107 protein-coding genes, 1 tRNA gene and 1 pseudogene (2 of these 109 cut by a window edge) are annotated in these 113,992 nt (G+C 74.1%); 85 read left to right on the top strand and 24 right to left on the bottom strand.

The annotated features are described in order from the left end of the window. The 7 genes from ATL31_RS06530 to ATL31_RS06500 form a co-directional block, all read left to right on the top strand. On the top strand, nt 1-520 hold the end of the coding sequence (locus ATL31_RS06530; protein ID WP_101395062.1) for a N5-glutamine methyltransferase family protein. 986 nt of this gene lie to the left of the window's left edge; 520 of the gene's 1,506 nt are visible here — the last part of the coding sequence; the start codon falls outside the window, past its left edge; it ends in the stop codon at nt 518-520. 57 nt (nt 521-577) lie between these two features. Beyond that, nucleotides 578-1,180: a TetR/AcrR family transcriptional regulator gene (locus ATL31_RS06525; RefSeq protein WP_143598338.1), complete on the top strand. Its 603-nt coding sequence runs from the start codon at nt 578-580 to the stop codon at nt 1,178-1,180. Further along, a complete protein-coding gene (locus ATL31_RS06520; RefSeq protein WP_101395060.1) occupies nt 1,180-2,913 on the top strand; it encodes an ABC transporter ATP-binding protein in 1,734 nt (577 codons plus the stop codon). Before ATL31_RS06525 ends, ATL31_RS06520 begins: the two co-directional genes overlap by 1 nt. After that, on the top strand, nt 2,910-4,940 hold the full coding sequence (locus ATL31_RS06515; protein ID WP_101395059.1) for an ABC transporter ATP-binding protein: 2,031 nt from the start codon (nt 2,910-2,912) through the stop codon (nt 4,938-4,940). The genes ATL31_RS06520 and ATL31_RS06515 overlap by 4 nt, the downstream gene beginning before the upstream one ends. Before the next feature lie 159 nt (nt 4,941-5,099). Further along, nucleotides 5,100-6,842 carry a sodium:solute symporter family protein gene (locus ATL31_RS06510; RefSeq protein WP_101395058.1) on the top strand — a complete coding sequence of 581 codons (1,743 nt, stop codon included), beginning with the start codon at nt 5,100-5,102 and terminating at the stop codon, nt 6,840-6,842. Nucleotides 6,843-6,854: 12 nt separating this feature from the next. Beyond that, a complete protein-coding gene (locus ATL31_RS06505) occupies nt 6,855-7,145 on the top strand; it encodes a DUF1700 domain-containing protein (protein WP_101395057.1) in 291 nt (96 codons plus the stop codon). 5 nt (nt 7,146-7,150) lie between these two features. Continuing rightward, complete coding sequence (locus tag ATL31_RS06500) at nt 7,151-7,855, top strand: dienelactone hydrolase family protein (protein ID WP_245861993.1); 705 nt, start codon at nt 7,151-7,153, stop codon at nt 7,853-7,855. Nucleotides 7,856-8,096: 241 nt separating this feature from the next. On the opposite strand, the gene ATL31_RS06495 is transcribed toward ATL31_RS06500, so the two are convergent. Then, complete coding sequence (locus ATL31_RS06495; RefSeq protein WP_101395056.1) at nt 8,097-8,903, bottom strand: dioxygenase family protein; 807 nt, start codon at nt 8,901-8,903, stop codon at nt 8,097-8,099. 319 nt (nt 8,904-9,222) lie between these two features. Between ATL31_RS06495 and topA the strand changes: the two genes are divergently transcribed. Together topA and ATL31_RS06485 are read left to right on the top strand one after the other, a co-directional pair. Continuing rightward, nucleotides 9,223-11,982 (top strand): type I DNA topoisomerase, encoded by a 2,760-nt coding sequence (topA, locus tag ATL31_RS06490; RefSeq protein ID WP_101395055.1) that lies wholly within the window; start codon nt 9,223-9,225, stop codon nt 11,980-11,982. Between the two features lie 96 nt (nt 11,983-12,078). Continuing rightward, complete coding sequence (locus tag ATL31_RS06485; protein ID WP_101395054.1) at nt 12,079-12,840, top strand: MerR family transcriptional regulator; 762 nt, start codon at nt 12,079-12,081, stop codon at nt 12,838-12,840. A gap of 74 nt (nt 12,841-12,914) precedes the next feature. On the opposite strand, the gene ATL31_RS06480 is transcribed toward ATL31_RS06485, so the two are convergent. Further along, entirely contained in the window at nt 12,915-14,102 is a 1,188-nt protein-coding gene (locus tag ATL31_RS06480; protein WP_425440338.1) for an IS30 family transposase, read from the bottom strand. 118 nt (nt 14,103-14,220) lie between these two features. Here ATL31_RS06480 and tmk point away from each other — a divergent pair, with 118 nt between their 5' ends. The 4 genes from tmk to ATL31_RS06460 all read left to right on the top strand — a co-directional run bounded on the left by tmk (nt 14,221) and on the right by ATL31_RS06460 (nt 17,795). Continuing rightward, the gene (gene tmk / locus ATL31_RS06475) at nt 14,221-14,865 is read left to right on the top strand and encodes a dTMP kinase (protein WP_101395053.1); all 645 of its coding nucleotides are present in this window, start codon (nt 14,221-14,223) and stop codon (nt 14,863-14,865) included. Then, entirely contained in the window at nt 14,862-16,001 is a 1,140-nt protein-coding gene (locus ATL31_RS06470; RefSeq protein ID WP_101395052.1) for a DNA polymerase III subunit delta', read from the top strand. The genes tmk and ATL31_RS06470 overlap by 4 nt, the downstream gene beginning before the upstream one ends. A gap of 101 nt (nt 16,002-16,102) precedes the next feature. Continuing rightward, nucleotides 16,103-17,650, top strand: a complete 1,548-nt coding sequence (locus ATL31_RS06465) for an alpha/beta hydrolase (RefSeq protein WP_101395051.1) — start codon at nt 16,103-16,105, stop codon at nt 17,648-17,650. Between the two features lie 68 nt (nt 17,651-17,718). Then, nucleotides 17,719-17,795: transfer RNA gene (locus ATL31_RS06460), tRNA-Thr, on the top strand. Nucleotides 17,796-17,886: 91 nt separating this feature from the next. Here ATL31_RS06460 and ATL31_RS06455 read toward each other — a convergent pair. After that, nucleotides 17,887-18,201 (bottom strand): helix-turn-helix transcriptional regulator, encoded by a 315-nt coding sequence (locus tag ATL31_RS06455; RefSeq protein ID WP_101395050.1) that lies wholly within the window; start codon nt 18,199-18,201, stop codon nt 17,887-17,889. Between the two features lie 78 nt (nt 18,202-18,279). Here ATL31_RS06455 and ATL31_RS06450 point away from each other — a divergent pair, with 78 nt between their 5' ends. The 3 genes from ATL31_RS06450 to ATL31_RS06440 all read left to right on the top strand — a co-directional run bounded on the left by ATL31_RS06450 (nt 18,280) and on the right by ATL31_RS06440 (nt 23,755). Beyond that, complete coding sequence (locus ATL31_RS06450) at nt 18,280-22,260, top strand: putative inorganic carbon transporter subunit DabA (RefSeq protein ID WP_101395049.1); 3,981 nt, start codon at nt 18,280-18,282, stop codon at nt 22,258-22,260. Then, nucleotides 22,257-23,165, top strand: a complete 909-nt coding sequence (locus tag ATL31_RS06445) for a DUF6671 family protein (protein WP_101395048.1) — start codon at nt 22,257-22,259, stop codon at nt 23,163-23,165. Before ATL31_RS06450 ends, ATL31_RS06445 begins: the two co-directional genes overlap by 4 nt. Nucleotides 23,166-23,257: 92 nt before the next feature. Further along, nucleotides 23,258-23,755: a DUF427 domain-containing protein gene (locus ATL31_RS06440; protein WP_101395047.1), complete on the top strand. Its 498-nt coding sequence runs from the start codon at nt 23,258-23,260 to the stop codon at nt 23,753-23,755. Nucleotides 23,756-23,857: 102 nt separating this feature from the next. Here ATL31_RS06440 and ATL31_RS06435 read toward each other — a convergent pair whose 3' ends face one another. Then, a complete protein-coding gene (locus ATL31_RS06435; RefSeq protein WP_101395046.1) occupies nt 23,858-24,490 on the bottom strand; it encodes an inorganic diphosphatase in 633 nt (210 codons plus the stop codon). Between the two features lie 94 nt (nt 24,491-24,584). Here ATL31_RS06435 and ATL31_RS06430 point away from each other — a divergent pair, with 94 nt between their 5' ends. The 9 genes from ATL31_RS06430 to ATL31_RS06390 all read left to right on the top strand — a co-directional run bounded on the left by ATL31_RS06430 (nt 24,585) and on the right by ATL31_RS06390 (nt 33,811). Next, nucleotides 24,585-26,027 (top strand): D-alanyl-D-alanine carboxypeptidase, encoded by a 1,443-nt coding sequence (locus ATL31_RS06430; RefSeq protein WP_143598336.1) that lies wholly within the window; start codon nt 24,585-24,587, stop codon nt 26,025-26,027. A 24-nt stretch (nt 26,028-26,051) separates the two neighbouring features. Continuing rightward, nucleotides 26,052-27,089 (top strand): zinc-dependent metalloprotease, encoded by a 1,038-nt coding sequence (locus ATL31_RS06425; protein WP_101395044.1) that lies wholly within the window; start codon nt 26,052-26,054, stop codon nt 27,087-27,089. 52 nt (nt 27,090-27,141) lie between these two features. Next, on the top strand, nt 27,142-28,143 hold the full coding sequence (gene tilS, locus ATL31_RS06420) for a tRNA lysidine(34) synthetase TilS (RefSeq protein ID WP_101395043.1): 1,002 nt from the start codon (nt 27,142-27,144) through the stop codon (nt 28,141-28,143). A gap of 34 nt (nt 28,144-28,177) precedes the next feature. Continuing rightward, nucleotides 28,178-28,729 carry a hypoxanthine phosphoribosyltransferase gene (gene hpt, locus ATL31_RS06415; RefSeq protein ID WP_101395042.1) on the top strand — a complete coding sequence of 184 codons (552 nt, stop codon included), beginning with the start codon at nt 28,178-28,180 and terminating at the stop codon, nt 28,727-28,729. Nucleotides 28,730-28,854: 125 nt separating this feature from the next. Then, complete coding sequence (gene ftsH, locus ATL31_RS06410) at nt 28,855-30,957, top strand: ATP-dependent zinc metalloprotease FtsH (protein ID WP_101395041.1); 2,103 nt, start codon at nt 28,855-28,857, stop codon at nt 30,955-30,957. Continuing rightward, nucleotides 30,944-31,552, top strand: coding sequence for a GTP cyclohydrolase I FolE (gene folE, locus ATL31_RS06405; protein WP_245861989.1), 609 nt, complete (start codon nt 30,944-30,946; stop codon nt 31,550-31,552). Before ftsH ends, folE begins: the two co-directional genes overlap by 14 nt. Then, entirely contained in the window at nt 31,549-32,400 is an 852-nt protein-coding gene (folP, locus tag ATL31_RS06400; protein WP_245861985.1) for a dihydropteroate synthase, read from the top strand. Before folE ends, folP begins: the two co-directional genes overlap by 4 nt. Then, entirely contained in the window at nt 32,397-33,326 is a 930-nt protein-coding gene (folK, locus tag ATL31_RS06395) for a 2-amino-4-hydroxy-6-hydroxymethyldihydropteridine diphosphokinase (protein ID WP_101395039.1), read from the top strand. The genes folP and folK overlap by 4 nt, the downstream gene beginning before the upstream one ends. Beyond that, on the top strand, nt 33,323-33,811 hold the full coding sequence (locus tag ATL31_RS06390) for a DUF3180 domain-containing protein (protein ID WP_101395038.1): 489 nt from the start codon (nt 33,323-33,325) through the stop codon (nt 33,809-33,811). The genes folK and ATL31_RS06390 overlap by 4 nt, the downstream gene beginning before the upstream one ends. A 41-nt stretch (nt 33,812-33,852) precedes the next feature. Here ATL31_RS06390 and ATL31_RS06385 read toward each other — a convergent pair whose 3' ends face one another. After that, nucleotides 33,853-34,956 carry an NADH-quinone oxidoreductase subunit D gene (locus tag ATL31_RS06385; RefSeq protein WP_101397304.1) on the bottom strand — a complete coding sequence of 368 codons (1,104 nt, stop codon included), beginning with the start codon at nt 34,954-34,956 and terminating at the stop codon, nt 33,853-33,855. Between the two features lie 96 nt (nt 34,957-35,052). Then, complete coding sequence (locus tag ATL31_RS06380) at nt 35,053-36,027, bottom strand: SAM-dependent methyltransferase (RefSeq protein ID WP_101395037.1); 975 nt, start codon at nt 36,025-36,027, stop codon at nt 35,053-35,055. 65 nt (nt 36,028-36,092) lie between these two features. Here ATL31_RS06380 and ATL31_RS06375 point away from each other — a divergent pair, with 65 nt between their 5' ends. The 4 genes from ATL31_RS06375 to nadC are packed head-to-tail and all read left to right on the top strand — an operon-like array spanning nt 36,093 to nt 40,505. Next, entirely contained in the window at nt 36,093-36,974 is an 882-nt protein-coding gene (locus ATL31_RS06375; RefSeq protein WP_101397302.1) for a Rossmann-like and DUF2520 domain-containing protein, read from the top strand. Beyond that, the gene (gene panC / locus ATL31_RS06370) at nt 36,975-37,892 is read left to right on the top strand and encodes a pantoate--beta-alanine ligase (protein WP_101395036.1); all 918 of its coding nucleotides are present in this window, start codon (nt 36,975-36,977) and stop codon (nt 37,890-37,892) included. A 10-nt stretch (nt 37,893-37,902) separates the two neighbouring features. Continuing rightward, nucleotides 37,903-39,597, top strand: coding sequence for an L-aspartate oxidase (locus ATL31_RS06365; protein ID WP_101395035.1), 1,695 nt, complete (start codon nt 37,903-37,905; stop codon nt 39,595-39,597). Beyond that, a complete protein-coding gene (nadC, locus tag ATL31_RS06360; protein ID WP_101395034.1) occupies nt 39,594-40,505 on the top strand; it encodes a carboxylating nicotinate-nucleotide diphosphorylase in 912 nt (303 codons plus the stop codon). The genes ATL31_RS06365 and nadC overlap by 4 nt, the downstream gene beginning before the upstream one ends. 4 nt (nt 40,506-40,509) lie before the next feature. Here nadC and ATL31_RS06355 read toward each other — a convergent pair whose 3' ends face one another. Next, the gene (locus tag ATL31_RS06355; RefSeq protein WP_101395033.1) at nt 40,510-40,875 is read right to left on the bottom strand and encodes a VOC family protein; all 366 of its coding nucleotides are present in this window, start codon (nt 40,873-40,875) and stop codon (nt 40,510-40,512) included. A 54-nt stretch (nt 40,876-40,929) separates the two neighbouring features. On the opposite strand from ATL31_RS06355, the gene ATL31_RS06350 reads away from it, so the two are divergent. From ATL31_RS06350 to ATL31_RS06340, 3 genes are all read left to right on the top strand, one after another. Further along, nucleotides 40,930-41,559, top strand: a complete 630-nt coding sequence (locus ATL31_RS06350) for a flavin reductase family protein (protein ID WP_101395032.1) — start codon at nt 40,930-40,932, stop codon at nt 41,557-41,559. Between the two features lie 50 nt (nt 41,560-41,609). Next, nucleotides 41,610-42,104 (top strand): NUDIX hydrolase, encoded by a 495-nt coding sequence (locus tag ATL31_RS06345; protein WP_101395031.1) that lies wholly within the window; start codon nt 41,610-41,612, stop codon nt 42,102-42,104. A 331-nt stretch (nt 42,105-42,435) separates the two neighbouring features. Continuing rightward, nucleotides 42,436-44,040, top strand: a complete 1,605-nt coding sequence (locus tag ATL31_RS06340; protein WP_101395030.1) for an HNH endonuclease signature motif containing protein — start codon at nt 42,436-42,438, stop codon at nt 44,038-44,040. An 18-nt stretch (nt 44,041-44,058) separates the two neighbouring features. Here ATL31_RS06340 and ATL31_RS06335 read toward each other — a convergent pair whose 3' ends face one another. The 3 genes from ATL31_RS06335 to ATL31_RS06325 all read right to left on the bottom strand — a co-directional run bounded on the left by ATL31_RS06335 (nt 44,059) and on the right by ATL31_RS06325 (nt 46,299). Continuing rightward, on the bottom strand, nt 44,059-44,646 hold the full coding sequence (locus tag ATL31_RS06335; protein ID WP_101395029.1) for a GNAT family N-acetyltransferase: 588 nt from the start codon (nt 44,644-44,646) through the stop codon (nt 44,059-44,061). 82 nt (nt 44,647-44,728) lie between these two features. Continuing rightward, on the bottom strand, nt 44,729-45,409 hold the full coding sequence (locus ATL31_RS06330) for a class I SAM-dependent methyltransferase (protein WP_101395028.1): 681 nt from the start codon (nt 45,407-45,409) through the stop codon (nt 44,729-44,731). Continuing rightward, nucleotides 45,406-46,299: a DUF3109 family protein gene (locus ATL31_RS06325; RefSeq protein WP_245861982.1), complete on the bottom strand. Its 894-nt coding sequence runs from the start codon at nt 46,297-46,299 to the stop codon at nt 45,406-45,408. Before ATL31_RS06325 ends, ATL31_RS06330 begins: the two co-directional genes overlap by 4 nt. A 53-nt stretch (nt 46,300-46,352) precedes the next feature. Here ATL31_RS06325 and ATL31_RS06320 point away from each other — a divergent pair, with 53 nt between their 5' ends. From ATL31_RS06320 to ATL31_RS06285, 8 genes are all read left to right on the top strand, one after another. Then, on the top strand, nt 46,353-47,279 hold the full coding sequence (locus tag ATL31_RS06320; RefSeq protein ID WP_101395027.1) for a Ppx/GppA phosphatase family protein: 927 nt from the start codon (nt 46,353-46,355) through the stop codon (nt 47,277-47,279). A gap of 2 nt (nt 47,280-47,281) precedes the next feature. Continuing rightward, nucleotides 47,282-48,094 carry a sugar phosphate isomerase/epimerase family protein gene (locus ATL31_RS06315; protein ID WP_101395026.1) on the top strand — a complete coding sequence of 271 codons (813 nt, stop codon included), beginning with the start codon at nt 47,282-47,284 and terminating at the stop codon, nt 48,092-48,094. A 58-nt stretch (nt 48,095-48,152) separates the two neighbouring features. Then, complete coding sequence (locus tag ATL31_RS06310) at nt 48,153-48,932, top strand: ABC transporter ATP-binding protein (protein WP_101395025.1); 780 nt, start codon at nt 48,153-48,155, stop codon at nt 48,930-48,932. Beyond that, a complete protein-coding gene (locus ATL31_RS06305) occupies nt 48,929-49,669 on the top strand; it encodes an ABC transporter permease (protein ID WP_101395024.1) in 741 nt (246 codons plus the stop codon). Before ATL31_RS06310 ends, ATL31_RS06305 begins: the two co-directional genes overlap by 4 nt. 57 nt (nt 49,670-49,726) lie before the next feature. After that, nucleotides 49,727-50,677: a proline dehydrogenase family protein gene (locus tag ATL31_RS06300; protein ID WP_101395023.1), complete on the top strand. Its 951-nt coding sequence runs from the start codon at nt 49,727-49,729 to the stop codon at nt 50,675-50,677. A 17-nt stretch (nt 50,678-50,694) separates the two neighbouring features. Continuing rightward, nucleotides 50,695-51,495 (top strand): pyrroline-5-carboxylate reductase, encoded by an 801-nt coding sequence (gene proC / locus ATL31_RS06295; protein ID WP_101395022.1) that lies wholly within the window; start codon nt 50,695-50,697, stop codon nt 51,493-51,495. Beyond that, nucleotides 51,488-52,015: a GNAT family N-acetyltransferase gene (locus tag ATL31_RS06290; RefSeq protein ID WP_158239793.1), complete on the top strand. Its 528-nt coding sequence runs from the start codon at nt 51,488-51,490 to the stop codon at nt 52,013-52,015. The genes proC and ATL31_RS06290 overlap by 8 nt, the downstream gene beginning before the upstream one ends. A gap of 66 nt (nt 52,016-52,081) precedes the next feature. Continuing rightward, nucleotides 52,082-52,606: a GNAT family N-acetyltransferase gene (locus ATL31_RS06285; protein ID WP_101395020.1), complete on the top strand. Its 525-nt coding sequence runs from the start codon at nt 52,082-52,084 to the stop codon at nt 52,604-52,606. Nucleotides 52,607-52,633: 27 nt separating this feature from the next. Here ATL31_RS06285 and ATL31_RS06280 read toward each other — a convergent pair whose 3' ends face one another. Continuing rightward, entirely contained in the window at nt 52,634-53,302 is a 669-nt protein-coding gene (locus ATL31_RS06280; protein ID WP_101395019.1) for a potassium channel family protein, read from the bottom strand. A 69-nt stretch (nt 53,303-53,371) separates the two neighbouring features. Between ATL31_RS06280 and ATL31_RS06275 the strand changes: the two genes are divergently transcribed. The 11 genes from ATL31_RS06275 (at nt 53,372) to hemB (ending at nt 63,838) form a co-directional block, all read left to right on the top strand. Beyond that, nucleotides 53,372-54,562 carry an acetoin utilization protein AcuC gene (locus tag ATL31_RS06275; protein WP_101395018.1) on the top strand — a complete coding sequence of 397 codons (1,191 nt, stop codon included), beginning with the start codon at nt 53,372-53,374 and terminating at the stop codon, nt 54,560-54,562. A 202-nt stretch (nt 54,563-54,764) separates the two neighbouring features. Next, the gene (locus ATL31_RS06270; protein WP_055816340.1) at nt 54,765-54,965 is read left to right on the top strand and encodes a helix-turn-helix domain-containing protein; all 201 of its coding nucleotides are present in this window, start codon (nt 54,765-54,767) and stop codon (nt 54,963-54,965) included. A gap of 150 nt (nt 54,966-55,115) precedes the next feature. Continuing rightward, a complete protein-coding gene (locus ATL31_RS06265; RefSeq protein ID WP_003792170.1) occupies nt 55,116-55,214 on the top strand; it encodes a 30S ribosomal protein bS22 in 99 nt (32 codons plus the stop codon). A gap of 153 nt (nt 55,215-55,367) precedes the next feature. Further along, a complete protein-coding gene (locus ATL31_RS06260) occupies nt 55,368-56,417 on the top strand; it encodes an NAD-dependent epimerase/dehydratase family protein (protein WP_101397300.1) in 1,050 nt (349 codons plus the stop codon). After that, nucleotides 56,417-57,868, top strand: coding sequence for a lysophospholipid acyltransferase family protein (locus tag ATL31_RS06255; RefSeq protein ID WP_101395017.1), 1,452 nt, complete (start codon nt 56,417-56,419; stop codon nt 57,866-57,868). Before ATL31_RS06260 ends, ATL31_RS06255 begins: the two co-directional genes overlap by 1 nt. An 11-nt stretch (nt 57,869-57,879) precedes the next feature. Beyond that, nucleotides 57,880-58,155, top strand: coding sequence for a glutaredoxin family protein (locus ATL31_RS06250; RefSeq protein ID WP_342749464.1), 276 nt, complete (start codon nt 57,880-57,882; stop codon nt 58,153-58,155). A gap of 149 nt (nt 58,156-58,304) precedes the next feature. Beyond that, nucleotides 58,305-58,970 (top strand): redox-sensing transcriptional repressor Rex, encoded by a 666-nt coding sequence (locus ATL31_RS06245; RefSeq protein WP_211283972.1) that lies wholly within the window; start codon nt 58,305-58,307, stop codon nt 58,968-58,970. Then, nucleotides 58,967-60,277, top strand: a complete 1,311-nt coding sequence (locus ATL31_RS06240; protein WP_101395014.1) for a glutamyl-tRNA reductase — start codon at nt 58,967-58,969, stop codon at nt 60,275-60,277. The genes ATL31_RS06245 and ATL31_RS06240 overlap by 4 nt, the downstream gene beginning before the upstream one ends. Beyond that, a complete protein-coding gene (gene hemC / locus ATL31_RS06235) occupies nt 60,274-61,230 on the top strand; it encodes a hydroxymethylbilane synthase (protein ID WP_101395013.1) in 957 nt (318 codons plus the stop codon). Before ATL31_RS06240 ends, hemC begins: the two co-directional genes overlap by 4 nt. After that, complete coding sequence (locus ATL31_RS06230) at nt 61,227-62,846, top strand: bifunctional uroporphyrinogen-III C-methyltransferase/uroporphyrinogen-III synthase (protein WP_101395012.1); 1,620 nt, start codon at nt 61,227-61,229, stop codon at nt 62,844-62,846. The genes hemC and ATL31_RS06230 overlap by 4 nt, the downstream gene beginning before the upstream one ends. After that, on the top strand, nt 62,843-63,838 hold the full coding sequence (gene hemB / locus ATL31_RS06225) for a porphobilinogen synthase (RefSeq protein ID WP_101395011.1): 996 nt from the start codon (nt 62,843-62,845) through the stop codon (nt 63,836-63,838). Before ATL31_RS06230 ends, hemB begins: the two co-directional genes overlap by 4 nt. A gap of 198 nt (nt 63,839-64,036) precedes the next feature. Here hemB and ATL31_RS06220 read toward each other — a convergent pair whose 3' ends face one another. Further along, nucleotides 64,037-64,576, bottom strand: a complete 540-nt coding sequence (locus ATL31_RS06220) for a YceI family protein (protein ID WP_101395010.1) — start codon at nt 64,574-64,576, stop codon at nt 64,037-64,039. 118 nt (nt 64,577-64,694) lie between these two features. Between ATL31_RS06220 and ATL31_RS06215 the strand changes: the two genes are divergently transcribed. From ATL31_RS06215 to ATL31_RS06180, 8 genes are read left to right on the top strand one after another with little or no spacing between them, the layout of a single operon-like run. Further along, entirely contained in the window at nt 64,695-65,195 is a 501-nt protein-coding gene (locus ATL31_RS06215; protein ID WP_101395009.1) for a MarR family winged helix-turn-helix transcriptional regulator, read from the top strand. Then, entirely contained in the window at nt 65,192-66,517 is a 1,326-nt protein-coding gene (hemL, locus tag ATL31_RS06210) for a glutamate-1-semialdehyde 2,1-aminomutase (RefSeq protein WP_101395008.1), read from the top strand. The genes ATL31_RS06215 and hemL overlap by 4 nt, the downstream gene beginning before the upstream one ends. 54 nt (nt 66,518-66,571) lie before the next feature. Then, nucleotides 66,572-67,246, top strand: a complete 675-nt coding sequence (locus tag ATL31_RS06205) for a histidine phosphatase family protein (protein WP_101395007.1) — start codon at nt 66,572-66,574, stop codon at nt 67,244-67,246. Beyond that, complete coding sequence (locus ATL31_RS06200; RefSeq protein ID WP_101395006.1) at nt 67,243-67,857, top strand: TlpA family protein disulfide reductase; 615 nt, start codon at nt 67,243-67,245, stop codon at nt 67,855-67,857. The genes ATL31_RS06205 and ATL31_RS06200 overlap by 4 nt, the downstream gene beginning before the upstream one ends. After that, entirely contained in the window at nt 67,854-68,627 is a 774-nt protein-coding gene (locus ATL31_RS06195; protein ID WP_101395005.1) for a cytochrome c biogenesis CcdA family protein, read from the top strand. Before ATL31_RS06200 ends, ATL31_RS06195 begins: the two co-directional genes overlap by 4 nt. Next, entirely contained in the window at nt 68,624-70,249 is a 1,626-nt protein-coding gene (gene resB / locus ATL31_RS06190; RefSeq protein WP_101395004.1) for a cytochrome c biogenesis protein ResB, read from the top strand. The genes ATL31_RS06195 and resB overlap by 4 nt, the downstream gene beginning before the upstream one ends. Continuing rightward, nucleotides 70,246-71,271 carry a c-type cytochrome biogenesis protein CcsB gene (gene ccsB / locus ATL31_RS06185; RefSeq protein ID WP_101395003.1) on the top strand — a complete coding sequence of 342 codons (1,026 nt, stop codon included), beginning with the start codon at nt 70,246-70,248 and terminating at the stop codon, nt 71,269-71,271. Before resB ends, ccsB begins: the two co-directional genes overlap by 4 nt. A gap of 15 nt (nt 71,272-71,286) precedes the next feature. Then, nucleotides 71,287-71,601 carry a DUF4229 domain-containing protein gene (locus ATL31_RS06180; protein ID WP_101395002.1) on the top strand — a complete coding sequence of 105 codons (315 nt, stop codon included), beginning with the start codon at nt 71,287-71,289 and terminating at the stop codon, nt 71,599-71,601. Between the two features lie 162 nt (nt 71,602-71,763). Here ATL31_RS06180 and ATL31_RS06175 read toward each other — a convergent pair whose 3' ends face one another. From ATL31_RS06175 to ATL31_RS06155, 5 genes are all read right to left on the bottom strand, one after another. Further along, entirely contained in the window at nt 71,764-72,648 is an 885-nt protein-coding gene (locus tag ATL31_RS06175; RefSeq protein ID WP_101395001.1) for a 1,4-dihydroxy-2-naphthoate polyprenyltransferase, read from the bottom strand. Nucleotides 72,649-72,652: 4 nt separating this feature from the next. After that, nucleotides 72,653-72,970 (bottom strand): PLD nuclease N-terminal domain-containing protein, encoded by a 318-nt coding sequence (locus ATL31_RS06170; RefSeq protein WP_101395000.1) that lies wholly within the window; start codon nt 72,968-72,970, stop codon nt 72,653-72,655. Between the two features lie 7 nt (nt 72,971-72,977). Then, a complete protein-coding gene (gene menE, locus ATL31_RS06165) occupies nt 72,978-74,141 on the bottom strand; it encodes an o-succinylbenzoate--CoA ligase (RefSeq protein ID WP_101394999.1) in 1,164 nt (387 codons plus the stop codon). Between the two features lie 70 nt (nt 74,142-74,211). Further along, nucleotides 74,212-77,037: a phosphoenolpyruvate carboxylase gene (gene ppc / locus ATL31_RS06160; RefSeq protein ID WP_101394998.1), complete on the bottom strand. Its 2,826-nt coding sequence runs from the start codon at nt 77,035-77,037 to the stop codon at nt 74,212-74,214. Between the two features lie 62 nt (nt 77,038-77,099). Further along, a complete protein-coding gene (locus ATL31_RS06155) occupies nt 77,100-78,041 on the bottom strand; it encodes a 1,4-dihydroxy-2-naphthoyl-CoA synthase (RefSeq protein WP_101394997.1) in 942 nt (313 codons plus the stop codon). 42 nt (nt 78,042-78,083) lie between these two features. On the opposite strand from ATL31_RS06155, the gene ATL31_RS06150 reads away from it, so the two are divergent. Both ATL31_RS06150 and ATL31_RS06145 read left to right on the top strand, forming a co-directional pair. Beyond that, nucleotides 78,084-79,082, top strand: coding sequence for an o-succinylbenzoate synthase (locus ATL31_RS06150; RefSeq protein WP_101394996.1), 999 nt, complete (start codon nt 78,084-78,086; stop codon nt 79,080-79,082). Continuing rightward, nucleotides 79,079-79,831 (top strand): VOC family protein, encoded by a 753-nt coding sequence (locus ATL31_RS06145; RefSeq protein WP_211283971.1) that lies wholly within the window; start codon nt 79,079-79,081, stop codon nt 79,829-79,831. Before ATL31_RS06150 ends, ATL31_RS06145 begins: the two co-directional genes overlap by 4 nt. Before the next feature lie 47 nt (nt 79,832-79,878). On the opposite strand, the gene ATL31_RS06140 is transcribed toward ATL31_RS06145, so the two are convergent. Then, nucleotides 79,879-80,865 (bottom strand): FkbM family methyltransferase, encoded by a 987-nt coding sequence (locus ATL31_RS06140; RefSeq protein WP_101394994.1) that lies wholly within the window; start codon nt 80,863-80,865, stop codon nt 79,879-79,881. 87 nt (nt 80,866-80,952) lie between these two features. After that, nucleotides 80,953-82,350, bottom strand: coding sequence for a mycothione reductase (locus ATL31_RS06135; RefSeq protein WP_101394993.1), 1,398 nt, complete (start codon nt 82,348-82,350; stop codon nt 80,953-80,955). 134 nt (nt 82,351-82,484) lie between these two features. On the opposite strand from ATL31_RS06135, the gene ATL31_RS06130 reads away from it, so the two are divergent. The 4 genes from ATL31_RS06130 (at nt 82,485) to ATL31_RS06115 (ending at nt 86,979) form a co-directional block, all read left to right on the top strand. Further along, entirely contained in the window at nt 82,485-82,757 is a 273-nt protein-coding gene (locus tag ATL31_RS06130) for a hypothetical protein (protein WP_101394992.1), read from the top strand. Between the two features lie 40 nt (nt 82,758-82,797). Further along, nucleotides 82,798-83,919 (top strand): hypothetical protein, encoded by a 1,122-nt coding sequence (locus ATL31_RS06125; protein ID WP_143598334.1) that lies wholly within the window; start codon nt 82,798-82,800, stop codon nt 83,917-83,919. Next, nucleotides 83,916-85,661, top strand: coding sequence for a 2-succinyl-5-enolpyruvyl-6-hydroxy-3-cyclohexene-1-carboxylic-acid synthase (gene menD / locus ATL31_RS06120; protein WP_101394990.1), 1,746 nt, complete (start codon nt 83,916-83,918; stop codon nt 85,659-85,661). Before ATL31_RS06125 ends, menD begins: the two co-directional genes overlap by 4 nt. 85 nt (nt 85,662-85,746) lie before the next feature. After that, complete coding sequence (locus ATL31_RS06115) at nt 85,747-86,979, top strand: geranylgeranyl reductase family protein (protein WP_101394989.1); 1,233 nt, start codon at nt 85,747-85,749, stop codon at nt 86,977-86,979. A 35-nt stretch (nt 86,980-87,014) separates the two neighbouring features. Here ATL31_RS06115 and ATL31_RS06110 read toward each other — a convergent pair whose 3' ends face one another. Continuing rightward, nucleotides 87,015-88,334: an isochorismate synthase gene (locus ATL31_RS06110; RefSeq protein WP_101394988.1), complete on the bottom strand. Its 1,320-nt coding sequence runs from the start codon at nt 88,332-88,334 to the stop codon at nt 87,015-87,017. A 244-nt stretch (nt 88,335-88,578) separates the two neighbouring features. Between ATL31_RS06110 and ATL31_RS06105 the strand changes: the two genes are divergently transcribed. From ATL31_RS06105 to ATL31_RS06030, 16 genes and pseudogenes are all read left to right on the top strand, one after another. Next, nucleotides 88,579-89,307 carry a demethylmenaquinone methyltransferase gene (locus tag ATL31_RS06105; RefSeq protein ID WP_101394987.1) on the top strand — a complete coding sequence of 243 codons (729 nt, stop codon included), beginning with the start codon at nt 88,579-88,581 and terminating at the stop codon, nt 89,305-89,307. 240 nt (nt 89,308-89,547) lie between these two features. Then, on the top strand, nt 89,548-89,910 hold the full coding sequence (locus ATL31_RS06100; protein WP_055815104.1) for an NADH-quinone oxidoreductase subunit A: 363 nt from the start codon (nt 89,548-89,550) through the stop codon (nt 89,908-89,910). A gap of 46 nt (nt 89,911-89,956) precedes the next feature. Then, nucleotides 89,957-90,556, top strand: a complete 600-nt coding sequence (locus tag ATL31_RS06095; RefSeq protein WP_055815106.1) for a NuoB/complex I 20 kDa subunit family protein — start codon at nt 89,957-89,959, stop codon at nt 90,554-90,556. Further along, nucleotides 90,553-91,380, top strand: coding sequence for an NADH-quinone oxidoreductase subunit C (locus ATL31_RS06090; protein ID WP_101394986.1), 828 nt, complete (start codon nt 90,553-90,555; stop codon nt 91,378-91,380). The genes ATL31_RS06095 and ATL31_RS06090 overlap by 4 nt, the downstream gene beginning before the upstream one ends. Continuing rightward, nucleotides 91,380-92,780: an NADH-quinone oxidoreductase subunit D gene (locus ATL31_RS06085; RefSeq protein WP_101394985.1), complete on the top strand. Its 1,401-nt coding sequence runs from the start codon at nt 91,380-91,382 to the stop codon at nt 92,778-92,780. The genes ATL31_RS06090 and ATL31_RS06085 overlap by 1 nt, the downstream gene beginning before the upstream one ends. Continuing rightward, nucleotides 92,780-93,598: pseudogene (gene nuoE, locus ATL31_RS16825) on the top strand (NADH-quinone oxidoreductase subunit NuoE); the annotation flags it as partial. The gene ATL31_RS06085 and the pseudogene nuoE, both read left to right, overlap by 1 nt. Nucleotides 93,599-93,978: 380 nt before the next feature. Beyond that, nucleotides 93,979-95,307: an NADH-quinone oxidoreductase subunit NuoF gene (gene nuoF, locus ATL31_RS06075; protein ID WP_101394984.1), complete on the top strand. Its 1,329-nt coding sequence runs from the start codon at nt 93,979-93,981 to the stop codon at nt 95,305-95,307. Next, complete coding sequence (locus ATL31_RS06070) at nt 95,304-97,778, top strand: NADH-quinone oxidoreductase subunit G (RefSeq protein WP_101394983.1); 2,475 nt, start codon at nt 95,304-95,306, stop codon at nt 97,776-97,778. Before nuoF ends, ATL31_RS06070 begins: the two co-directional genes overlap by 4 nt. Next, nucleotides 97,775-99,154, top strand: coding sequence for an NADH-quinone oxidoreductase subunit NuoH (gene nuoH, locus ATL31_RS06065; RefSeq protein WP_101394982.1), 1,380 nt, complete (start codon nt 97,775-97,777; stop codon nt 99,152-99,154). The genes ATL31_RS06070 and nuoH overlap by 4 nt, the downstream gene beginning before the upstream one ends. Then, nucleotides 99,147-99,764, top strand: a complete 618-nt coding sequence (gene nuoI, locus ATL31_RS06060; protein WP_101394981.1) for an NADH-quinone oxidoreductase subunit NuoI — start codon at nt 99,147-99,149, stop codon at nt 99,762-99,764. Before nuoH ends, nuoI begins: the two co-directional genes overlap by 8 nt. Continuing rightward, nucleotides 99,761-100,531: an NADH-quinone oxidoreductase subunit J gene (locus ATL31_RS06055; RefSeq protein WP_101394980.1), complete on the top strand. Its 771-nt coding sequence runs from the start codon at nt 99,761-99,763 to the stop codon at nt 100,529-100,531. The genes nuoI and ATL31_RS06055 overlap by 4 nt, the downstream gene beginning before the upstream one ends. After that, nucleotides 100,528-100,827, top strand: a complete 300-nt coding sequence (nuoK, locus tag ATL31_RS06050; protein ID WP_055815127.1) for an NADH-quinone oxidoreductase subunit NuoK — start codon at nt 100,528-100,530, stop codon at nt 100,825-100,827. The genes ATL31_RS06055 and nuoK overlap by 4 nt, the downstream gene beginning before the upstream one ends. 39 nt (nt 100,828-100,866) lie before the next feature. Further along, entirely contained in the window at nt 100,867-102,768 is a 1,902-nt protein-coding gene (gene nuoL, locus ATL31_RS06045; protein ID WP_101397298.1) for an NADH-quinone oxidoreductase subunit L, read from the top strand. Continuing rightward, complete coding sequence (locus ATL31_RS06040; RefSeq protein ID WP_101394979.1) at nt 102,765-104,306, top strand: NADH-quinone oxidoreductase subunit M; 1,542 nt, start codon at nt 102,765-102,767, stop codon at nt 104,304-104,306. The genes nuoL and ATL31_RS06040 overlap by 4 nt, the downstream gene beginning before the upstream one ends. Continuing rightward, complete coding sequence (gene nuoN / locus ATL31_RS06035; protein WP_101394978.1) at nt 104,306-105,853, top strand: NADH-quinone oxidoreductase subunit NuoN; 1,548 nt, start codon at nt 104,306-104,308, stop codon at nt 105,851-105,853. Before ATL31_RS06040 ends, nuoN begins: the two co-directional genes overlap by 1 nt. Beyond that, a complete protein-coding gene (locus ATL31_RS06030; RefSeq protein WP_101394977.1) occupies nt 105,850-106,875 on the top strand; it encodes a polyprenyl synthetase family protein in 1,026 nt (341 codons plus the stop codon). The genes nuoN and ATL31_RS06030 overlap by 4 nt, the downstream gene beginning before the upstream one ends. Nucleotides 106,876-106,979: 104 nt before the next feature. On the opposite strand, the gene ATL31_RS06025 is transcribed toward ATL31_RS06030, so the two are convergent. Beyond that, complete coding sequence (locus tag ATL31_RS06025) at nt 106,980-108,299, bottom strand: MFS transporter (RefSeq protein ID WP_245861974.1); 1,320 nt, start codon at nt 108,297-108,299, stop codon at nt 106,980-106,982. Nucleotides 108,300-108,327: 28 nt separating this feature from the next. On the opposite strand from ATL31_RS06025, the gene ATL31_RS06020 reads away from it, so the two are divergent. The 4 genes from ATL31_RS06020 (at nt 108,328) to ATL31_RS06005 (ending at nt 112,393) form a co-directional block, all read left to right on the top strand. After that, nucleotides 108,328-109,491 carry an alanine racemase gene (locus tag ATL31_RS06020; RefSeq protein ID WP_211283970.1) on the top strand — a complete coding sequence of 388 codons (1,164 nt, stop codon included), beginning with the start codon at nt 108,328-108,330 and terminating at the stop codon, nt 109,489-109,491. Then, nucleotides 109,488-110,792 (top strand): D-arabinono-1,4-lactone oxidase, encoded by a 1,305-nt coding sequence (locus tag ATL31_RS06015; protein ID WP_101394976.1) that lies wholly within the window; start codon nt 109,488-109,490, stop codon nt 110,790-110,792. Before ATL31_RS06020 ends, ATL31_RS06015 begins: the two co-directional genes overlap by 4 nt. 387 nt (nt 110,793-111,179) lie before the next feature. Next, nucleotides 111,180-111,632 (top strand): hypothetical protein, encoded by a 453-nt coding sequence (locus tag ATL31_RS06010; RefSeq protein ID WP_101394975.1) that lies wholly within the window; start codon nt 111,180-111,182, stop codon nt 111,630-111,632. Between the two features lie 65 nt (nt 111,633-111,697). Further along, the gene (locus ATL31_RS06005; RefSeq protein WP_101394974.1) at nt 111,698-112,393 is read left to right on the top strand and encodes an alpha/beta fold hydrolase; all 696 of its coding nucleotides are present in this window, start codon (nt 111,698-111,700) and stop codon (nt 112,391-112,393) included. Here the strand turns inward: ATL31_RS06005 and ATL31_RS06000 are convergent. The 3 genes from ATL31_RS06000 to ATL31_RS05990 all read right to left on the bottom strand — a co-directional run. After that, entirely contained in the window at nt 112,314-113,051 is a 738-nt protein-coding gene (locus ATL31_RS06000) for a hypothetical protein (protein ID WP_101394973.1), read from the bottom strand. The genes ATL31_RS06005 and ATL31_RS06000 overlap by 80 nt on opposite strands. A gap of 112 nt (nt 113,052-113,163) precedes the next feature. Beyond that, nucleotides 113,164-113,898, bottom strand: a complete 735-nt coding sequence (locus tag ATL31_RS05995; RefSeq protein ID WP_101394972.1) for an SDR family oxidoreductase — start codon at nt 113,896-113,898, stop codon at nt 113,164-113,166. After that, on the bottom strand, nt 113,895-113,992 hold the 3' portion of the coding sequence (locus ATL31_RS05990) for an FGGY-family carbohydrate kinase (RefSeq protein WP_101394971.1). Its footprint extends 2,239 nt past the window's final position; only the last 98 of its 2,337 coding nucleotides appear in the window; its start codon lies beyond the right edge, outside the window; it ends in the stop codon at nt 113,895-113,897. The genes ATL31_RS05995 and ATL31_RS05990 overlap by 4 nt, the downstream gene beginning before the upstream one ends.

Here is a 113,992-nt window from a genome sequence, read left to right as displayed (position 1 = left end):
CACCGCCGACTTCAACGGGATGTACGCCGCCTGGCTCGACGACTTCGCCGCCCGCGACGTCGAGTCCATCGGCTTCGGCGTGGTCACCCTGCAGCGCCCGGCCGGTGAGCGCGAGCCCTTCCGTGACCTCGTCGACGCCCCCGGGCCGGTCGAGCAGCCGATGGGCCCGACCATCCTGGCCGGGATGCGCGCCCGCACCTGGCTGGCCGAGCACGACGACGACGCGGTCCTCGACCTCGCCTGGCGCTGCGCCCCGGACGTCACCGAGGAGCGGCACGCGGTGCCCGGGGAGGCCGACCCGCGCGTCATCCTGCTGCGCCAGGGCGGCGGCCTGCGCCGGCAGCTCGTGCTCTCGACCGTGACGGCCGCGTTCGCGTCGGTCTGCGACGGCGAGCTGGCGGCCGGGGGTGCGGCCGCCGCCATCGCCGGGCTGCTGGGGCTCGACGGGGCGCAGGTCCGGGCCGAGGTGGTGGCCTTCGTGCGTGACGCCGCCGCCGACGGGCTGCTGCTGCGCCCGTAGTCGCACCTCGCGAAAACCCCTTGTGAGTGAGTGCTCACTCACTTAGGATGTCGTGCCGTGCCCCCCCGTGCCCCCGCGATGAGTCCCGACGAGCGACGAGCCGCCATCGTCGAGGTCACCGTGCCGCTGCTGCGCGAACACGGCAGCGCGGTCACGACCAAGCAGGTGGCCGAGGCGGCCGGCATCGCCGAGGGCACCGTCTTCAAGGCGTTCGGCACCAAGGACGACCTCGTCCAGGCCTGCGTCGGTGCGGTGTTCGACTCGACCCCCGCCGTGGCCCGCCTGCGCGCCATCGACCCCGGCCGCACCCTCGACGAGCGGCTCACCGAGGGCGTGCGGGTGATGCAGCAGCACGTCGAACAGGTGGTGGGTCTCATCTCCGTGCTCCTGCACTCCGGAGCCCCGGCGCCGGTGGGCCACAAGCCGACCCGCCACTCCGACCCCGCCGTCGACGCCGCTCTGGCCGACCTCGTCGGGCCCGACGCCCACACCCTGCGCAAGCCGGTCCAGGAGGTCGTGGGGCTGCTGCAGCTGCTCACCCTCTCGAGCGTGCACCCGCTCATGGCCACCGGGCGGCTCGACCCGGCCGAGATCGTCTCGGTCGTCCTCGACGGCACCCGGCGCCACCCCACCCTCCCCGACCACCCCGAGGAGCGCTGATGCTCGTCCGTCTCGTCCGCACCTACCTGCGGCCGTACTCCGGTGCGCTGGCGGTGCTGCTGGCCCTCCAGCTGGTCGGCACCCTGGCGTCCCTCTACCTGCCCAGCCTCAACGGGCGCATCATCGACGAGGGGGTGGCCGTCGGCGACACCGCGTTCATCCTGAACGCCGGGATGTGGATGCTCGGGGTCTCCTTCCTCCAGATCGTCGCCACCGTCGCCGCCACCCGCATCGGTGCCCTGAGCGCCGCCTCGCTCGGGCGCGACCTGCGCGCCGCCGTCTTCCACCGGGTGGGCTCGTTCTCGGCGCGCGAGGTCTCGGCCTTCGGCGCCCCCACCCTCATCAGCCGCTCCACCAACGACGTGCAGCAGGTGCAGCAGGTCGTCTACATGGGCCTGGCCATGATGGTGACGGCCCCGATCATGATGGTCGGCGGCATCGTCATGGCGCTGCGTGAGGACGTCGGCCTGTCGTGGCTGGTGGCCGTGGCGGTCCCGCTCCTCGGCGTCTCGGTCGGCGCGGTGATCAGCCGGATGCTGCCGCACTTCCGGGCCATGCAGAAGGCCGTCGACACCGTCAACCGCATCCTGCGCGAGCAGATCACCGGTATCCGGGTGGTCCGGGCGTTCGTGCGCGAGGACGTCGAGCGCGAGCGCTTCGCCGAGGCCAACCGCACCTACACCGGCACCGCGCTGGCCGTCGGCCGGCTGATGGCGCTGGCCTTCCCCATCGTCATGGTGCTGTTCAACGCCTCGACCGTCGCCGTCATCTGGTTCGGGGCGCACCGCGTCGACGCGGGGCAGATGCAGATCGGCGCGCTGACGGCGTTCATGGCCTACCTCATCCAGATCCTGATGTCGGTGATGATGGCGACCTTCATGTCGATGATGATCCCGCGGGCCAGCGTCTCGGCCGGCCGCATCGCGCAGGTCCTCGACACCGAGTCCTCGGTCGTACCGGCCGCCGACCCCCGCCCCATCCCGCCGGGCCCGGTCGCCGTCGAGCTGCGCGGGGCCACCTTCGCCTACCCGGGCGCCGAGTCGCCGGTACTGCGTGAGGTCTCCTTCACCGCCCGCCCCGGCACCACCACCGCGGTCGTCGGGTCCACCGGCGCCGGGAAGACCACCCTGGTCGGGCTCGTCCCGCGTCTGCACGACGTCACGGGCGGCGCCGTGCTGGTCGGCGGGGTCGACGTCCGCGAGGCCGCGCTCGACGACGTGTGGTCGCGCATCGGCCTGGTGCCGCAGCGCCCCTTCCTGTTCAGCGGCACCGTCGCCAGCAACCTGCGCCAGGGGGGCGCCGACGCCAGCGACGACGAGCTCTGGGAGGCGCTGCGCATCGCCCAGGCCGAGGACTTCGTGCGCTCCCTGCCCGAGGGGCTCGGCGCGCCGATCGCCCAGGGCGGCACCAACGTCAGCGGCGGTCAGCGGCAACGGCTGGCCATCGCCCGGGCCCTGGTGCGCCGCCCGGCGGTCTACCTCTTCGACGACGCGTTCTCGGCCCTCGACGTCGCCACCGACGCGCGGCTGCGGGCGGCCCTGGCCCCGGTCACCCGCGAAGCCACCGTGATCGTGGTGGCGCAGCGGGTCTCGACCATCCTCGACGCCGACCAGGTGGTCGTCCTCGACGACGGCGTGGTGGTCGGCACCGGAACCCACGACGAGCTCCTGGCGACCTGCCCGACCTACCGGGAGATCGTCGAGAGCCAGCAGACGAGCGAGGTCAGCGCATGAGCGAGCTGAAGTCGGCCGAGGAGAAGGAGGCCGAGGCGCGCCGCGGCCCGGCCGGCGTCCGCCGCGGGGGGCCGCCGCACGCGGCCATCGGGATGCCCACGGAGAAGTCCCAGGACTTCGGGCCCTCGGCCAAGCGTGTCCTGCGGCTGCTGCGCCCCGAGCGCCCCGTCGTGGTCGGCGCCCTGACCCTGGCGCTGGGCAGCGTGGTGCTCAACGCGATCGGCCCCAAGATCCTCGGCCGCGCCACGGACCTGGTGTTCGCGGGCGTCTTCAGCCGCCGCATCCCGGCCGGGGTCACCCAGGAGCAGGCCGTCGAGCGGCTGCGGGCGAGCGGGCAGGGCCGGATGGCCGACGTCCTTGCCGCCATGGAGCACGTCGTGCCGGGCCAGGGCATCGACTTCGCCGCCGTCGGGCAGGTGCTGCTGGCCGTCCTGGCCATCTACGTCGTGGCCGCCGGCCTGCAGCTGGTGCAGGGCCGTCTGCTCACGAGCGCGGTCAACCGCACCGTCTTCCGCCTGCGCCGCGACGTCGAGGACAAGCTCAACCGGCTGCCGCTGCCGTACTTCGACGCCCAACCCCGCGGCGAGCTGCTGAGCCGGGTCACCAACGACATCGACAACGTGGCCCAGAGCCTCCAGCAGACCCTCAGCCAGCTCGTCACCTCGCTGCTCACCGTCATCGCGATGATCGCGATGATGGTCTGGATCAGCCCGCTGCTCGCGGTGATCGCCCTGGTCACGATCCCGGTGACGATGGTGGTCACCGCCGCCATCGGCAAGCGCAGCCAGGGCCACTTCGTGCAGCAGTGGAAGAGCACCGGCGAGGTCAACGGTGTGGTCGAGGAGACCTTCACCGGGCACGAGCTGGTCAAGGTCTTCGGGCGCCAGGCCGAGGCCGACCGCGACTTCGCGGTGCGCAACGACGCCCTGCACCACGCCACCTTCCGGGCCCAGTTCATCAGCGGCATCATCATGCCGACGCTGATGTTCATCGGGAACCTCAACTACGTCGTCATCGCGGTGGTCGGCGGCCTGCGGGTGGCTTCGGGCACCATGAGCCTCGGCGATGTGCAGGCGTTCATCCAGTACTCGCGCCAGTTCACCCAGCCGCTCACCCAGGTGGCGTCCATGGCCAACCTGATGCAGAGCGGGGTGGCCTCCGCCGAGCGGGTCTTCGAGGTCCTCGACGCCTCCGAGCAGGAGGCCGAGTCGGCCTCGCCGCAGCGGATCACCGACCCCCGCGGGCGCGTGGCGTTCGAGGACGTCTCGTTCGCCTACACCCCCGAGCGCCCGCTGCTCGAGCACCTCGACCTGGTCGTCGAGCCCGGGCAGACCGTCGCCATCGTCGGGCCCACGGGCGCCGGCAAGACCACCCTGGTCAACCTGGTGCTGCGCTTCTACGAGCTCGACGGCGGGCGCATCACCCTCGACGGCGTCGACATCCGCCACCTCACCCGTCACGACCTGCGCTCGCGCACCGGGATGGTGCTCCAGGACACCTGGCTCTTCGCCGGCACCATCCGCGAGAACATCGCGTACGGCCGCCCCGGCGCCACCGACGACGAGATCCTCGAGGCCGCACGGGCCACCTACGTCGACCGCTTCGTGCACTCGCTGCCCGACGGCTACGACACCGTGCTCAACGCCGAGGCCGACAACATCAGCGCCGGTGAGCGCCAGCTGGTCACCATCGCCCGGGCCTTCCTGGCGAACCCCTCGCTGCTGATCCTCGACGAGGCCACCAGCTCGGTCGACACCCGCACCGAGCTGCTGGTCCAGCACGCCATGGCGGCCCTGCGCAGTGACCGCACGAGCTTCGTGATCGCCCACCGCCTCTCGACCATCCGCGACGCCGACCTCATCCTCGTGATGGAGGACGGGCGCATCGTCGAGCGCGGCTCGCACGCCGAGCTGCTGGCCGCGGGTGGCGCCTTCGCCCGCCTGCACGCGGCCCAGTTCGCGGCGGCGCTGGGCGACGAGGAGGGTGTCGCGGCCGCTGTCGGACAGGGGGGCCCGTCGCGCACCTGACCTCGGCCGCGACGAAATCGGCTCACCCGTCGAGGTGCCCCGGGGTGGGGGAGGGGCTAGCGTGACGGGCGGTGCCGAGCACGGTGCTGACTCGACGAGGAGCAGGTGGTGGATGTGGTCGGAGCAGCAGCCCACGCGATCGTGACGGGGACCGTGGGGATGGTCCCGGCGGCCGACACCCTCATCGACGCCAGCCCGGTCGACTACCTCATCCTGGCCGTCTACTTCGTCTTCGTCCTCGGCATCGGCCTGCTGGCGCGCCGCTCGGTCAGCGACTCCATCGACTTCTTCCTCTCGGGGCGCTCGCTGCCCGCGTGGGTCACCGGCCTGGCCTTCATCTCGGCCAACCTCGGCGCCGTCGAGATCATGGGGATGAGCGCCAACGGGGCTCAGTTCGGCATCGCCACCGTGCACTACTTCTGGGTCGGCGCCATCCCCGCGATGCTGTTCCTCGGCATCGTGATGATGCCGTTCTACTACGGCTCCAAGGTGCGCTCGGTGCCGGAGTTCATGCTCCGCCGCTTCGACAAGCGGGCCCACCTGGTCAACGCCATCTCCTTCGCCGTGGCGCAGCTGCTCATCGCCGGTGTCAACCTCTACCTGCTCGGCTCGATCGTGCACGCGCTGCTCGGGTGGCCGCTGTGGCTGGCGCTGATCGTCGCGGCGCTCATCGTGCTGTCGTACATCACCTTGGGCGGGCTGTCGGCGGCGATCTACAACGAGGTGCTTCAGTTCTTCGTCATCGTCGCCAGCCTGCTGCCGCTGGTGGTCATCGGCCTCAACCGGGTCGGCGGCTGGGGTGGGCTCGAGGCGAAGATCACCGCGGCCGCGGCCAAGGCCCCGGCCTCCGCGGGCGTGCCGCCGGCCGAACAGCAGCTGAACTCCTGGCCCGGGCAGGCCCTCACCGGGTTCGACAGCGGCTTCTGGTCGGTGGTCGGCATCGTGTTCGGCCTGGGCTTCGTCCTCTCGTTCGGCTACTGGACGACCAACTTCGTCGAGGTCCAGCGGGCGATGGCCTCCGACTCGATCTCGGCGGCCCGCAAGACGCCGGTCATCGGCGCCTTCCCCAAGATGTTCGTGCCGTTCCTGACCATCGTGCCCGGCATGATCGCCGCGGTCCTGGTGCCCGAGATCGTCTCGCTCAAGAACGGCGGGAGCCCGCCGGGCGGGGCGTCCGGCCAGGGGGTCGCGTTCAACGACTCGCTCCTGTACCTGATGCGCGACGTGCTGCCCAACGGGCTGCTCGGCCTGGCCCTCACCGGTCTGCTGGCGGCGTTCATGGCCGGCATGGCGGCCAACATCTCGGCCTTCAACACGGTGTTCAGCTACGACCTGTGGGAGCGCTACATCCGCAAGGACCGCTCCGACGACTACTACCTGCGGATCGGCCGGCTGGCCACCCTCGGAGCCACCGTCATCGCGATCTTCACGGCCATCATCGCGAGCTCCTTCTCGAACATCATGAACTACCTCCAGACGCTGTTCGGCTTCTTCAACGCGCCGCTGTTCGCCACGTTCATCCTGGGGATGTTCTGGAAGCGCATGACGCCGGCCGCCGGCTGGACCGGCCTGGTCTCGGGCACGCTGTCGGCGGTCGCCGTGGCGTTCCTCAGCCAGGACGCGTTCGGGTCGGCGAGCCTCGGGGTCATCCCGCTCGGCGGCCAGGGCGCGGCCTTCGTCGCCGCCTCCACCGCCTTCGTGGTCGACATCGCGGTCTCGGTGGCCGTCACCTACCGCACGGCGCCCAAGCCGGTCGAGGAGCTCGTCGGGCTGGTGTACTCCGAGACCCCGCTCGAAGCGCGTACCGACCCCCACGAGGCGGGCTACCCCTGGTACCGCCGCACCGTGCCGCTGGCCGGCCTGGCCCTGGTCATGGTCATCGTCCTCAACATCCTCTTCTGAGCAGGAGTCGTCATGGCCGAGAAGCACACCGCGGGTGCGTTCGACATCCGCAACATCATCGGGCTGCTGCTCACCATCTACGGCGTGATCCTCACCCTGATGGGCATCTTCGCCGACCCGGCGACCCAGAAGACCGGCGGCCTCAACGCCAACCTGTACGCCGGGATCGGGTTGCTGGTGGTCGGGCTGGGCTTCATCGCCTGGTCGCGGCTGCGGCCGGTGGTCGTGCCCGAGGAGGTCCCCGAGGTCGGCGACGACCCCGTCCGCCCGGCGCCCAAGAAGCGCCCGCGGTCCGGGCACTGACGGTGGTGGCCGGCACCCCGACCCGCGTCGGCGAGCTCGCGGCGTACCTGGCCACCCCGTCCGGCGACGGGCCGTGGCCCGGCGTCGTGCTGGTGCACGAGGCCTTCGGGCTCGACGACAACATGCGCGCCCACGCCGACCGGCTGGCCGCCGCCGGTTTCCTGGTGCTGGCGCCCGACCTGTTCTCGCGCGGGCGCCGCGTCGCGTGCCTGCGAGCGACGTTCGCGGCCCTGAGCCGGGGGAGCGGGCCGGCCTTCGACGACATCGAGGCCGCCCGGCAGCAGCTCGTGGACGACCCGCGCTCGACCGGGCAGGTCGGCGTCATCGGCTTCTGCATGGGCGGCGCCTTCGCGCTGGCCCTGGCCGGGCGCCCTGGGTGGTCGGCGTCGGCGGTGAACTACGGGATGCTGCCCTCCGACCCCTCCGCGCTCGACGGTGCCTGCCCGGTGGTGGCCAGCTACGGCGGCCGCGACCTCTCGCTCCGGGGCGCGGCCGCGAAGCTCGAGGAGGTGCTCGCCGCCCGGGGCGTCGCCCACGACGTGGTGGAGTACCCGCGGGCCGGGCACTCGTTCCTCAACCCCGAGGACCTCGCGCCCTGGTACATCGCCCCGCTCGCCAGGTTCGTCCTGCACGCCGGCCCCGAACCCGAGAGCGCCCGCGACGCCTGGGCGCGCATCGAGGCCTTCCTGCGCGAGCACCTGGGCGGCTGAGGTCGAGGCGGCGCCGGCGGGGATGTCCCTCCTCGTGGCGCCTCTCGGATGCTCCGGGTGGTGAGGCAGCCGTGGGTCGGGGGAGTGACGGTGGGGGCTCTCGGATGCTCCGGGTGGTGAGGCAGCCGTGGGTCGGGGGAGTGACGGTGGGGGCTCTCGGATGCTCCGGGTGGTGAGGCAGTCGCGCGCTCCCTGCTGGGGAGCAACCGAGAGGGGAGCGCGCCACCTCGGAAGGGACGGCTCAGGCAAACTGCCAGGAGCGCTTGCTCAGGCCGAACCAGAACCCGTCGATGACACTGTCGACGGTGTCGGCCGACAGGGCGCCGGACGCCGAAGCCGCGCCGAGCGCCACGTAGAGCGGGGCCCAGTGCTCGGTGCGGGGGTGGGCCTCGACGGCGGCCGGGGCGCGCACCAGGAAGTCGAGGACGGCGTCGACGTCCCCGGCGCCCACGGCCTCGGCGGCCCAGTGGTCGAACTCGGCCGATGCGGTGGGCGGGGCGGCGTCGGGCCCGGCCGACGGGTCGAACCACGCCAGGTTGTGGGTCGTGAAGCCGGAACCGACGATCAGGACGTTCTCGTCGCGCAGCGGGGCCAGCCGTCGGCCGAGCTCGAAGAGGCGCCGGGGGTCGAGGGTCGGCATCGAGAGCTGCAGGGTCGGGACGTCGGCCTCGGGGAACATCTCCTTCAGCGGCACGTAGGCGCCGTGGTCGAGGCCGCGGCTCGGGTCCTGGTGCAGCTGTTCGCCGGCCCCGGCCAGCAGCTGGGCGACCGAGTGGGCCAGCCGGGGCGCCCCGGGGGCGTCGTACGTGACCTCGTAGTAGCGCTGCGGGAAGCCCCAGAAGTCGTACAGGAGGGGAACGTTGCCGCTGGTGGCCGACACCGCGACCGGCGCGAGCTCCCAGTGGGCCGACACGACGAGGACGGCGGCGGGCCTCGGCAGGTCGGCGCCCCAGGCGCCCAGCTGGCCGGTCCAGGTCGCGTCGTCGGCCAGCGGCGGTGCGCCGTGGCTGAGGTAGAGGACGGGCGGGCGCTGGGCGGTGTCGGGCATGGGTGCTCCTCGGGGTGTAGTTGATTGTTCAACCACCATGGTCAGCATACTCCGCTCCGGGCTTGGCGTCGACCGTTCGCACCGCCCGGCCCGGGCCGCACCGGTCAGGCTGCGGCGCACCGGCCCCCTGTGACCGGTGCGGGGCGAGATCACCGGGGCCGGACGGCCTCGGCGGTGCGCGGCCCCGGCCGGCGCGACGCGCGGCGGAGAGACCCGGTGTGTGCTCCGGCGGGGTCCGGGCGCTACCGTCGGCCACGTCCGCACGTCGGAGCAGCGACGAATCCGCTGCACGTGACCGGACGGAACAGGTAGGTGCACCATGGCAGGACGCAAGCTCGTGATCGTCGAGTCGCCCGCGAAGGCGAAGACGATCGCCGGGTACCTCGGCAAGGACTGGGACGTCGAGGCGTCGGTCGGCCACATCCGCGACATCCCCACCCCGAGCGAGATGCCGGCGGACATGAAGAAGGGCCCCTTCGGCCGCTTCGGGGTCAACATCGAGGACGACTTCGACCCCTACTACGTGGTCGACGCCGACAAGCGCAAGAAGGTCCGCGAGCTCAAGGCCCTGCTGAAGAACGCCGACGAGCTCTACCTGGCCACGGATGAGGACCGCGAGGGCGAGGCCATCGCGTGGCACCTCTACGAGACCCTCCAGCCCAAGGTCCCCGTCAAGCGGATGGTCTTCCACGAGATCACCAAGGAGGCCATCCAGCGCGCCTCCACCCAGACCCGCGACATCAACGTCGCGCTGGTCGACGCCCAGGAGACCCGCCGCATCCTCGACCGGCTGTACGGCTACGAGGTCAGCCCCGTCCTCTGGCGCAAGGTCGCCCCCAAGCTGTCCGCCGGGCGCGTGCAGTCGGTCGCCACCCGGATGGTCGTCGAGCGCGAGCGCGAGCGGATGGCGTTCGTGCGGGCCGGCTACTGGGACGTCGACGCCGACGTCACCCCCGCCGGCGACGAGGACCTGTTCACCGCCCGCCTCACGGGGGTCGACGGCAAGCGCGTGGCCACCGGCCGCGACTTCGCCGACGACGGCACCCTGAAGGGCGAGAAGGCGGTGCAGCTCGACGAGGGCCAGGCCACCGGGATCGCGCAGGCCCTGCGGACCGCCACCGTCACGGTCTCGGAGGTCTCCGAGAAGCCCTACACCCGCCGCCCCAGCGCGCCCTTCACCACCAGCACCCTGCAGCAGGAGGCCTCGCGCAAGCTGCGGCTCAACAGCCGCAACGCGATGCGGGTCGCCCAGCGCCTCTACGAGAACGGCTACATCACCTACATGCGGACCGACAGCACCACGCTGTCGGACGCCGCCCTCACGGCCGCCCGGACCCAGGCCCGCGACATGTACGGCGCCGCCTCGGTGCCCGACGCGCCGCGCCGGTACGAGAAGAAGGTCAAGAACGCCCAGGAGGCGCACGAGGCCATCCGCCCCGCCGGTGACCGCTTCCGCACGCCGGCGCAGGTGCGCGGCGAGCTGCGCGGCGACGAGTTCGCCCTGTACGAGCTGATCTGGATGCGCACCGTCGCGTCGCAGATGGCCGACGCCCGCGGCTCGACCGCCTCGGTGCGGCTGGCGGCGACGCTGCCCGACACCGCCCCGGCCCGCCAGGTCGAGCTCTCGGCCAGCGGCACCGTCATCACCTTCCGCGGCTTCCTGGCCGCCTACGAGGAGGGCCGCGACGACACCCGTGGCCGCGACGACGAGGAGCGCCGCCTGCCCAAGCTCGGGGCGGGGCGTGAGCTCACCGTCCGGCGTGCCGAGGCCGGGGGACACGAGACGTCCCCGCCCGCGCGCTACACCGAGGCCACCCTGGTCAAGGCGATGGAGGAGCGTGGCATCGGGCGGCCCTCGACCTACGCCTCGACCATCGGCACCATCCAGGACCGCGGCTACGTCAACACCAAGGGCTCGGCCCTGGTCCCGAGCTGGCTGGCGTTCGCCGTCACCCGGCTGATGGAGGAGCACTTCGGCCGGCTCGTCGACTACGACTTCACCGCCTCGATGGAGGAGGACCTCGACGCCATCGCCCGCGGCGACGAGCAGCGCGCCGCCTGGCTCGGCCGCTTCTACTTCGGCGACGAGGCCACCTCGGCCGAGGGGCTGCGCTCGCTGGTCGAGGACCTCGGCGACATCGACGCGCGCGCCATCTCCACCATCGAGATCGGCGACGGCATCGTCGTGCGCGTGGGGCGGTACGGCCCGTACGTCGAGGAGGTCGTCCCCGCCGGCATCGACCCGCGCACCGGCGAGGTCACCGACCCGGTGGCCGCCGCCTCGGGCGAGTCCCAGCCGCGGCGCGCGTCCATCACCGACGACGTGCCGCCGGACGAGCTCACCCCGGCCATGGCCCGTGAGCTGCTCGACCAGGCGGCCGACGACGGGCGCGTCCTCGGGCAGGAGCCCGGGACCGGCCGCGACATCGTGGCCAAGGCCGGCCGCTACGGGCCGTACGTCACCGAGGTCATCCCCGAGGAGGAGCAGGGCAAGGGCAAGAACAAGGTCAAGCCGCGCACCGCGTCCCTCTTCAAGGACATGGACCTCGCGAGCATCGACCTCGACACCGCGCTGCGGCTGCTGTCGCTGCCCCGCGTCGTCGGCGCCGACCCCGAGTCCGGCGAGGAGATCACCGCGCAGAACGGCCGGTACGGCCCGTATCTGAAGAAGGGCACCGACTCGCGCTCGATCACCACCGAGCAGCAGCTCTTCGACATCACCCTCGACGAGGCGCTCGCCATCTACGCCCAGCCCAAGCAGCGCGGCCGGGCGGCCGCCAAGCCGCCGCTGGCCGAGCTCGGCGCCGACCCCGTGTCGGGCCGGCCCGTCGTGGTCAAGGAGGGCCGGTTCGGGCCGTACGTCACCGACGGCGAGACCAACGCGACGCTGCGCAAGGACGACGACCCCGAGAAGATCACCCCCGAGCGCGGGTACGAGCTCCTCGCCGACAAGCGCGCCCGCGGCCCGGTGAAGAAGACCGCCAAGAAGGCCACGAAGAAGACGACCACCAAGAAGGCCGCGACCAGGAAGACGGCGGCCAAGAAGGCGACGACGAAGCGGGCCGCCACGAAGGCCTGACCTCCGGGGCCCGCCGGCGGGGACGGGCTTGACCCTCACCCGACGTCAGGCGCGACGGTGGATGACATGACCACCCCACGCCAGCACACTGCTCGCATGGAGCTGACGGTCGGGCAGGTCGCCGGAGCCTTCGGCGTCACGGTGCGCACGCTGCACCACTACGACGCCATCGGTCTCGTCGTCCCGTCCGCCCGCACCCACGCGGGGTACCGCCTCTACACCGAGGCCGACCTCGCGCGGCTCGCCACGGTCGTCACGTACCGCCGGCTCGACCTGCCTCTGGACGAGGTCAAGGACCTGCTCGACGGCGACGGGACGCCCGCGGAGCACCTGCGGCGCCAGCGCGAGGTGGTCGTGTCCCGGCTGGGCGAGCTCGAGCAGCTCGTCACGGCCATCGACCGAGCACTGGAGAGAGAGATGCACGAGCAGCCCGCCACGACCGAGGACCTGAAGGAGCTCTTCGGCGACGGCTTCGGTGAGGAGTACCAGCAGGAGGCCCGGGAGCGCTGGGGCGAGAGCGAGGCCTGGAAGCAGTCGGCGTCCCGCACCGCCCAGTACACGAGGGCCGACTGGGAGGACGTCAAGGCCGAGCAGGACGCCGTGAACGCGGCGTTCGTCGCAGCACTGGAGTCCGGGGCGCCGGCGACGTCCCAGGCGGCGATGGATGCCGCCGAGGCCCACCGGGAGCACATCGAGCGCCGGTTCTACGACCTCGACCACGCGTTCCACCGGAACCTGGCCGACATGTACGTCACCGACCCGCGGTTCACCGCGACCTACGACGACCTGGCGCCCGGCCTCGCGCAGTACGTGCGCGACGCCGTCCACGCCAACGCCGACCGGCACGAGAACCCCTGACCCGCCCGTCGAGAGGAGGCGACACGCAGGGCCACGGCCTGGCGGTCTCAATCGGTGAGCGCAACGGGTTGGTTTCAGGCTACTTCGGCGAGGGCTTCGGCTGGGGTACGCCATCCCAGGGTCATGCGGGGTCGGGCGTTGAGTCCGTCTGCGACGGTCTCGAGGTCTTCTTGGGTGTACACGGACAGGTCGGTGCCCTTGGGGAAGTACTGGCGAAGGAGCCCGTTGGTGTTCTCGTTGCTGCCGCGTTGCCAGGGCGAGGCGGGGTCGCAGAACCACACGCTCAGCCCGGTCTCGGCACGGACTCGTTGGTGGGAGCCGACCAGCTCGACGCCTTGGTCCCAGGTCAGGGAGCGGGCCAGGTGCTCGGGTAGGGCGGTGATCTGTTGCGCGATGGCGTCGGCGACGGATTCGGCGTCGTGCCGCCCTGGTAGGTGAAGCAGGATCACGAACCGGGTGGTGCGCTCGACCAGGGTCCCGATCGCCGAGGCGCTGTTCTTGCCGATGATCAGGTCACCTTCCCAGTGCCCGGGCACGGTGCGGGCGTCGACGTCCTTGGGTCGATTCGCGATCAGCAGCTCCCCGGGCACCCGGGGCCGTTTGGCGGCCTTGCGCGGGGCCCGACGGGCCCGACCGGTGCGAAGCGCGTGGTGCAGGTCAGCGCGCAGGTGGCCACGGCCTTGGACGTACAGCTCCTGGTAGAGCGTCTCGTGGGAGACCCGCATCGACTCATCATCGGGGAAGAGCACCTTGAGCCGGTTGCTGACCTGCTGAGGGCTCATCCGCTCGGTCCCGCCGATCCACGCCTGCACCGTCGCCGCGAGCACCCGGTGCCCGGACAGCTTGGTCGGTTTGGGCCGGCGGGCCCGCTGCTCAGCCTTCAGCTGCGCGATCCGCGCCGAGTACGGCCGCATCCGCACCGTCCCGGCGCTGGTGCGGCCCTTGGGGCGAAGGTTGCGCGCGATCTCCCGACTGATCGTCGACCGCGCCCGCCCGATCTCGCGCGCGATCTCCGCCTGGGTATGGCCCCGGGCGAGCATCTCCTCGATCGCCTCACGCTCCTCGAAGCTGAGCCGGTGGCCAGAGTCCGCAACCCGCATCCTGATCACGCCACCAGACTCGCGGACCCACCGCCCCGCGATGCTCGATCCGACCCCAGCCACAGCCGCGGACCGCAGCACGTCACCATCGAGCCGGTACTCACGCCAGAACGCGTCCTCAAACCGACGAGCCAACTTCAATGTCACAACACACCTCCACAGGTCGTGTTGCGTTCACCCCCTGAGGCCGCACCTCCCTGGTCGGCGTGTCACCTCCTCTCGACCCGGGATGCGGTGGCCGAGGGCCCGCGGTGTCGCGGGGCTGGCCTAGGCTCGCGGCGTGACCGGTGCGAGCGGGGTGTTCATCGCCTTCGAGGGCGGCGACGGCGCGGGCAAGTCCACCCAGGTGCGGCTCCTCGCCGAGGTCCTGCGCGCCCGGGGCCGTGAGGTGCTGGTCACCCGCCAGCCCGGCGGTACCGAGCTCGGCGCGGCCATCCGCGACCTCGTCCTGCACGGCGACCACGTCTCGCCCCGCGCCGAGGCGCTGCTCTTCGCCGCCGACAAGGCCCACCACGTCGACCTCGTCATCCGGCCGGCCGTCGCCGCCGGGCAGGTCGTCATCACCGACCGCTACACCGACTCCGCCGTCGCCTACCAGGGCGCCGGGCGCGACCTCGGCGCCGACGAGGTGCACGACCTGCAGATGTGGGCCGTCGGCGACCTCGTCCCCGACCTCACCGTCGTGGTCGACGTGCCGTCGGGCGAGGGGCGCCGCCGGCGGGGCGAGGTGCACGACCGGCTCGAGTCCGAGGCCGACGACTTCCACGACTCGGTGCGCCAGCACTTCCTCGCCGTGGCCCGGGGCAACCCCCACCGCTACCTCGTCGTCGACGGCACCACCCCGCCCGACGCCGTCCACGCCGAGGTCCTGGCGCGGGTCGAGGCGATGGGCGTCGTCGAGCCGGCCCCCCGGGGTCTGTCGTGACCGTCTGGCGCGACGTCATCGGCCAGGAGAAGGCCGTCGCCACCCTCGAGCGGGCGGTACGCGACCCCGCGTCGATGACGCACGCCTGGCTCTTCACCGGGCCGCCGGGATCGGGTCGCTCGGTCGCGGCCCGGGCCTTCGCGGCCGCGCTGCTCTGCCCGCAGGGCGGATGCGGCGAGTGCCGCGAGTGCCGCACCGCGCTCGACGCCACCCACGCCGACGTCGACGTCATCGCCACCGAGGGCCTCTCGATCAAGGTCGAGCAGGCCCGCGACCTCGTCGCGCTGGCGGCCCACCGGCCGTCGGTCGGGCGCTTCCGCGTCATCATCGTCGAGGACGCCGACCGCCTCACCGAGCGCGCCGCCGACGCCCTGCTCAAGGCGCTCGAGGAGCCCGTACCGCGCACCGTCTGGATGCTGTGCGCGCCCTCGGTCGAGGACGTCATCATCACCATCCGCTCGCGCTCGCGGCACGTGCGGCTGCGCACCCCGTCGGTCGAGGCCGTCGCCGACCTGCTGGTGCGCCGCGACGGCGTCGACCACCCGATGGCCCTGTACGCCGCCCGTGCCGCCCAGTCGCACGTGGGGCTGGCGCGCCGCCTCGCCCGCGACGAGCACGCCCGCATCCGGCGGCACGACGTCGTCGCCATGACGGCCCGGATCGTCACCGTCGGCGAGGCCGTGGGCGCCGCCGCCGACCTCGTCACCATCGCCCAGGAGGAGTCGGCCGCGGCCTCGGGCGAGCGCGACGCCACCGAGAAGGCCCGGCTGCTCGAGATCCTCGGAGCCGACCCGTCCTCGCGCACCCAGCCGCCCCACATCCGCTCGCAGGTGTCGGCGCTCGAGAAGGAGCAGAAGGCGCGCGCCACCCGCTTCACCCGCGACGTCCTCGACCGTTCGCTGGTCGACCTCCTCTCGGTCTACCGCGACGCCCTGGTGCTGCGCACCGGCGCCGGCAGCGCGCTGGTCAACGAGGACAGCCGCCAGGTGGTCACCCGCGTCGCCGAAGTGCTGACCGCCGAGCAGCTGCTGCTCGCCATGGACGCCGTGGGCACCGCGCGCGAACGCATCGACGCCAACGTGGCGCCCCTCCTCGCGCTCGAGGCGATGGCCCTCGGGCTGCGCCTGCCGCGCTGACCGGCGACGACGGCTCGTCCACCCCCGGCCGGGGTCGATCGCTGCCGTTTCGTGACCTCCCCCCGGTCGGGCCTCCCAGAAGGCTCGCTTATCGTCCTGGCATGACCCTGCGCCCCCTCGCCCTCGTCGCGGGCGCCCTCGTGGCCACCACCGTCCTCGCCGGATGCGCCGTCGTCGACGACGTGCGCGACCGCGTCCAAGCGCGGCCGTCGGTCGCCGTCACCCCCCAGCCGCCGCCCTCGGGGACCCAGGGCCTGGGCCGCTTCTACGGCCAGCAGCTGGACTGGAAGGACTGCTCGGGGGCCGAGTGCGCGCAGCTCACGGTCCCGGTCGACTACCAGGACCCTTCCGGCAGCACCATCGAGATCTCGGTGCTGCGCGTCCCGGCGAGGAAGGCGAGCAAGCGCATCGGGTCGCTCGTCGTGAACCCCGGCGGGCCCGGGGGCTCGGGCGTCGACTACGCGCGCGCCGCCGACTTCATCGTCGGCAAGGGGGTGCGCGACGCCTACGACATCGTGGGGTTCGACCCGCGAGGGGTCGGGCGCTCGGCCCCGGTCGACTGCCTCACCGACGCCCAGCTCGACGGCTTCCTGGCGTCCGACCCGACCCCCGACGACACCGCCGAGGAGCAGGCGTTCGCGGCGGCCGCGGCCTCGTTCGCACAGGCTTGCGGGACCAACGCCGCCAAGCTCCTGCCGCACGTCTCCACCGAGGACGCCGCCCGCGACATGGACGTCCTGCGGGCCGCCCTCGGCGAGAAGAAGCTGACCTACCTGGGCAAGTCCTACGGCACCTTCCTCGGCGCCACCTACGCCGACCTCTTCCCGCAGCAGGTCGGCCGGTTCGTCCTCGACGGCGTCGTGGCCCCCGACCTCACCAGCGAGGAGATCAACCTCGGCCAGGCCGAGGGCTTCGAGCTCGCCACCCGCTCGTTCGCGGCGTACTGCGTCAAGGAGGGCGACTGCCCCCTCGGCACCTCGGTCGACGCCGTCATGGAGAACCTGCGCTCGTTCCTGAAGAAGGTCGACACCACGCCGGTGCCCAAGACCGGTGACGCGACCGTGCCGGCGCTCACCGAGGGCTGGGCCTCGCTCGGCATCGCCGCCGCCATGTACGACCAGGGGGCCTGGCGCACCCTGATGGATGCCATGACCAACGCCCTGGCCGGCGACGGCACCGCCCTGATGCAGCTGGCCGACCAGTACGCCGACCGCAACCCCGGAGGCGGCTACGCCGGCAACATCATGGAGGTCATCTACGCCGTCAACTGCCTCGACAAGCCCGAGTCGAGCTCGCTGTCGGAGCGCGAGACGATGGCGGACGCGGCAGCCGCGAAGGCTCCGACGTGGGGCCGCTACCTCGCCTGGAGCTCGCTGCCCTGCGGGTTCTGGCCGGTGAAGGCGACGGGGGAGCCGCACGAGGTCACGGCCGCGGGGGCCGAGCCCATCGTCGTCATCGGCACCACACGAGACCCCGCGACGCCCTACGCGTGGTCGGTGCGCCTGCACGACCAGCTCGCGAAGGCGTCCCTCATCACGTTCGACGGCGACGGTCACACCGCCTACACCCGCTCCAACGCCTGCGTCGACGGTGCCGTCGACACGTGGTACCTCAAGGGGGCGCTCCCCAAGGACGGGCTGCGCTGCTGAGCGGATTCGCGAACGCGGCGCCGGGCTCCTTATACTCGTCCGACGTGTCCGGCCCCGGCCGGGCGCCCGCCGCCTTAGCTCAGTCGGCCAGAGCGATTCACTCGTAATGAATAGGTCATCGGTTCGATTCCGATAGGCGGCTCCACCGCAGTACCGCAGGTCAGGCCCTCTCGACGCCCGTCGAGGGGGCCTTACCGTTGCCGTCCCCGGCTCCCCGGGCTGCGGCCGGCCGGGGGTCAGCTCGCGTCGTCCCCGTCGTCCCCGTCGACCTCGAAGATGGCCAGGAGTGCTGCCACGCGGGTCGAGGACTCGGCCGGGTGGCGGAGGTGGCGGTGGGGGTCGAGCCGGTAGGTGTTGCGCCGACCGACGCGGTGCTTGGTGATGTACCCGGCACTCTCCAGGTCACCGACGATCGACAGAGCCGCGCGCTCGCTGATCCCGACCGACGCGGCCAGCTCGCGGACCTTGGCGTGGGGGGAGCGGCTGATGGCGACCAGGACGTGACCGTGGTTGGACAGGAAGGTCCACGGCCGCGTCGGCGCATCGCTCATCCGGAGAGCCTACCGAGGCTTCGACAGGCCAGGCCCGGCACTTGACAGATGAAGCAAAATGCATGCATTCTTCTGCGTGTGATTCCTCTCCTCGGCGTTCGCACCCTCTCGCTGTCGGTCCTGCTGGTGGGCCTCTCGGGTCTGGTCCCGGAGGCCGTGGGCGACCCCCTGCAGGGGGCGTTGCCGCTCGCGCCGGGGCTCTCGTGGCGCTGGCGGCTGGACGTCGCCGCCTGCGTCCTGCTCGTCTTCTTCGGGGTCCTGGGCTGGGTCGTCGCACGGTTCTGCGCCGCCAACCTGCGGGGTCGGCGCCGGGCCGGCCGCGTCGGGGCCCTGCTCACCGGCCTGCTGCTCGCCCTGACCCTGCTGGCCGTGAGCAGCAGCATCGTGACGTTCGCGCTGGGCTGGACCGCGAGCGGCCTGCTGATGACCGCCCTCATCGCCCGCACCGGCACCCAGCACGCCGGTGCCGCGGCTCGCAGGATGCGGCGCACGCTCCTCGCGGGTGACCTGGCCCTCTGGCTGGCCGTCGCCGCCTGGGTGGCCTGGCTGCCGTCGACCGACCGGGCCGCGGCCGTCACGGGCGCGAGCGACGGGCGGGTGGTGGTGGTGGCGGCCCTGCTCGCCCTCGCGTGCGTGGCGCGCAGCGGGCTGTTCCCCGCGCACCGGTGGCTCCCGGAGACCGCCGAGGCGCCCTCCCCGATCTCGGCGCTCCTGCACGCGGGCATCGTCAACGGCGCCGGCGTGCTGGCGGTCGTGGCGTGGCCGGTCTTCGCCGCCGCGCCCGTCGTGCTGGCCGGGCTCTTCGGGGTGGGCGTCCTGACCCTGCTCCTCGGCGGCTGGTCGGGCGCGGCGCGTCGTGACGTCAAGGGCCGGCTCGCCTCGTCGACCACGACCCAGATGGCGTACATGACGATCCAGGTCGGCCTCGGCCTGCCGGCCATGGCCCTGATGCACCTGGTGGCCCACGGCTGCTACAAGTCGTGGCTGTTCCTGCGGGCCGGGGGCGCGGTCGACCGGCACGGCCATCGCTGGGCCACCGTGCGCCGCCCCCGCGCTCAGCTCGCGGCCGCCGGGGCGGCCCTGCTGGTCGTCGTCCTGCTGGCGTGGCCGGCCGCCCGCGCGCTCCTCGAGACACAGGGGCCGGTGGCGCTGCTTCCGCTCGCCGTGGCGGCGGCCGCCGTCGCGCTGGGCGGATGGAACGCGGCCTCCCTCGCCCGCATCCGGACCCGCACGGTCCTCGGGGTGGTCCTGCTCGCCGGTGCCGGCGGGACGACCTACGTGTGGGCGATGGCGCGCTGGGAGGGCTTCCTGAGCCCGGTCCTGCCTCCGGCCCCGGTGTGGGAGGGCTGGGCCGCGGCGCCGCTGCTCGCGGTGGCGGCCCTGGCCGGCGTCGCCCTCGTCGCCGGCAGCCGGAGGGTCGTCAGCGACCCGGCCGGAGCCCTGGCCCTCCGCCTGTTCCCGCTGACCCTGACGCCGGGGTCGCGGGCCCGCGGCGCCGTCCCCGCGTCCGTCGTGGCGGCCTGCGCCGCCGACGCCACCCGCGAGCCGTCCGCCGAGGAGCGCGCCACCCTGGTCGCCACGGTCGAGGACGTGGCGCGGGCCGGCGGCCCGGCGTGGCCCCTGCGCGCCATGGTGGCCGCGAACCCCCTGGCGGGCCTGGAACACCTGCCGTACCTCGACGCCATCGCCGCGGCCGAGGCGTTCCACGGCCATGACCTGCAGCCGGGGCTGTCCTTCTACCTGCACGGCCACGAGACCGGGCGGATCACCGACGCCGACCTCGCCGCCGCCCAGCGCCCCCGCGATGCGGCCCCACGGCCGGCCCCCGAGGTCGTCGCCGGGACCCGGCTCCTCGCCGAGGCCGCGCGCCATCCCGTCAGCGCCTCGGGCGGCCGCCTCGTGCAGCAGCACGCGGTGCCCCACGCGGACGCCGTGGCCGAGCACGAGAACGCGTGGACCCAGCTCGCCTGGTCGACGGTGTCCCCCCGCCCGGACCACCGCGCTGCCGCGACCCAGGCCGAGCCCGAGGGGCCGTACCACCTGTGGCGTCGCGCGGCGCAGCATCGCTCGTACGACGGGGTCATCGGGATCGCCGGTGCCGCCGCGTGGGCGCGGACGCTGCCCGCGGACCCCGTCGCCGCGATCCTGCTGCTCGTGCGCCGGGCGGGGACGAGCACGTCGGACATGCGCTCCCTGATCACGAGCACGTTGGCCGCCGCGCCCGGCTGGAGCGCGCACGCGGCCTGGCGGGCCCGCGAGCAGGGAGGCCCCGGCCCGCTCCTCGAGCTCGTGGCCGTGCGGCTGGCGCACGACGTCCTCGTCGGGCTCTGCGCGAGCAGCGCCGCGGCGGCGGTCGCTTCCGGGCCCATTCCCGTGCCCCCCGCGGTCGACCGACACCGCAACCGTCACCTCGGTGCTGCCGCAAGCGGGGAGGCCGAGCTCCGGGCGATCTGGCAGGACGCCCTGGAGGTCGGCCCCCAGCGCCGGCTCGTCGCCTCGCTGGGGAGCTCCCGCGCCCGTGCCGCAGCGGGAGCCACGGGTGGGCGGCCGGCCACCCAGTCGCTCTGGTGCATCGACGTGCGCTCGGAGCGGGTCCGGCGCCACCTGGAGCAGGTCGGGAACCACGAGACCTACGGCTTCGCCGGCTTCTTCGGCGCGGCCGTCCGGTTCGTCGACGTCGAGGGTCATGCCCACGACCTCTGCCCCGCGCTCGTCCGGCCTCGGCACACGGTCACCGAGCGAGCGCGGCCGCTCCGCTTCCGGGAGGCCGTGCACCGCACCGCGACGGCCGTCTCCCGGCATCCAGTGGCCGCGCTGGCCGTCGCCGAGGGAGGAGGCGTGCTGTCGGCGACGACCGCGGTCGCCACGACGGTCGTGCCGGGTCGCGTCCGCCGGATGGTCCGGTCCGCGACGGCGCGCGGTGTCCGCCCCGCGGACACCGGCTCCCTCGTCGTCCCCTGGAGCGTCGACGAGAAGACCGACGTGGTCGAGTCGTCACTGCGCGCGATCGGACTCGTCGACGGCTTCGCCCCGGTCGTGCTCGTCTGCGGCCACGGCGCGACCCTGGAGAACAACGCCTTCGCCACGGCCTACGACTGCGGGGCCTGCGGCGGACATCCCGGGCCGGTCAACGCGGCCGCCCTGGCGCACCTGATCAACGACCCGGAGGTGCGGGGCCGCCTGGCGGGGAGGGGGATCCGCATCCCCGACGACACGCGGGCCCTGGCCGCCCTGCACGACACCACCACCGACCGGGTCGAGCTGCTCGACCCGTGGGACGACCCCGCCCTCGAGCGCGACCTACGCACCGCCGGCCGTCGCGCCGCCGCCCAGCGGCTCCAGGCGCTACCGCCCCGTGGCCGGTCCGACACCGTCGCCGGGCTGGGCGACCGGGCCGCGGACTGGTCCGAGCCGACCCCGGAGTGGGGCCTGGCCGGCAACGCGGCGATCGTCATCGGGCCCCGGTCGCTCACCCGCGGCACGGATCTGCAGGGCCGGGTCTTCCTCCACTCCTACGACGCCGGCCTCGACCCGCGCGGGGAGATCCTCGAGCAGCTGCTCACCGCGCCCCTCGTCGTCGCCCAGTGGATCAACGCGCAGTACAACTTCTCGGCCCTGGCCCCCTCGACGCTCGGCGCGGGCGACAAGACCACGCACAACGTCGTCGGCGACGTCGGCGTCGTCACCGGCGCCCGCGGCGACCTGCGGGTCGGCCTGCCCTGGCAGGCCCTGTTCACCGAGGACCCGGGCGCCGCGGGCCTCGACGGTCTCGTGCACGAGCCGCTCCGGCTGAGCGCCCTCGTCGCCGCGGACCCCGAGGCCATCCGCGCGGTCGTCGACCGGCACGAGGTCCTGCGCCACCTCGTGGTCAACCGATGGGTCACGGTCATGGCCGTCGACGACGACACCGTCAGCGTCCTGCGCCCGGACCTCACCTGGGCGCCCTGGACCACGGGGGATGCCGACGACCCCACCTCCGCATCCGCCCGGGTCAGCACCGCGACCCGGAGCGTCCGGCCCGAGCACGAGCCCGCCCCCGTCCCGCAGGAGCAGCCATGACCAGCATCGACACCACCTCCCGTCCCGAGCCTCGCGCCCCCGGCCGCCCGCGCCCCTACGTCGGCCGTCCGGTGGTGATGGCCACGCAGCACGGGAAGGCCGAGGTCGTCAGGGACCTGTTCGCGGCCGTGGGGCTGCACGTCATCCCCGTCGCCGTCGACACCGACCGGTTCGGCACGTTCACGCCCGAGGTCCCCCGACCGGCCGGCGCGCAGGCCGCCGCCGAGGCCAAGGCCCGCGCCGGTGCGGCAGCGGGCGGCCTGCCCCTGGCCCTCGCCTCGGAGGGGAGCTTCACCCCTGACCCCGACACCGGCCTCGTCGTCCAGCACGAGCTGCTGGCGTTCCTCGACACCGAGTCGGGCCTGACCCTCACGGGACGCGCCACCGGCCACGCCCCGTGGGCGCGGTCCTGGACCGTGGACCCCGACGCCACCGCCGCGCTCGACCGCGTCCTGGCGCAGGTGGACCTCACGCGCACCCGCCTCGTCGCCCGCCCGGACCCGGCCGCCGCGACCGCCCCGGACGCGGCCGGGGGTGCCGGCATCACAAAGGGCCTCGGCTCCCCGGAGTCGCTCCGTGACGCCGTCCGGCACGCCGCTCGGTGGTCGTCCCGGGTCGTCGTCGAGACCGACCTGCGCGCCGACCGGGCCCCGGAGCGGCATCCCGTCATCCGGCGTGCCGCCGTCGACCTCATCCACCGGCTGCACACCCCGTGCCCGGCCTGCGGGCGCCTCGGGTTCGGCCCCGACGAGCACACCGGCCACGCGCCGTGCTCCGGCTGCGGTACCCCCACCGCCCGGCCGACCCACGTCGTCCGGCGCTGCCCGCACTGTTCCCACGAGGTGCTCGACGCGGCGGCACCGGCCACCGCCGGCCCTGGTGACTGTCCGGCCTGCAACCCGTGACCGGCCGCGGACGGGACGCGACGGCGAGGGTGACCCGTGCTGGTGCCGGGCCCGACGCCGCGGCGCGACCGGCGCCGGGTTAGCCTGCCGGGATGGCCCGCCCCCGCCCGCTGCCCCCCGGCCCCGGCCAGGAGTCCGTGTGGGACTACCCCCGCCCACCCGCCGTCGACGCGAGCCGCGAGTCGGTCGAGATCTGGCTCGGTGGCGTCCGCATCGCGCTGAGCACCCGGCCCCTGCGGGTGCTCGAGACCAGCCACCCCCCGACGTACTACCTGCCGACGGCCGACGTCCTCGAGGGTGCGCTGCGGCCGGCCTCCGGCTCGTCGTACTGCGAGTGGAAGGGCGAGGCGGCGTACTACGACCTCGTGGGCGGCGGGCTGGTCGCGCCGCGGGCCGCGTGGACCTACCCGCGGCCGACCCGCGGCTTCGAGGTGCTGCTCGACCACGTGGCCGTGATGCCCGGGGCCGTGGACCGCTGCGTCGTCGACGACGAGGTCGTGACGCCGCAGGCGGGCGGCTTCTACGGCGGCTGGATCACCAGCCGGGTCGTCGGGCCGTTCAAGGGCGAGCCCGGCACCTGGGGCTGGTAGGCGTCGAGGCCGGAGTAGGCACCGGGACCTTCGGGTCGGCACCGGAACGCTTGCGGTGCCGACGTGAAGGTTCCCGCACCGGGCGAAGAAGCTGCCCGGGGGTCAGTCGTCGCTGAGCGGCTTGTCCTTGGTGGCCAGCTCCGCGCGAGCCTTCTCGGCGGCCGCGGCCAGCTCGTCGCGGGTGTGGGCCGACGTGGCCGCCGCACCCGGGACCTCGGCGTGCGGGGGCATCCGCCACCGGGCCGTGGTCAGCCCCGCCGCGCGGGCGCGCTCGAGCGCCTCGTTGATGCAGTCCTCGGCCTCCTCGCGGCCGGCCCAGTGCGCGCCCTGCACGGACTTGCCCGGCTCGAGGTCCTTGTAGGTCTCGAAGAAGTGCTGGATCTCGAGGCGGTCGAACTCGGTGATGTGCTCGAGCTCGCTGATGTGCGCCTTGCGCGGGTCGCCCGCCGGGATGCACAGGATCTTGTCGTCACCGCCGGCCTCGTCGCGCATGTGGAACATCCCGATCGGGCGCGCGCGCACCACGCAGCCGGGGAAGGTCGGCTCGTCGAGGAGGACCAGCGCGTCGAGCGGGTCGCCGTCCTCGCCGAGCGAGTCCTCGATGTAGCCGTAGTCCGACGGGTACGACATGGCGGTGAACAGCATCCGGTCGAGGCGGATGCGGCCCGACTCGTGGTCGACCTCGTACTTGTTGCGGTGACCCTTGGGGATCTCGATGGTGACGTCGAACTCCACGGCGTGTTGCTCCCTCGTAGTGCGCTGTGCTGCGTGACCTAGGCTCGACCGACAGTCTGGCGCATGGATCGTGGTGGGGACGAAGGGAGTGGCGGTGAGACGTGTCATGGTCGCGTCCACGGCGGCCGTCGCCCTCCTCGGCGTCGGTGGCTACGCCACGGCGGACGTGCTCGACGTCGCCCCCGGGATCCTCACCGTCGAGCGCCCCGTGGTCGTGCCCACCCCCACCGTCTCGGGCACCCCGGCGCCGGTCCTGCTGCCCACGCCGGGCCCGTCGGCCACCGCCCTGCGCGACGCCGGCGCCGACGCGCCGGTACCCACCGCGCGCGGCCTGCTGGCGGCGGTGGACGCCGCGGCCACCGACCGCGCGCTCGCCGGGCACCTCGGCCTCAGCGTGCGCGACGGGGTCACCGGCCAGGAGCTCCTGGGCGTGCGGTCGGCCCAGGCGCGGGTCCCCGCGTCCACCGCCAAGCTGCTGGCCGCCGTGGCGGTCACCGACACCCTCCACCTCGGTTCCCGCATCCCGACGACCGTCGTGGCCCCGCCCGGCTCCACGGACCTCGTGCTGGTCGTCCGGGGCGACATGCTGCTGTCCCCGACCACCGGCGACCCGGACGCCGTCGAGGGGCGGGCGGGGCTCGCCGACCTCGCCGCCCAGGTCGCGGCGGCCCTGCGCCCCAGCGGCCGCACCACCGTGCGGCTGCGTCTCGACCTCTCCTTCGCCCCCGGCCCGCGCATCCCGGCCACCTGGGTCCGCAACGACGTCCGCGACGGCTTCGCCGGGCCCGTGGCGATGACCGGCCTCACCACGCAGCAGGCCCGGCCGCTGCGGCCGGCGCCCGCCTCACCCGAGACCACGGTGGCCCGCGCCCTCGTCACCCGGCTGGCCGAGAAGGGCGTCGAGGCCACCCTGGCGCCCGCCACCACGTGGAGGGCCCCCGCCCCGGCCGGCGCCGAGGAGCTGGGCTCGGTCGAGTCGGCCACCTACGGCGAGCTGCTCGAGCACGCGCTCGCCGTGAGCGACAACACCCTGGCCGAGAGCCTGGTCCGGCAGGCGGCCGCCACCGCCGGCGCCCCCACCCGGGGCACCGGCGACAACGCGGCGTTCATCCGCAGCCGGCTCGCGGCCGACGCGATCCCCGTCCCCGGCCTCGTGCTGAAGGACGCCAGCGGCCTCAGCCCCGGCCAGGCCGTCGCCCCCGTCACCCTGTCGGCGGTGCTGGCCCGCGCGGTGCAGGGGGACTCCGAACCCCTGCGGAGCGTCGTCGCGGGGCTGCCGGTGTCGGGCCTCGAGGGCACGGTGCGCGGGCGGTTCACCGAGAAGGCGACCGCCGACGTCCTGGGGGTGCCGCGGGCCAAGACCGGCACCCTGCGCCAGGGCTCCTCGCTGGCGGGCACCACCCTCACGGCCGACGGCCGCCCGCTCCTCTTCGTCGTGCAGGTCGACGGGTTCGCGCAGACCTACGACGGAACCCTGCGGGCCCGGGCCGCGTTGGACCGGATCGTGGCCGCCCTCACCCGATGCGGCTGCCGGTGACCGCCGTGATGAGAGGCTGAACCCGTGGCATACGTCGACTGGGAGTTCGCGAAGACGACGGGCCGAGCGCTCGTCCCGGCCGGGCCGGTGGTCTCGCCAGCCGAGGCGAAGGCCGAGGTCGCCGCCATCCGCGCCGCCGCGCGGGCCGCCCGGGGGCCGGTCGCCGAGACCGCCCGGATGCACACCCCGGCCGACGCCCCCGAGGCCCTGGTCGTCGACCGCGCCACCTGGATCGCCGTCAACGTCGACTCGATGTCGGCCCTGCTCGACCCCGCGGTCGACGCCATCGTCGAGCGCCGGGGCGCGCCCGGGCCCGCCGCCCAGGCCGTGGGCGGAAAGGTCACCGGGGCCGAGTCCGGGGCGCTCCTGGCGTTCATGGCCAGCAAGGTGCTCGGCCAGTACGACCTCGCGCCCGACGGCACCCCCAGCCTGCTGCTCGTCGCACCCAACCTGATGGCGACCGCGCGCGAGCTGTCGGTCGACCCCGCCGACTTCCGCACCTGGGTCTGCATGCACGAGGAGACCCACCGCGTGCAGTTCACCGCGAACCCGTGGCTGCGCGAGCACGTCATCGCCCAGGCCCGCCGTCTCGCGGTCGACCTCGCGCCCGACCAGGAACGGGTCCACGAGATCACCTCGCGCATCGCCGAGCGGCTGCCCGAGCTCTTCTCGGAGGGCAGCACCGGTATCGCCGAGCTCTTCACCACGCCCGAGCAGCGCGACCTGCTGGCGCGCCTCACCGCCGTCATGTCGCTGCTCGAGGGGCACGCCGACGTCGTGATGGACGACGTGGGGCCCGCGCACATCCCGTCCGTGGCCGACATCCGTCGCAAGTTCACGACGCGCCGCAAGGGTGCGGGCTCCGCCGACCGGCTGCTGCGCCGCCTGCTGGGCCTCGAGGCCAAGATGCGCCAGTACCGCGACGGCGCGGTGTTCGTGCGGGCCGTGCAGGAGCAGGTCGGCGTCGACGGCTTCAACGCCGTGTGGACCTCCCCCGAGACCCTGCCCCGGCCGCAGGAGATCGCCGACCCCCAGGCCTGGGTCCGCCGCGTCCACGCCTGACCGCCCGCGCCGGTGTCGCCCCGAGCCGGGATGATCGGACGGTGATGGCTCGATGACCCGCGCGTGGGGGACGCCGCACCCCGCCGTCGCCGCGGTGCGCTCGGCGGTGCGTGCGGCCCTGGCCGAGTGCGACGGCGGCGACCTGGTGCTGGTCGCGTGCAGCGGGGGAGCGGACTCGCTGGCGCTGGCCGATGCCGCCCGCCACGAGGCCGGGGCGGCCGGCGTCCGGGTGGGCGCCGTCGTCGTCGACCACGGGCTGCAGGACGGGTCGCGCGCGCTCGCCGAGCGGACGGGGCGGCGGCTGGGCGACCTCGGGCTCGACCCCGTGTCCGTCGTGTCCTGCTGGTCGATGGCGCTCGGAGGCGGCTCCGGCGGCCTCGAGGCGGCCGCCCGCGCCGCCCGCTACCGCGAGCTCGACGCCGCCGCCGACCGCCACGGGGCCCGGCTGGTGCTCCTCGGCCACACCCGCGACGACCAGGCCGAGCAGGTGCTGCTGGGGCTGGCCCGGGGGAGCGGCGCCCGCAGCCTGGCCGGGATGCCGCCCGCCCGCGGCCGCTACCGGCGCCCGCTGCTCGGGGTCACCCGCGAGCAGACCCGGGCCGCCTGCACCGCCGAGGGCCTGAGCTGGTGGGACGACCCGATGAACGAGGACCCGGCCTTCGCCCGGGTCCGCGCCCGCCGGGCCCTGGCCGGCCTCGAGGCCGACCTGGGCCCCGGGCTGGCCGCCGCGCTCGCCCGCAGCGCCGACCAGCTGCGCGAGGACGCCGACCACCTCGACGCGCTCGCCGACGCCGCCGTGGCCGCCCTGGGCCCCGGCCCGTGGCCGGCGCAGGCCCTGGCCGCGCTGCCCCGGCCCCTGCGCACCCGGGCCTGGCGCCGTCTCCTGGTGGCCGCCGGCGCGCCCGCGGGCCAGGTCTCCAGCCGGCACACCGACGCCTGCGACCGGCTCCTGACCCACTGGCACGGTCAGGGCGCCGTGCACGCCCCCGGGGGCCTGCGCGTCACGAGATCCGACGGGCGGGTGTCCATGGCCCCCGCCCATCGGGTTGACTAGGGCCCACCACCCCCCAGCCCGACCAGGAGCCGCAGTGGACGCCGCCCACATGGGAGCAGATCTCGAACGAGTCCTTCTCACCGAGGAGCAGATCCACGCCCGGCTCGAGGAGCTCGCGGGCTACATCACCGAGCGCTACGAGGGCCAGGACCTGCTGCTGGTGGGCGTGCTCAAGGGCGCCGTCATGGTGATGGCCGACCTGATGCGCGCGCTGCCGAACAGCGTCCCGGTCGACTGGATGGCGGTGTCGTCGTACGGCTCGGGCACCAAGTCCAGCGGCGTCGTGCGCATCCTCAAGGACCTCGACGGCGACATCACCGGTCGCCACGTCCTGATCGTCGAGGACATCATCGACTCGGGCCTGACGCTGTCCTGGATCAAGTCCAACCTCGAGTCGCGCAGCCCCGCCTCGGTCGAGATCTGCACCCTGCTGCGCAAGCCCGACGCGGCCAAGGTCGAGGTCGACGTGGCGTGGGTGGGCTTCGACATCCCCAACGAGTTCGTCGTCGGCTACGGCCTCGACTACGCCGAGGCCTACCGGGGGCTGCGCGTCGTGGGCACCCTCGCCAAGCACGTCTACAGCTGATCCCGTCGAACCCTGCGGAACACGCACACCCGCGGGCTCGTTGCTAGCGTGTACCAGTCCGGACGGCGTGACCTCCGGGCCAGATGACGACGAGCAGGAGGTCGGGGCGCGAGCCCCGTGGCCAGATGGACTTCAAACGCATTCTCAAGGCCCCGGTGTTCTGGGTCCTCGCCGCGCTCGTGCTGCTGCTGGTCGTCTTCACCACCGGTGGCGACGGCGGCTACACCACGATCACGACCTCCCAGGCCGAGAAGCTCATCACCGAGAAGAAGGTCGACTCGGCGGTCATGTCCACCGACAACGTCCTGACCCTCGACCTCAAGAAGGGCCAGAGCTTCTCCGACCCTGCCAAGAACGTCAAGGACGCCACCAAGGTCCGCGCCGAGTACGTCGACGCCCGCGCCGAGGGCCTGGTCACCGAGCTCAAGACCAACCTGCCCGACGGCTACGACGACAAGGTCCAGGGCGACAGCACGTTCTGGACCATCTTCATCAGCTTCTTCCCCGTGCTGCTGCTGGTCGGTCTCTTCTGGTGGCTGATGAGCCAGGCCCAGGGCGGGGGCTCGCGCGTCATGCAGTTCGGCAAGTCGCGCGCCAAGCTCGCCACCAAGGACACCCCGAAGGTCACCTTCGCCGACGTCGCCGGGGCCGACGAGGCCGTCGAGGAGCTCCAGGAGATCGTCGAGTTCCTCCGCGAGCCGGCCAAGTTCCTCGCCGTCGGGGCCAAGATCCCCAAGGGCGTGCTGCTCTACGGCCAGCCCGGTACCGGCAAGACCCTGCTCGCGCGGGCCGTCGCCGGTGAGGCCGGGGTGCCGTTCTACTCCATCTCCGGCTCTGACTTCGTCGAGATGTTCGTCGGTGTCGGCGCCTCCCGCGTGCGCGACCTGTTCGAGCAGGCCAAGTCCAACGCCCCCGCCATCGTCTTCGTCGACGAGATCGACGCCGTCGGCCGCCACCGCGGCGCCGGCATGGGCGGCGGGCACGACGAGCGCGAGCAGACGCTGAACCAGCTGCTCGTCGAGATGGACGGCTTCGACGTCAAGACCAACGTCATCCTCATCGCCGCCACGAACCGCCCCGACATCCTCGACCCCGCGCTGCTGCGCCCGGGCCGTTTCGACCGGCAGATCAGCGTCGAGAATCCCGACATGATCGGGCGGCACAAGATCCTTCAGGTGCACGCGCAGGGCAAGCCGATGGCCTCGCACGTCGACCTGCTGGCCGTCGCCCGGCGCACCCCCGGCTTCACCGGCGCCGACCTGGCCAACGTCCTCAACGAGGCCGCGCTGCTCACGGCACGCACCGACAAGAAGCTCATCGACGACGAGGTCCTCGACGAGGCCATCGACCGTGTGATCGCCGGCCCGCAGAAGCGGACCCGCATCATGTCGGCCAAGGAGCGCAAGATCACGGCCTACCACGAGGGCGGCCACGCCCTGGTGGCGGCGGGGATGAACCACACCGACCCCGTCACCAAGGTCACGATCCTGCCGCGCGGTCGCGCCCTCGGCTACACGATGGTGATGCCGCTCGACGACAAGTACTCGACGACGCGCAACGAGATCCTCGACCAGCTGGCGTACGCCCTGGGCGGTCGCGTCGCCGAGGAGATCATCTTCCACGACCCCACCACCGGTGCCGCGAACGACATCGAGAAGGCCACCGCCATGGCCCGCAAGATGGTCACCGAGTACGGGATGAGCGAGCGCGTCGGCGCCATCAAGCTCGGCCAGAGCCAGGGCGAGCCCTTCCTGGGCCGCGACATGGGCCACCAGCGCGACTACTCCGAGCAGGTCGCGGCCGTCGTCGACGAGGAGGTCCGCAAGCTCGTCGACACCGCGCACGACGAGGCGTGGCACGTGGTCAACGACAACCGCGACCTCCTCGACCGCCTCGTCCTCGAGCTGCTCGACAAGGAGACGCTCAACGCCGCCGAGCTCGCCGAGCTGTTCAAGGACATCCACAAGCGCCCGGTGCGGCCCACCTGGCTGTCGAGCGAGCACCGCACCCTCTCGAACATCCCGCCGGTCCTGACCCCGGCCGAGGCCGCTGCCATGAACGGCCGCAACGGGTCCGGGGCGCCCCAGGGCGCCACCGTCACCCCGGGCGACCCGCAGACCCAGGCCGCCATCGACGCGCAGGCCGCCGTCGGCGCGAAGACCACCCCGGACGAGCACCCCGCGACCGAGGTCATCGAGGTCCCCGAGGGTGGTCGTGTCGAACCCTGAGGCGGCCGGTTCCTTCGTCCACCCGCCGGTCGACGTCCCACGGGCGCGGGCAGCGGTGCGCGAGTTCCTGATCGCGATCGGTGAGGACCCCGACCGCGACGGTCTGCTCGAGACCCCGGCCCGGGTCGCCAAGGCCGCCGTCGAGCTCTACGCCGGCCTGCGTCAGGACCCCGCCGAGGTGCTGTCGAAGACCTTCCCGATCGAGCACGAGGAGCTCGTGATCGTGCGGGACATCCCGATGTACTCGACGTGCGAGCACCACCTGCTGCCGTTCCACGGGGTGGCGCACATCGGCTACATCCCGGCCGCCGACGGCAAGGTCACCGGCCTCAGCAAGCTGGGTCGCCTGGTCGAGGTGTTCGCGCGGCGCCCCCAGGTGCAGGAGCAGATCACCACGCAGGTGGCCGACGCGCTCGTCACCCACCTCGGTGCCCAGGGCGTCATCGTGGTCGTCGAGGCCGAGCACCTGTGCATGTCGATGCGCGGTGTGCAGAAGCCCGGCTCGCGCACCATCACCTCGGCCGTGCGCGGCCAGCTGCGCGACCCGGCGACGCGGGCGGAGGCGATGTCGCTCCTGCTCGGCGGGAAGCGATGACCCGAGCCGTCGGGCTCCCCACCGGGCGGGCCGGCCGGCCCGTCGTGATGGGCGTCGTCAACGTCACCCCCGACTCCTTCAGTGACGGCGGGGCGTGGTTCCATCCCTCCGACGCTCTCGAGCACGGGCGGGCGCTGCTGGCGCAGGGCGCCGACGTGCTCGACGTCGGCGGCGAGTCGACCCGGCCGGGGGCCGAGCGGCCCAGTGAGGCCGAGGAGCTGCGGCGGGTGCTGCCGGTCGTCGAGGCCCTGGCCGCGCTCGGCCCGGTGTCGGTCGACACCATGCGCTCGGCGGTCGCGGCGGCCGCCCTGGACGCCGGTGCCACCCTCGTCAACGACGTCTCCGGGGGGCTGGCCGACCCCGAGATGGTGCCGCTGGTCGCGGAGCGCGAAGTGCCGCTGGTCGTCATGCACTGGCGCGGGCACAGCACCTCGATGCAGTCGCGCGCCGTGTACGACGACGTCGTGGCCGACGTGCGCCGCGAGCTGGCCGAGCGGGTCGAGGCCATCGAGGCGGCCGGTGTGCCGCGCTCACGGCTGGTCCTCGACCCCGGCTTCGGCTTCGCCAAGACCGCCGCGCACAACTGGGAGGTCCTGCGCCGCCTCGGCGAGCTGGTCGACCTCGGGCTGCCGGTGCTGGTGGGTACCTCCCGCAAGGGCTTCCTCGGCCGGGTGGGGCGGGCGGCCGGCGCCGAGCGGGCGCCGCTCGAGCGGGACGTGGCCACCGCGGTCACCACCGCCTACGCCGCCGGCTGCGGGGCGTGGGGCGTCCGGGTGCACGACGTGGTGGCGGCCATGGACGCCCTCGACGTCGCCGACGCGCTGATGGCCGACGGGGCGCGCGAGTGAGCGCCGCCGGGACGGCCCGCGACCGGATCGTGCTGCGCGGGGTGCGCGGGCGCGGCTTCCACGGCGTCTTCGAGCACGAGAAGCGCGACGGCCAGGACTTCGTGGTCGACGTCGAGCTGGCCGTCGACCTGACCGCCCCGGGCCGCAGCGACGACCTCGCCGACACCGTCAACTACGGCGAGATCGGGGCGGCGGCGCTGGCACGCATCGAGGGCCCGCCCTTCGACCTCATCGAGGCCCTGGCGGAGGCCGTGGCGCACGACGCGCTGGCGCACGCGGCCGTCGACGAGGTGACCGTCACGGTGCACAAGCCGCAGGCGCCGGTGGGGGTGCCGTTCGACGACGTCGAGGTGCGGGTCACCCGCCGGCGCGAGCCGGTACCGGTGGTGGTGGCGGTGGGGGCCAACCTCCCCTGGGCGGGCAGCAGCCCGGCCGAGACCGCGGCCTCGGCCGTCGAAGCGCTGGCGCACCATCCGGCCGTGCAGGTCGTGGCGCGCTCGGCCTTCGTCGAGTCCGACCCCGTCGGTGGCCCCGAGCAGCCCGTCTACGTGAACGGGGTGGTGCTGGCGCGCACGGCGCTGTCGCCGGCGTCGCTGCTGCGCGCCCTGCACGGGGTCGAGGCCGCCTTCGACCGGACCCGCGAGGTGCGCTGGGGCGCGCGCACCCTCGACCTCGACCTCGTGCAGTACGGCGACCCCGCCGCAGGCGCCGACGTCGTCTCCGACCGGCCGTGGCTGACGCTGCCGCACCCGCGCGCGGCCGAACGCGCCTTCGTGCTGGTGCCGTGGCTCGACGTCGACCCCGCGGCCGTGCTGCGCGTGGGTACGGACGTCGTGGCGGTCGCCGACCTCGTGGCAGCCCTCGACACCAGCGGCGTGCGCCCCGCCCCGTCCGCTGCCGCCCCCGACCCGGAGGACCTCGCGTGAGCCGTCACGGCGTCCGCATCCAGACCCTGCTGCTCGTGGCGGCGGTGACGCTCGTCCTGGGCTACGGCATGAGCCTGGTCGTCACCCGCGACGGCTCGCTGCTCCAGCGGCCTGTCTGGCCCGCCCTGGCGCTGCTCGTGGTGATGGGCGGCCTGGTGCTGTGGATCGCGCGGCCGGTACGTCGCCACCTGCGCAGCGGGCACCGCACCTCGGTCGAGGCGCTGCGTGCGGCCCGGGCGCTGGTGCTCTCGCAGGCCGCGGCGCTCACCGGGGCCGCGGCCACCGGCTGGTACCTCGGCCAGCTCGGCGTGCTGCTGGGCGACCTGTCGCTGGTCGCCAACCAGGAGCGGCTGCTGTCGTTCGGGCTCGCCCTCGTGGCGTCGCTGGTCCTCACGGTGTGCGGGATGCTCGCGCAGTCGTGGTGCCGGATCGACGACCGCGACGACGACGACCGCCCTCTCGACGACCGGCTGGGCGACCCCTGACCCGCCCGGGCCGGTCGCGCCGACATCGGCACCCTCGCGGGCTACTTGTCGACGTCGCCCACGACGAAGAACATCGAGCCGAGCACGGCCACCATGTCGGCCACCACGCAGCCGGGGAGCACCTCGCTCAGCACTTGCACGTTGCCGAACGAGGCCGAGCGCAGCTTGAGCCGCCACGGCGTCTTCTCACCGCGCGAGACGAGGTAGTACCCGTTGAGCCCCAACGGGTTCTCGGTGGCGGTGTAGCGCTCGCCCTCGGGGACCTTGAGGACTTTGGGGAGGCGCTGGTTCACCGGCCCGGCGGGCAGCCCGTGCAGGCGGTCCAGGCAGGCGTCGGCCAGATCGAGGCTGACGTGCACCTGCTCGAGCAGCACGTCGAGGCGCGCCAGGCAGTCGCCCTCGGGTCGGGTGACGACCCGGCCGGGCCCGCCCGGCGCGAAGAGCTCGCCGTAGGCGAGGTAGGGGTCGTCGCGGCGCAGGTCGAGGTCGACCCCGCTCGCGCGGGCGATGGGGCCCGAGACGCCGTAGTCGAGCACCGTGGCGGCGTCGAGGACGCCGACCCCGCGGGTGCGGGCGAGCAGGATCTCGTTGCCGACGAGCATCGACTCGAGGTCGGGCAGGCGCCGGCGCACCGACGCCAGGGCCTGGGCGACGCGCCCGAGCCAGCCGGCGGGCACGTCCTCCTTGAGGCCGCCGACGCGGTTGAACATGTAGTGCATCCGGCCGCCGGAGGCCTCCTCCATCACCGCTTGGAGCTCCTCGCGCTCGCGGAAGGCGTAGAAGATCGGGGTGATGGCGCCCAGTTCGAGTGGGTAGGAGCCGAGGAACATCAGGTGCGAGAGAACGCGGTTCATCTCGGCCAGCAGGGTCCGGAGCCACACGGCGCGCTCGGGGACCTCCATCCCGAGCATCGCCTCGACGCCCAGGACGACCCCCAGCTCGGAGGAGAACGCCGAGAGCCAGTCGTGGCGGTTGGCCAGCACGGTGATCTGCCGGTAGTCGCGCACCTCGAAGAGCTTCTCGGCGCCCCGATGCATGTACCCGACGACGGGCTCGGCGCTCAGGATGCGCTCGCCGTCGAGCACGACCTTGAGCCGCAGCACGCCGTGGGTGGCCGGGTGCTGCGGCCCGATGTTGAGGACCATGTCGGCCGTGGCGAGGCCGCCGGCCCCGACGGCGACGTCGAGCGCGCGGGGCTCGGCGGGGGCGTCGGAGGTCACCCGGTCAGTGTGCCGCACCGGTCACGCACCCGGCCGGGTCCGGGGGTCGGGGATGCGGCGCAGCACCCAGTGGAAGTCCCCCAGGCCTCGCCGTGCCGTGAGGGCGGTGACGGCCGAGGCCCGGGCCAGACCCGTGAGGTAGGCCGGCGGGTCGGTGCGCGCCAGGCCGAGCGGCGGGGTCGAAGCCGTGAGGCCGAGACCGAGCAGCGCCTCGCGCTGGGTCGTGCGCTCGTCCTGCTCGAGGCTGTCGACGGCCACGTGCGCGGTGAGGTCGCACGTGCCGTCGGGGACGGGCGGGACGGTGGTGCCGTCGCGGTAGCCGACCAGGGTGCCGGTGGCGGGACGGGTCGCCCGGGTGTGGCCGTAGTCGACGGCCAGGGCCGTGCCGCTGCGGACGCGGGACAGCAGGCCGGCCCAGGCGCGGTCACGGGTCAGCCCGACCTCCACCCGGGTCCCAGCCGCCGGCCCCTCGAGGCACCAGTGCTGCGCGCACCAGGCCAGGTCCGGCCCAGCGAGCGGGTCGCTCAGCGACTCCGTGCCGGTCGCGGGGTCGACGAGCACGGTGCGCAGGGCCCCGTCGCGGCCGACCTCGGCGACGGTGCAGGGCACCACGTCGAGCCACTCGTGGGCGACCACCAGGACGTCGTGGAGGTCGCGCAGCGCGTCGGGGAGGTCGGCGCCGCCGGGGGAGACCAGCCAGGCGACGTCGGCCGGCAGGCCGGGAGGGCGCGCCACGACGTCGACCGCGGTCAGCCGCAGCCCCGGACGCAGGCGGTGCAGGGCGGTGACCAGCTCGCCCCGGCCGGCCCCGACGTCGACGACGTGGGTGGCACCCTCGCGGTCGGCGAGCGCGAGGACCCCCTCGGCGAAGGTGGCGCCCAGGGGTTCGTGGGTCGAGGTGATGAAGTGTCTCGCCGGGCCGCCGTCGCCGCGGTAGAAGCCGCCGGCGCCGTAGAGCGCGTGCTGCCACGCGTCGCGCCAGGGGAGCAGGTCCATCCGGCGCACGCTACCGGCGACCGGGACAGGCCCGGCCGGGGGTAGCGTTCTGGCCCGTGGACGGCATCGAGCACCCCGCGCGCCTCACCGTCGGGGTCGTCGGTGCGGGCCGCGTCGGCGCGGTCCTCGGGGCCTCCCTGGCGCGGGCCGGTCATCGGGTCACCGGCGTGTACGCCGTGTCGGAGGCCAGCCGCGAGCGGGCCGCGTCGCTGCTGCCGGGTGTCCCCGTCGTCGACGTCGCCACCGTCGTGGCCGGCGCCGAGCTGGTGCTGCTGGCCGTCCCCGACGACGCGCTCGCCGACCTGGTCGCGGGGCTCTCGGCCACCGGCGCCTGGCAGGCCGGGCAGCTCGTGGTGCACACCAGCGGCCGCTTCGGCACCGCGGTGCTCGACCCGGTGCGCGCCCACCACGCCTTCGGCCTGGCGCTGCATCCGGCCATGACCTTCACCGGCACCGCGATGGACCTCGACCGGCTCGTCGAGTGCGTCTTCGGGGTGACCACCGACCCCGAGCTCGCGCCGGTGGCCGAGGCGCTGGTCCTCGAGATGGGCGGGACGCCGCAGGCCGTGGCCGAGGAGGAGCGGGTGGCCTACCACGCGGCGCTGTCGCACGGCGCGAACCACCTGGTCACCCTGACGGCCGAGGCGATGGAGCTGCTGACCCGGGCCGGGGTGTCCGAGCCGCGCCGCGTCCTGGCCCCATTGCTGCACGCCGCGCTCGACAACGCGCTGCGGATGGGTGACGCCGCCCTCACCGGCCCGGTCTCGCGCGGCGACGTGGGTACCGTGAGTGACCACCTGCGCGAGCTCGACCGGCTCGCGCCCGAGATCCGGAGGACCTACGTGGCGCTCGCCCGGGCCACCGCGTTGCGGGCGCTCGACGCCGGCCGGCTCCGCCCGGCGGCCGCCGAGCCCCTCCTCGACGTCCTCTCCGACCAGGAGCGCTGAGTGACCACCACCACCGCCACCCCCGTCGTCGCGCACACCCGCGACGAGCTCAAGGCCGCCCGCGAGGCACTGCCGAGCCGCGACGTCGCCGCCGTGATGACGATGGGCGCCCTGCACGAGGGGCACGCGGAGCTCATCCGGGCCGCGCGCCGCCGGCACGACCACGTGGTCGTGACGATCTTCCTCAACCCCCTGCAGTTCGGGCCCAAGGAGGACCTCTCGCGCTACCCGCGCACGTTCGACGACGACATGGCTATCTGCCGCGACGCCGGCGTCGACGTGGTGTTCGCCCCCACGCCCGACGTCGTGTACCCCGACGGCGACCCCGGGGTGCGGGTGTCGGCCGGGCCGCTCGGCGAGGTGCTCGAGGGCGCGTCGCGCTCGGGGCACTTCGACGGCGTGCTCACCGTGGTCGGCAAGCTGCTGCACCTCACCGCCGCCCGCAGTGCGTACTTCGGCCAGAAGGACGCCCAGCAGCTGCTGCTCATCCGGCGGATGGTGCGCGACCTCGACTTCCCGGTCGACGTCGTGTCGGTGCCGACCGTGCGGGAGCCCGACGGGCTGGCGATGAGCAGCCGCAACACCTACCTCACCGCCTCCGACCGCGAGGTGGCGCTGTGCCTCAGCCGTGCCCTGCGCGCCGGGGCCGACGCCGCGCCGTTCGGTCCGTCGGCGGTGCGGCGCGCCGCCCGCGAGGTCGTCGTCGAGGAACCGCTGGCCCTGGTCGACTACCTGGTCCTCGTGCACCCGCAGACCCTGGCCGACGTGCCCGAGTGGTACCGCGGCGAGGCGCTCCTGGCCGTCGCCGCCCGGATCGGCACGACCCGCCTCATCGACAACACCCCCGTCGTCGTCGGGCCCGGTGGCGGGGCCATCGACGTGTTCTCCGACGTCCCCACCGCCCGCGCCGAGGTCTGAGGCCCCCACCATGTGCGAGCTCCCCGTCGTGCTCCCGCGCCGCCTGGCGGCGGCCGCCCCCGGATGGACCACCACCGCCGACGTGGTCGTGGTGGGCTCCGGCATCGCCGGGCTCACCTGCGCCCTGCGGCTACGTGAGCGCGTCGACCGGGTGCTGCTGGTGACCAAGACCGTGCTGTCGGCGGGCTCGACGGCGTGGGCTCAGGGCGGCATTGCGGCGGCCCTGCACCCCGAGGACACCCCCCAGGAGCACCTCGACGACACCCTCGTCGCGGGAGCCGGGCTGTGCGACGTCGAGGCGGTGCGGGCCCTGGTCACCGAAGGCCCCGACCGGGTGCGCGAGCTCGTGGCGCTCGGCGCGCACTTCGACCTCGACGACGGCGGTGAGATCAAGCTGACCCGCGAGGGCGGGCACCACCGCGACCGCATCGCGCACGCCGGGGGCGACGCCACGGGCGCCGAGATCAGCCGTGCGCTCATCGCGGCCCTGCAGCAGGTGCGCAACGACCCGGGCATCGAGGTCGTCGAGCACGCCCTGGTCGTCGACCTGCTGACCGCTGCCGACGGCGCGGTGTGCGGAGTCACCCTCCACGTCATCGGCGAGGGGCAGCGCGACGGGGTCGGGGCCGCCCGGGCGCGGGCCGTCGTCCTGGCCACCGGGGGGCTGGGGCAGATCTACACCTCGACCACCAACCCGCCCGTGGCGACGGGCGACGGGATGGCGGCGGCGCTGCGCGCGGGGGCCCGCGTGACCGACCTGGAGTTCGTGCAGTTCCACCCGACCGTGCTCTTCCTGGGGGAGGGCTCGACCGGGCAGCAGCCGCTGATCTCGGAGGCCGTGCGCGGCGAGGGCGCCTTCCTCGTCGACGACACCGGCCGCCGGTTCATGCAGGGCCGCCACGAGCTGGCCGACCTCGCCCCGCGCGACATCGTGGCGCGCGGCATCCTCGACGTGATGGGCGAGCGCGGCCTCGACCACGTGGGGCTCGACGCTCGCCACCTGGGGGCCGCGTTCCTCGAGGAGCGGTTCCCCTCGATCGTCGCGCGCTGCCGTGAGCTGGGCTTCGACCCCGCGGTCGACCTGTTGCCCGTGGCGCCGGCGCAGCACTACGCCTCGGGCGGGATCGAGACCGACCTGCGCGGGCGCACCTCGGTCGACGGGCTGTACGCCTGTGGCGAGGTCTCGTGCACGGGGGTCCACGGGGCCAACCGGCTCGCGTCGAACAGCCTGCTCGAGGGGCTGGTCTTCGCACACCGCATCGCCGACGACGTCACGGCCCGTCTCGAGGCCGGCGACCTCGCGGGTCGGGAGCCGGTGGCGGCGGACGACGACGGCGGCGTCGACCTGCTCGAGGGCGACCTGCGGATCGAGCTGCAGCGCACCATGACCCGTGGATGCGGCCCGCTGCGCAGCGCCGACTCGACCGCCGCGGCGCAGGAGGGGCTGGCCGCGCTGGCGGCTCGGCCGGCGAGGGCCGCCGACCCGGGACCCGACGCCTGGGAGACCACCAACCTGCTGCACCTCGGGCAGGCGCTGGCGCTGCTGGCCCGGCGTCGCGAGGAGACCCGCGGCGGCCACGTGCGCACCGACTTCCCCGAACGGGAGGACCGCTGGCGGGTGCACCAGGGCGTCACCCGGGGCGCGGACGGGCAGCTCGTGGTCGTCGAGCGCCCGGTGTCCGAGCCGATGGGGGTGCGCGCGTGAACGGCGACGGTGCCGGGGGCTTCGGGTTCCCGGAGGTGGACGCCCGCCTGGTCGTCGAGCGCGCGCTCGACGAGGACCTGGGCACCTCGGACGGCGGCGGTGGGCGTGACGTGACGACGCTGGCCACCATCCCGGCGGAGCAGCAGGCCGTCGCGCACGTCGTGGCCCGCGCCGGCGGGGTGCTGGCGGGGCTGCCCGTGGTGGCGCTCGTCCTGGCCGCGGTCGACCGGCGCATCGGCACGGGTGCCGTCGGGTGCGAGCTGCTCGCGGCCGACGGCGACACCGTGGTGGGCGGTGACCGGCTGGCCACCCTGCGGGGCCCGGCCCGCACCATCCTGGTCGCGGAGCGGACGATCCTGAACATCCTGTCGCGCACCTCGGGGGTGGCCACGCACACCCGCCGCTGGGCCGACGAGCTGGAGGGCACCGGCGCCACCGTGCTCGACACCCGCAAGACGACCCCCGGGCTGCGCGCGCTGGAGAAGTACGCGGTGCGCTGCGGCGGCGGCACCAACAAGCGGATGGGCCTCTACGACGTCGCGATGATCAAGGACAACCACAAGCTCGCCGCGGGTGGGCTCAGTGCGGCCTACGACGCGGTGCGCCGGGCCTACCCGGACGTCGACGTGCAGGTCGAGGTCACCACGACGGCCGAGGCGGTCGAGTCCGTCGCCGCTGGGGCGCGGTTCCTGCTGTGCGACAACATGTCTCCGGCACTGCTGCGCGAGACGGTGGAGGCCGTGCGGGGGAGTGGCGAGAGCGTGGAGGTCGAGGCCACGGGCGGCCTGACGCTCGAGGTGGCGCGTGAGTACGCCGACACCGGGGTCGACTACCTCTCGGTGGGCGGCCTCACCCACTCCTCGCCCATCGTCGACATCGCCCTCGACCTCGAGCCGGGCGGCGTCTGAGCGGTCAGTCCCGGGCCGGCCACTGCCGCACGACGACGCAGACGGTGGTGCTGTCGAGGAGTGCGAACTCGCGCGCGCCCCACGGGCGCAGGCGAACGGTCGGCAGGTTGGGGTGGAGCAGGTCCGGCCGGCGCGCGGCCACGTCGCGGTGGACGGCCTCGACGTCGTCGGTCTCGAGGCCGAGCTCGGGCCGCTCCGAGTGGGCCGCCGCCTCGGCGTTCTGGCAGAGCTGGATCTTCGCGCCGTCGCGCTCGAGGACGACGAGGTCGCCGTCGCGGTGCACGACCGTCATCCCCAGGCCGTCGGCGAACAGGTCGAGGCCGACGGAGAGGTCGGCGTAGAAGACGGTGCCGACGAAGCGGGTGAGCATGGCCCAGTATGGGTCGGCCGGGGCCGGCGGCGCGAGCGGTCGTAGGGTCGGGGGATGCGCCACGAGCTCCCCGTCCAGCACGGTCCCGAGGCCGAGCGGATGCGCGCCGGCGCGGCCTACCGGCTGATGACCGCCTCGGTGGTGCCGCGCCCCATCGCGTGGGTGAGCAGCCGGTCGGCCGGCGGCGTCGACAACCTCGCCCCGCACTCCTTCTTCACGGTCGTCAGCACCGACCCCGCGATGCTGGCGTTCACGTCGGTGGGGCGCAAGGACACGCTCAACAACATCGAGGCCACCGGCGAGTTCGTCGTCAACGTCGCCACCGAGCCCGCGTTCGAGGTCGTCAACGGCACGAGCGCCGACTACCCGCCCGACATCGGCGAGTTCGACGCCCAGGGGGTCGAGCGCGAGCCGTCGCTCACGGTGGCGCCCCCGCGGGTCGCGATGTCGCCGGTCGCCTTCGAGTGCCGGCTGCACGAGGTGCGCCCGACCGGGAACTGCTTCGTGGTGGTCGGGCTGGTGCTGCACGTGGCCGTCGCGGAGTCGGTGGCGGTGGGTGACGACATGCTGCGCCGCCCGCACGTCGACATCCGGGCCCTCGACCCGCTCTCGAGGCTGGGTGCCGACGAGTGGGGGCGGCTGGGCGAGATCCGCGAGATCAGGCGGCCGACGTACGACGGCTGAGGCCCGCGGGAGGGCGGGGGCGGGCGCCAACGGCTCCGTAGGGTGGGGCGATGGCGACCCCCGACTTCATCCTGGCGCTGCGTGAGCGGATCGGGCACGAGCTGCTGTGGTTGCCGGGGATGACGGCCGTGGTCCTGCGCGGCAGCGAGGTGCTGCTCGTGCGGCGGGCCGACACGGGGGAGTGGACGCCGGTCACGGGCATCTGCGACCCCGGCGAGCACCCCGCGACCACGGCCGTGCGTGAGTGCCTGGAGGAGACCGGGGTCCGGTGTGCGGTCGAGGTGTTGGCGTGGGTGCAGGTGACCGGGGTGGTCGAGTACCCGAACGGTGACCGCACGCAGTACCTCGACCACGTGTTCCGCTGCCGGTACGAGTCCGGCGAGGCGCACGTGGGCGACGACGAGTCGAGCGAGGTGGGGTGGTTCCGGCTGGAGGCGCTGCCGCCGATGGCGGCGATGTACGTCGAGCGGGTGCAGGTCGCGGTCGGGCACGAGGGGGCCACGCGGCTCGAGCCGGGAGCGGGTTCGGTGGCTGCCGGCGGGTGAGCCGCGGACACGCCCGCTCGGCGATGGTCTTTCGTCGGATCCCGCGGATGAGGGTGGGGGCGTTCGTCGCACCTTCACAGACGGCCTTGATGGCGGGCTCCGCGGTGCTCCGGTGAGCATGGCCCCATCCCTTCCCCTCGGGTAGCCACACCTGCCTCACCCGTTGCACTTCTGGCGGGAAAAACGTTGCCAGAAAGTTCGATTGGTCTCCTCGAACGCTTGTTCGTGTCACCCTGATCGGGTAAGATCGTGGGTACGGGGAAGGGGGATTCCGATGACAGTGACGACCGGTCCGCAGGACGTTCTGAGTGCCGCACGTTCAGCGCGTCAGATGTTGACGGACGCTCTGTCCCCGAGCGAGCTGCGCGGGTCGCAGGAGGAGTGGGCGCAGGCTCTGGGCGAGCTGCAGGCGGTGATCGACACCGCGACCGCTGCGCAGGATGCCGCGATCGTGCGGCTGGCGGCGATCGAGCCGCACGTCCTGGATGACGGGGAGGTCATCGACACCCACTGGGCGCTGGGGCACGTGGCGTTGGACGCTTCGGCGATCGTGTCCGGGGTGCTGGCCGTGACCGCGGTCCACGCCGAGCGGCGCGTGCGAGCGGCGGTGCGACTGGCGGCGGACGGGCCCGAGGGGACGCTGACGGAGACCGGGCTGCGGGGGTTGCACGACGCGATGGGTGCCGGCCGCCTGGACGCCTACCGGGCGTCGGTGGTGGCGACCGAGCTGGAGGAGGCACCGGCCGATGTCGCCGCGTCGGTGGTCGGCGGTCTGCACGAGTACTTCGGCAGCGAGGACGGGCCGCGGTTGCGGCGCCGGGTCCGGCGGATGCTCGCCCGGATCTCGCCCGACCTGCTGCGCCAACGCGCCGTCCGCGCCCGGTCCGAATGCCGCCTCGAACGGTGGGTCGGCGAACCCGGGGTCGACACCTGGCACGGCACCTTCCCCTCCGAAGAAGCAGCCCAGGCCTGGGCCGCGATCGACGCCCTCGCCCAGCAGTACGTCACCGACGGCGTGTGCGACCGCGTCGACCGGGCCCGGGCCAAGGCCCTGACCGACCTGGTGGCGGGCAACGCGACCATCGACGTCCAGGTCGTCCACACCATCGCGGCCGATGCCGCCGCGACCGGTGCCGCCGCGACCGGTGCGCCGGTGACCGGGACCGCGGCCAGCGGGGGAGCACCCGGCGACCTGGTCGAGGTCACCGGCCTCCGCCCCGGCGAACCCACGCTGGTCTCCAGGGACTGGCTCGACCGTGCCAGCGCCCACCCGACCTCGGACACCAGCGCCGGCCGGGCCGCACCCCGGCCGCGGGGCAAACCGGCGAAGAGCCCCGCCCCGTGTGACCCGCTCACCGGCGCCCTGCTCGACCTCGCCGGCGCCCTCACCACCGACACCTACCGCCCCGGCAAGGCCCTGGCCGCGCTGGTCAAGGCCCGCGACGGGCACTGCCGCTTCCCCGGCTGCCACGTCGCCGCCCGCTTCTGCGACCTCGACCACGTCACCCCCTGGCCCACCGGACCCACCAGCGCCACCAACCTGGTCTGCCTCTGCCGCCGCCACCACCGCATCAAACAACGCTCCGGCTGGCGGGCGGTTCTCCATTCCGACGCCACCCTCACCTGGACCGACCCCACCGGACGGGCCCGCACCACCCACCCCGTCGACCACCTCCACCGCGCCGTCCTACCCGACACCGGCACCGACCCCGCCCCCATCACCTACAACCCCCGCCTCGTCACCCCCGACGCACCCCACAGCACCCTCGAGTACCACCTCGAACACACCCTCGGCCCACCCGAACCGAGCCGACCCCGCCCCCGCTGCCGGATCGACCACCACCACCCGACAGCCGCCGGCGCCCACCTCACCTACACCGCAACCCATCCACCCCGGCACAAGCCACCCGAGCCCGAGGACCACCCGCCCTTCTGAGTCGCGCCGTCGTCCCGGTCAGCGTGCGGCGGGCTCCACCGTGCGGCGCATGACCGTGTTGCGCAGCCCCTTGGCCCGCACGAACTCGAACCCCGCCTCCTCGTACATCGTGCGCGTGCCGTTGTAGACGAACGAGTTGTTCATCCGCTTCTCGCCGATCTCGTGCGGGTACCCCTCGACGACACCGCCGCCCGCCGCGGCGATCAGGTCGAGCGCGCCGGCCAGGGCCACCTTGGCCAGCCCCTGCCGCCGGTACCGCTTGTCGACGAAGATGCACGTGACCCGGTAGTCCGGCAGCAGGTCGGCCTCGGCCAGGTACTGCTTGCCGTGGTGGATGGAGGGCAGCTCCTCGGGCGTGCCGTACTCGGCCCAGGCCACCGCTTCGTCGCCGACCATCACGAGCGCGGCGTGCGCCTCCCCGGCCTCGACCAGGCGCCGCTTCAGGGCGCGGTTGCCCTCGTACCCCTGCCCCCGCTCGGCGCAGTCGGGGTGGAACCAGATGCACCAGCAGCCGCCGAAGATGCCGTGGTGGCGCTCGACCAGTCCGGCGAACGCGTCCCACGTCTCGGCGGTCAGCGGCCGGATCGTGTGCTCGAGAGTCTCCATGCGGCCGATGCAAGCACGCCCAGCGGACGATCCGCGTCCGGATGTGCGGGCGCGTCCTCCGCGCTCCGGGGCGGGCGGCCCCTCAGGAGCGGCGCCACCGCAGCGCGACGGCGTAGTCGACGACCAGCCCCTCGTGCTCGGCCAGCACGTCCTCGGCGGCCGGCCCGGGCAGCTCGATGCGGACCACGGCCTCCAGGTCCTCGCGCCGCTCGAACGTCCACGCGATGGTGAGCCGCTCGGTGGTGAAGCCCTGCCGGTCCCAGAACCGCTGCACGGCCAGTGCGTCGTACGTCGGGTACCCCCGCGCGAACCAGGCCCCGAACGTCGAGCGCGTCGCGTCGTTGTCGACCACGGCGAGCAGCCCACCCCGCCGCAGTACCCGCGCGGCCTCGGCCAGCCCAGGCTCGCATCCCGGCCCGAAGAAGTACGCCCACCGCGCGTGCACGACGTCGACCGAGGCGTCGGCCAGCGGCAGCGCCTCCGCGCCGGCGGCCACGACCCGGGCCGTCGACCCGGCGCCCGCCACCCGCGCCGCCGCACGGGACACCAGCGGCAGGTGCGGCTCGACCCCGACCACGCGCGCCCCGCGCGCGGCGAACCGCGGCAGGTGGAAGCCGGTGCCACAGCCGACGTCGAGCAGGTCGGCCCCAGCGAGCGGGTGCAGGGCGTCGAGGGTCGTGTCGATGACCCCGGCCCGGTCGGACGCGAGGTTCTCGAGCTCGTAGACGTCCGGGGTGTCCCAGATGTTCGGGCTGGGGATCACGGGGCCGTGGCGTCGGTCACCCCGGCCCCCGGCAGCGCCGTGGTGCCGCGCCGCCGCTTGACCCGCTCGCGCCGCCCGCCGACGGTGTCGGCCTCGATGGTGGCGGGGTGGACGAGCAGCGGGATGAGCGTGCGGGCCCCGGCCGAGCGGGCGTGGCGCACCATCGCCAGGTGCGCCTCGCAGCGCAGCACCAGCTCGTCGTACGCGGCGCGGCCCATCAGCTCGACCAGCTCGGCGTGGTTGCTGCGGTACACGGGCTCGCGCCCCACGTGCGCCTCGGAGGTGCTCGAGCAGTACCAGTCCAGGTCGTGCCCGCCCGGCCCCCACCCGCGCCGGTCGTACTCGGTGATGGTGACCTCGAGGTACGAGGTGTCGTCGGGCCGCTCGACGGTGCGGTACGAGCGGCGGATCGGCAGCTGCCAGCACACGTCGGGCTTGGCGGTGTGCGGCGGGATGCCGGTGAGTACCGCGTGCTGGTGCAGCGCGCAGCCGTCGCCGGCCGGGAAGCCGGGGCGGTTGAGGAAGATGCAGGCGCCGTCGACGACCTTGGTCTTGCGGGCGCCGTCCTCCTTCTCGGTCCAGGCCGAGAGGCGGGCCGGGTCCTTGTCGCCCCGCCGGCCGCGCCCCGGGTGGTGCTCCCACTCGTCCTCGCCGAGCTGCGCGACGACCGCGCGCACCCGCTCGACGTCGTCGTCGTCGGTGAAGTGCGCGCCCAGCGTGCAGCAGCCGTCGTCGGGCCGGTCGGCGTAGATGCCCTGGCACCCGACGCCGTAGACGCACGACCAGCTCGAGGTGAGCCAGGTGAGGTCGACGCGGAAGCGCTGCCCCGGCTCGTCGGGGTCGGTGAACTCGGCCCACGTACGCGGGATGTCGAGGGGGGCTTCGGGCACGCGCCCACCCTATGCACGCCGGGAGCCCCCCGGGCAGCGACTACGTTGGGCCCATGCGCCTCGGGGTCATCGACGTGGGTTCGAACACCGTGCACCTCCTCGTCGTCGACGCCCACCCCGGCGCCCAGCCGCTGCCCGCCAGCAAGCACAAGATCGACCTGCGCCTCTCCGAGCACGTCGACGACGCGGGCCGCATCGCCGACGAGGGCCGCGACCGGCTCGCCGACTTCGTGGCCGAGTGCCAGGAGGTCGCCCAGGACCAGGGCGTCGAGGACCTGCGGGGCTTCGTCACCAGCGCCGTCCGGGAGGCGCCCAACGGCCAGGCCGTCCTCGAGCACGTCATCGAGCGCACCGGGGTGGCCCTCGACATCCTCTCGGGCGAGGAGGAGGCGCGGCTCACCTTCCTCGCGGCCCGGCGCTGGTTCGGCTGGTCGGCCGGGACGCTGCTCGTCGCCGACATCGGCGGCGGCTCGCTCGAGCTGGCCGTGGGGATGGACGAGGAGCCCGACGCCGCGGTCTCCATGCCGCTGGGCGCCGGCCGCGTGACCCGCGACCTCCTGCGCGGCGACCCGCCGTCGCCCGACGACGTCAAGGAGGCCCGTCGCCGGGTCCGCGCCGCCATCGGCAAGGAGCTGCGCCCCATCGCCAAGGCCGGCACGCCCGACCGGGCCGTGGGCACCTCCAAGACGATGCGCTCGCTGGCGCGCATCTGCGGCGCGGCGCCGAGCTCGGAGGGGATGTACGCCCCGCGAGCCCTCCCGCGCGACGAGCTCTCGAAGCGCCTCCCCGACATCGCCGCCATGACCGCCGACCAGCGGGCCGGCCTGCCCGGGGTCTCGCCCGCCCGCGCGCGCCAGATCCTGGCCGGGGCCATCGTGGCCGAGGCGACCATGGACCTGCTCGGCCTCGACCAGCTCGAGATCTGCCCCTGGGCGCTGCGTGAGGGCATCCTGCTGCGTCACCTCGACCGGATGGGCTGAGCGTGGCCGCCACGCGCTCGCACCGCACCACCCCGCGGGTCGGCCTGTCGAGCTCGTCGGTCTACCCCGAAGGCGCCGCCTCGGCCTTCGCCACCGCCGCCCGGCTCGGCTACGACGGCGTCGAGGTCATGGTCTGGACCGACCCGCTGACCCAGGAGGCCGGGGCGCTGCACTCGCTCGCCGCCCACCACGGGGTGCCGGTCCTCTCCGTGCACGCCCCCACCCTGCTGGTCACCCAGGGCGTGTGGGGGAGGGACCCGTGGGGCAAGGTCGACCGCTCGGTCGAGCTCGCCCTCGAGGTCGGCGCCCCCACGGTGGTGCTGCACCCGCCGTTCCGCTGGCAGCGTGAGTACGCGCGCGGCTTCGCCGACGGGGTCGCGCTGCGCGAGCACGACACCGGCATCCGGCTGGCGGTCGAGAACATGTACCCCTGGCGCGGCCCCCGGGCCCGCGAGGTCGAGGCCTACCTGCCGCACTGGGACCCCGTCGAGCAGCCCTACGACCACGTGACGCTGGACCTGTCGCACACCGCGACCGCCGGCTCGGACGCCCTGGGGCTGGCCGAGCGTCTCGGCCGGCGGCTCGCGCACCTGCACCTGGCCGACGGGTCGGGCTCGCCGCTGGACGAGCACCTCGTCCCGGGCCGTGGCACCCAGCCGTGCGGCACCGTGCTCGAGCGCCTCGCCGCCGGAGGCTTCACCGGCGACGTCGTCGTCGAGGTCTCGACCCGCACGGTGGACGCCGCCCAGCGCGACCTGGACCTGGCCGAGTCGCTCGCCTTCGCGCGGCTGCACCTCGACACCCCCGCGGCCTGAGCCGGCCCGTCCGCCGGCGGTCCTTGTGCCGCGGCATCCCGAGTGGGAGGTTCTGGGGGTGGCCGGGACCGGCAGCCGAGCGCAGCCATCACCGCCCGTCGACGACGCGGTGGTGGTCGAGCACCTGTGCGTCGTCCGCGGCGGCCGCCCGGTGCTGCCCGACCTCTCGCTGCGCGTGCCCACCGGCCAGGTCGTGGGGCTCCTGGGCCCGAGCGGCGGCGGCAAGTCGACCCTGATGCGCGCCGTCGTCGGCGTCCAGGTGGTCGAGAGCGGCACCGTCACCGTGCTCGGCGCTCCCGCCGGGTCGCCCGCGCTGCGCCACCGGGTCGGCTACCTGACCCAGGCGCCCAGCGTCTACGGCGACCTCAGCGTGCGCGACAACGTGCGCTACTTCGGGCAGGTGCTCGGCGCACCGCCCGACGCCGCCGACCGGGCAATGGATGACGTCGACCTCGCCGACCACGCGGGGGTCCGGGTCGACCGCCTCTCGGGTGGGCAGCGCTCGCGGGCCAGCCTGGCCTGCGTGCTCGTGGGCTCGCCCGACCTGCTGGTGCTCGACGAGCCGACGGTCGGCCTCGACCCGGTGCTGCGCCGCGACCTGTGGGCCCTCTTCGGGCGGCTGGCCGCGGCCGGGGCCACCGTGCTGGTCTCGAGCCACGTGATGGACGAGGCCACCCGCTGCGACCGGCTCCTGCTGCTGCGCGACGGCCACATCCTCAGCGACTCGACGCTGCCGGAGCTGCTCTCCCGCACGGGTGCCGCCGACGCCGAACAGGCCTTCCTGACGCTCGTGGAGTCCCGCGGCGGGACGACCCGCGGCGAGGAGGCGGCCGGATGAGCCCCCGCATCACGCTCGCCACCGCGGCCCGGGTCCTGCGCCAGCTGCGCGCCGACCACCGCACCGTCGCCCTCATCGTGGTCGTGCCGTGCGTGCTGCTGGGGCTCCTGGCCTGGGTGTACGCCGACGCGCCCGTCGACGTGTTCGACCGCATCGGGCCGGCCCTGCTCGGCGTCTTCCCGTTCGTGGTGATGTTCCTCGTCACGAGCATCGCGACGCTGCGCGAGCGCACCTCGGGCACCCTCGAGCGGCTGCTCACCAGCCCGATGGCCAAGGGCGACCTGATGCTCGGCTACGCGCTCGCGTTCGGCATCGTGGCCGTCGTCCAGGCCCTCGTGGCGACCGCGTTCGCGGTGTGGGTCGCCGGGCTCGACATCGCCGGCCCCCTGTGGCTGCTGGTGGTCATCGCCCTGGTCGACGCGGTGCTCGGCACCGCGCTCGGCCTGCTGGCGTCGGGGTTCGCGCGCTCGGAGTTCCAGGCGGTGCAGTTCATGCCGGCCTTCGTGCTGCCCCAGTTCCTGCTGTGCGGGCTCATCCAGCCGCGCGCCGACCTGCCGCGTCCCCTCGAGCTGTTCTCGGACGTCCTGCCCCTGTCGTACGCGGTCGCCGCCATGCAGCAGGTGACCACCGACGCCCACCCGCTCGCCGAGGTGCTGCCCAGCCTCGGGATGATCGCGCTCTGGGTCGTGCTCGCATTGGTCCTCGGCAGCCTCACCCTGCGGCGGCGCACGCCCTGAGGCGGCGGCCCGCGCCTCGCGCGTCGATCGACGCCGCGGGCGGTTAGCCTGCTGCCCGTGGACGCCTCCGACCTGCTCCGCGGAGCACTGCTGCAGCTCTCCGAGTCCGACACCGTCCGCCGGGCGGTGGTCGCCGCCCCCGTCAGCCGGGCGGTCGTCGACCGCTACGTCGCGGGCGAGGCCGTCGAGGACGCCGTCTCGACCACCGCCGACCTGCGCGCCACCAACCGGCTCGCCACCATCGACCACCTCGGCGAGGACGTCACCGACCGCGAGCAGGCGGCCCGTACCCGCGACACCTACATCGCCCTGCTCGAGGCCCTCACCGAGGCCGACCTCGCCCGCTACGGCGCCACCGAGGTCAGCGTCAAGCTCAGCGCCGTCGGCCAGTCCATCCCGCGCGACGGCGACGCCATCGCCCTCGACAACGCCCGGGCCGTGTGCGAGGCCGCCGAGAAGGCCGGCACCACGGTCACCCTCGACATGGAGGACCACACCACCACCGACCGCACCCTCGAGACCGTCCGCGCGCTGCGGGCCGACTTCCCCTGGGTCGGGGCCGTGCTGCAGGCCTACCTGCACCGCACCGAGGCCGACTGCCGCGACCTGGCGGGCGAGGGCAGCCGGGTACGCCTGTGCAAGGGCGCCTACAAGGAGCCCGAGTCGGTCGCCTTCCAGGACGGCGCCGACGTCGACCTGTCGTACGTGCGCTGCCTGAAGGTCCTGATGGCCGGCGACGGCTACCCCATGGTGGCCACCCACGACCCGCGCCTGGTCGAGATCGCCCAGGCCCTGGCCGGCCACCACGACCGGCGCCCCGACAGCTACGAGCTGCAGATGCTGCTCGGCATCCGCGACCTCGAGCAGAAGCGCATCGCCGACCGCGGCCACCAGATGCGCGTGTACGTGCCGTTCGGGCGTGACTGGTACGGCTACCTGGTGCGCCGCCTGGCCGAGCGCCCGGCCAACGTCCGGTTCTTCCTGCGCTCGCTCACCTCGCGGGGCTGAGGCCGTAGGGTCGCGCCATGGGTACGGTCGCGATCTTCGGTGCCGGCGTCATGGGCGAGACGCTCCTCTCGGGGCTGCTGCGCTCGGGGCGCCCGGCCGACAGCCTCGTCATCACCGAGCGGCGGCCCGAGCGGGCCGCCGAGCTCGCCGAGCGCTACGGCGTACGGGTCCTCGACAACGCCGAGGCCGCGGCCGCCGCCGACACCCTCGTGCTGGTCGTCAAGCCCCAGGACATGGGCGCGCTGCTCGAGGAGGTGGCCCCGCACGTGGCCCCCGGCAACCTCGTCGTCAGCCTGGCGGCGGGCATCACGACGGCGTTCCTCGAGGCGCGCCTGCCCGAGGGCCGCGCGGTGGTGCGGGTCATGCCCAACACCCCGGCGCTGGTCGACCAGGGGATGGCGGCGGTCTCGTCCGGCGCGCACTGCGAGGCCGCGCACCTGGCCGAGGCCCAGGGGCTGCTGGCCGCGACCGGCAAGGTGCTCGAGGTGCCCGAGAAGCTCCAGGACGCCGTCACCGCCATCTCCGGCAGCGGCCCCGCCTACATCTTCTACGTCGTCGAGGCGATGATCGAGGCCGGCGTCGTCCTCGGGATGCCGCGGGCCACCGCCACCGAGCTCGTGGTGCAGACCCTGTTCGGCGCCGCGACCATGATCAAGGAGACGGGCCAGCACCCCACGGTGCTGCGTGAGCAGGTCACCTCCCCGGGTGGCACCACGGCCGCCGCGCTGCGCGTCATGGACGACCACAAGGTGCGGGCCGCGTTCATCAGCGCGATGGAGGCCGCCGCCACCCGCAGCGCCGAGCTGGCCGGTGGCTGAGGGCGGCCCCGGCGTGCACCCGGGGCTGCGGGTCGAGCGGGTCACCGAGGCCACCTGGCGCGCCTACCGCGACGTGCGGCTGGCCGCCCTCATCGACAGCCCGCGGGCCTTCTGGACCCGCTACGCCGAGGCCGCCGCGCGCACCGACGACGACTGGCGCACCCACGCCACCAGCGGCCCGGGCACCTGGCTGGCGTGGGACGGCGACCGGCCGGTCGGCACCGTGGCGCTCTGGCACGCCGACCACCAGCCCGCCCACGAGGCGTACCTCGTCGGGATGTGGGTCACCGCAGCCGCGCGCGGCAGCGGGGTGGCCGCGACCCTGGTCGAGACCGCCGTGGCCCAGGCCCGCGCCGACGGCCGCACACGGGTCCTGCTCGAGGTCGCCCGCGAGAACACCCGGGCCTGCCGCTTCTACCTGAGCCGTGGTTTCGTCCTCACCGGGACCTCCGGCACCATGCCCTGGGACCCCACCTGCGTCGAGGACGGGATGGTGCTCGACCTGGGCGCCGGGGCCTGAGCGCGCACCGACTGTTCACCGTCCCGCTTGCCGACCCCCACGGGTGTCGTGGGAGAGTGCTGTGCCATGAGCGAGATCACGGTGCGTCCGCTGGGCGTCGACGAGTGGGACCAGTACCGCTCGATGCGCCTCACCGCCCTCACCGAGTCGCCCGAGGCCTTCGTGGCCTCCCACGCCGACGAGGAGGCCGAGCCCGAGAGCTTCTGGCGGGCCCGGATGGAGCGCTCGGTGCGGCTCCTGGCCGAGGTCGACGGCGAGGCCGTCGGCATCGCCAGCGTCGGCGACCACGAGGACCACGAGGAGGTCGCGCAGCTGTTCGGCCTCTGGGTGCGCCCCGAGGCGCGCGGCACCGGCGTCGCCGCCCACCTGGTGCGGGCCGGGGCCCGGGTCGCCGCCGACCAGGGCCGCTCGCACCTCTACTACTGGGTGGGCACCGACAACGGCCGGGCCGTGGCCTTCGCCAGCAGCTTCGGGTTCCGGCCCACCGAGCACCGTCGCCCGATGCGCGTCGTCTCCGAGGACGACGGCGAGGAGGAGGTCGCCATGACCCTCTCGCTGACCGGCGACCGCGGCGGCCTGCCCGCGGTCTGAGCCGCTGCGCGGCCCGGGGGAGGGACGTCAGGGGCGCGCGGCCAGCCGCTCGATGAGCGTGGTCGGGCCACTGACGATCAGGGTGTCGTGCGCCGAGACCTTGGTGCTCGGCACGGCGTAGGTGAAGTCCTCGCCGGGGGCCTTGACCCCCACCACCGTGACGCCGTACTTGCTGCGGATCTGGCTCTGCTCCAGGGTGAAGCCGACCGCCTCGGTGGGCGGGCGCATCTTGACGATGGCGAACCCGTCGTCGAACTCGATGTAGTCCTGCATCCGGCCGCCCACCAGGTGCGCCACCCGGCGGCCGGTGTCGGCCTCGGGCCGCACGATGTGGTGCACCCCGATCCGGTCGAGGATGCGGGCGTGCTCGGGCGAGAGCGCCTTGGCCCAGATGGCGGGCACCCCGGCGTCGACCAGGTTGGCGGCCGCCAGCACCGAGGCCTCGACCGAGGAGCCGATCGCCACGATCGCGATGTGGAAGCGGCCGGCCCTGGCGTCGCGGATGACCCCGGCGTCGCTGGCGTCACCGTGCACCACCTGGCTGATCCGGCCGAGGAACTTCTCGGCCAGGAAGCCGTCCTTCTCGACCGCCGTCACCTTGTGCCCGAGCCGTCCGAGCTCGAGTGCGGCTGCGGCCCCGAAGCGGCCGAGCCCGATGACGAGCACCTCGTCGTCGCTGCGCGGGCCTCTGCCCATCGTCGTCCTCCCAGGATCCGGTCCGGTCGGGGCCCAGCCTGCCACGGTGGCGCTGTGTAGCGTGCAGCCATGGCCCATCGGACGAGCGTCGTGTGGGACGACGTGTTCACCGCCTACGACTTCGGGCCCGACCACCCCATGAACCCGGTCCGCCTCGACCTCACCACCCGCCTGGCACGCGCACTGGGGGTGCTCGACCACGTCGACCTCGTGCGCCCCGGCGTCGCCTCCGACGAGCTGCTCGCCACCGCGCACGATCCCGCCTACATCGAGGCGGTGCGCGCCGCCTCGGCCGACCCCGCCGCCGCCGACCCCCACCGCGGTCTCGGCACCGACGACGACCCGGCCTTCCGCGGGATGCACGAGGCCTCGGCCCGCATCGTGCAGGGCACCGTCGAGGTCTGCCGCCGGGTCTGGGAGGGCGAGGCCGACCACGGCGTCAACTACTGCGGCGGCCTGCACCACGCGATGCGCTCGCACGCCAGCGGCTTCTGCATCTACAACGACATCGTGGTCGGCATCCAGTGGCTCCTCGACCACGGCGTCGAGCGGGTCGCGTACGTCGACATCGACGTGCACCACGGCGACGGTGTCGAGCGCGCGTTCTGGAACGACCCGCGGGTGCTGACGATCTCGCTGCACGAGAGCGGGCGCCACCTCTTCCCCGGTACCGGCTGGCCCGGTGACGTCGGCGGGCCCGACGCGCGGGGGAGCGTGGCCGACGTGGCCCTGCCTCCCGGCACGACCGACGCGTCGTGGCTGCGGGCGATCGACGCCGTGGTCCCCCCGCTGGTGCGGGCCTTCGCGCCCCAGGTGCTGGTGACCCAGCACGGCTGCGACACCCACCTCGAGGACCCCCTGGCGCACCTGGCCATCACCGTCGACGCCCAGCGGAGGGCCCACGACGAGCTGCACACCCTCGCCCACGAGGTGTGCGACGGGCGGTGGGTCGCCCTCGGCGGCGGCGGCTACGAGCTGGTCGACGTCGTCCCCCGCTCGTGGACGCACCTGACCGCCATCGCGGCCCACGTCCCCGTCGACGTGCGGACCCCCGTCCCTGAGGACTGGCGCTCGCACGTCCAGGAGCTTCTTGGCCGCCCGGGCCCGCGCCGGATGGGCGACCTGCCCGAGGACCGGCTCCCGATCTGGGTGCAGCCGTGGACGATGGGGCACAACCCCGACCACCCCCTCGACCGCTCCGTCTTCGCCACGCGCCAGGCGGTCTTCCCCCTCCACGGGCTGGACCCCTGGTTCGAGTGACCGGGGCCGGCCCGTCCGCCGGATGGGGCGTCCCACGAGTTTCTCTGCGTCACCTCGGCGTGTCGGCTGGACATCCGCGACCAATTCGTCTGGTTCCCCTTCACTATCGTCACAACTGCCCCTATGGTTGCGACAGCACGACGCAGGGAGCCAAGCCGGCGCTGACTTCCGGCACTGCGTGGTGCAGAAGATCGAGGTTCAGATGTCCACGGAGCGTCAGCTCGGCGAGGTGCGGTTCCTCACCGTCGCCGAGGTCGCAGCGATCATGCGCGTCTCGAAGATGACGGTCTACCGCATGGTCCACGGCGGCGAGCTTCCCGCCATCCGGGTCGGCCGGTCCTTCCGGGTCCCGGAGGACGAGGTGCACGCGTACCTCAAGAGCTCGTTCGTCGACACTGCGTGAGCGCATCCCCACGCGTCGGCACCGGAGGGGCCGTCCCGACCTGGTCGGGGCGGCCCCTCCGTCCGTGTCCGACCGCCGCGTTTGGGCGGTCGGCGCCGCGGCGGTAGGGTGGGCAGCCGTACTTCCACGCTCCACGACGAGGGACATCGCATGGGTTCAGTCATCAAGAAGCGGCGCAAGCGGATGGCCAAGAAGAAGCACCGCAAGCTGCTGCGCAAGACGCGTCACCAGCGTCGCAACAAGAAGTGACCCCGAGTCACCTCTGACCGCCGAAGGTCCCCGGCACGGCCGGGGGCCTTTGTCGTCCCGCTGCCACCGGCGGCACCGGTCCTGCCGCCCGCGCGGTCAGTGGGTACTGTCGGGGGTAGCCCGCGCGTGACCCGTGACGTGAAGGAGCAGGCCGTGGCGAGAGTCGTCCTCGTGACCGGGGTGTCCCGGTACCTCGGAGGCCTCCTCGCGCGCCGCCTGGCCGCCGAACCGGGCGTCGAGCGCGTGGTGGGGGTCGACGTGATCCCCCCGCCGCAGGACATCGGCGACGTCGAGTTCGTCCGCGCCGACATCCGCAACCCGATGATCTCGCGGGTCATCGAGCAGGCCGGCGTCGACACCGTCGTGCACATGAACGTCATCGCCACCCCGACCTTCGTGGGCGGCCGCACGCCGCAGAAGGAGATCAACGTCATCGGGACGATGCAGCTCCTCGCGGCGTGCCAGAAGTCGACGACGGTGCGCCGGCTGGTCGTGAAGTCCTCGGCGGCCGTCTACGGCTCGACCTCGCGTGACCCCGCGATGTTCACCGAGGACATGGCCGCGCGCCGCTCGCCCAGCGGCGGGTTCGGCAAGGACTCCATCGAGGTCGAGGGGTACGTGCGCGGCTTCGCCCGGCGCCGGCCCGACACCGAGATCCTGATGCTGCGCTTCGCCAACGTGCTGGGCCCCAAGATCCGCACCTCGGTCACCGACTACTTCTCGCTGCCGGTCGTGCCGGTGCCGCTCGGGTACGACGCCCGGATGCAGTTCGTCCACGAGGACGACGCCATCGACGCCCTCGTCCTGGGGGCGACCGGCTCCGCCACCGGCGTCGTGAACATCGCGGGCGACGGCGTCGTCACCGTGCACCAGGCGGTCGCCATGGCCGCCCGGCCGATGCTGCCCATCCCGCTGCCGAGCGCCGGGCTGGTCGGTGGCGTCACCCGGCGCCTGGGACTGGCCGACTTCTCGCCCGACCAGATGTCCTTCCTCGCGTTCGGGCGGGGCCTCGACACCACCCGGATGCGCACCGTCCTCGCTTTCGAGCCGCGCTACACCTCGCGGGAGGCGTTCGCCGCCTTCGCGGGCACCCTCGGGGCGGCCGTGCCCAGGGCCCAGGTCGTCACGGACGCCGTCAGCGGCGTCGCGGGGCTCGCCAGCCAGGCCGTGCTGCGCTCCCTCGGCGCCGGGAGCGCGCGCTGATGGCCGGCCGCGGGACCCTCGCCGCCGGTGCCGCCCGGGCCACCGGCGAGCGTGCGCGCCGCCGGGCCACGCCGCTGATCGGCGCCGACCCGGTGACCGCGGCTCCCGCCGCGAAGAAGGCCACGACGAAGAAGAAGCCCACGAAGTCGGCGACGCAGAAGGCCACGCCGGCGGCGACGAAGAAGGCCACGACCACGAGGACGGCCGCCACCGTCCGGCCGGTCGCGCCCGAGCGGGCCGCCGCGCCCGTCCCCGGGTCGTCCGACAGGCCACGTCAGGTACCGGCGCCGGTCCCCGCGACCCCCGCCGCCCGCAAGCACCGACCCGCCCCGCGGGTCACCTCGGCCCCGTCGGCCCGTGCCACCACCCAGGCCGGCGAACGCACCGGCTCCCGGCGGGTCTCGCCCCGCGAGAAGGCCCGGCGTGACGCGGTCGCCCGCCGCCCCCACCTGCGCCTGGCCGAGCCCGCGCCGGTCGCCCCGCCGCCCCTCGACCCCACCGTGGTCCACGCTCCCGCCCGCAGCGGCGTGCCGGTCCCCGACGCCGCCGAGCTGGTCGAGGCCCTGGTCGCAGGGCTGCGGCTGGCCGCGCAGGCCACCGGGGTCGCCCCCGAGGACGTCGAGGCCCGGGTGGCCCAGGTGCTGGCGTTCCTGCGCCGCCGCCTCGACGGCGACTACGGCGTCGACGACTTCGGCTTCGACGACCACTTCACCGAGAACGTCTTCTACCCGATGCTGCGCCCGCTCTACCGGCACTGGTTCCGGGTCGAGGTGCGCGGCATCGAGAACATCCCTGCCGAGGGCGGCGCGCTCGTCGTGGCGAACCACTCCGGCACCATCGCGATGGACTCGCTCATGGTCCAGCTCGCCATCCACGACGAGCACCCCGCCCACCGCACCATGCGCGCCCTCGGCGCCGACCTGGTGTTCCAGACCCCGTTCATCGGCACCATCGCCCGCCGGTCGGGCTCGACCCTGGCCACCAGCGAGGACGCCGAGCGTCTCTTCGCGCGCGGCGAGCTGGTCGGCGTCTTCCCGGAGGGCTTCAAGGGCACCGGCAAGCGCTTCAGCGAGCGCTACAAGCTGCAGCGCTTCGGGCGCGGCGGGTTCGTGGCGGCGGCGCTCGCCGCCGGCGTCCCCATCGTGCCGTGCTCGGTGGTGGGCGCCGAGGAGATCTACCCGATCATCGGCTCGATGCCCACCCTGGCCCGCCTCTTCGGGCTGCCGTACGCCCCGGTCACCCCCACCTGGCCGCTGCTCGGCCCGCTCGGGATGGTGCCGCTGCCGAGCAAGTGGATCATCGAGTTCGGCGCGCCCATCAGCACCGCCGGCCACGAGCCCGGGGCGGCCGACGACCCGATGCTGGTCTTCGACCTCACCGACCAGGTGCGCGAGACCATCCAGCAGACCCTCTACACCCTGCTGATGCAGCGGCGGTCGGTCTTCTTCTGATGGAGCCGCCGGTGCGGGTCACGCTCGTCGGGCGGGTGGGCTGCCACCTGTGCGACGTCGCGCGGGAGGTCGTCGAGCGGGTCTGCGCCGACCTCGGCGTCGGCTGGGAGGAGCTCGACGTCGACCGCGACGTGGAGCCGGCGCGGCGCGCGCGCTGGACCGAGGAGGTACCCGTGACGCTGGTCGACGGCCGCCAGCACGACTTCTGGCGGGTCGACGAGACCCGGCTGCGGGCGGCCCTGGCGGCCCCGGCGCCGGAGGGGCCGGCCGGCCGCGCCGGCGCTTAGCACATCAACCTTGTGAGGAGTCTCACCGGGTCCCCGCGCGACTTTGTGCCTCCCTTCACAAAGTCGTAGGCTGGCGGGGTCCGCGGGTCCTCGCGAGCCTCTCGCTCGCTGCCCCCATGCCCGCGGCCCCGAAAGGAGCCGGACCGCTCGTGTCCACCGCAGCAGCCGCCCGCCGGGATGTCCCGGACGCAGCGGTGGCCCGTCTGCCGGGGTACCTGCGGGCCCTCACCGCCCTCGCCGCCGCCGGCACCGCCTCGGTCAGCTCCGAGGAGCTCGCGGCCGGCGCCGGCGTCAGCTCCGCGATGCTGCGCAAGGACCTCTCGCACCTCGGCAGCTACGGCGTGCGCGGGGTCGGCTACGACGTCGAGCACCTCGCCTCCGAGATCGCCGCCGCGCTGGGCCTGACCCAGGACTGGCCCGTCGCCATCGTCGGGATGGGCAACCTGGGCCGCGCGCTGGCCGCCTACCGCGGCTTCGCCGAGCGCGGGTTCCGCGTCATCGCGCTGCTCGACCACGACGAGCGGATCGTCGGCGAGGAGGTCGCCGGGTGCCCGGTGCGCCCGATGAGCGCCCTGCCCGAGCTCGTGCACGAGCAAGGGCTCGCCATCGGGGTCATCGCCACCCCGCCCGACGGTGCCCAGGTCGCCTGCGACCTGCTGGTCGAGGCCGGGGTCCGCTCGGTGCTCAACTTCGCCTCCGTGGTGCTGACCGTCCCCGACGACGTCACCGTGCGCCGGGTCGACCTCTCCACCGAGCTGCAGATCCTCGCCTTCCACGGGCACCGGTCGGCCGTCGCCGAGGCGGTGGCCCGGTGAGCCTCGTCGTCCTCGGGCTGTCGCACCACGGCGCCCCCCTGGCCCTCCTCGAGTCGGTGGCGCTCGACCCCGTCTCCGCCTCCGACCTCGAGGCCGCCGTCCTGCGCTCGGACCACGTCACCGAGGCCGTCGTCCTCTCGACGTGCAACCGCACCGAGGTCTACGCCGAGGCGCTGACCTTCCACGGGGCGCTGGTCGACATCACCAACGCCATCGCGGCCGCCTGCGACCTCGACCGCGCCGTGCTCCAGCCGCACCTGTACGTGCACTACGAGGACCGCGGCATCGCCCATGCCTTCAACGTCGCCGCCGGCCTCGACTCGATGGCCGTCGGCGAGGCCCAGATCGTCGGCCAGGTGCGGCGCAGCCTGACCCGGGCCCAGCGCGACGGCCACGTCGGGCCCGCCCTCAACGGCCTGTTCCAGCAGTCGCTGCGCGTCGCCAAGCGGGTGCACAGCGAGACCGGGATCGACCTCGTCAGCGGCTCGCTGGTGCAGGCCGGGCTCACCCGCGCCGAAGCCGTGCTGGGTGGGCTCGGCGACCTGTCGGTGCTCGTCGTCGGCGCCGGCGGGATGGGCGCGCTGGCGGCCACCACCGTCTCGCGCCTCGGCGCCCGCGAGGTCGTCGTCGCCAACCGCGCCGCCGAGCGCGGCCGGTCCCTGGCCGAGCGCGTGGGCGGCTCGGCCGTCCCGCTCGACCGTCTGGCCGAGGCGCTGGCGGCGGCCGACCTGGTCATCTCCTCCACCGGCGCCCGGGGCCAGATGATCACCGCCGACCACGTGGCCCCGGCCCTCGAGGCCCGGGGGGGCCGCCCCCAGGTGTACGTCGACCTCGCGCTGCCGCACGACGTCGACCTCGCCGTCGCCGACCTGCCGACCGTCACCCGCGTCGGGCTGGGCGAGCTCGGCGAGGACCTCGCCTCCGCCGGTACCGCGCCCCAGGTCACCGCGGCCCGCGAGCTCGTCACCGTCGAGGTCGCCACCTACCTCGTGGCGCGCTCGGCCCAGGCCGTCGCGCCCACCGTCACCGCCCTGCGCGAGCGCGCCTCGCACCTGGTCGACACCGAGCTGCGCCGGCTCGAGCGCCGCACCCCCGGGATGGGCGAGACCGAGCGGGTCGAGGTCCGCCGGGCCGTCGAGCGGGTCGTCGACAAGCTCCTGCACACCCCCACCGTCCGGGTCAAGGAGCTCGCCCAGGACGGCCAGGGCGGCAGCTACGCCCGGGCCCTGTCCGAGCTGTTCGACCTCGACCCGCGCGACGTCTCGCTGGTCTCGGCCCCGCCCGTCATCCCGGGGGAGGAGCCGTGACCGTGCTGCGCCTCGGCACCCGGCGCTCGGCCCTCGCGACCACCCAGTCGTCGTGGGTCGCCGACCGGCTGCGCTCCCTGGGCCACGACGTCGAGCTCGTCGAGGTCAGCACCCAGGGCGACCGCGACACCACCACCCCGCTGGCCCAGCTGGGGGGTACCGGCGTCTTCGTCTCCGCCCTGCGCGAGGCCCTGGCCGAGGGGCGCGTCGACCTCGCCGTGCACTCCCTCAAGGACCTGCCCACCGCGCCCGACCCGCGCACCACGGTCGCCGCGGTGCCGGTGCGCGAGGACGCCCGCGACGCCCTCGTGGCCCGCGACGGGCTCACCCTGGCCGAGCTCCCCGCCGGCTCGACGGTGGGCACCGGCTCGCCCCGCCGGCACGCCCAGCTCGCCGCGCTCGGGCTCGGCCTCGAGATCACCGGCCTGCGCGGCAACGTCGACACCCGCCTGGCCCACGTCCACGACGGCCGGCTCGACGCCGTCGTCCTGGCCGCAGCCGGGCTGCGCCGCCTGGGCCGGGCCGACGAGGTCACCGAGTGGCTCGACCCGCTCCAGGTGCTCCCGGCCCCGGGCCAGGGCGCGCTCGCGGTCGAGATCCGCGCCGACGACGCCGTGACCGCGGCCGCCGTCGCCCCGCTCGACGACCCCGACACCCGGGCCTGCGTCACCGCCGAGCGCGTCGTCCTCGCCGACCTCGAGGCGGGGTGCTCGGCCCCGGTCGGCGCCCTGGCCGAGGTCGTCGAGGGGATGGACGGCGCGGAGCTGTCCCTCCGGGCGGTCGTCGCCGCCCCTGACGGCTCCGCCGACCTCCGCCGGTCCCTGACCGGTGCCCCCGAGGAGGCGGCCGCCCTCGGGCACCGCCTCGCCCGGCTGCTCCTCGACGACGGAGCCGCCGACCTGATGTCCACGTCCACGTCCACCGACCGATCCGTCACGGAGCGTGCCCAGTGAGCCCCACGCGCTCGACCACCCCGTCCCCCCGCGTCCCCGCGCGCGTCGCCTTCGTCGGCGGCGGCCCCGGCGACCCCGGCCTGCTCACGGTGCGTGCCACCGAGCTGCTGGCCGGCGCCGACGCCGTCGTCATCGACCAGGTGGCCCGCGAGGACCTCGCCCTGCGGCACGCCCGTCCCGACGTCGAGATCGTCGACGCCGGCCACGGCGACCACGGCGAGCGGCTCACCCAGGCCTCGCGCGCCAAGCTCGTCGTCCGGGCCGCGAAGGCGCACCCCGGCGGCCTCGTCGTCCGGCTCATGGACGGCGACCCCACCGTGTTCAACGGCTTCGCCGAGGAGGCGCAGGCGCTCGTCAAGGCCGGCATCTCCTTCGAGGTCGTCCCGGGCGTCAGCTCCATCACCGCCGTTCCGGCGTACGCCGGCATCCCGCTCACCTCGACGTCCTCCACGGCCGTGCACGTCGTCGTCGCCGGCGGGGCGACGCCCGACGTCGCGGGCGGTGTCGCCCCGTCGACCACCGTCGTCGTCCTCGGGCCGCCCGACCGGGCCGCCGACGCCCTGCTGGCCCTGGCCCTCGCGGGCCGCGACCCGGCCACGCCGGTCGCCGTCACCGAGCGCGGCACCAGCACCGAGCAGCGCACGCTCGTCACCACCCTCGCCGAGGCTCCCGCCACCATGGCGGCCGGCTCCTTCCCGGTGCTGGCCGTGGTCGGCGAGACCGTCGCGATGCGCGAGACGCTCTCGTGGTTCGAGACCAAGCCGCTGTTCGGCTGGACCGTCCTGGTGCCCCGCACCAAGGAGCAGTCGGCGTCCATGACGGCCCGGCTCGAGCACCACGGGGCCACCGCCGACGTCGTCCCCACCATCTCGGTCGAGCCGCCGCGCACCCCGCAGCAGCTCGAGCGCGCCGTCAAGGGCATGGTCACCGGGCGCTACGAGTGGGTCGGCTTCACCTCGGTCAACGCCGTGCGCGCCATCCGCGAGAAGTTCGACGAGTTCGGCCTCGACGCCCGCTCGTTCGCCGGGCTCAGGGTCGCGGCGGTCGGCGGCGTCACCGCCGACGCGCTGCGGGAGTGGGGCATCAACCCCGACCTGGTGCCCACCGACGAGCAGTCGGCCCACGGCCTGCTCGAGGCGTGGCCGCCCTTCGACCCCGACCTCGACCCCATCAACCGGGTCTTCCTGCCGCGGGCCGACATCGCCACCGACACGCTCGTGGCCGGGCTGCAGGAGAACGGCTGGGAGGTCGACGACGTCACGGCCTACCGCACGGTGCGGGCCGCGCCGCCGCCGCAGCCGGTGCGCGACGCCATCAAGGGCGGCGCCTTCGACGCCGTGCTCTTCACGTCGTCCTCGACCGTGCGCAACCTCGTGGGCATCGCGGGCAAGCCGCACCCCGGCACCATCGTCGCGTGCATCGGCCCGGCGACGGCCAAGACGGCCGAAGAGCACGGGCTGCGGGTCGACGTGCTCGCCCCCGAGCCCAGCGCGGTCGCGCTGGTCGACGCGCTCGCCGACCACGGTCGCTCGCTGGCCCTGGCCGCCGCCGAGGCCGGGGAGGACGTCGTCCGCCCCAGCCAGCGCCGGCCCGGCAGCCGGAAGCGCGCGACGTGAGCCCCCGGCCGTTCCCCGCGGCTCCCTTCCCGGCGGGGCGGCCCCGCCGGCTCCGCAGCAGCGCGGCCGTGCGGCGCCTCGTCGCCGAGACCCGCCTGCACCCGGCCGAGCTGGTGCTGCCGGTCTTCGTCCGTGAGGGCATCGACGCGCCGGTGCCGATCTCGGCCATGCCCGGCGTCGTGCAGCACACCCTCGACAGCCTGCTCGACGAGGCGCGCCGCTGCGTCGACGCCGGCCTGGGCGGGATCATGGTCTTCGGCGTGCCCGAGGCCAAGGACGCCCGGGGCTCGGGCGCCGACGACCCCGACGGCATCCTCAACCTCGCGCTGGCCCGGCTGGTCGAGGATGTCGGTGAGGACCTCGTCGTGATGAGCGACCTCTGCCTCGACGAGTTCACCGACCACGGGCACTGCGGCGTGCTGGCGCCCGACGGCACCGTCGACAACGACGCCACCCTCGACCGGTACGCGTCGATGGCGCTGGCCCAGGCCGCGGTCGGCACGCCGGTGCTCGGGCTCTCCGGGATGATGGACGGCCAGGTCGGGTACGTGCGCGCCGCCCTCGACGCCGCGGGCCACACCGATACCGCGATCCTCGCCTACGCGGCCAAGTACACCTCGGGGCTCTACGGGCCGTTCCGCGAGGCGGTGCAGTCCTCCCTGGTCGGCGACCGCGCCACCTACCAGCAGGACCCCGCCAACGGGCGCGAGGCACTGCGCGAGCTCGAGGCCGACATCGCCGAGGGCGCCGACCTCGTGATGGTCAAGCCCGCCGGCCCGCACCTCGACGTCATCGCCGCGGCGGCCGCCGTGTCGCCGGTGCCGGTCGTCGCGTACCAGATCTCCGGGGAGTACTCGCAGATCGAGGCGGCCGCCGAGCGCGGCTGGGTCGACCGCGAGCGCGTGATGATGGAGAGCCTCATCGGCATCCGCCGGGCCGGGGCGCAGGTCGTCCTCACGTACTTCGCGCTCGAGGCCGCCGCGTTGCTCTGAGGCGCTGCTCTGCGCGGTCGCGGCGCAGTGGTCGGCACGTGCGGGGTTGTTGCGGTGGGGGTGGGCCCCGGACGACCACGACTCGGCACGTGCGGGGTTGTTGCGGTGGGGGTGGCCCCGGACGCGACGGAGCCGCCGTCGGCCCCTGCACCGACGGCGGCTCCGTGGGCTCCGGTGACCCGGAGCGGTGGACCTCGCTCAGGCCTGCTTGGCGAGCTGGAGGTCGATGGCGATCTTGATCTTCTCGGAGACCAGGACGCCGCCCTTCTCGAGGTTGGCATTCCAGGTCAGGCCCCAGTCGGTGCGGTCGATCTCGCCGGTGGCCTCGAAGGCGGCCTTCTCGTTGCCCCACGGGTCGGTGGCGACGCCACCGAAGTCGACATCGAGCGTGACGGGCTTGGAGATGCCCTTGATGGTGAGGTCGCCGGTGAGGGTCGAGCCGTCGAAGGAGGTGGAGACGAAGGTCATCTCGGGGAAGGCCTCGGCGTCGAAGAAGTCGGCGCTGACGAGGTGCGCGTCGCGGTCGGGGGTGCCGGTGGCGACCGAGGCGGTCTTGATGGTGACGTCGGCGCGCGCAGCGGCGAGGTCGTCAGCGACGGTGACGGTACCCGTGACGTCGGTGAAGCGGCCACGGACCTTCGTGACCATCAGGTGGCGGGCGACGAAGCCGACCTCGGTGTGGGTGGGGTCGATGGTCCAGGTGCCGGTGGACAGGCCGGTGAGGGTGCTGGTGCTCATGGGTGGTGCTCCTTGGGGTCTAGGTGGTTCGAGGACCACAGTAGTTTATCCTTCAACTATGCGCCAGTCCCCGATGTTCCCTGCTCTCAGCGAGCCCACGCCGTGCCACGATGGCCCGATGGAGACCGGGGTGCGCTGGCTGAGCGAGCAGGAGCAGCGCTCGTGGCGTGCCTACCTGCGCGCCACCCGCCAGCTCGACGCCGCCCTCGACCGCGACCTGCAGTGCTCCGGCGTCAGCCTCAGCGAGTACGAGCTGCTGTCGATGCTGTCCGAGGCCGACGGCGGCCGGCTGCGGATGTCGGCGCTGGCCGACCTCATCGTCCAGTCGCGCAGCCGGGTCACGCACACCGCCGCCCGGCTCGAGCGGCGGGGGTGGGTGCGCCGCACGCCGGCGCCCGACGACGGCCGCGGGGTCGTCCTCGAGCTCACCGCCGACGGCCTGGCCGCCGTCGAGTCGTTCGCCACCGTGCACGTCGAGAGCGTGCGCCGCCACCTGGTCGACGTCCTCAGCGCCGAGCAGCTCAACGGCCTGGGCGCCGCCCTGCAGGCGGTGTCGCGCGCCTACGAGGCCGACCCCGACACCCCGGACCCCACCGAGTGCCCGACAATGGAGCCGTGAGCGCCTCCACCCCCACCGCCCCCTCCGACACCGACGCCCCCGCCTCCGCGGCCCTCCTGGCCCGGGCCCGGGCCGTGACCCCCGGGGGCGTGAACTCCCCGGTGCGGGCCTTCCGGTCGGTCGGCGGCACCCCGCGCTTCATGGTCCGCGGCGCGGGGCCGTACCTCACCGACGCCGACGGCACCGAGTACGTCGACCTCGTCGGCAGCTGGGGCCCGATGATCCTCGGCCACGCGCACCCGGCCGTGCTCGACGCCGTGTACGACGCCGCCTCGCGGGGCACCTCGTTCGGCACCCCCAGCGAGAACGAGGTGGCCCTGGCCGAGGAGATCGTCGCGCGCATCGGGCCGGTCGACCAGGTGCGCCTGGTCTCCAGCGGCACCGAGGCCACGATGAGTGCCATCCGGCTGGCCCGTGGCTTCACCGGTCGACCCCTCGTCGTCAAGTTCGCCGGGCACTACCACGGGCACGTCGACTCCCTGCTGGTCGCGGCGGGGTCGGGCGTCGCCACCCTGGCCCTGCCCGACTCGGCCGGCGTCCCGGCCCAGATGGCCGCCGAGACCCTGGTGCTGCCGTTCAACGACGTCGAGGCGCTCGAGGCCGTGTTCGCGGCCCGCGGCGACCAGATCGCGTGCGTCATCACCGAGGCCGCGGCCGGCAACATGGGCGTGGTCACCCCGCAGCCCGGCTTCACCGAGGCGCTGCGCCGGGTCACCGCCGAGCACGGCGCGCTGCTGGTCACCGACGAGGTCATGACCGGCTTCCGCTGCAGCCGCGCCGGCTGGTGGGGGTACGAGGGCGTGGACGTCACCCCCGACCTGATGACCTTCGGCAAGGTGATGGGTGGGGGCTTCCCGGCCGCGGCGTTCGGCGGCCGCGCCGACGTGATGGCGCTGCTCGCGCCCGACGGCCCCGTCTACCAGGCGGGCACCCTGTCGGGGAACCCGGTGGCCACGGCGGCCGGGCTCACCACCCTGCAGCACTGCGACGACGCCGTGTACGCGCGCCTCGACGAGGTCTCCCGCACCATCAGTGCGGCCGCGTCCTCGGCGCTCGCCGCGGCCGGCGTGCCGCACCGGGTGCAGCACGCCTCGTCGATGTTCTCGGTGTTCTTCCGTGAGGGCGAGGTGCGCGACTACGACGACGCCCGCGACCAGGACACCGCCGCCTTCGGTCGGTTCTTCCACGCGATGCTGTCGGCCGGGGTCTACCTGCCGCCGAGCGCCTTCGAGTGCTGGTTCGTCTCGGCCGCGCACGACGACGCGGCCGTGCAGCGCATCCTGGACGCGCTGCCCGCGGCCGCGGCCGCCGCGGCCGGCTGACCGCGCATCGAACCCGGTCGGGCGTCCTCAGGTCCGTTTGCGACAATCGGGACCATGACGTCGACCCCGGGTGGTAGCGCCCCCGCCGAGCCGCAGCGCACCACGGTGCACCTGCTGCGCCACGGCGAGGTCCACAACCCCGGGCGCATCCTCTACGGCCGGCTGCCGGGCTACCACCTCAGCGAGCTGGGGCGCTCGATGGCCGAGCTGGTGGCCGAGCACCTGGCCGACCACGACATCGTCCACGTCGTGTCGAGCCCCCTCGAGCGCGCTCAGGAGACCGCTGCTCCGCTGGCGGCCGCGCACGGGCTCGATCCCGTCATCGACGACCGCGTCATCGAGTCCGGCAACGACTTCGAGGGGCTGCCGGTGGCCGGGGGCCGGGGGCTGCTGCGGCATCCGCGGCTGTGGCCCAAGATGGTCAACCCGTTCCGGCCCTCGTGGGGCGAGCCCTACACCGAGATCATCACCCGGATGCGGGACGCGATCGTCGACGCGCGTGCCGCCGCCCGGGGTCACGAGGCCGTCGTGGTCAGCCACCAGTCGCCGATCTGGATGATCCGGCTGGCCACCGAGGGTCGCTCGCTGGTGCACAACCCGGGTCGCCGCGAGTGCTCGCTGGCCAGTCTGACCTCCCTGACCTTCCTCGGCGACGAGCTGCTCTCGCTGGCCTACTGCGAGCCCGCCGCCGCGCTGCTCCCGCAGGCCCAGAAGGGGGCGGGCGCGTGAGCCCGTCCGCCCGGCCGCCGCGGCCCTCGCGGCGGCTCGCCCTGGCCACCGCCGGGCTGGCCGCGCTGGTGCTCGCCGGCTGCACCCAGGACCCCAACTCCGTTGCGGCCCAGGCGAAGGCGGGCGACCAGAAGGGCTACCTCTCCGGCGACGGCGCCGTCGAGACCATCCCGGTCGCCGACCGCGCCGAGCCCGTGACCATGAACGGCTCGCTGCTCGACGGCACCGCGTGGGACATCACCTCCACCCGCGGCCAGGTGCTGGTGCTCAACGTGTGGGGGTCATGGTGCGCGCCCTGCGTCGCCGAGGCGCCCGACCTCGAGAAGGCCTGGCAGGAGCTCCAGGACAAGAAGGCGCCGGTGCGGTTCGTGGGGATCGACTTCCGCGAGGAGGCCGCCCGCGGCGCGGCCTTCGTGAAGAAGGCCGGCATCACCTACCCGAGCCTGACCGACGAGGGCGGCGTGCTCGTCCTGCGGCTCCAGGGCAAGGCGCCGACCGTCCCCACCACCCTCGTCCTCGACCGGAAGGGGCGCATCGCCGCCCGGGTCAACGGCCCGGTCGACGCGAGCACCCTCACCGGGCTCGTCGACGACGTGGTCGCCGAGGCATGACCCCCGCCGTGCTGCCCGCCCTCGCCGCGTCCACCGGCGACGCCGTGACCACCGGAGCGCTGCCGCTGGCCGTGGCGGTCGCGGCGCTCGCCGGGCTGGTGTCGTTCGCCAGCCCGTGCGTGCTGCCGCTGGTGCCCGGCTTCCTCGGGTACGTCACGGGCCTCACGGGGGAGTCGGCGCAGGAGCGCTCGCGCGGGCGCACCCTCACCGGCGCCGCCCTGTTCGTCGTCGGCTTCACGCTGGTCTTCGTACTGGGGTCGATCTTCGTCACCGGGGCCGGGCGCGCGCTGGTCGAGCACCGCACCCTGCTGATGCGCGCCGGGGGGGTCGTGGTGGTCCTGATGGGGTTGGTCTTCCTCGGCATCGGGACCCAGCGCGAGGCCAAGCTGCACTGGCGCCCGCGGGCCGGGCTGCTCGGCGCGCCCCTGCTCGGCGCGGTGTTCGCGCTCGGCTGGGCGCCCTGCACCGGGCCCACCCTGGCCGCCGTGCTCGTCATGGCCACCGCCTCCGTCGACCCCCAGGTGGGCCGCGGGGTCGCGCTGGCCGTCGCGTACGGCCTCGGCCTCGGCCTGCCGTTCCTCCTCGTGGCCGCCGGGCTCGACCGGGCGGGGCGCTTCTCCGGGTGGCTGCGGCGCCACCAGCGCGGCATCCAGCTGCTCGGGGGCGCGATGCTCGTGCTCGTCGGGCTCCTGCTGCTCACCGGCGTCTGGGAGGACCTCAACCGCTGGCTCCAGACCGAGCTCGTCGCCGGGTTCCAGGTGAGCGTATGAGCACCACCCGCGACGAGACGGCGCTCTCGACCCAGCCGGTCCCCGAGGGCGAGGCCGGCGGCGGCGGCGGGCGCCGCGACGGGTCGGTGACGCTGCCGAGCCTCGGCCCGGTCGGTTGGCTGCGCTACGCCTGGCGCCAGCTGACCAGCATGCGCACCGCGCTGTTCCTCCTGCTGCTGCTGGCGGTCGCGGCCATCCCGGGCTCGACCTTCCCGCAGCGCTCGATCGACGCCGCCCGCACCACGCAGTGGATCACCGACCACCCCACCGCCGGGCCGCTGCTCGACCGGCTGGGGTTCTTCGAGGTCTACGCCGCACCGTGGTTCGCGGCCATCTACCTGCTGCTGTTCGTCTCGCTCATCGGGTGCGTGGCGCCGCGCAGCCGCATCCACTGGCACCAGGTGCGCTCGACGCCCCCGCGGGCCCCGCGCCGCCTCGAGCGGTTGGCCGCGCACCGGGAGCTCACGGTCGACGGCACCCCCGACGTGGTGCGCGACCGGCTGCGGGCCCGGCTCAGGAGCCGGCGCTACCGGGTGCACGCCCACGACGACACCACCCTCTCGGCCGAGAAGGGCTACCTCAAGGAGAGCGGCAACCTGGTCTTCCACCTGGCGCTGATCGGGGTGCTGCTGGGCGTCGCGTGGGGGCACCTGCTGGGCTGGAAGGGCGACGTCATCCTGCCCGTGGGCCAGACCTTCGCGAACACCCTGTCGCGCTACGACACCTTCAGCCCCGGCCCGTGGGTCGACCCCACCGACCTCGACCCGTACACGATCCGGCTCGATCGGATGGACGTGCAGTTCGAGACCCAGGACAAGGGCCGCGGGCAGTTCGGGATGCCGCGTGACTTCCGCGCGTTCACCACCGTGACCGACGCCTCGGGGCACTCCGAGCCGCGCGAGATCGCCGTCAACCACCCGCTCGAGACCGGCGGGGGCTCGGTGTTCCTGCTCGGCAACGGCTACGCGCCGCACATCACCGTACGCGACGCCGACGGCACGGTCATCTACTCCGACGCCACCCCGTTCCTGCCCCAGGACAACAACTACACCTCGGTCGGGGCGGTCAAGGTGCCCGGCGCCCAGCCCGACGAGCTCGGGTTCGCGGGGTTCTTCCTGCCGACCGGGGTCATCGACGACCAGCGCGGGCCGCACTCGATCTTCCCCGACACCGCGGACCCGCAGCTGGCGCTCACCGCCTTCGAGGGGAAGCTCTTCCCGAACGGCGCGCCGCAGTCGGTCTACACGCTGAACACCTCGGCCATGAAGCCGCTGCCGGGCAAGGACGGCGAGGGGCAGCTGCGCATCCTGCTGCGCCCCGGGCAGACCTTCGACCTGCCCGACCAGCGCGGGTCGATCACCTTCGACGGTGTCGAGCGCTTCGCGGGGCTGTCGATCCGTACCGACCCGGGCAAGACCCTCACCCTGGTGTCGGCCCTGCTGGCCCTGGCCGGGCTCGTGCTGAGCCTGGTCGTGCGCCGTCGAAGGGTGTTCGTGCGGGTTCGTCCCGCACCCGAGGATGGACGTACCGTGGTCTCCGTCGGCGGCCTGGCCAAGGACGACGACGAGGGCATGGACGACGAGCTCGCCGCCGTGCTCACCGCACCCGAAGGAAGCCGATGACCGACTACACGCTGGCCCAGCTCTCGAACTACTCCGTCTACTCGGCGATGGTCGTGCTGACCCTGGCGATGCTCGCCTACGCGCTGTACCTGGCGCGGATCGCGCCCGAGCGCAGTGAGCGCACCGCCGAGGTCCCCGAGCGCGAGCTCGTGGCCGCGGGGGCCGGAGCGCCGGCGCCGGAGGCCGGGATCGAGGGATCCGCACCCGGGGCCGCGAACGGCGACGCCGGCGTGGACCGCCGTGGCGGCGCCGTCGAGGGGCCCGAGCCGCTGGGGGCCCGCAAGGCCGCCGGCGTGGGGCGGATGCTGACGCTGCTCGGCACCCTCCTGGTGGTGGCCGGTGTGGTGCTGCGCGCGCTCGAGGTGCACCGCTGGCCGCTGGGGAACATGTACGAGTTCGCGCTGGTCGGGGCGATGTTCACGCTGCTGGTCTTCACCGGCTGGTCCGCCCGCCGCGACCTGCGCTGGCTCGGGCTCTTCGTGGTCGGGCCGGTGCTGCTGGTGATGGGCGCCGCCATCACGGTCTGGTACACCGACGCCTCCGAGCTGATGCCGTCGCTGCGCTCGTACTGGCTGGCCATCCACGTCACCGTCGCCACCATGACCGTCGCGGTCTTCACCATCGGCGCCTCGCTCGGCGTCCTCTACCTGATCCAGGACCGGCTCGAGACGACCGGCTCGCCGCGGGCGGCGTTCATGCGGCGCCTGCCCACGGCCCGCGGCCTCGAGCGGCTCACCTACGCGGCGCACGTCGTGGCGTTCCCGATGTGGACCTTCACCGTCATCGCCGGCGCGATCTGGGCCCGCCAGGCGTGGGGGTCGTACTGGAACTGGGACCCCAAGGAGGTGTGGAGCTTCGTCATCTGGGTCGTCTACGCCGCCTACCTCCACGCCCGGGCCACCACCGGCTGGAAGCGGCAGAACGCCACGTGGATCGCGCTGGCCGGGTTCGTGTGCGTCCTGATGAACTTCGCGGTCGTCAACATGTACTTCGTGGGCCAGCACTCGTACTCGGGCCTCTGAGGTCGGGTCGCCGCCATGAACGCCTTCCTCCGCTACACCGTGCTGCGCCTCCTGGTGTTCTTCGGATGCCTGATGCTGCTCTGGCTCGCGGGCCTGCGCGCCGAGGACGAGCGGCTGCTGCTGGTCGTCGGGGCGGCGCTGCTGTCGATGGTGGTGTCGTTCTTCGCGCTCAAGCGCTTCCGTGAGGACTACTCGGCCCAGGTGGCCACCACCCTCGAGCGGCGCACCACCCAGCGCCGGGCCCAGGGCGGCGACGCGCTCACCGACGAGGACATCGAGGACGAGGAGGCGGCGCGCCGCGCTGCCCCCGGCGACGGCGACTTCCGCTGAACCCACCACCGGCCCGGCATCGGGAGCACCCGGACCTCCGCGCCGTGTGAGGGGTCGTCCGCTGCCTCTCGGATGCTCCCGGACCGGGAGCACACGCGCCACGAGGCCTGCACCACGATCGGGAGCATCCGAGAGCCGACGGCGGAGCCCCCGCCCGGTGGCTCAGGCCGATGAGCGACCGACCGCGACGCCCACCACCACCAGCACGGCGTACGCCACCTCGTACAGCCCGGTCGAGGCCAGCACCGGGATGAGCCCGGGCCCCACCGTCCCGGCGCGCACGACGCGCACCCCGCGCGCGGCCAGCGGCAGGGCCAGCAGCCCCAGCAGCGACCACGGCTCCCACAGGGCGAGCAGCAGCAGCGCCACCAGCGAGACCGCCAGCAGCCCGACGTAGAGCCCCCGCGTGCGGGCGTCGCCCATCCGCACGGCGAGGGTGCGCTTGCCGTGCTCGGTGTCGGTGGGGATGTCGCGCAGGTTGTTGGCCACGAGGATGGCCGAGGCCACCGCCCCGACCCCGACCGCCCCCACGAGCCCGAACCACGACACGGCCCCGGCCTGGGTGTACTCGGTGCCGAGCGTCGCCATCAGCCCGAAGAACACGAACACGTAGACCTCGCCCTGGCCCCGGTAGCCGTAGGGGTTGTCGCCGCCGGTGTAGCGCCACGCCGCGACGATGGCCAGCGCGCCCAGCGGCAGCATCACCCACGCGTGCGACAGCACGACGAGCACCAGCCCCAGCACCCCGGCGGCGCCGAAGGCCGCGAACGCCGCCCGCTTGACCGACGCCGGCGCCGCGAGCCCCTGGCCGACGAGGCGCACCGGCCCGGCCCGTACCTCGTCGGTGCCGCGGACGCCGTCGGAGTAGTCGTTGGCGTAGTTGACGCCCACCTGCAGCGACAGCGCCACCAGCAGGGCGAGGACGGCCGGCAGCAGCGCGGCCTCACCGAACCGCAGCGCGGCGGCCGAGCCGAGCAGCACCGGGGCGATGGCGGCGGGCAGGGTGCGCGGGCGGGCACCCGCCACCCACTGGGCGGTCGTGGCCATCGGGTCAGAGGCCCCGGAGGAACTCGGGGTCGTCGTCGGGGCCGCGCGGGGGCCGTGGCCCCGGACCGTTGCCCTGGCCGCGGCGGCGCCGGTCGAGGTCCCACCGCTCCTGCTGGGTCAGCCCGGCCTGGGTGGCCGCCTCCCGGGACGGCCGCCCCGCCACCAGCCACGCCACCGGCCCGATGACCGGGAACAGCAGCACGAGCAGGAGCCAGGCGATCTTGGGCAGGTTGCGCACCAGCAGGTCGTCGGTCTGGATGCAGTCGACGAGGCAGTAGATCGTCAGCGCCAGGCTGAGGATGAGGGGCAGGTACCGCAACACGGGCCCATCATCCCACGCCGAAGAGCGCGGCCACCGCGGCCCGGTCGGGCTTGCCCGGCCCCCGGAGCGGTACCGCGCCGGCCGCCGTCACGCGCCGCGGTAGGGCGTGGTCGGGGACGTGCCCGCGCAGGTGCTCGCGGACCTCGACCACCGACAGCGGCCGGGCACCGGCGGTCGGCACCACGAGCAGGCTCACCGCCTGGCCCCACTCCGGGTCCGCGGTGCCGACGACCACGGCCTCACTGACGCCCGGCACGTGCTCGAGCGCCGCCTCCTCGACGACACGCGGCGCCACCTTCATCCCGCCGGTGACCACGACGTCGTCGAGCCGCCCGTCGACGTGCAGCACGCCGTCGTCGTCGACCCGCCCCGCGTCGTCGGTGCGGTACCAGCGTGACCCGTCGGTGTCGACGGCGAAGGCCGCGAAGGTCAGGTCGGGCCGGCCGAGGTAGCCGCCCGCCAGGGTGTCGCCCCCCAGCTCGACGCGGCCGTCGGCATCCACCCGCACCCGGACCCCGCTGAGCGCCCGGCCGTCGTAGACGCACCCGCCCGCGGTCTCGCTCATCCCGTAGGTCGTGACGACCCGGACCCCCGCACTCTCGGCCCGCCGGCGCAGCAGCGGGGGGGTCGCGGCGCCACCCACCAGCACGCCGTCGAGGGATGCCAGCGCAGCCGTGGCCGCGGGGTCGTCGAGCAGCCGTACCAGCTGGGTCGGGACGACCGAGGTGTAGTGGCGGTGGCCGGGGGAGAGGCGGCGCACCCCGGCCGTGAACGCGGCCGGGGTGAAGCCGCCCGAGGTGTCGGTGGCCACCGGCTCGGTGTCGGCGTCGAGGCTGCGCAGCAGCACCTGGACGCCGGCCACGTGGCCCGCCGGGAGCGTCAGCAGCCACTGCCCGGGGCCGCCGAGGCGCGCGTGGGTGGCGTGCGCGCTGGCCCGCAGGGCGTCGCCGCCGAGCATCGCCAGCTTCGGCGTCCCGGTCGAGCCGGAGGTCCCGACCACCACGGCCAGGTCGTCGGGCAGGCCGGCCGCGGAGTGCCGCGGCAGCACCGGCGCGGGGGACCCGGCCAGGTACGGCGCCACGGGGGCACCACCGGCCAGGGCCCGGGCCAGGCGCGGCAGGACCGCGACCGCGTCGGCCCCGGCGGGGACGGCCAGTGGCTCGATCTCCATGCCGCTCACTGTAGGCAGCCCGGGCGGGGCGCCCGTCGCCGGCACGGCCGCCGGCTCGTGCGCCTCCCGCTCATCCGGTGTTGCGCAGCCCCGCGGCGATGCCGTTGATGGTCAGCAGGAGCGCGCGCTGGAGGTCGCCGTCGGCCGGCGCGCCCTCGGGCAGGGCCCGGGCCCGCGCCAGCAGCGAGGTCTGCAGCGCGTGCAGCGGCTGGAGGTAGTCGTCGCGGATCGCGAGGGTCCGGCGCAGCAGCGGGGCGGCCTCGAGCAGCCCCGACTGGCCGGTGACGAGCAGCACCTCCTCGACGGTGCGGGCGTGCTCGGCCCGGATGGCGTCGAACAGGTGCGCCGAGCCCTCCGGCACGAGGTCGCGCACGTAGCGCGCGGCGATGTCGAGGTCGGTCTTGGCCAGCGTCATCTGCACGTTCGACAGGAAGGTGCGGAAGAACGGCCACGAGCCGTACATCTCGGCCAGGGTCTCGGCGCGGCCGGCCTCGCGAGCCGCCGCCAGCCCGGAGCCCACGCCGTACCAGCCCGGCAGGATGATCCGCGACTGGGTCCAGCCGAAGACCCACGGGATGGCGCGCAGGTCCGAGAGGTCGCCCTCGCCGCCCGGCCGCTTCGAGGGGCGCGAGCCGATGTTCATCGCGCCGAGCTCCTCGACGGGCGTGGCCGTGACGAAGAAGCGGAACAGCTCGGGGTCGCGGACCAGGGCGCGGTAGGCCTCCTGTCCGGCGCCCGCCAGCACGTCCATGGTGGCGTTCCAGCGCTCGAGCACCTCGGGGGGCAGCATCGACCGGCGGTGCAGCACCGAGCCCTCGAGCACCGCGGCCAGGGCGGTCTCGAGGTTCCAGCGCCCCAGCCCGGGGAGGGTGTACTTGTCGGAGATGACCTCGCCCTGCTCGGTGATCTTGATCGGGCCGTCGAGGCTGCCGTTGGGCTGGGCCATGATCGCCTCGCCGGTGGGGCCGCCGCCGCGCCCCACGGACCCGCCCCGGCCGTGGAAGAGCCGCAGCACCACGCCGTGCCGGCGGGCGATGTCGCGCAGCGAGCGCTGGGCGCGGTGGATCTGCCACTGCGAGGCCGCGATCCCCGCGTCCTTGGACGAGTCGGAGTAGCCCAGCATGATCTCCTGCACGTCGCCGCGGGCGGCCACGATGCGCCGGTACGCCGGGTCGCCGAGCATGGCCTCGAGCAGCGGGCCGGCCTGCTCGAGCTCGGCCACCGTCTCGAACAGCGGGGCGAAGCCGATGCGGGCGGTGGCCGCGGCGGCGTCGGACCCGGGGTCGACCAGCCCGGCCTCGCGCGCCAGCACCACGACCGCGAAGATGTCGTCGACGTCGTGGGTCATCGACACGATGAAGGTCTCGACCACGTCGGGGCCGAAGCGGTCGAGCGCGTCACGGATGGCGCCCATCAGGGCCAGCGAGGCGCGCGCGGTGTCCGGCAGGTCGGGGCGGGTGCCGCCCAGCAGCGGTCGGCGCGAAGCCATCTCGCGCGAGAGCAGAGCGATGCGGGCCGGGCGGTCGAGCTCCGCGTACGGGGTGTCGGGCTCACCGATGCGGTCGTAGAGGGCGGCCAGGGCCTCGTGGTGCTTCTCGCTGTGCTCGCGCACGTCGAGGGTCGCGAGGCCCAGGCCGACCGCGGTGGCGGTGCGGATGAGCCGCAGGATGCCCCCGTCGGCCGTGAGCCGGTCGCCGCTCTCGAGCATCGAGTCGCGGACGAGGGCCAGGTCGGCCAGCACCTCGTCGAGGCCGAGGTAGTCGCGCCCGGGCTCGTGGGGGGAGCCCTGCGCGAGCCGGTCGCGGGTGCGCTGCAGCCGGACGCTGACGTAGGTGAGCTTGAGCCGGTAGGGCTCCTCGGCGTTGAGCCGCCTGATGGTGCGGTAGGTGATGGGCAGGGCCTCGGCGTCGCGCTCGAGGCTCTCGAGGAGCTCGGCCGACGCGGCCACCACGCGGGTCGACGGGCTCATCTCGACCAGCAGCCCGTCGACGGCCTCGACCAGGGTCCGCAGCCCCACGTCGTGCTGGAGCGCCAGGACGTCGAGGGTCACCTCGGGCGTCACGAACGGGTTGCCGTCGCGGTCGCCGCCGGCCCAGGTGCCGAACCGCAGCGGGCGGGCGCCGACCGGCAGGGTGACCCCGATGTCGCCGAGCGTGCGGTCGAGCTCCTCCAGCAGGTCGGGGACGACCTGGCCGGTGAGGGAGTGCAGGTAGTAGACGGCCGTGCGGGCCTCGTCCTTGGGCTCGGGGCGGACCACGCGCAGCTCGTCGGTCTGCCACAGCAGGTCGACGAGCTCGGCCAGGCGGCGCTCGAGCCGTGGGGTGTCGATGCGGGGGCGCAGCGGGTCGGACAGGGCGGCGACGGTGTCGGCGACCTTGCGCAGCAGCTCGAGCACCGAACGGCGGCTGGCCTCGGTGGGGTGGGCCGTGAAGACCGGGCGGTACTCGACGCGCGCCAGCACGTCGTGCAGCAGGTCGGCGTCCAGGGTGCCGTCGGCCAACGCGGCGCCGATGCGGCCCGCGGTGGCGGCCAGAGGCCCCTCGCCGGCGCCGGACAGCTCGCGCCAGCGGTGCAGCTGCTCGGTGATGTTGACCAGCTGGAAGTAGGCGGTGAAGGCGCGCGCGAGCCGCACGGCGGTGGCGTCGTCGACGCTCGCCAGGACCTCGTGCAGCGACGGGTCGTCCTCGCGCGAGAGCCGCCGGACCCGCTCGACCAGGGCCAGCAGCTCCTCGCCCTCGTGCCGGATGAGGGACTCGCCGAGCAGCCGGCCGAGCTGGCGCACCGATGCCCGCAGCGCCGCGTGGTGGGCGTCGGAGGTCACGCCGCCGGCGTACTGGCCGACGTCGGGCACCCGGCGGTCGGCCTCGATCAGCTGCTCGGTGCTCGGCTCGCTCATGCCCCCAGTCTGGGACGGTGCGGGCGGCCGTGGCGAGGGCGTCCGGTGGGCGGTCCTCGGCGTCAGTAGTACCAGGGGAAGGGCGACCAGTCGGGGTCGCGCTTCTCGAGGAACTGGTCTCGGCCCTCGACGGCCTCGTCGGTCATGTACGCCAGCCGGGTCGCCTCGCCGGCGAAGACCTGCTGGCCCATCAGCCCGTCGTCGAGCAGGTTGAACGCGAACTTGAGCATCCGCTGCGCCTGCGGCGACTTCCCCATGATCTCGCGGGCCACCTGCAGGGCCTCGACCTCGAGCTCGGCGTGGTCGGCGACGATGTTGACCGCGCCCATCCGGTGCATGTCGTCGGCGGTGTAGGTGCGCCCGAGGAAGAAGATCTCGCGGGCGAACTTCTGCCCCACCATCTTCGCGAGGTACGCGCTGCCGTAGCCGCCGTCGAACGAGCCCACGTCGGCATCGGTCTGCTTGAACCGCGCGTGCTCGCGGCTGGCCAGGGTCAGGTCGCAGACGACGTGCAGGCTGTGGCCGCCGCCGGCCGCCCAGCCGTTCACGACCGCGACCACGACCTTGGGCATGGTGCGGATGAGGCGCTGGACCTCGAGGATGTGCAGGCGGCCGCCCTCCGCCCGGACCCGGCGCTCGTCGACGGTGTCGGCGGTGGCGCCGTCGGCGTACTGGTAGCCCGACCGGCCGCGGATGCGCTGGTCTCCGCCGGAGCAGAAGGCCCACTTGTCGGCGCTGCCGGTGCCCTGCGGGCCGGGGCCGTTGCCGGTGAGGAGCACGACGCCGACGTCGGCGGTGCGGCGCGCGTGGTCGAGCACGCGGTAGAGCTCGTCGACGGTGTGCGGGCGGAAGGCGTTGAGCACCTCGGGCCGGTCGAACGCGACGCGCACGCAGCCGAGGCCGACCGCCCGGTGGTAGGTGACGTCGGTGAGGTCCTCGAAGCCGGGGACGGCCTCCCAGGCCGAGGGGTCGAAGGTCTCGCTGACTCCGTCGATCGCGCTCACGGGCTCAGGCTATCGGCGCCCCGGCCGCTCTACGGTGGGCGGATGACACTGCCCCCGTTGCCCGAGCTCCTGGGATCGCTCCACGTCGTGGCGGTGCCGCTGCGCGTGCCCTTCCGCGGCATCGTCACGCGCGAGGTCGCGCTGGTGCGCGGGCCGGCCGGATGGGGCGAGTTCGGCCCCTTCCTCGAGTACGGCCCGCCCGAGGCCGCCCGATGGCTGGCGGCGGCGGTCGAGTCGGCGTGGGAGGCCTGGCCCGAGCCGCTGCGCGACGAGGTCCCGGTCAACGCCACGGTGCCGGCGGTCCCGGCCGACCAGGTCGCGGGCGTGCTGGCGCGCTTCCCCGGCTGCACCACCGCCAAGGTCAAGGTGGCCGAGCAGGGCCAGGCGCTCGCCGACGACGTCGACCGCGTGGCGGCGGTGCGCGCCGCCCTGGGGCCTGCGGGTCGCGTCCGGGTCGACGCCAACGGGGCCTGGTCGGTCGACGAGGCGCTGGAGGCGCTCCGCCGCCTGGCGCCGTACGACCTCGAGTACGCGGAGCAGCCGTGCGCCCGCGTCGAGGAGCTGCGCGACCTGCGGCTCGCCCTGGCCCGAGCCGGGGTGGGCGTCCTGGTGGCCGCCGACGAGTCCATCCGCAAGGCCGAGGACCCGCTGCGGGTGCGCGACCTCGAGGCCGCCGACATCGTGGTCGTCAAGGTCGCCCCGCTCGGCGGGGTGCGGGCCGCGCTCGCCGTCGTCGAGGCCTGCGGGCTGCCCGCGGTCGTCTCGTCCGCGATCGACACCAGCGTCGGCATCGCGGCCGGGGTGGCGCTCGCGGCGTCCCTGCCACGGCTCGAGCACGCCTGCGGGCTCGGCACCGTGGCGCTGCTCGGCGGCGACGTCGCCGAGCCGTCGTCGCTGCCCCGCGCCGGGGTGCTCCCCGTGGGCCGCGTCCCCGCCGACCCGTCGCTGCTCGAGCGGTGGCGCGCCACGTCGGAGCGCGTGGCGTGGTGGCGCGAGCGGGTCGCCCTGTGCCACAACGAGCTGCTGCGGAGCCACGAGTGACGCCCCCGGGGGTGGGCCCCGCCATCCGGTGGGCGCGGATGTTCCTCGACACTCCGCGCCCCGATGCGCCCCGCTCCTGGGGGTTCTGGGCCGACGTGACCGGGCAGCACGTCGCCGACCGGCGAGGGGCGGACGGCGAGTTCGCCACCCTCGAGCCCAGGTCGGGGGAGGCGTGGGTCACGCTCCAGGCGGTCGGCGAGGGACCCGGCGGGGTGCACCTCGACCTCGACGTCGACGACGTGCCGGGGGCCGCGGCGTACGCCGAGTCGCTCGGTGCCCGGCGGGTCGGGGCCATCGGCGACACCGTGGTCGTCGTGGAGTCCCCGGGCGGGTTCGTGCACTGCCTCACGACCTGGCGCGGGGCGTCGGGCCAGGAGCGCGACGGGCTGACCAGCATCCTCGACCAGGTCTGCCTCGACGTCCCACGGGCGTGGTGGGACGCCGAGAACGCGTACTGGACGGCGCTCACCGGCTGGGCGTGGCGCGCGTCCGACGAGCCGGGGTTCGCCTCGGTCAGCGGCGGGCCGAGCATGCCGTTCCGCATCCTGCTGCAGTGGCTCGGCGACGAGGACGGGCCGGTGCGGGGCCACGTCGACCTCGCCTGCCGCGACCGCGCGGCGGACACCGAGCGCCACGTCGCAGCCGGGGCCCGGGTGCGCTCGGTGCATCCCTTCTGGACGGTGCTCGAGGACCCCGTCGGGCGGGTCTACTGCCTCACCGACCGCGACCCGCGCCCCGGGCGGCGCTGAGCCTCACCGCCGGGCGCCGGTGTAGGGGCAGGCGCCCACGGCAGACGTCACTGCGGGGCGGTGGCCTGGATCGCGTCCTCCCAGGCGGAGACCCGGGCCCAGTACGCGTCGTCGACGGGCGCCGGGGCCAGCAGGTACATGAGCGCGGCGTGGGTCGGGTCGCCCTGGATGACCGGCGCCTCCGGCCGGGCCCCGGGGCCGTCGAGGTGGTAGTAGGTGTAGCCGTGCGGCGCGATGGCCTCGCGCAGCTCCTCCTCCGAGCGACCGGCGAGGACCTCGACGAACAGCCAGGGACGGTGTTCGGCGATGGTGCGCGACGCACCCCGGATGACCTGGTACTCGGTGGTCTCGGTGTCGATCTTCATCACCCCGGGCGGCTCGCCGTGCTCGGCCACCCAGTCGTCCACGGTGCGGACGCGCACGTCGATCTCGCGGCTGTGCGGGCGGAAGGCGGGGTTGAGCGAGTTCGAGCTGTCGGTGGTGTCGGAGAGGTAGAGGGTCGCGCGGCCCTCGGTCTCGCCGAGGGCGATCTCCTCGACGGTCAGGCCCAGCCCGTTGTCGGCGGCGACCCGGCGGGCCGCCTCGGCGAGGTCGGGGGTGGGCTCGACGGCGCGGACCGTACGGTCGGTGACGGCGGCCGCCACGAGGCCGTAGATGCCGATGTTGGCGCCGATGTCGAGGACGGAGCCGTCCGGCCCGTGGTCGAGCGCGGCCAGGAAGGCGGCGAACGCGTTCGGCTCGTAGCCCGCCAGCCGGCGCTGGGACAGCACGCGCCCCACGTACATCCCCCGCGGGACGTCGAAGTGCAGCTCCCTCGTGCCGACCCCGCCGGCGGCGCCGGCGGGCGGCAGGAGGGGGACGGCCAGGTCGAACACGCGGCGGGTCGGCTGTCGGGGGGCCGCGGGCGCGGAGGGGGCAGCCGGAGTGGCGGGGAGAGCGGGGCGGCCGGCGCGGCGCAGCCGCCGGACGACCGCGCGGGCCGTCGTCACCGGGTGTCGCAGGGCTCGTCGTGCGCGGTCCTGGGTGCGTCCCATGGGGCCTCTCCGTGAGAGTCGGTGTACGTCGCCGTTGAGGTCGCGGGCGACGTTACACGTCCGGTGCGGGGCCCCGGCGGATGCGGCTCAGCGGGTGACGGGCAGACCGAGGAGCGCGTTCTCGACCAGCTCGGCGAGCGCCGGGTGGATCCAGTACTGCCCGCGGGCGACCTCGTGGGCGGTCTGGCCCAGGGCCGCCGCCTGGATCAGCGGCTGGATGATGCTGGACGCCTGCGGGCCCAGGCAGTGCGCGGCCAGCAGGTGCCCGTCGGGGGTGGCGTGCACGGTCAGGAGGCCGCTGGTGTCCTCGAGGGCCCAGCCGTACGCGACGTCGCCGACCCTCTGGGTGTAGGTGACGTACGCGGTGCCGGCCTCGTCGAGCGCGGCCGCGGTGGGGCCGAAGGAGGCGACCTGCGGATGCCCGAACACCGCGTGCGGCACGGGGGAGAGGTCGTTGCGGCGGGGGAGTGCGTCCGTGCGCCCCAGGTCGACCGCGAGGTTGTGGGCGACGATGCGGGCTTCGTGGTTGGCCACGTGCTTGAGCTGGTGCTCGCTGCTGACGTCGCCCAGCGCCCAGACCCTGTCGACGCTGGTGCGCTGCTGGTCGTCGACCGCGATGCGCCCGTCGGGATGGGTGGTGAGCCCCCCGGCGGCGGCGTCGACGAGGTCGGAGTTGGGGCGACGGCCGACCGCGAGCAGGACGGCCTCGGCCTCGACGTGCCCGGCGCCGTCGGGTCCCTCGACCTCGAGGCGCCAGACGCCGTCGGTGCGCGCGGCCCCGGTGACGTGGGTCGACAGGCGCAGGTCGTAGCGTCGGCGCGCCAGCTCGGTGTAGCGCTCGGAGACCTCGTACTCCTCGGCCATCAGCAGTCGCCCCGAGCGCTGCACCTGGGTGACCTGCACCCCCAGCCCGGCGAAGACGTGGGCCATCTCGCACGCGACGAAGCCGCCGCCGACGACGGCCATCCGGGCCGGCAGCGCGTCCATCCGCATGACGGTGTCGGAGGTGTGGACGCCGCGCTCGGGGTCGGCGCCGGTGAGGCCGTCGATCGCGAGACCCACGGCGCGGCTGCCGGCGGCCACGACGACGCGGTCGGCGGTGAGCTCCTCGCCGGTGTCGAGAGCCAGCCGGCGCTGGCCGGTGAACCGGGCCCGCGTGCGGTGGAGGGTGACGTGCTCCTGGCCGGCCCGGTACTGCTCGCCGCCGGCGCTGATCGGGTCGATGCGCCCGAAGATGCGGTCGCGGATGGCCGGCCAGTCGACGGTCGGGGGAGCGAAGGTGACGCCGAGGCGCCGCGCGTCGTCGGCCTCGACCACCCGGTCCGCGGGGAGGACGAACATCTTGGTCGGGATGCAGCCGACGTTGAGACAGGTGCCCCCGAAGACGCCCTTCTCGACGATCGCGATGTCGAGGCCCTCGAGCTCGGGGACCAGGAGGGAGTTCCCCGAGCCGCTGCCGATGATGACGAGGTCGTGGTGGGGCATGGCGCCCAGCGTAGGTGGGACCTCCGTCGTCCACAGGGGCCGGGGCGCGGCGGGTCCGTCCACATCCGGGCTGGTGGGGGTGGTGTGCGGGCGTCGCGCAGGGTGGGCTGGGGTCCGGAGGAGAGGGGGTCCGGATGGACGAGCTGGCCGAGCTCGAGCGGCTGCTGGTGCAGGTCGGGCGTGCCCGCGAGGTGGTCGAGGCGCACCGCGTGGCACTCGACCGCTCGGTGCTGGTGTGGTGGGAGGGCGTGGCCGCCGACCGCTACCGCGCGCTGGTCGACGAGCGGCGTGCGGCGCTGGGCCGGGCGGCGGACGAGCTCGGGTGGCTCGAGGAGTCGGTGGCCGGGCTCGTGGTGCTCGCGCGGCAGGGGTCCGGGGTCGGGCGGGTCGTGGGGCGGGCGTCGTGAGCGTCGGCGGCATCCGGGCGGCGGTCGGGGGCGATGCCGCATGACACGGGTGCGGGTGCGCTCGGACGCCCTGAGCGCCGCGTCCGGGCGGCTCGGCGAGGGGGCCGACGACCTGCGCCGGGCGGGCGCGGCGCTGGGCGCGGCTCTCGCGCGGTGCCGGTCCCCGGGCCTCGACCCGGGCGCGCTGGTGGCCTGGTGGCGGGTCGAGACCGACGGGCTGCGGCTGGCCGGCCCGGCGGGTCTGTGGGGCCTGGCGCTGGGGCTGGACGCGCTCGCGACCCGCCTCTCGGTGGCGGCGCGGGCGTACGCGCAGGTCGAGGACGCGGTCGCGGCGACGATGGCCGGGGTCCGGGCCGGCGCCGACCTGGGCGCGCGAGGCGGGTATCTCGGCGAGGGCGGTGCCGCCGTGTCCGTGCGGCCGGTCCCCGCCGCGGCGGGGGTGGCGCCCTTGGCGGGCCCGGCCGACCTGGTCGCGCTGGGCGACGGGCTCCACGGTGGCCGCGTGCGCGTCGTCGAGGTCGACGACGGGGCGGGCGGCTCGGCGTGGGTGGTGGCGGTCCCGGGCACGCAGGAGTGGTCGCCACGGGCGGGGGTCAACCCCTTCGACCTGACCAGCGACGTGGGGGCGGTGACCGGCGATGCCACGCTGGCCGCGGCCGGGGTGACGGCGGCCCTCGAGGTCGCCTGGGCCGCGGCGGGCGGGCGCGCGCGGCACAGGGATGATCCGGTGCTGCTCGTGGGCCACAGCCAGGGCGGCATCCTCGCGGCGGCGCTCGCGGCCGACCCGGGGTTCCGGGTCGGGCATCGCGTCACGCACCTGGTCACCACCGGCTCGCCGGTGGGGGCGTTCGCCGTCCCGGCCTCGGTGCGGGTGCTCTCGGTCGAGCACGCCGACGACCCGGTGCCCACGCTCGACCTGTCACCCAACCCGGCCCGGGCGTCGTGGCTGACCCTGCGGGTGGGCGCCGGGCCGCCGGTCGACGTCGGCCGGCACGCGCTGGCCGGGTACGTCACGACGGTGCGGGCGGCCGAGGGCGCCCCGCGGGGGACGGTGTCCGGGCTCGGGGCGTGGGAGGCGTCGGCGGGCACGTTCCTCCACCGGCCGGTGCGCTCGGTCCACGAGGTGGTGGTCGAGCGCGGGTGGCAGAATCCGCCGACGTGAACCCCTCCACGGCGCTGGCGTCGGTCCTGGTCGACGAGCTCGTCCGCGGCGGGGTCCGTGAGGTCGTGCTGGCGCCCGGCTCGCGCTCCGCGCCGTTCGCCTACGCCCTGCTCGCGGCCGAGGCGGCCGGCCGGGTGCGGCTGCACGTGCGGGTCGACGAACGGTCGGCGGGCTTCCTGGCGCTGGGGCTGGCCAAGGCCACGGGGGCGCCCGTCGCGGTCGTCACGACCTCGGGCACGGCCGTGGCGAACCTGCACCCGGCCGTCCTCGAGGCCCACCACGCCGGGGTGCCGCTGGTCGTGCTGTCCGCTGACCGGCCGCACGAGCTGCGCGGCACCGGGGCCAACCAGACCACCCAGCAGCCGGGCCTCTTCGCCGGGGCCGTGCGCTGGCAGGCCGACCTCCCGGCCCCCGAGGTGGTCCCGGGCGAAGCGGTCGGGCGCGGGCCCTGGCGCACCCTCGTCGTGCGCGCCCTGGCAGCGGCCACCGGTGTGCTCGCTGGGGACCCCGGGCCGGTGCACCTCGACGTGGCGTTCCGCGACCCCCTCGTCCCCGACCTCGACGACCCCGGGCTGCCGCCGCACCTCGCGGGCCGGCCCGACGGCACTCCGTGGACCGAGGTGCGGCCCCGGCTCCCCGAGACGCGGCGACCGGCCGGTGTCGCCTCGTCGGTCGAGCACGTCGAGCGCACCCTGGTCGTGCTCGGGGACGTCCCGGCCGTGGGCGGGGCCGAGGCGGTGGCCTGGGCGGCCTCGCGCGGGTACCCGGTCGTCGCCGAGCCCTTCGCCGGCCCCTCGGCGCGGTCCGGCACCCTCCCGCACGGCCCCCTCCTGCTCACGGCCACCGACTGGGTCGACGCCCACGCGCCCGAGCGGGTCGTGGTGGTCGGCCGGGTGACCCTGGCTCGCCCGGTCGCGGCGCTGCTGCGTCGCCCGGACGTTCGGGTCGAGGCGGTCACCGCCGCCACGACCTGGGCGGACCCGTCGCACGTCGCGGCCCGGGTGCATCCCTGGGCCGCGGTCGCCGCCGACCTCGCGCAGAGTCGCGAGCCCGCACCGCGCGGCCCGTGGGCGCAGGCGTGGGACGACGCCGGCCGGCGCCTGGCGGACGCGGTGGCGGCCGAGGGCCTCCCGTGGCCCAGCGGGCTGGCGGTCGCCGCCACCGTCCACGACGCGCTGCCCGCCGACGGCGTCCTCGTCCTCGGCTCGTCCAACGCGGTGCGCGACCTCGACCTCGCCACCGCCGGGCGCCCCGGCGACCCGCACAGGGGCGTCCGGGTCTACGCGAACCGCGGCCTGGCGGGGATCGACGGGATGGTCTCGACGGCCGCCGGGGTCGCCCTGGGGCTCGGGCGCCCGACGCACGCGCTCCTGGGCGACCTCACGTTCCTGCACGACGCCAACGGCCTGCTCATCGGGCCCGGCGAGCCGCGGCCCGACCTCACCGTCGTGGTCGTCAACGACGACGGCGGCGGCATCTTCACGACGCTCGAGCCGGGTGCCCCCGAGCGGTCCGCCGGGTTCGAGCGCGTCTTCGGCACGCCCACCGGCACCGACCTCGCAGCCCTGTGCGTGGCGCACGGCGTCACGTACACGCTCGTCGACACCGCGGCGGCGCTCGCCGACGAGGTACGTCGGCTCCCTGCGGGGCTGAGCGTGGTCGAGGTCCGGGTCGACCGCGGCACCCACCGGCAGGCCCACGCCGACCTGCGCTCCCTGGCCGCCCGGATCGTCACCGCCTGAGCCGAGCTGGGGGAGGCTGCCCCGGTGTCGAGGGTCGGAGAGGGCCGATTTCCCGGCGGGCCGCGGCGGTTGCGAGAATCGACCCGTGCCCGCCACCCCCACCCGTACCGACGTGCTCGTCGTCGGCGCCGGCCCGGCCGGGGCCTCGGCCGCCGCCTGGGCCGCCCGCTCCGGGCGTGACGTCGTCCTGGCCGACGCGGCCGTCTTCCCGCGTGACAAGACCTGCGGCGACGGGCTCACCCCCCGCGCCGTCGAGGAGCTCGACCGGCTCGGGCTCGGCGACTGGGTCCGTGGCCACACCGTCAACCAGGGCCTGCGCGCCCACGGGTTCGGGCAGACGCTGCACCTGCGCTGGCCCGGCGGCACGCTGCCCGACCACGGCTCGGCCGTGCCGCGCACCGAGCTCGACGCCCGCATCCGGCAGGTCGCGCTCGAGTCAGGCGCCACCGGGGTCGAGGGCGCCAAGGCCGTCGACGCGCGCGTCGAGGGCGGCCGGGTCCGTGCGGTCACCTTCCGGCGCGGCGAGGAGACCTTCGACATCGAGTGCGAGCGCCTGGTCGTCGCCGACGGCGTGCGCTCCGGCCTGGGCAAGGTCCTCGGCCGGGAGTGGCACCAGGACACCGTGTACGCGGTGGCCGGCCGCTGCTACGTCGACTCCGACCGCTCCGACGACCCCTGGATCAGCAGCCACCTCGAGCTGCGCGGCGAGTCGGGTGAGGCTCTGCCCGGCTACGGCTGGATCTTCCCGCTCGGCGGCGGCCAGGTGAACGTCGGTGTCGGCACCCTCGCCACCACCAAGCGGCCCGCCTCGGTCGCCATCAAGCCCCTCATGAAGCACTACACCGACGAGCGCCGCGCCGAGTTCGGCCTCTCCGGCGAGCAGCGGATGCCGACCTCGGCACTGCTGCCGATGGGTGGCGCGGTCAGCGGGGTCGCCGGTGCCAACTGGGCTCTGGTGGGGGATGCCGCCGCATGCGTCAACCCGCTCAACGGCGAAGGCATCGACTACGGGCTCGAGACCGGACGGCTCCTGGCCGCGCACCTCGACGACGACCTGCTCACCGCGTGGCCGGCCCTGCTGCGCGAGGAGTACGGCGACGCCTTCTCGGTGGCGCGGCGCCTTGCGGCGATCTTCACGGTGCCGAAGACCCTCGCCGCCCTCGGCCCGGTGGGGATGCGCAGCGACTGGCTGATGACGCTGGCGCTGCGCTGGATGGGCAACCTCGTCACCGACGAGGACCGCGACCGCTCGGCCCGCATCTGGCGCTGGGCCGGCCGCCGCTCCATCAACCTCGACGCCCGCCCGCCCTTCACCTGACGCAGCCGCGGCCGGACGTCCCCGACGCCGGGGGCTCAGGATGCGGCGGCGGTGAGGGCGTCGCGCATCGGCACCAGCTTGGCCGAGGACTCCGCCAGCTCGTCGTCGGGGTCGGACCCCGCGACGATGCCGCAGCCCGCGAAGATCCGCATCCGTGAGGGGTCGCTCGGCTCGACCGCGCCGCAGCGCAGCGCGATGCCCCACTCACCGTCGCCGGCGGCATCGATCCAGCCGACCGGGCCGGCGTAGCGCCCCCGGTCCATGTGCTCGAGCTCGGCGATGACGGCGTCGGCGGCCTCGCGGGGCGTGCCGCACACCGCCGCCGACGGATGCAGCGCCGCCGCCAGCGCGAGCGACGACGTCGCGTCGGCGAGCACGCCGGCCACGTCGGTGGCCAGGTGCATGACGTTCGACAGGTGCAGCACGAACGGGGTCTCGGGCACGTTCATCGACGTGCAGTGCGGTGCCAGGGCGTCGGCCACCGAGCGCACCGCGTACTCGTGCTCCTCGAGGTCCTTGCTCGAGCGGGCCAGCGAGGCCGCCAGCGCCAGGTCGTGGGCGTCGTCGCCGGTCGGCCGGATGGTGCCGGCCAGCACCCGCGAGGTGACCAGGCCCTTCTCGCGGCGCACGAGCAGCTCGGGGGTCGCGCCCACGAGCCCGTCGACGGCGAACACCCAAGTCGTGTCGTAGCGCTCGGCGAGGCGCCGCAGCAGCCACCGCACGTCGAGCGGCGCGCCACTGCTCACCTCGAGGTCGCGGGCCAGCACCACCTTGTCGAGCCCGCCGCCGGTGATCCGCGCGACGGCCTCGGCCACGGCGATGGTCCAGGCGCCCGGCGTCAGCGCGCCGTCGGCGAAGGCCACCTCGGACGGGGCGGCCGGGTCGTCCTGCCGCCGCACGTCGGCCGGCCCGGGCACCGCGGCCACGGGCTGTTCGGCGCTGACGGCGCTGACGGTGGTGAGCCAGGCCCGGCCGCCGCGCCGGCCCACCACCACCTCCGGCACCACCAGCGTGCCGCCTGCGGGGGAGCCGGCCGCGTACGCCACCGACCCGAAGGCCACCGGGCCCGTGCCGGGCAGGTCGACCTCGTCGCGCACCACGGCCGAGCCCACGAGGTCGCCCCACCACTGCTCGAGCTCGGCGAACCGCTCGGGCCCGGAGGCGATGTGCGCGGCGGCCCGGCCCCAGCCCACCAGACCCTCACCACGGCGCACCCACGAGCAGGCGTCGGTGGCTCCGGCGGCCGGCAGGAGCGCCAGCAGGTCCCGCGCCAGGCCGTCGTCCAGCGGGACGGTGCGCGCGACGAGCGGGGCGACCGGGGCGGGACGGGCCCGGTCCGCGGGGAGCGAGGTCATCGAGGAGAACGATACGGCGGCTGCGCGCAGCCCCACCGCCCACCCCGGGGGACGCGCACCGGCGACCTCGCCGCCCACCGGCGATCTCGCGGGGCACCTGCCCCATGGCACCGGTGCGGCGCAGGTCGGCCGGTGGGGCGCAGGACGGCCGGTGCGGCGCAGGTCGGCCGGTGGGGCGCACGCCGGCCGGCGCACCGCAGGACGGCCGGTGCGACGCCCCCCGGCGCGGTGCGAGGATGGGCCCATGTCCCGCGCCTCGCTCGAGAAGGACCCCCGCGACGTCGCCGCGATGTTCGACGACGTCGCCCGCCGCTACGACGTGACCAACGACGTCCTCAGCCTCGGCCAGGACCGGCTCTGGCGCCGGGCGGTCGTCTCCGCCTGCGCCGCCCGCCCCGGCCAGCGCGTCCTCGACATCGCCGCGGGCACCGGCACCAGCAGCGAGCCCTTCGCCGACTCCGGCGTCGACGTCGTGCCGGCCGACTTCTCCCTCGGGATGCTCCGGGTCGGCCACCGCCGCCGCAACGACCTCGGCTTCACCGCCGCCGACGCCATGCGCCTGCCCTTCGCCGACGACGCCTTCCACGTCGTCACCATGAGCTTCGGGCTGCGCAACGTCAGCGACCCCGACGCCGCCCTGCGCGAGTTCCTGCGTGTCACCAGGCCCGGCGGCCGTCTCGTGGTCTGCGAGTTCAGCAGCCCCACCAACGCGGCCTTCCGCACGGTCTACACCAACTACCTCATGCGCTCGCTGCCGCCGATCGCCCGCCGGGTCAGCAGCAACCCCGAGTCCTACGTGTACCTGGCCGAGTCCATCCGCGCGTGGCCCGACCAGCGCGGCCTGGCCCGGCGGGTCGCCGAGGCCGGCTGGGAGGGCGTGCAGTGGCGCGACCTCACCGGTGGCATCGTGGCCCTGCACCGGGCCACCAAGCCCGGCGGCGACGGCGCCCCGGAGCCCCACGTCGAGGGTTAGGCATACCTGAGTCCTGCCCGTCGGAGCGGCGTCCTAGACTTCGGGGCGATCGTGAAGACGTTCACAAGCGAAGGCCGTGGTGACCCGCACAATGCGCCCGCAGCGCACCCAGCGAGGGGACGAGACGTCCCTGGATGCGGCGTACGTCACGGCCCCTAGGATGGCGGGGGTCCCGTCGGCGGATCCGGCGCCGCGCGCCCGGCCGACGCACTCGAGCAGCGAAAGGGGAGTTGTGCAGCGATGAGCAACCCCTACGTCCCCCTCCTCATCCTCCTGGCGCTGGGCTTCGGCTTCGCGGCGCTGTCGGTGGGGACCAGCCTCGTGGTCGGCCCCAAGCGCTACAACCGCGCCAAGCTCGAGGCCTACGAGTGCGGCATCCAGCCCACGCCGCGCGCCCAGGGCGGCGGCCGGGTGCCGATCAAGTACTTCCTCACGGCGATGCTGTTCATCATCTTCGACATCGAGTCCGTGTTCCTCTACCCCTTCGCCGTGGCGTTCGACCAGCTCGGCCTGTTCGCCCTCGTCGAGATGGTGCTGTTCATCGTCACCGTCTTCGTCGCCTACGCCTACGTGTGGAAGCGGGGCGGTCTCGAGTGGGACTGACCGCCACCACCGCCCGCACCACCCGTACCGACGCCAAGGAGGCGTGATGGGACTCGAGGAGAAGCTGCCCGCAGGGTTCGTGCTGACGACGCTCGAGAACGTCGCCGGCTACATGCGCAAGGCCTCGATCTGGCCCGCGACCTTCGGGCTCGCCTGCTGCGCGATCGAGATGATGGCCGTCGGCACCCCCGACTACGACATCGCCCGCTTCGGGATGGAGCGCTTCAGCGCCACCCCGCGCCAGGCCGACCTGATGATCGTCGCCGGGCGCGTGAGCCAGAAGATGGCCCCGGTCGTGCGCCAGGTCTACGACCAGATGCCCAACCCCAAGTGGGTCATCTCGATGGGCGTCTGCGCGAGCTCGGGCGGGATGTTCAACAACTACGCGATCGTGCAGGGCGTCGACCACATCATCCCGGTCGACATCTACCTGCCCGGCTGCCCGCCCCGCCCCGAGATGCTGCTCAACGCCATCATCGAGCTGCACGACCAGATCCAGAACAGCAAGCTCGGCGTCAACCGCGTCGCCGCCGCCCGCGCCGCCGAGGCGGCCGCCCTGCGCGCCACGCCCACCTCGCAGATGGCGCCCACGCACGACCACCTCGCGCACCTCGCGGCGCCGGCCGGGAAGAACCTCCTGGCATGAGCGAGAAGAAGGACGGCAAGAAGGCCGACCAGACCCCCGTGCAGCCGATCCCCGACAAGGCGATCGACTCCCCGGCCACCCGCACCACCGACGACCCCCGGGCCGTCGAGGTCGCGCACTCCTCGGGCGTCGGCCGCTGGGCCGAGGCCGAGGGCGACCAGGAGCCGGTGCAGATCGGCGAGCGGCGCGGGATGTTCGGGCCCACCCGCGGCCAGGACACTTCCGGCTACGGCGGCCTGGTCACGCCCACCCTGCTGCCCGGCGCGTCCGCACGCCCCTACGGCGGCGACTTCGACGTCGTCGCCGACCGGCTGGGCTCGGCCCTGTCGGGCGCGGTCGGCTACGAGACCGCCGTCGATAAGGTCGTCATCGACCGGGGCGAGATGACCGTGTTCGTGCGCCGTGAGCACCTGCTCGCCGTCGCGCGCGTGCTGCGCGACGACCCGGCCCTGCGGTTCGAGATGTGCATGGGCGTCTCCGGCGTCCACTACCCGGGTGAGGAGGGCCGCGAGCTGCACGCGGTCTACCCGCTGCTCTCCATCACCCACGGCAGCCGCCGGCTGCGCCTCGAGGTCACCTGCCCCGACGCCGACCCGCACATCCCCTCGGTCGTCGAGGTCTGGCCGGGCAACGACTGGCACGAGCGCGAGACCTGGGACATGTTCGGCATCGTCTTCGACGGCCACCCCGCGCTCACCCGCATCCTCATGCCCGACGACTGGCCGGGCCACCCCCAGCGCAAGGACTACCCGCTCGGCGGCATCCCCGTCGAGTACAAGGGCGGGGTCGTCCCGCCGCCCGACGAGCGGAGGGCGTACAGCTGATGACGACCCACGACGAGACCATCTACGACGACAGCTCCCCGGGGCTCGACTCCTCGCTCCCCGGTGCCGACGCCTACGGCGCGTCCGTCGACGACGACACCGCCGGCGCGCGCTCCTTCACCGTCTCCGGCGGCGACTGGAACGACCTGGTCGACGAGGCCACCGCCCTCCACGAGGAGCGGATCGTCGTCAACATGGGCCCGCAGCACCCGTCGACCCACGGCGTGCTCCGGCTCATCCTCGAGCTCGACGGCGAGACCGTCACCGAGGCCCGTGCGGGGATCGGCTACCTGCACACCGGCATCGAGAAGAACATGGAGTTCCGCACCTGGACCCAGGGCGTCACGTTCTGCACCCGCATGGACTACCTGACCCCGATGTTCCAGGAGACCGCGTACTGCCTCGCCATCGAGCGGCTCCTCGGCGTCACCGACCGCATCCCCGAGCGCGCCTCGGTCATCCGCGTGATGATGATGGAGCTCACCCGGATGAGCTCGCACCTGATCGCGCTGGGCACCGGCGGCATGGAGATGGGCGCGACCACGGTCATGACCGTCGGCTTCCGCGAGCGCGAGCGCATCCTGCGCGTGTTCGAGGCGATCACCGGCCTGCGGATGAACAACGCCTACATCCGCCCCGGCGGCGTCGCCCAGGACGTGCCGCACGGCGCGGTCGCGATGGTGCGCGGCGTCATCTCCGAGCTGCGCACCGGCCTCAGCGAGCTCGAGAAGCTCCTCGTCGAGAACCCGCTGCTCAAGGGCCGCACCGTCGGCGTCGGCTACCTCGACCTCACCGGCTGCGTCGCGCTCGGCGTCACCGGCCCGGTGCTGCGCAGCACCGGCCTCCCGCACGACCTGCGCAAGTCGGCGCCCTACTGCGGCTACGAGACCTACGACTTCGAGGTCAAGACCCGCACCGGCTGCGACGCCTACGACCGCCTCCGCATCCGCATCGACGAGATGTACGAGTCGCTCAAGATCGTCGAGCAGTGCCTCGAGCGGCTCCAGCGCACCGAGGGCCAGCCGGTCATGATCGAGGACAAGAAGATCGCCTGGCCGGCCCAGCTGGCCATCGGCGGCGACGGCCAGGGCAACAGCCTCGACCACATCCGCGAGATCATGGGGACCTCCATGGAGGCGCTGATCCACCACTTCAAGCTCGTCACCGAGGGCTTCCGCGTGCCGCCGGGCCAGGCCTACGTGGCCGTCGAGTCCGCCAAGGGCGAGCTGGGCTGCCACGCCGTCTCCGACGGTGGCACCCGCCCCTACCGGGCGCACTTCCGTGACCCGAGCTTCAACAACCTCCAGGCCACGGCCGCGATGTGCGAGGGCTCGCAGGTCGCCGACGTCATCGTCGCCGTCGCCTCCATCGACCCCGTCATGGGAGGTGTCGACCGCTGATGACCGGCCACTTCGGTCTGCAGTCCGCCTCCGGCCACCTCACGGTGCCCGGAGAGTCCAAGGACCCCTACCCCGCCGACGTCGAGGCGACCTTCCGCGCCGACGCCGCGCAGGTGATCGCCCGCTACCCCGAGAAGCGGTCGGCGCTGCTGCCGCTGCTGCACCTGGTGCAGTCGGTCGACGGCTACGTCACCGGGCGCGGCATCGAGCTGTGCGCTGAGCTCCTCGACCTCACCACCGCCGAGGTCAGCGGCGTCGCGACCTTCTACACCCAGTACAAGCGCCACCCCAACGGCGAGTACACGGTCGGCGTCTGCACCAACACGCTGTGCGCGGTCATGGGGGGCGACGAGATCTGGGAGGCCGTGTCCGAGCACCTCGGCATAGGCCACGACGAGACCACCCCCGACGGCAAGGTCACCCTCGAACGGGTCGAGTGCAACGCCGCGTGCGACTACGCGCCGGTGGTCATGGCCAACTGGGAGTTCTTCGACAACCAGACGCCCGAGTCGACCAAGCAGCTCGTCGACGACCTGCGCGAGGGCAAGGATGTGCGCCCCACCCGCGGGCCGTCGCGCGTGTGCACCTTCAAGCAGGTCAGCCGCACCCTGGCCGGCTTCAGCGACGGCCTCGCCGACGAGGGCGTGGGCGCGGGCCCGGCCTCGCTCCTCGGCCTCGAGATCGCCAAGCGCAAGGGCTGGAGCGCGCCGCAAGGCGCCGGCTCCGCCCACGGCTCGTCCACCGCCGGTGCTGCCCCCGGCAACACCGAGGTCACCCCGGCCAGCGACGACGCCAAGGCCGAGAAGTCCGAGCCGGGCGCCGAGCGCGACGCCAGCGACGAGACCCCGGGCGAGAAGCACGACGCCGGCACCAGCACCGACAAGCCGGCCAAGAAGGCGGCCGCCCGTAAGACGCCCGCCCGCAGGGCCGCCGGCACGAAGGCTGGTCCCTCCGACGACGGGCCGCCGGTGGCCTCCACCGGCGACGGGGTCTCCGGGGTCGCTCGCCAGGAGGGTTCGCCGGCCGACCCGGTCGACATCGAGCCCGCGCAGGACGCCGACCTCGAGCACCCCAAGGACCGGGCGGCCAACGTCTCGGCCCAGAGCGCGTCGGTGCCCGTGGGCCACGACGCGTCCGCCGCGTCCACGCTCTTCGACGAGCCCGACGGCGACGAGACCACCGACGCGAAGGGCGACCGATGAGCACCCCGCTGACCCCCATCCTCACCGCCTTCTGGGACGACCCGAAGTCCTGGACCCTCGAGACCTACCGGCGCCACGGCGGCTACCGCGCGCTGGACAAGGCCCTCGGGATGGAGCCCGCCGACATCCTCACCGCGGTCAAGGACTCCTCGCTGCGTGGCCGGGGCGGCGCCGGGTTCCCCACCGGCATGAAGTGGTCGTTCATGGCCCCGCCCGACGGCGGCGCCCGCTACCTCGTCGTCAACGCCGACGAGTCCGAGCCGGGCACGTGCAAGGACACCCCGCTGATGATGGCGAACCCGCACGTCCTCATCGAGGGCATCATCATCAGCTCGATGGCCATCGGCTGCGAGCACGCGTTCGTCTACATCCGCGGCGAGATCGTGCACGTCTACCGCCGGCTGATGCGCGCCGTCGAGGAGGCCCGCGAGGCCGGCCTGCTGGGCACCGACATCAACGGCTCCGGCCGCAGCGTCGACATCACCGTTCACGCCGGCGCCGGCGCCTACATCTGCGGCGAGGAGACCGCGCTCCTCGACAGCCTCGAGGGCCGCCGCGGCCAGCCCCGCAGCAAGCCGCCGTTCCCGGGCGCCGCCGGCCTCTACGCCCGCCCCACCTCGGTCAACAACGTCGAGTCCATCGCCTCGGTCCCCGGGATCATCCTCGAGGGCGTCGACTGGTTCACCGGCATGGGCACCGAGAAGTCCGCGGGCTTCGGCATCTTCAGCCTCTCGGGCCACGTCAAGAACCCCGGCCAGTTCGAGGCCCCGCTCGGCATCACGATGCGCGAGCTCATCGACCTCGCCGGGGGATTGCGCGACCCCGACAAGGAGCTCAAGTTCTGGACCCCGGGAGGGTCCTCGACGCCGATCTTCACGGCCGAGCACCTCGACGTCCCGCTCGACTTCGAGTCCGTGGCGGCCGCCGGCTCCATGCTCGGCACCCGCGCGCTCCAGGTCTTCGACGAGACCGTCTGCGTCGTGCGCGCCGTCGACCGCTGGACCGACTTCTACCAGCACGAGTCCTGCGGCAAGTGCACCCCGTGCCGCGAGGGCACCTGGTGGCTGAAGCAGATCCTCGGCCGGATCGAGCACGGGCAGGGCACCGAGGAGGACTTCGACAAGCTCCTCGACATCTGCGACAACATCCTCGGGCGCAGCTTCTGCGCCCTCGGCGACGGCGCGACGAGCCCCATCACGAGCTCGATCCAGTACTTCCGCGACGAGTACGTCGCCCACCTCACCCACGGCGGCTGCCCGTTCGACCCGGCGGCCTCGACGCTGTGGGCGAAGGACGGCCACGCGAAGGAGACCGTCTCCGCATGACTGCCACGCCCGAGACCAAGGCCCCGGTCGACCTCGTCCAGCTGACGATCGACGGCCTCGAGGTGTCCGTGCCCAAGGGCACCCTCATCATCCGCGCCGCCGAGCAGGCCGGGATCGACATCCCGCGCTTCTGCGACCACCCCGGCCTCGACCCGATCGGCGCCTGCCGCCAGTGCCTCGTCGAGGTCTGGATGCCGGGCCGCCCCGGCCCCGACGGCACCCCCGGCGAGCCCACCCAGATGCAGGGCCCCCCCGGCCGGATGAAGCCGCAGGCCTCGTGCACGATGACCGTCGCCCCCGGCATGGTCGTCAAGACGCAGTACACGTCCGAGGGCGCCGACAAGGCGCAGAAGGGCGTGATGGAGCTCCTGCTCATCAACCACCCCCTCGACTGCCCCGTCTGCGACAAGGGCGGCGAGTGCCCCCTGCAGAACCAGGCCATGAGCAACGGCCGCAGCACCTCGCGCTACGAGGACGTCAAGCGCACCTACCCCAAGCCGGTCAACATCTCCAGCCAGGTGCTGCTCGACCGCGAGCGCTGCGTGCTGTGCGCCCGCTGCACCCGCTTCTCCGACCAGGTCGCCGGCGACCCGTTCATCGCGCTCGTCGAGCGCGGCGCGCTGCAGCAGGTCGGTATCTACGAGGAGAAGCCCTTCGAGAGCTACTTCTCGGGCAACACCGTGCAGATCTGCCCGGTGGGCGCGCTCACCGGCGCCGCCTACCGCTTCCGCTCGCGCCCGTTCGACCTGGTGTCGACCCCCAGCGTGTGCGAGCACTGCGCCAGCGGCTGCTCGCAGCGCACCGACCACCGCCGCGGTACCGTCCTGCGCCGGATGGCCCAGGCCACCCCCGCGGTCAACGAGGAGTGGAACTGCGACAAGGGTCGCTGGGCCTTCGCGTACACCGGGGTCGGCGACCGCATCGAGCTGCCGATGGTCCGCGGCGACGACGGCGAGCTTCGGGTCGCGTCCTGGCGGGAGGCCCTCGAGCGGGCCGCCACCGGCCTGCGGGCCGCGTCCGCCGCCGGCGTTCTCGTCGGCGGCCGGGTCAGCGCCGAGGACGCGTACGCCTACGGCAAGTTCGCCCGCACCGTCCTCGGCACCAACGACGTCGACTTCCGCGCCCGCCCCCACTCGGCCGAGGAGGCGCAGTTCCTCGCCTCCCGGGTGGTCGGCACCGGCCCCGACGCCGGCGGCGTCACCTACGCCGACCTCGAGGCCGCCTCCACGGTCGTCCTGGTCGGGTTCGAGCCCGAGGACGAGAGCCCCATCGTCTTCCTGCGCCTGCGCAAGGCCTACCGCAAGCGTGGCACCCGCGTGTTCGGCGTCTCCGCGGCCGCGAGCCGCGGCCTGGCCAAGATGGGCGGCACGCTCATCCCCACCGCTCCGGGCACCGAGCCCGAGGTCCTGCGGGCCCTCGGCAAGGGTTCCGGCACCGACGCGGTCTCGGCCGCCGGCGCCGCACTGCGCGAGGGCGGCATCATCCTGGTCGGGGAGCGTCTCGCCATGGTCCCCGGTGCGCTGAGCGCCGCGGTCGCCCTGGCCGACAGCACCGGCGCCCGCCTCGCGTGGGTGCCGCGACGGGCGGGGGAGCGCGGGGCCCTCGAGGCCGGCGCGCTGCCCACCCTCCTGCCCGGTGGCCGCCCGGCCGACGACGCCGGCGCCCGCGAGCAGGTCGCCTCGGTCTGGGAGGTCGAGGGCCTGCCCGAGACCCCCGGCCGCGACACCGCCGGCATCCTGGCCGCCGCCGCGTTCGGTGAGCTCGGCGCGCTGGTCGTCGGTGGGGTGGACCCCGCCGACCTCGGTGTGGCCGACGCCGCCGCCGCCATCGCGGCCCCGTTCGTGGTCTCGCTCGAGCTGCGCCGCTCGGCGGTCACCGAGGTCGCCGACGTCGTCCTGCCCGTCGCGGCGCACGCCGAGAAGGGCGGCACCTTCGTCGACTGGGAGGGCCGCCTGCGCCCGTTCGAGGTCGCCCTCGACACCGGCTACGTCAGCGACTACCGCGCCCTTGACATGCTCGCCGACGAGATGGGCGAGTTCCTCGGCACCCGCACCCTGCGCGAGGTCCGCACCGAGATGCAGACCCTCGGCCCCTGGGTCGGCCCGCGCCCCGACGCGCCCGCCGTCGAGGCCGGCGAGGTGCCCGAGCTGGCCGAGGGCACGCTGGTCCTCGCCACCTGGCGCCACCTGCTCGACCGCGGCTCCCTCCAGGACGGCGAGCCGTTCCTGGCCGGTACCGCGCCGCGCCCCGTCGCGCGCGTCTCGGCCACCACCGCCACCGCGCTGGGCGTCGTCGACGGCGACGAGCTCACCGTCCGGGCCGCCGGGGTTGCCGTCACCGCCCCCGTCGTGGTCACCGAGATGGCCGACCACGTCGTGTGGCTGCCGCTCAACTCGCAGGGCTGCGACCTGCGGCCCACCCTCGCCGGGGCGCCCGGCACACTCGTCTCGGTCGTCAAGGAGGACTCGTGAGCACCTTCGCCGCGCTGCCGGACCTGGTCTCCCTCGTCGCCGAGGGCACCGACAACCCGCGCGCCGACTTCAGCGACACCCCCCTGTGGCTGAGCCTGGTCAAGGCCCTGATCATCTTCGTCTACCTGCTGGTCTCGACGCTGCTGGTCATCTGGTTCGAGCGCCGCGTCATCGGCCGGATGCAGCAGCGCCCGGGCCCGAACCGCAACGGCCCCTTCGGCCTGCTGCAGACCCTGGCCGACGGCATGAAGTCGATGCTCAAGGAGGACGTGCGCCCCAAGGCCGCCGACGCCTTCGTCTTCACCCTGGCCCCGCTGATCACGGCCACCATGTGCTTCGTGTCGTTCTCGATCATGCCGCTGGCCGGTGAGGTGTCGATGTTCGGGCACACCACGCCCTTCCAGCTCACCGACACCCCCATCGCCGTGCTGCTGGTCCTCGCGGTCGCGGGCGTCGGCATCTACGGCGTCGTGCTGGCCGGCTGGAGCTCGGGCTCGCCCTACCCGCTGATGGGTGGCCTGCGCGCGTCGGCCCAGATGATCTCCTACGAGATCGCGATGGGCCTCTCGCTCGTGGCCGTCTTCCTCTACGCCGGTTCGATGTCGACCTCGCAGATCGTCAACGCCCAGAGCGGCCTGTGGTTCGTGGTCCCGGCGTTCTTCAGCTTCTTCGTCTACGTCATCACGATGGTCGGCGAGACCAACCGCCTGCCCTTCGACCTCGCCGAGGGCGAGGGCGAGCTCACCGGTGGCTTCCACACCGAGTACGGCTCGATGCGCTTCGCCATGTTCTTCCTCGGCGAGTACATCAACATGTTCACCGTCGCGGCCCTGGCGACCACCATGTTCCTCGGTGGCTGGCAGGCGCCTCCCGGCATCGCGGCCATCAACGACGGCATGTTCAACGAGGGCTGGTGGGGCCTGCTCTGGTTCACCGCCAAGCTGTGGATGTTCATGTTCGTCTTCGTGTGGCTGCGCGGCTCGCTGCCCCGCGTCCGCTACGACCAGTTCATGCGCTTCGGCTGGAAGTTCCTCATCCCGGCCACCCTGGGCTGGGTCGTCCTCGTCGCGTTCTTCCGCGCCGGCCAGAACGGCTGGCTCGGCGGCACCGTCGACGTCGCGGGCCGCAGCTTCCCGGTCGTGTCGCTCGCGCTCGTCGGCATCATCGCGGCCCTGGCCCTGGCCGGCGGCTGGATGTGGGACGCCCGCGTCGAGCGGCGCGAGGCGCGGCTGCACCCGCACGTCCCCGACGAGATCGACCCGTACGCGGGCGGCCACCCCGTGCCGCCCATGCCCGGCCAGCGCCTGCGTGAGCCCTCGCTCACCGCGCCGGCCCTGACGTCGCGACCCGACACCGAGGAGGCCACTCGTGGCTGACGAGCAGAGGAAGTCCGGCTTCTTCTCCGACCTGTTCGCCCCCGTGGCCGGCTTCGGGGTGACCTTCTCGACCATGTTCCGCAAGGTCGTCACCGAGGAGTACCCCGAGGAGAAGCGCCCCACCCAGCCGCGCTTCCACGGCCGCCACCAGCTCAACCGCCACCCCGACGGGCTCGAGAAGTGCGTCGGCTGCGAGCTGTGCGCGTGGGCCTGCCCGGCCGACGCCATCCTGGTCGAGGGTGCCGACAACGACGACTCCGCGGGCGGCCTGGGCCGGTTCAGCCCGGGCGAGCGGTACGGCCGCGTCTACCAGATCAACTACCTGCGCTGCATCTTCTGCGGGCTCTGCATCGAGGCCTGCCCCACCCGGGCGCTGACGATGACCAACGAGTACGAGCTCGCCGACAACAACCGCGCCGACCTCATCTTCACCAAGGACCAGCTGCTCGCGCCGTTGCAGTCCGGGATGCTGCGCCCGCCCTTCCCGATGGCCGACGGCATGGAGGAGCGCGACTACTACCTCGGCAAGGTCACCGAGGCCACCGACGCCCAGCGCCAGGTCGTCGGGGCCCGCGCCGGCAGCGGCGACGACACGGAGGTGACCTCGTGACCGGCACCGGCGAACAGGTGATGTTCTGGATCCTCGGCCCGCTGGCGGTCGTGGGGTCCCTCGGCCTGGTCTTCGCGAAGAAGGCCGTGCACGCGGCCCTCGGCATGGCGATGACGATGATCATCCTGGGCGTGTTCTACCTCGCGCAGAACGCCGACTTCCTCGGCGTCATCCAGATCTTCGTCTACACCGGCGCCGTGATGATGCTCTTCCTCTTCGTGCTCATGCTCGTCGGGGTCGACTCCAGCGACAGCCTCGTCGAGACCCTCACCGGCCAGCGCTGGGCCACCGCGGTCCTCGCCATCGGGCTCGGCGGCATCCTGGGCGCGCAGATCGGCAAGGCGACCGTCCGCGAGACCGTGGGCCTGGCCGCCGTCAACGCCCAGACCGGCAACGTCTCGGGTGTGGCGCAGCTGATCTTCGGCCGCTACGTGTGGGTCTTCGAGGCCACCAGCGCCCTGCTGATCACGGCCGCCCTCGGCGCCATGGTCCTGGCCCACCGCGAGCGGCTCGGCCGCGGCCCGGACCAGAAGGAGTGGAGCAAGCGCCGCTTCCAGGAGGGCAAGCACCTGGCCGGCCTGCCCGCCCCCGGTGTATACGCCCGCCACAACGCGGTCGACACCCCGGCGCTGCTGCCCGACGGCACGCCCTCCGAGCTGTCCGTCTCGCGGGTCCTGACGGCCCGCGACCAGAACCTGTCGCCCTCGCCCTACACCGACGGCGAGCGCGAGATCGAGCGCGACGTGCGCGAGGGGAGCGAGCGGTGAGCCTCATCAACTACGTCTACCTGGCGACGGTGCTCTTCTGCATCGGGGGAGCCGTCGTGCTCACCCGCCGCAACGCCATCATCGTCTTCATGGGCGTCGAGCTCATGCTGAACGCCGCGAACCTGGTCTTCGTGACCTTCGCGCGGATGCACGGGAACCTCGACGGCCAGGTCATCGCCCTCTTCGTCATGGTCGTCGCGGCCGCCGAGGTCGTCGTCGGCCTGGCCATCATCATGGCGATCTTCCGGTCCCGCCGGTCGGCCTCGGTCGACGACGCGAACCTGCTGAAGCTGTAAGGAGCACTGGTGCACTCACTCATCACCGAGGGCGGCGCGATGACCGCGGGCGCCGCGAGCGGGATCTCCTCGCTCGCTTGGCTGCTCGTCGCGCTGCCCCTGCTCGGTGCCGTCGTCCTGCTGCTCGGCGGCCGGCGCACCGACAAGATCGGGCCCGGCCTGGCCACCGGCCTGTCCTGGGCGAGCTTCGGCTTCGGCGTCCTCATCCTCGTGCAGCTGCTCGGGATGGCGGCCGAGGACCGGGGCATGCACCTGAAGCTCTGGAACTGGGTCCCGGCGGGGTCGTTCAAGCTCGACCTCGGCCTGCTGGTCGACCCGCTGTCGATGAGCTTCGTCATGCTCATCACGTTCGTGGGCTCCCTCATCCACGTGTACTCGCTCGGGTACATGGAGCACGACCCCGACAAGCGGCGCTTCTTCGCATACCTGAACCTGTTCGTCGCGGCCATGCTGCTGCTGGTCCTCTCCGACAGCTACCTGCTGCTGTTCGTCGGCTGGGAGGGCGTGGGCCTGGCCTCGTACCTGCTCATCGGCTTCTGGAACTGGAACCCGGCCTACGCGACCGCCGCCAACAAGGCGTTCTTCGTCAACCGCGTCGGCGACCTCGGGCTGTCCATCGCGATCATGACGATGTTCGTCAGCTTCGGCGGCGTCGACTACGCCACCGTCAACGCGGGCGTCGCGAACGCGAACCCGGCCACCCTGACCGCCATCGGGCTGCTGCTGCTCGTCGGGGCCTGCGGCAAGTCGGCGCAGTTCCCGCTGCAGTCCTGGCTCGGCGACGCCATGGCCGGCCCCACCCCGGTCTCGGCCCTGATCCACGCGGCGACCATGGTCACCGCCGGGGTCTACCTCGTGGTGCGCAGCCACGTCATCTACGACGCCACGCCCGACGCCCGCCTGGCCGTCGCGCTGGTCGGTGCGGTGACCCTGCTCTTCGGGGCCGTCGTCGGCTGCGCCAAGGACGACATCAAGAAGGCGCTGGCCGCCTCCACCATGAGCCAGATCGGCTACATGATGCTGGCCGCCGGCCTCGGGCCGGTCGGCTACGCCTTCGCGATCTTCCACCTGCTCACCCACGGCTTCTTCAAGGCCGGGATGTTCCTCGGGGCCGGTTCGGTCATGCACGGCATGAACGACCAGGTCAACATGCGCCGCTTCGGCGGCCTGTCCGGGGTCATGAAGGTCACCTGGGGCACCTTCGCCCTGGGGTGGCTCGCCATCCTGGGCGTGCCGCCGTTCTCGGGCTTCTGGTCCAAGGACAAGATCATCGAGGCCGCGTTCGTCGGCGAAGGCTGGCAGCCGTGGGTCCTCGGCGGGGCCGCGCTCGTGGGTGCCGGCATCACCGCGTTCTACATGTCGCGCCTGTTCTTCATGACCTTCCAGGGCCCGCGGCGCTGGACCGAGGACGTGCACCCGCACGAGTCGCCCCGGATCATGACCATCCCGATGATCGTCCTGGCCGCCGGCTCGGCCTTCCTGGGCCTGGCGCTCGGCCCCACCGGCGCCATCCAGTCGTGGCTGGCCCCGGTCGTGGGGGAGCACGGCGAGGAGAGCCCGGTCATCGCGGTGCCCGTGCTGATGGTCCTGACCCTGCTGTTCGTCGCGGGCGGCATCTTCCTGGCCTGGCGCGGCTACTGGCAGGCCGACGTGCCCGAGGTCGCCCCGCGCGGCTCGGTGCTCACCCGCGCCGCCCGCGTCGACCTCTACCAGGACGCCGTCAACGAGGGCCTCTTCATGCGCCCCGGCGTGCACGCCACCCGAGCGCTGGTCTTCGCCGACGCGCGGGGGGTCGACGGCGCCGTCGGTGGTCTCGCGGCCTTCGTCGGCGGCCTGTCCTCGAGGCTGCGTCGCCTCCAGACCGGCTACGCCCGGTCCTATGCCCTGACGATGCTCACCGGCGTCGTCGCCGTCCTCGGTGCTCTGTGGGTGATCCAGTGACCTCCCTGCCTCTGCTCACGCTGATGATGGTCGTGCCGCTCGTCGGCGCGGTCGTCGTGGCCGCGCTGCCCTCGGGCGCCGCGCGCCACGCCCGTCAGGTCGCGCTCGGGGTCTCGCTCGTCACCCTCGCGCTCGGCATCGCCGCGTGGGTGGCCTTCGACAGCGGCTCCGGCGCGATGTTCCAGCTCACCGAGACCCACGCGTGGATCCCGCAGTTCGGCGTGTCCTACGCCCTCGGGGTCGACGGCATCGCGCTGGCGCTCATCGTGATGGCCGTCATCCTCACCCCGGTCTGCCTGCTGGCGGCCTGGAACGACGTCGACGAGGTCGACACCGGCCGCACCCAGCGCTACTTCGCGCTGATGCTGGTGCTCGAGGCCTTCATGGTCGGCGTCTTCGCGGCCACCGACGTCTTCCTGTTCTACGTCTTCTTCGAGGCCATGCTCATCCCGGTGTACTTCCTCATCGGGCTCTACGGCGGGCCGCGGCGGCAGTACGCCGCCGTCAAGTTCCTGCTGTTCTCGCTGGCCGGCGGCCTGGTCATGCTCGTGTCGGTCATCGCGGTCTACGTCGCGGGCCCGGGCGGCCCCGACGGCTTCCTGGTCGAGAAGCTGATCGGCAACGTCGACGGCTCCCCGGCCGCGCTGCGCTGGATGTTCGTCGGGTTCTTCATCGCCTTCGCCGTCAAGGCCCCGATGTGGCCGGTGCACACCTGGCTGCCGGACGCCGCCACCGAGGCCCGCCCGGCCACGGCCGTGCTGCTGGTCGGCGTGCTCGACAAGGTCGGCACCTACGGGATGATCCGCTTCTGCCTCCAGCTCTTCCCGGAGGCCTCGACGTGGGCCACCCCGGTCGTGCTCACGCTCGCCGTGATCTCGGTGGTCTACGGGGCGCTGCTGGCCATCGGGCAGACCGACATGATGCGCCTCATCGCGTTCACCTCGATCAGCCACTTCGGCTTCATCGTCCTGGGCATCTTCGCGATGACCAGCGTCGGGGGCGCCGGCTCCACGCTGTACATGGTCAACCACGGGTTCTCGACGGCCGGGCTCTTCCTCATCGCCGGGTTCCTCGTCACCCGCCACGGCAGCAAGCGCATCCCCGACTACGGCGGCTGGCAACGGGTCACCCCGGTGCTCGCCGGCACCTTCCTGGTCGCGGGGCTGTCCTCGCTCGCGCTGCCCGGCCTGTCGTCGTTCGTGTCGGAGTTCCTGGTCCTCCAGGGCACCTTCATGCGCTACAAGGTCGCGGCCGTCATCGCCGCCCTGGGCATCGTCCTGGCCGCGTTGTACATCCTGCTGATGTACCAGCGCGTGATGACCGGCCCCAAGCCCGCGTTCGCCGAGGGCGGGCACCCGCGTGACCTGAACCGGCGTGAGAAGTGGGTCGTGGCCCCGATCATCGCCTCGTTCGTCCTGCTCGGCTTCTATCCCAAGCCCGTGCTCGACCTCGTCAACCCGGCCGTGGACAGGACGATGCAGATCGTCGGCGTCACGGACCCGGCCCCCACCTCCGCCGCCCCCGGGAGCTCGAAGTGATGCCCGCCGCCTTCCAGGCCGTGACCGTCGACTACGTCGCGGTCGCGCCGATGCTGATCGTCGTCGCGGGTGCGCTCGTCGGGGTGCTCGTCGAGGCCTTCGCGCCCCGCGGCCGTCGGCACGGCATCCAGGTCGTGCTCACCCTCGTCGTCCTGGTCGCGGCGCTGGTCGTCCTCGCCGTCTGGAGCCGCGGCCACCTGGCCGTCACCTTCGGCGGCTCGCTGTCGCTCGACGGCGTCGCGCTCTTCCTCCAGGGGACGCTCCTGGCGCTCTCGGTGCTCAGCGTGCTGGTCATGGCCGAGCGCTTCGGCGGGGTCGGCTCCGACGCCTTCACCCCGATGGGTGCGTCGACCCCGGGCTCGGGCCAGGAGGACGCCGCCACCCGCGCCGGGTACGCGACCTCCGAGGTCTTCCCGCTGACCCTGTTCGCGGTCTTCGGGATGATGATCTTCGTCTCCGCCAACGACCTCATCACGATGTTCGTCGGGCTCGAGGTCCTCTCGCTCCCGCTGTACGTGATGACCGGGCTGTCGCGCCGCCGCCGGTTGCTGTCGCAGGAGGCGGCGCTGAAGTACTTCCTCCTGGGGGCCTTCTCCAGTGCCTTCTTCCTGTTCGGCTCCGCGCTGCTGTACGGCTTCGCCGGCTCCTCCGACCTCAAGGTCATCGCCCAGGCGATCAGCAGCACTCCGGGTGGTCTCGAGGGGCTGCTGCTCCCCGGCGTCGTGCTGACGCTCATCGGCCTGCTCTTCAAGGTCGGCGCCGTGCCGTTCCACTCGTGGACCCCGGACGCCTACCAGGGCGCGCCCACCCCCGTCACCGGCTTCATGGCGGCCTGCACCAAGCTCGCGGCCTTCGGCGCCATCCTGCGCTTGGCCTACGTGGGCGTCGGCGGCGACCGGTGGGACTGGCAGATCGGTGTCGTCGTCATCGCCATCCTGACCATGGTCGTGGGCGCGGTGCTCTCGGTCACCCAGACCGACGTCAAGCGCCTGCTGGCCTACTCGTCGGTCGCGCACGCCGGCTTCATCCTGGTCGGGGTGCTGGCGTTCTCGAAGGCCGCCGTCGGTGGGGTCATGTTCTACCTCGTGGCCTACGGCGCCACCACGATCGCCGCCTTCGCCATCGTCGCGATGGTGCGCCAGGACGGCTCCGAGGCCTCGCACCTGTCGCAGTGGGCGGGCCTCGGCCGGCGCCACCCGGTGGTCGCGGGCTCGTTCGCCTTCCTGCTGCTGGCCTTCGCGGGCATCCCGCTGACCTCGGGCTTCACCGCCAAGTTCGCGACCTTCGCGCCCGCGGTGGCGTCCGGTACCTCGGGTGTCGTGATGGTCGTCGTCGGTGTGCTGGCCTCGGCCGTCACCGCGTTCGTCTACGTGCGCCTCATCGTGCTGATGTACTTCACCGAGCCCGTCGAAGGCGTCGTGGCCCTGCGGGCGTCCTTCGGCTCGAAGCTCGCCATCGGCGTCGGCCTGGCCGTCACCCTGCTCGCGGGCGTGGCCCCGACGTACGTGCTCCAGCTCGCGGGCAACGCCTCGCAGTTCCTCCTGTGAGCCACCCGGCGCCGGCGGCCCAGCGCGGTACCCCGTCGGTGCTGTCGCTGCCCGGCGCGAGCGACGGCCTGCGCGAGCGGCTGACCACCGGGCTCGCGGCCGTCGAGGACCTCATCGCGCGGCGGGTCGACCACGACGACCCGTTCGTGGCGCAGGCGAGCTCGCACCTGACCCTGGCCGGCGGCAAGCGGTTCCGGCCGCTGCTGACCCTGCTGGCGGCCGAGGTCGGCTCGGGCGTGAACGAGCACGTCGTGGCCGCCGCCACCGGCGTCGAGCTGACCCACCTGGCCTCGCTCTACCACGACGACGTCATGGACGAGGCCGACGTGCGGCGTGGGGCCCCGAGCGCCAACGCCCTGTACGACAACTCCACCGCCATCCTGGTCGGCGACCTGCTGTTCGGCACCGCGTCCGACATCGTGGCCGACCTCGGGCCCGAGGCCGTCAAGATTCAGGCGCAGACCTTCGTGCGGCTCTGCTCCGGGCAGATCCGGGACGACCGGCCCTGCCCCCCGGGCCAGGACCCGGTCGAGTACTACCTGCACGTCCTCGAGGACAAGACCGGCGTGCTGATCGCCACCGCCGCGCGGTACGGCGCCATGTTCGGCGGCTGCTCGCCCGAGGTCGTCGAGCTCCTGCGGGAGTACGGCGAGCGGCTCGGGGTGGCGTTCCAGCTGTCCGACGACCTCATCGACATCGCCTCGGAGGCCGAGGAGACCGGGAAGACGCCCGGCACCGACCTGCGCGAGGGCAAGCGCACGCTGCCGGTGCTGTTCGTGCTGGCGTCCACCGACCCCGCCGACGCACGGCTCCAGGAGCTGCTGCGCGGCGACCTGAGCCAGGACGGCCCGCTGGCCGAGGCGCTGGCGCTGCTGCGGGTGCATCCGGCGATGGAGCGGGCCCGCGAGCACGCCGCCGCGGTGGCGTCGCGGGCGCAGGCGGTGCTCGACCCGCTGCCGCCGAGCGAGGCCAAGGACGCGCTGCGCGCCCTGGCCGCGGGCGTCGTCACCCGCGTCGGCTGACGCCTCAGGTTTCCCGCCCCCGGCGGGAAACCCCGGGGTCGCAGCGGAAGGTTTCCCGCACGACCCACGAGGTTCCGGGATGACGCCCGCGGCGGCCGGGGCCGTCAGCCGCTCGGGCCGAGCATCTCGGCGCGGGGCCGTCGGGGGATGGCCAGCGCCAGGGCGACGGCGGCGAAGCACAGCACCGCGGCGCCGACCCAGGCCCAGTGGTAGTCGCCCTGGGCGGTGCGTACCGCCCCGGCCACGCTCGCGCCGACCCCGGCGCCGACCATGTGCGAGGCGAAGACCCAGCCGAACACCACCCCGGAGTCCTCGGCACCGAAGTGCGTGCGGCACAGGGCGATGGTGGGCGGGACGGTGGCGACCCAGTCGAGCCCGTAGAAGACGATAAACACCCACATGCCCGGCTCGATGCCGGGGGCCAGGACGGCGTCGAGGGCCAGCAGCGACAGCCCGCGCCCCGCGTAGTACCCGGCCAGCAGCAGCCGGGGGTCCACCCGGTCGGTGAGCCACCCGGAGCCAATGGTGCCCGCGATGTCGAAGATCCCCACGACGGCGAGCAGCCCCGCGGCCGTCGTCGGCGGCATCCCGTGGTCGTGGGCCGCCGGGACGAAGTGGGTCTGGATGATGCCGTTGGTCGACCAGCCGCAGACCCAGAAGGTGAGGACCAGGGCCCAGAACGGCCAGGACCGGGCGGACCGGGTCAGGACCGCGACGGCCCGGCGGGCGGGGGCCTGGGCGGGGGCGGTCGGGGCCGCCGGGGTGCTGCCGGGGGCGGCGCCGTAGGCCAGCAGCCCGCGGTCCCTCGGGTGGTCCACCAGCAGGAGGGACACCAGCACCGCGACGAGCAGGGCCAGCACGGCGACGATGCCGGCCGCCCACCGCCATCCCGGGCCGTCGGCCGCGCGGGCGATGACGGGCAGGAAGACCAGCTGCCCGGTGGCGTTGGCCGCCGAGAAGATGCCGGTGACCAGGCCGCGGTGCCGCTCGAACCAGCGGTTGGCGACGACCGCCCCGAGGACGAGCGCCATGGCCCCGGTGCCGATGCCGATGAAGACCCCCCACAGCAGCCAGAGCTGCCACGCGGAGGTCATCACGGTCGTGGCCCCGCTGGCGGTACCGACGACGACGAGGGCGATGGCCACGGTGCGCCGGACGCCGAAGCGCTCCATGAAGGCGGCGGCGAACGGGGCGGTGAGGCCGTAGAGGACGAGGTTGAGGCTGACCGCACCCGAGGTGGTCGCGCGGCTCCAGCCGAACTCGGTCTCGACCGGCTCGAGCAGCACCCCGGTGGAGGAGCGGAAGGCGGCCGCGGACACCAGCGCGGCCAGCGTCACGGCGGCCACCGACCAGGCCCGGTGCGGCATCCGCCGCCCGGGGAGCCGGGCCGGCTCGGTGACGGCGCCTCGCAGGTCCTCGGTCACGGGACCAGCATCCCACTAGGGTCGGCTCGTGGGCCCGGTACCGGATGACGTGACCCGCGGCTGGGACGCCGCGACGGCCGGCCTGCCCGCGCCCCTCGTGGTCCTCGACCTCGACGCCTACGAGGCCAACGCCGCCGACCTCGTGCGCCGGGCCGCCGGGCGCCCCATCCGGGTGGCGTCGAAGTCCCTACGCTGCCGCTGGGTGCTGGCCGACGTGCTGGCCCGCCCGGGGTTCGCCGGCGTGATGGGGTACGCCGTCGCCGAGGCGGTGTGGCTCGTCCGGTCGGGGTTGCGCGACGTGTTCGTGGCCTACCCGAGCGCCGATGTCGAAGGGGTGCGCACGGTGGCGGGCGACGCCGGGCTGCGGCGCGAGGTGACCCTGACGGTCGACTCGGTCGAGCACGTCCGGTGGTTGCGCGACACCCTGGGGCCGGCGGTGTCGGGGGTCGGGGTGGCGGTCGACGTCGACGCGTCCGTGCGGGTGGGGCGGGCCCACCTGGGGGTGCGCCGGTCGCCGACTCGTACCCCCGCCGAAGCGCTTGCCGTGGTGCGGGCGGCCACCGGCGTGGGCCTCGAGGTGCGGGGGCTGATGTTCTACGACGCTCAGGTGGCGGGGCTGCCCGACTCCGCCGCGGTGCGGCTGCTGAAGCGGCGCTCGGTGCACGAGCTGACCCGGCGGCGGGCGGCGGTGGTCGAGGCGGTGCGGGCCGAGGTCGACCTGCGCTTCGTCAACGGCGGCGGCACCGGCAGCCTGCACACCTACGGCGACGACAGCGCCGTCACCGAGCTCGCCTCGGGCTCAGGGCTGTACGCGCCGACCCTGTTCGACGGCTACGACGCGTTCTCGCCCCGCCCCGCGATGGCGTACGCCCTGCCGGTGGTGCGGCGCCCGGCCCGCGGAATCGTCACGACCTGCGGTGGCGGCTACGTGGCCAGCGGCGAGCCCGGATGGTCGCGGGTGCCCTCGCCAGTGCGCGCGGGGCTGTCGCTGCTGCGCACCGAGGCGGCCGGCGAGGTGCAGACCCCGGTCGAGGGCGACGTCGACGACCTCGGGCTCGGCGACCGGGTGTGGATGCGTGGGGCCAAGGCCGGTGAGCTGCTCGAGCGCTTCGACACCCTGCACCTGGTGCGCGGGAGCCGGCTGGTCGAGAGCGTGCCGACGTACCGCGGCGAGGGGAGGAACTTCGGATGACCCCCGCGTGGCGCAACTGGGGCGGCAACGTCGTGGCGCATCCGGCCGTGGTCACCGACGTGTCGACCGTCGACGGCGTGGTCGCTGCGGTGCGGTCCGCGGCGGGCCGCGGCCGCACGCTGCGGGTGGCCGGCGCGGGCCACTCGTTCACCCCGCTGGTCGCCACCGACGGCACGTTGCTGCGGGTCGACGGGCTGCGCGGGGTCGTGGGCGTCGACCGGGACCGGATGCGGGTGCGGGTGGCCGCGGGCACGCCCCTGTACGAGCTGAACCCCGCCTTGCAGGCCCTCGGCCTGGCGCTGCCCAACCTGGGCGACATCGACCGGCAGACCATCAGCGGGGCCATCGCCACCGGCACCCACGGCACGGGCACGCGTCGGCAGGGCATCGCGGCGGCGGTGGGCGGGCTCACGCTGGTCCTGGCCGACGGCTCGCTGCTGCGCTGCTCGGCCGACGAGCAGCCCGAGGTCTTCGAGGCGGCGCGGGTGGGGCTCGGCGCGCTCGGGGTGGTCGTCGAGGTCGAGCTGCAGTGCGTAGCGTCCTTCCGGCTGCACGCCCGCGAGTCGGGGGAGTCGTTCACCGAGGTACTCGGCGGCATCCACGCGCTGGCCGACGCGCACGACCACCTCGACATGCACTGGTTCCCGCACACCGACCGCGTGCTGGTGAAGCGCAACGACGTCGTCGGGCCGGGTGAGGGGCCGGGGCCGCTGCCGCGATGGCGCGCCCGGCTGGACGACGACCTGCTCGCCAACCGGGTGTTCGAGGGCGTCAACCGGGTGGCCGCGCGGGTGCCGGGCACGGTGGTGCGGGTGAACCGGCTGAGCGCACGCGCCCTGGGCGCCCGTGAGTTCGCCGACGACTCGTGGAAGGTGTTCTGCTCGTCGCGCGAGGTGCGCTTCGTCGAGTCGGAGTACGCGGTGCCACGGGCCTCCGTCGAGCCCGTGCTGCGCGAGCTGCGGGGCTGGTTCGAGCGCACCCGCGAGCCGGTGCCCTTCCCGGTCGAGGTGCGGTTCACCGGTGCCGACGACGTCTGGCTCTCGACCGCGTACCAGCGCGAGAACGCCTACGTCGCGGTGCACCAGTACCACCGGATGGACGGCACGCGCCTGTTCGCGGCCTTCGAGGCCATCGTCGCCGAGCACGAGGGGCGACCGCACTGGGGCAAGCTGCACACCCTCGGCGCCGACCGCCTGCGCGCGCTCTACCCGCGGTTCGACGACTGGCGTGCGGTGCGCGACCGTCTCGACCCCGGCCGGCTCTTCACCAACACCTACCTCCGCCACGTCCTGGGCGACTGACGGGGCGCCCGGGTCACGGGGACGGCGCGGAACCTCGCCGCTGGCAGGGAAACTCCCGCGCCCTTCCCGGTCTTCCGCGTCATCCCGGCGACCCGTCCGCACGTGCCGGGTGGAGGAGGGCCCCGACGATGGCCACGTGCGACGATGGCTGACGCTCGGCGCGGGTCGAGCACTTCACGTACCCGGGAAGGTCCACCGTGGCTCGCAAGCGATACGGACTCTTGAACTTCGCGTTCGACGCGATCCTCACGCTGCTGACCGGCGGCCTCTGGCTCATCTGGATCTTCGTCCGCGAGATGCGCAGCCGCTAGCCACCGAGGGCGGTAGAGGGCCTCGCCGGGCGCGTGGCCGGCTCCGCCCCGCCCCGCCCGCTGCGATGATCGGGCCATGAGCCCGGAGAGCGAGCCCACGGACGCGGCCGCGGTGCGTCGCCGCCAGGCGCGGGAGAACGCCGAGTACCACCACGCGGTCGCAGCGCGGGCGGCGGAGGCCGAGGCGCGGCGCACGGCCCCGATGGTGGCGGCCTTCGCCGAGGCGATGCGCTCGGCGGGCGTCGAACCCACCCGGCTGCGGGCCCTCCCGTACAGCGGCGGCGGGAGCCTGCGCACCGACATCGTCGGCTGGTACGTCCGGCGGGACCAGCGGGCCGCCGTCGGCACGGACGGCCGCTGGTACGTCCTCGTCGCGGCGCCCAGCCTGCGCGGGCGGTTGCTCGGCGTCCACGTCGAGCCCAGCGACGCCCCGCTCCAGGTCGGAGCGGGTGGCCGGGACGGTGACTCGGTGGCCCTGGACGTGCTGCTCCGGCTGCGCCTGGAGGCGGGCCCCGACTTCCCCGCCTGACACGCGCGGCGGCCGCGCCGGCCCGACCGCTTGCCGGCGACCGGGCCGTACCGCAGATTGGGAGGATGGCGAGCGTGGAGCGGGTCGACGTCGGCGGGGGCGTGCACCTCGCGCGGCTCGTCCGGGTGGCGCGCACGTCGCAGGTCGCGCCTCCCGTGGTGCTGCTGCCGGGCACCGGGCTGACCGCGCGCGACTGGGACCACGTCGCGCACGACCTCGCCGCGCACCGCACCACCCACGCCGTGGACCTGCGCGGGCACGGCGACAGCGACCGCCCCGGCCGCTACTCGACCGCGCTGATGGCTGCCGACGTCGCGGCGCTCCTCGACGTCCTCGACGAGCCGGCGGTCGACCTCGTCGGGCACTCGCTCGGTGGGCTGGTGGCCCTCCGGGTCGCCGCCGAGCGGCCGGGGCGGGTGCGCCGCCTCGTTCTGGAGGACGTCGGGATGCCGCACCCGCGCGCCCCCTCCCCGCCGAGCCGCCCGCCGGGCGAGCTCGCGTTCGACTGGGCCGTCGTCGAGCAGGTGCGGCCCGAGATCGACGACCCCCACCCGGGATGGCGCGAGCTCGTGCCGCAGGTCGTCGCGCCCACCCTGGTCGTGGGTGGGGGAGCCGCCAGCCACGTCGACCAGGGGCACGTGCGCGAGCTCGTCCAGGCACTGCCGGACGGCCGCCTCGCGGTCATCGAGGCGGGGCACCTCGTCCACGCCACCGAGCCGCGGCGGTTCGTCGCGGCGGTGCGGGACTTCCTCGCCGACTGAGGGGGGACCCCGGCCCGGCGCGCCACCAGTCCATGGCGGTCGCGGCGACCGCGGCCGGGACCGCCGGCAGCAGCATGAACATGCCCAGCTCGGCCGTCTCGCCGCCGACCATCACGCCGGCCACGACGGCGGCCAGACCGAGCACCACGACCACGAGCCGGAGCCCGTGCCGCCGCGGATGCGCCCTCGGCCCGGCGAGGTCGCGGACGGCGACGATGACGGGCCGGCAGAGGAAGGCCACGACGCCGAGCGCGGCGACGATGACCATGGCCCACGGCCCCTCGTCCCTCGCGGCGGGGCCCGGGACGAGGCGGGTGAGGAAGAAGAGGAGGAGGAACGCGACCCCGAACACGGCACCGCCGAGCATCGCTCCGACGACTGCGGCCACGAGCTCGCGCCAGCCGAGGTGCCGGCCGTGGACCCGCCAGGCGAGCAGCGGGCCGCCGACGACGGCCAGCGGCATCCCCAGCGCACCGATCGCCTCCAGCCATACCGGCGGTGTCCAGGTCGCCGGCTCTCCGGCCGCCAGCAGGTAGGCGATGCCCTCCTGGGCGACGACGGCGACGAGGAAGATCAGGGCCGCGCCCAGGAACGCGTCCGCGGCGAGGGGATAGCGCTCGCGACCCGTGACGAGCGGCCGATCCAGGGTCCCAGTCATGTCCGACACCTCCGCGCAGTCCGTCCGCGTGGGCGGCTGCTGGTTCCAGCCTCCTCCTCCGCGGGAGGGGCGCCGCGCGCCTGTGACCGACGAGACGGACCCCGGGCGCCCCTCAGATCTCCTGGTTGGTGGGGAGGATGACGAGGTCGCGGATGGCGACGTGTCGCGGCCGGGTCAGCATCCACAGGACGGCGTCGGCGACGTCCTCGGACGTGATGCCCCGCCCGGCCGCGACCTCCGCGGCGACGTCGGCGCCCTCCGCCACCCCCCAGAGCTCGTTGAGGACGACGCCGGGAGCGATCGCACCCATCCGCACCCCGGTCCCGACCAGCTGGCGGCGCACCCCGTGGGTGAAGGCCTGCACGGCGTGTTTCGAGGCGGAGTAGACCGGCTCCCAGTGGATCGACTGGTGGCCCGAGACCGAGCTGGTCATCACGACGTCGCCGTGCCCCGCCTCGACCATGGCCGGGAGCACCGCTCGCACCATGGCCATCGCCCCGAGGACGTTGACACCGACCAGCTCCTGCAGTGCCCCGAGGTCGGTCTCGGCGAAGGGGCCGGGGACGTAGACGCCGGCGTTGGAGAGCAGCACGTCGATGCGGCCGTGCTCGGCCAGGGTGCGCGCGGCGACCTCGGTGCAGAACGCGGTGTCCGAGACGTCGCCGGGGACGACCAGTGACGGCCCGGGGAGCGCCTCGGCGACCGCCGCCAGGCGGTCGGCACTGCGGGCCACGAGCACCACCGTCGCGCCGGCCCCCGAGAGCGTGCGCGCGTAGGAGCGGCCGATGCCGGAGCTCGCGCCGGTGACGACGGCCACCGCGCCGGTGAGGTCCTGGGTCGTGCTCATGGCTGTTCCTCCTCGGTCCCGGCGAGCCGCCGCCGCCGGAACGCCTCGTCGGGTCGGGTGTCGATGCGCTCGGCGTGGGCCGGGTCGAGGGGGA

The sequence above is a fragment of the Phycicoccus duodecadis genome (genome assembly GCF_002846495.1).
GTDB classification, from domain to species: domain Bacteria; phylum Actinomycetota; class Actinomycetes; order Actinomycetales; family Dermatophilaceae; genus Phycicoccus; species Phycicoccus duodecadis.
The sequence above is the reverse complement of the archived record's forward strand: the minus strand, read 5'-3'. Positions and strand labels throughout refer to the sequence as shown.

Excerpts from the sequence above, each read along its gene's own strand:
- ATL31_RS06520 (WP_101395060.1), top strand. The coding sequence starts at position 1,180 with ATGCTCGTCCGTCTCGTCCGCACCTACCTGCGGCCGTACTCCGGTGCG.
- ATL31_RS06515 (WP_101395059.1), top strand. The coding sequence starts at position 2,910 with ATGAGCGAGCTGAAGTCGGCCGAGGAGAAGGAGGCCGAGGCGCGCCGC.
- ATL31_RS06510 (WP_101395058.1), top strand. The coding sequence starts at position 5,100 with ATGGTCCCGGCGGCCGACACCCTCATCGACGCCAGCCCGGTCGACTAC.
- ATL31_RS06505 (WP_101395057.1), top strand. The coding sequence starts at position 6,855 with ATGGCCGAGAAGCACACCGCGGGTGCGTTCGACATCCGCAACATCATC.
- ATL31_RS06495 (WP_101395056.1), bottom strand. The coding sequence starts at position 8,903 with ATGCCCGACACCGCCCAGCGCCCGCCCGTCCTCTACCTCAGCCACGGC.
- topA (WP_101395055.1), top strand. The coding sequence starts at position 9,223 with ATGGCAGGACGCAAGCTCGTGATCGTCGAGTCGCCCGCGAAGGCGAAG.
- ATL31_RS06485 (WP_101395054.1), top strand. The coding sequence starts at position 12,079 with ATGGAGCTGACGGTCGGGCAGGTCGCCGGAGCCTTCGGCGTCACGGTG.
- ATL31_RS06465 (WP_101395051.1), top strand. The coding sequence starts at position 16,103 with ATGACCCTGCGCCCCCTCGCCCTCGTCGCGGGCGCCCTCGTGGCCACC.
- ATL31_RS06455 (WP_101395050.1), bottom strand. The coding sequence starts at position 18,201 with ATGAGCGATGCGCCGACGCGGCCGTGGACCTTCCTGTCCAACCACGGT.
- ATL31_RS06445 (WP_101395048.1), top strand. The coding sequence starts at position 22,257 with ATGACCAGCATCGACACCACCTCCCGTCCCGAGCCTCGCGCCCCCGGC.
- ATL31_RS06440 (WP_101395047.1), top strand. The coding sequence starts at position 23,258 with ATGGCCCGCCCCCGCCCGCTGCCCCCCGGCCCCGGCCAGGAGTCCGTG.
- tilS (WP_101395043.1), top strand. The coding sequence starts at position 27,142 with ATGACCCGCGCGTGGGGGACGCCGCACCCCGCCGTCGCCGCGGTGCGC.
- ftsH (WP_101395041.1), top strand. The coding sequence starts at position 28,855 with ATGGACTTCAAACGCATTCTCAAGGCCCCGGTGTTCTGGGTCCTCGCC.
- folP (WP_245861985.1), top strand. The coding sequence starts at position 31,549 with ATGACCCGAGCCGTCGGGCTCCCCACCGGGCGGGCCGGCCGGCCCGTC.
- ATL31_RS06385 (WP_101397304.1), bottom strand. The coding sequence starts at position 34,956 with ATGGTCCTCAACATCGGGCCGCAGCACCCGGCCACCCACGGCGTGCTG.
- ATL31_RS06380 (WP_101395037.1), bottom strand. The coding sequence starts at position 36,027 with ATGGACCTGCTCCCCTGGCGCGACGCGTGGCAGCACGCGCTCTACGGC.
- ATL31_RS06365 (WP_101395035.1), top strand. The coding sequence starts at position 37,903 with ATGTGCGAGCTCCCCGTCGTGCTCCCGCGCCGCCTGGCGGCGGCCGCC.
- ATL31_RS06355 (WP_101395033.1), bottom strand. The coding sequence starts at position 40,875 with ATGCTCACCCGCTTCGTCGGCACCGTCTTCTACGCCGACCTCTCCGTC.
- ATL31_RS06350 (WP_101395032.1), top strand. The coding sequence starts at position 40,930 with ATGCGCCACGAGCTCCCCGTCCAGCACGGTCCCGAGGCCGAGCGGATG.
- ATL31_RS06345 (WP_101395031.1), top strand. The coding sequence starts at position 41,610 with ATGGCGACCCCCGACTTCATCCTGGCGCTGCGTGAGCGGATCGGGCAC.
- ATL31_RS06340 (WP_101395030.1), top strand. The coding sequence starts at position 42,436 with ATGTTGACGGACGCTCTGTCCCCGAGCGAGCTGCGCGGGTCGCAGGAG.
- ATL31_RS06335 (WP_101395029.1), bottom strand. The coding sequence starts at position 44,646 with ATGGAGACTCTCGAGCACACGATCCGGCCGCTGACCGCCGAGACGTGG.
- ATL31_RS06320 (WP_101395027.1), top strand. The coding sequence starts at position 46,353 with ATGCGCCTCGGGGTCATCGACGTGGGTTCGAACACCGTGCACCTCCTC.
- ATL31_RS06305 (WP_101395024.1), top strand. The coding sequence starts at position 48,929 with ATGAGCCCCCGCATCACGCTCGCCACCGCGGCCCGGGTCCTGCGCCAG.
- proC (WP_101395022.1), top strand. The coding sequence starts at position 50,695 with ATGGGTACGGTCGCGATCTTCGGTGCCGGCGTCATGGGCGAGACGCTC.
- ATL31_RS06285 (WP_101395020.1), top strand. The coding sequence starts at position 52,082 with ATGAGCGAGATCACGGTGCGTCCGCTGGGCGTCGACGAGTGGGACCAG.
- ATL31_RS06280 (WP_101395019.1), bottom strand. The coding sequence starts at position 53,302 with ATGGGCAGAGGCCCGCGCAGCGACGACGAGGTGCTCGTCATCGGGCTC.
- ATL31_RS06275 (WP_101395018.1), top strand. The coding sequence starts at position 53,372 with ATGGCCCATCGGACGAGCGTCGTGTGGGACGACGTGTTCACCGCCTAC.
- ATL31_RS06270 (WP_055816340.1), top strand. The coding sequence starts at position 54,765 with ATGTCCACGGAGCGTCAGCTCGGCGAGGTGCGGTTCCTCACCGTCGCC.
- ATL31_RS06265 (WP_003792170.1), top strand. The coding sequence starts at position 55,116 with ATGGGTTCAGTCATCAAGAAGCGGCGCAAGCGGATGGCCAAGAAGAAG.
- ATL31_RS06255 (WP_101395017.1), top strand. The coding sequence starts at position 56,417 with ATGGCCGGCCGCGGGACCCTCGCCGCCGGTGCCGCCCGGGCCACCGGC.
- ATL31_RS06220 (WP_101395010.1), bottom strand. The coding sequence starts at position 64,576 with ATGAGCACCAGCACCCTCACCGGCCTGTCCACCGGCACCTGGACCATC.
- ATL31_RS06215 (WP_101395009.1), top strand. The coding sequence starts at position 64,695 with ATGGAGACCGGGGTGCGCTGGCTGAGCGAGCAGGAGCAGCGCTCGTGG.
- ATL31_RS06205 (WP_101395007.1), top strand. The coding sequence starts at position 66,572 with ATGACGTCGACCCCGGGTGGTAGCGCCCCCGCCGAGCCGCAGCGCACC.
- ATL31_RS06195 (WP_101395005.1), top strand. The coding sequence starts at position 67,854 with ATGACCCCCGCCGTGCTGCCCGCCCTCGCCGCGTCCACCGGCGACGCC.
- resB (WP_101395004.1), top strand. The coding sequence starts at position 68,624 with ATGAGCACCACCCGCGACGAGACGGCGCTCTCGACCCAGCCGGTCCCC.
- ccsB (WP_101395003.1), top strand. The coding sequence starts at position 70,246 with ATGACCGACTACACGCTGGCCCAGCTCTCGAACTACTCCGTCTACTCG.
- ATL31_RS06180 (WP_101395002.1), top strand. The coding sequence starts at position 71,287 with ATGAACGCCTTCCTCCGCTACACCGTGCTGCGCCTCCTGGTGTTCTTC.
- ATL31_RS06175 (WP_101395001.1), bottom strand. The coding sequence starts at position 72,648 with ATGGCCACGACCGCCCAGTGGGTGGCGGGTGCCCGCCCGCGCACCCTG.
- menE (WP_101394999.1), bottom strand. The coding sequence starts at position 74,141 with ATGGAGATCGAGCCACTGGCCGTCCCCGCCGGGGCCGACGCGGTCGCG.
- ppc (WP_101394998.1), bottom strand. The coding sequence starts at position 77,037 with ATGAGCGAGCCGAGCACCGAGCAGCTGATCGAGGCCGACCGCCGGGTG.
- ATL31_RS06150 (WP_101394996.1), top strand. The coding sequence starts at position 78,084 with ATGACACTGCCCCCGTTGCCCGAGCTCCTGGGATCGCTCCACGTCGTG.
- ATL31_RS06140 (WP_101394994.1), bottom strand. The coding sequence starts at position 80,865 with ATGGGACGCACCCAGGACCGCGCACGACGAGCCCTGCGACACCCGGTG.
- ATL31_RS06135 (WP_101394993.1), bottom strand. The coding sequence starts at position 82,350 with ATGCCCCACCACGACCTCGTCATCATCGGCAGCGGCTCGGGGAACTCC.
- ATL31_RS06130 (WP_101394992.1), top strand. The coding sequence starts at position 82,485 with ATGGACGAGCTGGCCGAGCTCGAGCGGCTGCTGGTGCAGGTCGGGCGT.
- ATL31_RS06125 (WP_143598334.1), top strand. The coding sequence starts at position 82,798 with ATGACACGGGTGCGGGTGCGCTCGGACGCCCTGAGCGCCGCGTCCGGG.
- ATL31_RS06110 (WP_101394988.1), bottom strand. The coding sequence starts at position 88,334 with ATGACCTCGCTCCCCGCGGACCGGGCCCGTCCCGCCCCGGTCGCCCCG.
- ATL31_RS06105 (WP_101394987.1), top strand. The coding sequence starts at position 88,579 with ATGTCCCGCGCCTCGCTCGAGAAGGACCCCCGCGACGTCGCCGCGATG.
- ATL31_RS06100 (WP_055815104.1), top strand. The coding sequence starts at position 89,548 with ATGAGCAACCCCTACGTCCCCCTCCTCATCCTCCTGGCGCTGGGCTTC.
- ATL31_RS06095 (WP_055815106.1), top strand. The coding sequence starts at position 89,957 with ATGGGACTCGAGGAGAAGCTGCCCGCAGGGTTCGTGCTGACGACGCTC.
- ATL31_RS06090 (WP_101394986.1), top strand. The coding sequence starts at position 90,553 with ATGAGCGAGAAGAAGGACGGCAAGAAGGCCGACCAGACCCCCGTGCAG.
- ATL31_RS06085 (WP_101394985.1), top strand. The coding sequence starts at position 91,380 with ATGACGACCCACGACGAGACCATCTACGACGACAGCTCCCCGGGGCTC.
- nuoF (WP_101394984.1), top strand. The coding sequence starts at position 93,979 with ATGAGCACCCCGCTGACCCCCATCCTCACCGCCTTCTGGGACGACCCG.
- ATL31_RS06070 (WP_101394983.1), top strand. The coding sequence starts at position 95,304 with ATGACTGCCACGCCCGAGACCAAGGCCCCGGTCGACCTCGTCCAGCTG.
- nuoL (WP_101397298.1), top strand. The coding sequence starts at position 100,867 with ATGACCGCGGGCGCCGCGAGCGGGATCTCCTCGCTCGCTTGGCTGCTC.
- nuoN (WP_101394978.1), top strand. The coding sequence starts at position 104,306 with ATGCCCGCCGCCTTCCAGGCCGTGACCGTCGACTACGTCGCGGTCGCG.
- ATL31_RS06015 (WP_101394976.1), top strand. The coding sequence starts at position 109,488 with ATGACCCCCGCGTGGCGCAACTGGGGCGGCAACGTCGTGGCGCATCCG.
- ATL31_RS06010 (WP_101394975.1), top strand. The coding sequence starts at position 111,180 with ATGAGCCCGGAGAGCGAGCCCACGGACGCGGCCGCGGTGCGTCGCCGC.
- ATL31_RS06005 (WP_101394974.1), top strand. The coding sequence starts at position 111,698 with ATGGCGAGCGTGGAGCGGGTCGACGTCGGCGGGGGCGTGCACCTCGCG.
- ATL31_RS06000 (WP_101394973.1), bottom strand. The coding sequence starts at position 113,051 with ATGACTGGGACCCTGGATCGGCCGCTCGTCACGGGTCGCGAGCGCTAT.
- ATL31_RS05995 (WP_101394972.1), bottom strand. The coding sequence starts at position 113,898 with ATGAGCACGACCCAGGACCTCACCGGCGCGGTGGCCGTCGTCACCGGC.